Raw genomic sequence first — 110,858 nt, 5'->3', positions numbered from 1 at the left:
AAACCACCGGAACTCATTCCCTTAATTCGGGGCGACAAAGGTAAATAACTTTTTATTCCTACCAAAAATTTAATCGGTTTTTTCAAAGTTTTTTCACCTTGCTTTCTTTCAGAAAACGACACTCAAAAGCGTCTTTTTTCATCCGGAAATTCCCTTCATTAATTAATTAGAACTCTGCCTTTCTTCAAAAGCGGCTGCAAAGGTAAACATCATTTTCTATATTCCAAATATAAATCGAAATATTTTTTTATTTTTTTTGTTTGATGAAATTTCATCGCATAATCAAATGCTTTTAAAAACGACGTGAACTTTGCCAAGTCCTGTATTCAATCTTTCTATGAACTCTTGCTGTTAAAGCGGCTGCAAAAGTAAACAAGGATTAGATATCTCCAAACAATTTCACTAAAAAAATCGCAGTGTATTTTCAAGGAAAGAAATAACAAACTGAACGACAACTACATTGACATATAAAAATTATTCGAACATTTTTAGTGTCGCTGATTTAAAGAGACAAAACACAGTCGTCCCGATCTTCAGTCTCATGTTCTTTTTAGAAGCCTCAGTGATTTCGACAAGCACCTTCTCGCCGGCATCGACCAGGCAAAATGAAAGACCGTTCCTTGAGAATATCTTTATAATACGTCCTTCAATCTGGTTGCGAAGCGAGATTTGATCAACTGGTTTTAATGCAATGGATATATCTTCAGGGCGAATCAATACTTTTATCTTCTTTTCTACTTCCACATCCGGATCCGAAAACGACTGCAACAACACCTGCACCTGGAAATCGCTGGTTTGGCTACGGAGCAAAACCATATTTTTTTGAGGCAAGGTAGCAAATACACACAGGTCGAATACATTATAAAGACCAGCTTCGCGCATAACTTCGATGTTGACTTCATCGAGAATTAAATCCTGAAATTTTCCAAGCGCCCTGATCGATCCGTTTTTTAACAGCAGCAGGCAATCGGTTAAGCTAAGCAAATCCGGCAAATCGTGGCTTACTATTAATATAGGTATATTAAAACGTTTGTTTAGTGCAGTTAAAAATGGAATGATCATACTGCGCAACTGAACATCAACCGCTGAGAAAGGTTCGTCCATCATAAGTACCTGAGCTCCTCTTAATAAAGCGCGCCCAATCGAAATGCGTTGTTTCTCTCCACCCGAACATTCATCCGGTTTCTTGTCGAGCAGATGATGGATGTTTAATATATTGACAACTTCATCAAAACTGATCTCTCCCAATGTATCTCGTTTCACTCCGTATTTCAGATTTTGAAGAATGCTGAGGTGAGGGAACAACCTGATATCCTGAAAAACGTAACCAATCTTTCGTTTCCGAACCGGCAGATCGATCTTATCATCCGAGTTAAAAACAATTGTGTCGTTTAATATTATATAACCTGAATCGGGTTTGACGAGCCCGGCTATGGCATTGAGCATACTACTTTTACCATGCCCCGACGGCCCGTAAATACCTGTTATACCTTCTGAAATTTCAGCATTTACATTCAACAGAAACTCTTTCCTTTTTATTTGTATATCGAATTTTACTACCGTACTCATACTTTTCGTTTTAAAATCCGACGATTTAGATACTCGGCACCGATCATGGCAGCAAGCGAAAGAATTACCGAAACAATAACAAGCTTTAAGGTTGATGCTTCCTGCCCGGGGACCTGCATTGTTGAGAAGATGGCCAGCGGCAGAGTCTGTGTTTCTCCGGCAATATTTCCTGCAAAAGAAATGGTGGCGCCAAATTCGCCAAGGCTACGGGCAAATGCCAGGATAGCTCCGCTTAAAACTCCGGGCAGAGCCAGTGGAAGCGTTATGGTGAAAAACACTCTTAAATTGGTCGCGCCCAAAGTTCGGGCAGCATCTTCGTAATTCTTATCGACCAGTTCAATCGATAAACGAATGGAGCGTGTAACCAGCGGAAACGAAACGATGATCGCTGCAATAACAGCTGCCGGAAATGAAAATGCGATCTGAACGCCCCAGTGCTCATAAAAAAAGGATCCCAACCAACCGTTTCTTCCGAATACTATTAATAATATATAACCAACAGTAACCGGCGGAAGTACCAGTGGCAGATGAACGATACCTTCAACAATTGATTTTCCCCAGAAATGTTTACGGGCCAAAACCCAACCTACCAAAATTGCCACGGGTAATATAAATACCGTACAAAGTAGTGCTACTTTGAGCGAAAGCTGAATCGCGTCCCATTCAGCAGAAGAATATGTAAACAGGTCAATCAATATGAATTATCGTGTGAAACCGTATTTTTCCCAAACCGGTATCAATTTTTCCGACACAATATAATTATATAGTTGAAGCGAACGATCATTTTTGGCTCCTTTTATAATAGTCATGTAGTATCCGACCGGTTGATGAAGCGAATCGGGAAATTCGGTCAGGATTTTTACTTTGTCCGATTTCAATGCATCGGTTTTATAAACGATTCCGGCTTCTACTTCACCCAGTTCGACCACCATTAATGCTGACCGGACATCTTTTGCCGGCAAAAATCGTGGTTCCAGTTCTTTGGCACAACCAAGATTTTGAAGCACCTGCAGCGCATAAGCTCCGGCAGGCACATGCTGCGGATCGCCAATCGACAGGCGACCTTTAAATAAATCAGGAAGATTGATTTCTGCTGAGAACTGAAAAGATAACAATGTGGAATTTGAAGGAGCTACCAAAACCATTTCATTTCCGGCAATCCTTTTAGTCAATTCCGAATCGGCACTTTCTTTTTCAACTAAATAATCGAGCCACTTTTTATTGGCCGAAATAAAAATATCGGGGTGGCCACCGTTTTCAATCTGCCGCGCCAAAGTTCCCGAGGAAGCCAGGTTCAGTTTGACCTTCACATTTGATTCTTCTTCATACGACGATGTAATATCTGTAATCACATCGGTTAAACTGGCGGCACAAAAAACCAACACGTCTTCGTCCTGACTGGCTTTCTTCTGACCACATCCGGCAAACAAAAACGATATGAATACAATTAAAAGAAGTGCTCTCATTCGAGCCTGAAAGTTAAGACATTTCTACTTGTTCGACCGGAACTTCTAAAATTTCGGCAGAAAAATTTTTAATGTCCTCTGTAAATCCAAGCATCCGGGTCAAGTCGGAACAGGTAGGTTTTGGAATTTCCATCACCTCAAGCGAACAGAAGTAGTCCATAAACCGGTTCATAAACCTCGATTCAGCTGTGAACGACTCGGGAATTTCAACATGCTTTTTCAATAAGCGCAACATCGATCCCACCGTTGAATGTTCGGGCAAGGTGTTGAATTTCATACAAACCGCTGTGAGGTAGTTCTCGATGGCAAGGCCAATTAAATTAAACACAACCTCGTTACCCAGCCGTTTTTTCCTGAAGGCGCCAAATGCAGCTTTGCCATAACCACCTGCTTCATCGTAATACTTTTTCCAATCTTCCATAGTATCCATTTTTAAGTTTATATCGAAAGTCGAACCTGATGTTCAGGTATTAATGTTCGTATTTCGCTAAAGTTGAGATCTCGTTTAAGCCGGGCCGATGTAGCCTTAATTCTTGATATCAGGTCACTGATCTCGGTTTTGCTCAGAAAAATGTTTCGTTTCTCCAGCAATTCGGAGAGTGCCCCGGTTCCCGAATGTTTACCGATAACAAAAACCATATCGCGGCCAATTTCTTCGGGATTGAATGGCTGGTAACTCAATGGATTTTCTTTCAGACTGCGGCAATGAATGCCCGACTCGTGCGAGAACGCCATTTGCCCGGTTACCGGTTTCGATAACGGCAACTGACGTTTCGAGAAGTTTTCAACCAAATCAGAAAGTCTGTTCAGCAAATTTCCATCGTACCCAAGATCAATCCCAAAAGAATATTTCAGTGCGTAAATTACCTCTTCGAGTGCCCCGTTACCGGCCCGCTCGCCCAATCCGTTAATGGTTAAACTTGCGGATGAAGCACCCGAAGTTAAAGCTACAGCATGGTTAGCGGTGGCCATTCCAAAATCGTTATGCCCGTGAAACTCAAAATCAATTTGCGGAAAGGCAAAACTCAGGTCTTCGAAAAGTTCCTTTGTACTTTGAGGATTTAGAATTCCTACCGTGTCTGCTATTCTGATTCGGCGGGCGCCATAAAATTCAGCAGCAGCAATGTATTCTTTCAGCAGGTTTCTGTCGGCGCGTGAAGCGTCCTGCGCACCAACGGCTACAAACGAAAAATTTTCGTTGGCCATTTTCATGATCTCCGGAAGTTCTTTGAATATCCAGGCCGTAGTTTTCCCCAGTGCTTTTAACTGAAGTTCGGAAACCGGGAAACTCAGGTTCACCCGGTCGGCACCTGTATTTAAGGCAGCATTCAAGTCGTGACGTGTGGCGCGTGCCCAGCAAGTTGACTTAAACGAAAATCCCTGGTTGATCAAACAGCGGATATCATTCTGCTCGGAACGACTAATCGCCGGCGTTCCGATTTCCAGCTCAGGTATTCCCAGCTGATCCAGCCATTCGGCAATTTCAATCTTTTCTTTGAGCGAAAAAACCACACCGGGCGCCTGTTCGCCGTCACGGAGCGTAGTGTCAATTATATACGGAATCCTCTTGTTCTTCATAACTACCAATTTTATGGGCACAAAGCCGAACTAAAAATTAAATGATCCCCGGCCAAATGCCGGGGATAGTTTAAGTTTGTTTAGTTTTATTGGGAAAAGAGGAGGCAAACCGTTGGATAAAACAGTTTAACTTATTCACTAATGAGATACTCCTCAACAGCCTCCCCCTCTTCAAGTGCATCTAAAATATCGTCAATCTTTTCTTCAGTAAGTCCGCCATACCAAAGATTATTCGGGTGAATCACCATTACCGGTCCCTGCGAGCACACATTCAAACAGGCAGTTGATGAAACAGCAACATCCAGTCCGCGGTCGTTACATTCTTCCATAATGTATTGAAGGAAGTCGGATGCTCCGTTTTTGTTGCAATAACCTTTGGCATCGCCGGCAACCCGGTACGAGTTGCAAACTAAAATGTGATAATCTGGTTTTTTCATTTTTAAAATATTTTTAGGTTGTTACTATTTACAGTTTCCGCTGCATCCGGGAATTTTGTCGACCGAGCACGTGCAGGTTTGCACTGCAATTCCTACAATGTCGAATTGCGATTTGGGTTTTTCTCCTATTTGAACGGTATACAGCTTGTCGCAATCCTTTATTTTTTCTTTTACTACCGAAAACCGGTCGGGCGAAAATTTATGGGCCGGATCAACAGGTACATCATTTTCACAGTCGCAATAAGATGTTACATCGCGCGATTCAACAAGTTTCATTTCATCGCCTTCTACGTCGTACACATCAAAACGAGTGGCTTTCCCAAAGTGCTGATCCACTTTCTTTCCGTCGGATGTTGTTACTGCTATTCTCATAATATTATTGTTATTGGTTTTTTAATTTTTGCATTAACCGCAGCCGGTTCCTTTTCCCGAACACTCTGCGCCGCATTTGAATACATCGGCTTTTTTCAGTGTTTTCAATTCTTTGCCTTTGTAAACGGCGTCCAGTCCCTCATCAATCAAACCGGTCATTTCCACTATTTTTATTCCCGAGCGACCGATGATAGAAGATGGTGATGGCCCAACTCCTCCAACCAGCAAAGCACGGCAGTCGCTGATAACATTTCCGAGTTCTTCCCAGCGCGAGTTACCTGCCCCCGGTTTTGGTGTCGGTCGTTGTTCAACCAACTTATACCCGTTTGGAGTTTCGCGGAAAATAAACAGTTGCTTCGCCTCACCAAGATGCTGATTCACCAGTAATCCTTCGTAACTGGCCACGGCAACATTCGGCCGTTTTTCATCCAGGTCTACCGAAAGACAGGACACTTCTGAAAGAATTCGTTTCGCTTCCGAATCATCTTTACCAAGTAATCCAACTGCATCGGCCCGACAGCGCGCACAGTGAGTCATTGGCGGCAGGTATTCTTTAATTTCTCTGCGCAGTTCCTTCATCATTTTTGGCGACGGCTCTTCGAAATCTTCAAAAGGAGTTCCTTCAACCGGGTAAAGCGGGATGGTATTCATCAGGTCAACACCAAGTTCCTTCATCTTTTTAGCCACTTCAATCACTTTCCCGTCATTAATTCCCGGAACGACAATCGTATTCGCTTTCACAGTAATTCCTGCGCGTTTCAATGCTCTTATCGCCTCCAACTGGTTCTTTAGCAAAATCTCGGCTGCCTGTTTCCCGAAATATCCACGTTTCTCGAAACGCACCCACTTATACAGTTTTGATAAAGTGTCGGCTTCAGCGGCATTTATGGTAATTGTAACGTGACTTACTTTCAGTTCTGCCAGCTCTTCGACATAGGGCAACACATTCAGCCCGTTGGAAGAGAGACAAAGTATCATCTCCGGAAATTCTTTCCTGATCAAACGCAACGTAGTCATGGTTTGGATAGGATTAGCGAACGGATCGCCGGGACCAGCAATTCCCACGACCGACAAATGCGGCATTTTTTCCTTTAACCTGATGGTGTAAGCCAAAGCCTGCTCGGGCGAAAGTACTTCGCTGGTAACACCGGGACGACTTTCGTTAACGCAGTCGAAATCGCGTTTACAATAATTACAGTGAATATTACATTGTGGTGCCACCGGAAGGTGAACCCTGGAATATTTTCCTTTTGCCTCTTTATTGAAACATGGATGTGTTTTAATGTCGATCATAACTTTACTATTTAGATTTTAGCTACGAGCTGCGAGCTGCGAGCTGCGAGCTTCCAGCCTTCTATTACATGTATTTATATCCTACCGGCGACGAGTCTTGTTTGTACTCAATCAGTGTATTCACAATTTTATCGAACAATTCCTGCGTTCCGGCATAACCCAGGTGTTTGATGCGCTGTCCGCCAATCCGGTCGTGGATCGGGAATCCTACACGAACGATCGGGATCTCCAGTTCGCGGGCGATGTAATAGCCTTTGCTGTGCCCGATCAGAATATCCGGTTTGTTGCTCTGACACCATTCTTTTATCGATTCAAAATCGTAACCTTCGCGAACGGTTATTTTAGTTCCGTTTTCGGGACAGTACTTCAAAATTTCCTGTTCCAGCAATCCGCTTTCGCCGCCTGATGCAGCTAGTGCAATTTCAATCCCGATTTCATCGAGAAAAGCGCACATGCCTACCACAAAATCTTCTTCGCCGTAAACCACGGCCTTTTTGCCAAATACATATTTGTGTGCGTCAACATAAGCATCCACCAGCCGACCGCGTTGTTTCGCATATTTTTCAGGAGTTTTATTCCCCGAAAGTTTTTCCAGTTCTTCAAAAAAGCGGTCGGTTTGAGTAATCCCGATGGGCATGGGCAAACGCACCAACGGAACATCCATTTCTTTTTCCAGATACTGGGCTGCTGTTTTAGTAACCTTCAGGTTTTTTACCCGTCCACTCAGTTTTCCGAGATTCAGCACGGTACCAAATTCGATGGATGCTTTGGCCGAACCACTCTTTTCCACTTCTTCCATAGTTGTTCCTCCTTCAGGAATACGTTTGTAGGTATGCCAAACAGGATTGTCGAGGCTTTCGGAATAATCGGGAAGAATGGCAGTTTCAATGCCAAAATCGGCAGTAATTTCTTTTAGCAGGCGAATATCTTCTGTTGAAATAAATCCGGGAAACAGGTTGATGTGTTCGCCAGTACTTTCTTTTTTAGCGAACTTGCGAACCACTGCTGCAACGGCTTCATGAAAACCGTCGATGTGCGTTCCCTGGTAACTGGGTGTTGAAGCCACAACAAATTCGGTTGAGCCATCAAAATCTTCGCTTTTCAATTCGTGAAGGAAAAGCGTTACATCATCACCGATGGTTTCACTCAGACACGTGGTAGAAATTCCAATTATTTTCGGCTTGTACTGATTGATAATATTCTGAGCCGCAATCTTAAAATTTCTGTCACCGCCAAAAATGGTTGAATCCTCAGTGAAGTTGGACGAAGCAATATCGATAGGTTCTTTATAATGGCTGATCAGGTAACGACGAATATAAGTGGCACAGCCCTGCGAACCATGAATGAGTGGCACACATCCTTCGAATCCTTTGTACGCCACACTTGCTCCGAGCGGCGAACACAGTTTACATGCGTTTTGTGTGGCTTTATAATCTGTCCCTTTATGTAATACGGTATTTGTTTCGAACATGGCTTTCTATTTTATAAATTTCCAAACCGGGCTTGTCACCGATGCATACACTTCTTTGGCAAAATTCATCATGCCCACATAACCGGCGAGTGCTTCTTTTCGCTCGTGGTTGTGGTCGCAGAAGCCAAGACCAAGTTTATGTGCAATCGGACGTTCTTTAACCCCCCCGATAAACAGGTGAGCTCCGGTGAGTTTTACAAATTCCGAGAGTTCGTTCGGATTCGAGTCATCAACGATGATAGTACCATCGTCGCAAAGTTCTTTTAGCAGTTTGTAATCATCGGCATTTCCGGTTTGCGAGCCAACTACAACTGTCTTCATACCTAGTAAGCGAAGCGCTTTTACCAGCGAAATGGCTTTAAAAGCTCCTCCCACATAAATGGCTGCTTTCTTTCCTTCCAGTTTCTGGCGGTAAGGTTGCAGCGCAGGAAGTAGTTTTGAAATCTCATCGCGAACCAGCTCCCGGGCTTTTTCCATCATTTCATCGTCTTTGAAATAACGGGCTACTTCATACAAAGCATCCGACATGTCTTCTATTCCGAAATAGGAAACCTTCATAAACGGAATCCCGTATTTTTCTTTCATTTCTTTGGCCAGATGCACCATCGATCCGGAACACTGAACCACATTCAGCGTGGCTTTATGTGCACGTCGGATTTCGGCAACCCGGCCATCACCGGTCATGCATGAAACCAACTCCACTCCGAGTTTCCGGTAATATTCTGCAAGGATCCAGAGTTCGCCGGCAAGGTTAAAATCGCCCAGAATGTTTATTGAATATTTTGAAGGTTTGTAAGCGTCGTCGGTACCCACCAGTTTTGAAAGGGCACCACAGGCAATTTTATAACCGTCTTTTTTTGATCCGTTAAAACCTTCCGACATGACCGGAATAACATCGATTCCTTTTTCGCGGGTCACCTGACGACAAACCGCTTCCACATCATCGCCGATTACTCCGATAATACAGGTTGAAAAAACAAAAGCTGCCTTGGGTTGATGTTTGTCGATTAACTCGCAAAGGGCATGATACAATTTCTTCTCTCCACCAAACACCACGTCTTTTTCTTTCAAGTCGGTGGTAAAACTCAGGCGGTGAAGTTGCGGTCCAGAAGAAAGGGCACCGCGGATGTCCCAGGTATAGGACGCACAGCCAACCGGGCCGTGAATTACATGAAGCGCATCAGCGATCGGGTAAAGAACTACCCTGGAACCGCAAAACACACATGCACGCTGGCTTACCGAACCGGCCAGACTATTCTTTTCACAGGCAATTTCTGCACTGTTTTTCCCCTTGGTTACAATTTGAGTTTCGCGGTCTTTTAAAAAACTGTTCATGATGCACTTGATTTTAAGTACCTCCCGGGAAAGAAGCAGGCTCCCGGGAGGTTGGTAGTTATTGTTGTATAGTTACGGTTACATAACCAACTCAAATGATTCTTCCGGAGCAGTAGCATCCTGACGGTCCATTATTACTCCTAGCATTTTCTCGAGAATACGAATAGCGCCCTGGTAGCCAACTGTCGGGAAGTAGCTGTGTCCAATACGGTCGAGGATCGGGAATCCCATGCGAACGAAAGGAATATTTTCGTCGCGCGAAATGTATTTACCGTAGGTGTTACCGATCAACAGATCCACAGGCTCTTCTTTGATCCACTGGTGCATCAGGAACATATCGGCCTGTGCACCGTTTTTGAATTTGGCTTCAGGTACTTTTTCGCTGAGAATCCCGGACATGATCTTTTCGAAACGTTTACCCGGAGTTCCTGAAACAATGTAAACCGGTTTCATATCCAGATCAACCAGAAATTCTACCAATGGGATCAATGAATCCGGATCGCCCCAAAGTGCAACGCGTTTACCATATAAATACTGGTGCATATCGGTGATCACGTCAACCAACCTTCCGCGTTCTTCTGAAATGGATTCAGGAATAGAAATGCGACCGGCCAGGGACAATTCCTGTACAAAGCGGTCCGTTGCTTTTAGTCCAATCGGTACTTCAGTAAGACTGAACGGAACTTTACATTTGTTGTCGAGCATAACAGCAGCTTTTTTGGCTCCCCACTCGCCCATGGCAACGGTTTTCATACTGTTCCCCATGCTTACGATCTCGTCCACGGTAGTTCCACCTTTCGGATACATTTTATATTCGCCGGTCATTGGCGTATCGAGTACGTCGGAAGTATCGGGTAAAAGCACGGTTTTTATGTCCATTAAACCGGCTAACCTTTTTATTTCGCGCATATCGGATGGTTCAACCCAACCCGAAAGCAAGTTCACCTGGCGGATCTTTTCTTCGGTATTGTATGAAAAATACTTCACAAAAGCTTCGAGCATGTTGGCGTAACCGGTTACATGAGATCCCACATAACTTGGTGTTGAAGCCTGAACCACATGTTTTCCTTCAGGTATCTTACCATCATCGAGTGCTTTTTTTACAATCTGTCCCAGGTCGTCACCAATGGTTTCTGACAAACAGGTTGAATGCACTGCAATAATATCAGGTTCATAAATGGTAAAGATATTATCGACAGCCTGCAGCAGATTGGCCTGTCCGCCGAATACCGAAGAACCTTCGGTAAACGAACTGGTTGAAGCCATCACGGGCTCTTTGTAATGCCGGGTCAGTGCGCTTCGGTGGTACGAACAGCAGCCCTGCGAACCATGACTGTGTGGTAAACATCCGTGTACACCAAGTGCGGCATACATAGCACCAACCGGTTGGCAGGTTTTGGCCGGGTTAACCGTTAGTGCCTTTCTTTCTTTTACTTTGCTTGTTGTATGTCGTAATAACATGATTATTCCTCCTATTTTAATTCGTCACAGGTTACACATCCTACAATCTCCGGCTCATGTTTCCATGGTGTATCAACCAGTTTCCAGATATCGGTAGCCAGCATACGTTCCATTTCTTTGTAGAAATTGATGGCGCCACCAAAAGCAGCATAAGGACCGCCGTAGTCGTACGAGTGCAACTGTTTTAATGGCACACCGTATTTCTGAACTACGTATTTCTCTTTGATTCCCGCACAGAAAATATCAGGTTTGTAGAATTCAATGAGCTTTTCAGTTTCCCAGTGATTCACGTCGTCGATGACCAGCGAATTCTTTTTCATATCCGGCATCATGCCTTTGTAGTCTTTAAACTCGTAACCACTTTTTTCGAGCTTTTCCTTCTTCGTTACAAGATCTTCACGGAAGTGTTCCTCGTCTTTCTTAACTACCAGGTCTTCAATGTTACGGGTATCGGCATCGATTTTAATGTTAGGAATAACTTCGCGGCCTTCGTAATCATCGCGGTGAGCAAACTCGTAACCAGCAGAAACCACACGAACACCAAGTTCGGTAAACAGTTCCTGGTAATGGTGCGCACGCGATCCGCCTACGAACATCATGGCCAGTTTTCCTTCAACTTTTGGCTTCACCACTTCGGCAACGGCTTTTACTTTAGCTGCTTCGCGTGCAATAACCTCTTCAACTTTCGCCGACAATTCTTTGTCGCCAAAATAATCGGCCATTTTGCGGAGTGTCTTAGCCGTAGCATCGGCACCAATGAAGTTGACTTTGATCCAAGGAATACCGTATTTTTCCTCCATCATTTCAGCTATGTAGTTGATGGAACGGTGGCACATTACCATGTTCAAATCGGCAGTATGCGAGTACGCAAAACTTTCAACGGTTGAGTTACCACTGTAGGTTGAAAGCAAGGTAATTCCGCATTCTTCAAAAATCCGTTCAATTTCGAAAGCGTCACCACCAATGTTGTACTCACCGAGTAAGTTCACTTGGAATTTTCCGGTACGTTCACGATCGTCGTTACCAACAACATGCTTAAAGATTCCGTTATTAGCAATGTGGTGACCGGCTGACTGCGAAACACCACGATAACCTTCGCAGCTAAAACCGAAGATGTTAATTCCGAATTCGGCTTTCATTTCGCGGGCTACCGAATGCACATCGTCTCCGATCAATCCTACCGGACAAGTTGAAAAGATACCAATGGAACTGGGATTGAAAATTTCAACTGCTTCGCGTATGGCATTCTTCAGTTTCTCTTCTCCACCAAATACAATATTTTCATCCTGCATATCGGTTGAAAAAGCATAGGTCATGAAGTTGGGATCGCTTTCGGCCGGTTTGGTTTGGTTTCGGCGTGTTAACCAGGCGTAAAAACTACAGCCAATCGGGCCATGAACCAGGTTAATAATATCGCGCGTTGGCCCCAGAACCACACCTTTACAACCTGCGTAGGTACATCCTCTCTGGGTAATGATTCCGGGGATGGTACGAACATTCGCCAGGATCTCTTTTCCTTCCGACGGTTCGTTGATTACCATCGATTTATCCCGCTTTTTTGCCACTTTGCGAGGATATTTTTTAAGCATCTCCGCTTTAAACTCGGCGGGATCCGGTAATCCGTTTGTATAATCTTTTTTGTTTGGCATAATTTTGTCTTTTTAATTAAAGGATTGTCGTTCCTGTTTCACCCGTGCGAACCCTGAACGTATCTTCCAATGGAAGGACAAAGATTTTTCCGTCGCCGGGAGCAGGTGTCTGATTAACTTCGATAATCGTATCAACTGTTAACTGAACATTGTGGTCGGAAACCGCAATATTTAGTACACGCTGTGGTCTCAGTCTTGGCTCTTTTCCAAGATGGGTAAGTGCTTCAGGCATATCTTTTTTTGCCCCTTCCATTACTTGTGCATCCCAGGCTCCTTTTCCGCGTCCGAAAACTTTACCGGTTGCAGTCATCGATGTGATGCCGGCTGCGGTAAGAGCCCGTTTTGTTGCATTCATTTTATCGATCCTGATGATCGCCAATACCATCTTCATAGTCGTCTGATTTTAGGATTATAATTCTTTTGATCCACGGCTGATGGTGTACGCCTCATCCACTGAAGTCACAAATATTTTTCCATCGCCAAATGCACCTTTAGGCTCGGTGCGGGCAGCTTCCATAATGGTATTAATTGCGAAGTCTTTGTCTTCGTCTTTTATTACCATGATTAGCATCTCCTTTGGAAGTTCGTCGTAGGTTATATCTCCGATTTTAATACCGCGCTGTTTTCCGCGACCAACAACCGGGATTTTTGTTACTGCAATGTAGCCTGCTTCAAACAGGGCTTTTAATACTTTACTCGATTTTTCAGGGCGAATGATGGCTCTTATCATTAACATGGTTAGTCCTCCTTAATTTAAGTTGATTTGTAATTAGCTGGCGATACCGAATTCGATCAATAATTTTTCCAACTCTTCAATTTCGAGTGGTTCAGGCACAACGAACAATTCATTTTCGTCGATGGCTTTTGCCAGGGCACGGTATTCGTCGGCTTGCGGATGTTCAGGTTCGTAATCGATAACGGTTTTACGGTTGATTTCGGCGCGCTGAACCATGTTATCGCGAGGAACAAAGTGAATCATTTGTGTACCCAGACGCTTGGCCAACTCCTCAATCATTTGAGATTCGTTGTCAACTTTACGCGAGTTACAGATCAATCCACCTAAGCGAACACCACCTGCCTGAGCGTATTTTTTAATACCCTTGCAAATGTTGTTAGCTGCATACATCGCCATCATCTCACCAGAAACTACAATGTAAATTTCCTGGGCTTTACCTTCGCGGATTGGCATGGCAAAACCACCACAAACCACGTCACCTAATACATCGTAAAAAGTGTAATCGATTTTGAAACTTTCGTCCCATGCACCGAGTTGTTCCAACAGGTTAATAGAGGTAATGATACCGCGACCGGCACATCCAACTCCCGGTTCCGGACCACCTGATTCAACACAGCGTACACCGCCGTAACCCACTTTTACAATGTCTTCGAGATCTACATCTTCGCCTTCTTCACGAAGCGTATCCAGTACTGTTTTTTGCGCCAAACCTCCGAGCAACAATCGGGTTGAGTCAGCTTTTGGATCACATCCAACTACTTTTACATTTTTCCCGGCTTCAACAAGTCCTGCAACTGTGTTTTGTGTGGTGGTTGATTTCCCAATACCACCTTTTCCATAAATAGCAATCTTTCTCATCGTATTCAGTTTTAAAAATTAATTTGCATTTGCCAGGCCTTTAACGAGAGTTGTGCCAAAAAACATGCTAAACAACATACGCCACAAATCCAAACTTCATAATAGACTGAATATCTACAACTTGAAAATATTTTATGATTTCTATCCCGATAAATTCCTTATTGTATATCCTACAATTATGTAGGATCTTAGGGTTGTACATACTTTTAGGTAGAAAGACACATTAAAATCTGTATATCAAACATTTAAGAACACTTAACATAGGCTTAACCTACAATTTGGTAGGAATTGCCCGGATCATATCTAATACAAAAACTCGGGCAGAAGACCGATTTATTGAAGACCTGAAGCTGAAGCCGGGTTAACATTCAGACAACATCACAAACCACTATCTGTCAGCACTATATAAAACTATTTAGAATCTGTTAAAATAAATCTCATAATTAGTTGACTTTTGCAACTAATTCGCTTTAATTTTGCAGCGTAGAAACATGAACGGATTATGCATTCAAATAAGCCATTGACATACCTGCTTGGACAAACCATGAAACTGGTTAAGTTTAAGCTGGAGTCGAAGTTTAAGGAAAACAAACTGGACCTGAGTTTTGAGCACTTCGTAATGATGCATTTCATCAACGAAAAAGGAACCGGTACACAACAAGATCTGGCCAATCATTTTCTGCGCGACAAGTCGATCATACTTCGACAGGTAAATACACTGATTGAATTACAATATGTGGTTCGGATGATCGATAAGGATGACAAAAGAAAAAAGAATTTAATGCTCACTGGGAAAGGCCAGAAGTTATTGGAACGCTCAAAAAAGCTGTCACGCGAAGTTTCATCCGAACTTTTAATGAATGTAACGGAGGAGGAACTATCACATTTTGAGCATGTTATTTCGAAGATCCAGATGAACACAGGCTTTAAGCAATGTGTTTCATAATCATATTACCACCGGAAAATTTAAAATTACAATAGAAACAACACATGAAAATTTTTAAACAAATTGCAAACCTGGCGATTATTGCCATTCTATTTATCTTTTCTTCCTGCTCGAACAAGCAGCAAGGAAATGCTCAAATGGCCAGCCAGATCAGTGAGTACAATGTACTTGAAGTTACTCCGCAGAACATTACTCTTTACCAGGATTTTCCGGCCACACTTGAAGGCGAACAAACCGTTGAAATCAGACCAAGAGTGGCCGGCTATATCGAAAGGATTTTAGTTGACGAAGGCGACTATGTAAAAAAAGGACAGGTTCTGTTTCAGCTAAATGCCAACGATATCCGTGCTCAGGTACGATCGGCTGAAGCCCAGGTGAAAGTTGCCGAGTCGCAGGTATCCACGGCTAAAATCAATCTCGAAAAAACACAGCCGCTGGTGGAGAAAAGCATCGTCAGTGAGTTCCAGCTCGAATCGGTTAAAACCGAATTGCAAAGTGCCGAAGCATTACTGGCACAAGCCAATGCAAATCTTGCGAATGCAAAAGCCAACCTCGATTATACAATGATTACCAGCCCCACCGATGGAATAATCGGCACTTTCCCATACCGGGTTGGAAGTTTGGTGAGCAGTTCAATTGCAACGCCGCTGACCACCGTTTCGAACACTTCGACTATGCGGGCTTATTTCTCCATCAACGAAAAAGTGTTTTTGCAGATGACAAAAAGTTTGAAAGGAAACACTACACGCGAAAAACTCACTAAATTACCTGAAGTTGAGCTGGTTTTACCCGATCAGTCCATTTATAATCATAAAGGAAAAATTGAAATTGCCAGCGGAATCGTCGATCCTCAAACAGGCGCTATTAATGTTCGCGCCGCTTTCCCTAATCCGGAAGGAGATTTGCGCTCGGGCGGAAGCGGGAATATCCGTTTGCCGGAATACCATAATAATGTATTGCTGGTTCCACAAAATGCCAGTTACGAAATTCAGGGAAAACATTTTGTGTATGTTGCCAACAGCGACAACAAGATTGTAAATACCCCGATTGAAGTTATTGTCGGTAATTTGAAGGACGTTTATGTGGTGTCTTCAGGATTAAAAAAAGGCGATAAAATTGTGGTTGAAGGTATTGCCGGACTTCGTGATGGAATGGAGATAAAACCTAAAGTAACCGTACAAGAGGCGGTTGCCGATAACATTCAGCCTTCAAACGAATAATCATCCAATAGCAAACAACTATGTTTAAAATATTTATAGAAAGACCCGTTCTTTCAACGGTCGTTTCCATTATTCTGGTCATCCTCGGAGGACTTGGGATAGCTACTTTGCCTATTGAACAGTACCCCGATATTGCACCGCCAACCATTCGGGTTTCGGCCAACTACACAGGAGCCGATGCACAAACCGTACTGAATAGCGTGGTTATTCCGCTTGAAGAACAAATTAACGGAGTTGAGGACATGATTTATATGAACTCGACAGCAAACAACAATGGTTCAGCAAGTATCGAAGTTTATTTTAAACAGGGAACCGATCCTGATATGGCGGCGGTTAACGTACAAAACAGGGTGGCCCGGGCCACTTCGCTGCTGCCTGCGGAGGTTACTCGTGCCGGGGTAATTACGGCCAAACGACAGAACAACATGTTAATGGTGTTTTCGCTGTTCAGCAAGAATGGAAGGTACGATGAAACCTTCCTGCAGAACTATGCAAAAATTAATTTGCTTCCACAGGTACAACGTATTAATGGTGTTGGAGAAGCACTGGTTTTTGGCGCCAAAGACTACTCTATGCGAATCTGGCTGAAACCGGATATCATGTCGAGCTACAATTTGATACCTGCCGATGTTGTTTCGGCCCTGAATGCCCAGAACCTTGAAGCGGCTCCCGGACGTTTTGGAAGTGAGAACGATCAAAGTTATGAATATGTAATCCGGTATCGGGGTAAATTAACACAACCTGAAGAGTTTGGCGATATTGTCATTAAATCGGATGCCAACGGGAATATTCTCCGGCTGCGCGATATCGCCCGTGTTGAAATGGGATCGCTCAGTTATAACCGCATCACGCAAACGCAGGGTCAGCCCGGTATTGCCATGGCAATTTTCCAGTCAGCCGGATCGAACGCTCGGAATGTAATTATCGAAGCAGAGGAAGTTATCGAAAATGCTTCACAGTCGTTCCCGCCGGGAGTGGAATATGTTGTGCTGATGAACACCAACGAATTTCTGGATGCCTCTATCGAAAAGGTATTACACACTTTACTCGAAGCTTTTATCCTGGTATTTATCGTAGTGTTTGTATTCCTGCAAAATTTCAGGGCAACTTTAATTCCGGCAATTGCCGTTCCCGTATCTATTATCGGGACCTTCTTTTTCCTCAACCTGTTTGGTTTTACCATCAACCTGCTTACCTTATTCGCATTGGTGCTGGCCATTGGTATTGTGGTCGACGATGCCATCGTAGTGGTTGAAGCAGTGCACGCCAAACTCGACTCCGGGGCAAAGAATGCCAAAACGGCTGCAATTTCAGCAATGAGCGAAATTTCAACAGCCATTATATCGATTACTTTAGTAATGGCCGCTGTGTTTATACCTGTAACTTTTATTACCGGAACCACCGGCGTTTTCTATCGACAGTTTGGAATAACACTTACAGTTGCCATTATTCTTTCGGCGGTAAACGCGCTTACCTTAAGCCCGGCACTTTGTGCTTTATTCCTGAAGCCACACAGCGAAGAAGTGAAAGGACGAAAAGGCGTGATGAAGCGGTTTTATTCTGCCTTCAACACCGCTTTTACAACCATGACCGGTAAATACAAACGTATAACACATTTCTTTATCGACCGTAGATGGCTGGCCGGAGCTTTGATCCTGATTTTCGTTGGTCTGCTTGGCTACCTGATGAAAACAACTTCAACAGGTTTTGTCCCCGAAGAGGACACTGGCCGTATGTTTGTTGATATTGCCATGCCTCCGGCTACTTCAGCAGAAAAAACAATTGAGGTTGCACAACAAATTGACGAAATTATTAAAACCGTACCAGAGATCCGGTCTCGGACTATTATTTCCGGCTTTTCCTTCATGGGTGGTTCGGGAAGTCCTTACGCCATGGTCATTGCCAACCTCGATCCGTTTGACGAAAGGAAAGAAGACGGGCAGGACCTGAACAGCATTGTACAAAAACTATACATGCTGACTGCACAAATTAAAGATGCACGCATCATTATTTTTTCACCGCCAATGGTTCCCGGATTTAGTATCACCGGAGGTTTCGAACTGAAACTTGAGGATAAAACCGGTGGCGACATTCATGATTTTGAAAATATTTCCAATAATTTTCTGGGAGCATTAAATCAACGGCCGGAAATTCAGTACGCACGGACCGCTTTCAATACAGGCTTTCCGCAGTACCGGATTGATGTGGATGCTGCAAGATGTATGCGTTCGGGGCTGCAGGTCAGTTCTGTTCTGGCTGCCATGCAAGGTTATATCGGTGGATTCTATGCGTCCGATTTTAACCGTTTTGGGAAACAGTACCGGGTTATGGTACAATCCGAAGCCCAATACCGGGGAAATCCGGAAGATCTGAATAATATCAAAGTTAGAACAGCAAGCGGAGAAATGGCGCCGATATCGGAATTCATCACCTTAACAAAGGTTTATGGCCCCGAATCGATTAACCGTTTTAATATGTACACTGCAATTTCGGTGAACGGTTCGCCAAATCCCGGATATAGTTCGGGAGACGCCATTGATGCCGTGCGCGAAGTGGCAGCCGAGCATTTGCCAACCGGCTACGATTACGAATTTTCGGGGATCACCCGCGAAGAGATCAGTGCAGGTAATCAAACTATCGTGATCTTTGTATTGAGCCTCATCTTTGTATTCTTCTTTCTGGCGGCCCAGTACGAAAGCTACATTCTACCCTTATCCATTATTGTTTCGCTTCCGATTGGTATTGCCGGTTCCTTTATTTTTGCGCGAATAATGGGAGTTGATAACAACATCTACCTGCAAATATCACTGGTTATGCTTATCGGGTTGCTGGCAAAAAATGCCATTCTTATTGTGGAGTTTGCCCGACAGCGGCGGGAATCAGGAATGTCGATTATCCAGGCAGCAGTTGATGGTGCCACAGCCCGACTCCGCCCCATTTTGATGACTTCATTTGCATTTATTGTTGGTTTGATTCCCTTGGTTGTCAGTGGTGGTGTTGGTGCTAACGGTAACCATTCGATCGGAACAGGTGCTGTTGGCGGAATGCTCATCGGAACGATGATTGGAATCCTGGTGATACCTGCCATGTTTGTGGTGTTCCAAACACTTGATGAGAAAGTAAAGAAACCAAAAATAGAAGAGGAAATCTCGGAAATGAACAGTTTGGGATAACCCCTCTAAAAGTTGAAGAAATGAAAACAAATTCAATAATTTATAAAGTAATCGTTTTAGGAATCGCGGCGTTACTGTGGTCATGCAACACTACAAACCAGTACCAGCGAAGCCAGGATCTTACCGATGGATTATATGGAGATTCCGTCACCGACACAATCAATCTATCAAACGAAAACTGGCAAAACCTATTTAACGATCCTGTTTTAGACAGTTTGATTGCCGAAGGATTGAGCAACAATCTCGACCTACAAGCCGCTGTTCAACGTGTTATTGCAGCCGAATCAAATTTCTATCAGAGTAAAGCGGCCCTGGCACCTTCGTTGTCGGCACAGGCGGGGCATACCTATGTTCGCAACTCGGAATCGACCAATCCAAACGGGCCTAAAGAATACAATGGCTCGCAAGCCATTTTGCAGAGTAGCTGGGAAATCGATTTCTGGGGAAAGTTGAGTAATTCGAAACGAGCTGCATATTCCAACTACCTGGCTACCGATGCCGCGCACAAAGCCATTCAAACCCGCTTAATCGCAAATATCTCAGCTGTTTATTACAACCTGCTGGCACTCGATGCCAAATTGGAAATAACAAAGGAGACTGTGCAGAACAGCGCACAGTTGGTTGAAACCTTGAAAGCATTAAAAGAAAGTGGTAGTGTAACTGGAGCTGCCGTTGTTCAGAGTGAAGCTTCGCGTTATGCAGCAGAAGTTACAATCCCCGACATTGAGCAACAAATTAAAGAAACTGAAAACACACTCTGCCTCTTGCTCGGAAGAACTCCCGGCCCCATCGAACGAGGTAAACTGGAAGAACAAAAAGCACACGAAATGCTTTCGATCGGTGTACCATCGGAACTCCTGGATAACCGGCCCGATGTTATGCAAGCCGAATACAATGTGATGAGCGCCTACCAGATGACTAACAGCGCCAGAGCTTACTTTTATCCTTCGGTTACACTTACTGCCAGCGCCGGATTGGAAGCACTGGACCTGGGAGATTTACTCGATCCAACGTCATTTGCGGCAAACGTGGTAGGTGGCTTGGTTCAGCCTATATTTAATAAAAGGGTCAATAAAACGCGTTTGGAAGTGGCCAAAGCTCATCAGGAAGAGTCGCTCCTGAATTTCAGGTACACTTTGTTAAATGCAGGTGCTGAAGTAAGCGATGCACTCAATATATACGACGCCTCTCTTAGAAAAATTGAACTCCGCAGCAAACAACTCGCAGCACTGGAGAAATCGGTGGAATATACCGAGGAACTTCTAACCTACGGTTCGGCCACTTATACCGAAGTTTTAAATGCACAACAAAGTTTGCTCAATGCACAGTTAAACGATGTTAATGACCATATTCAGAAACTGAATGCTGTTGTTTTGCTTTACCGGGCTTTGGGAGGAGGCTGGAAATAAACGGTTCAGTATTTATTCAATTCGATTTTCCCAAAAATAATTGTTGGGATCGCACTCTTTAAACCCTGCTTTTTTGTAGAGATTCTGGGCCTTGTAATTGTCGTGCCGAACTTCGAGATTGATGCGGCAATATCCATTTTCGATGGCATAATTCTCTATTGCCTTTAGCAGAAAAAGACCAACACCTCGATTGCGGGAATCGGGCGATACAACAAAATCGTGAATATTGATAAGTGGTTTGGCTTTCCAGGTAGAAAAGTTGAGGTTGCAATTGGCCAGTGCTGCAAAGCTGCCATCCAATTCAACCAAAAAGCCAACATATGCTTTGTGCCGTACCAGTCCTTTTATAATTTTTTCGCCCAGCCCGTGCGGCATTTCCTCGCCAATGCCCATATCATCGAGCATGTAGTCGTTTAATAAACTTACCACAGCCCGGCAGTGCTTTTCATTTGTTAAGTCGACTTTTACGAGTTGCATATCCGTTTTACATTTTCGGGCATAAAATTAATGAGAATTTACAAAAACGTGCTATCGCTTATTTTACACCTTGTATCTCCACGCTTCTATTTTGTATTTTTTTAGACGGGTCCCCAGCATTCTTTCGGTAATTTTCAGATCTTCGGCTGCTTTTACGATGTTTCCTTTGGTTGATGTCAGCGCCTCGCGAATCAACTGTTTCTCTACCTGTTCAACGGTGTACATCATTCCACCTTTTGCCGAAGTACCGGTTGAATCGGCCGTCTGCAACGAAGGCGGAAGATTGTAACTATGAATAACATTATCGGTACTCAGAATACAGGATCGCTCGATGCAGTTTTCCAGTTCGCGAATATTGCCCGGCCACGAATAAACCATCAGCATGTTCAATGCCGAAGTGGTAATGCGTTTTATTTTTGAATTGTTCTCTTTGTTGAATTTCTCAATAAAATGATCCACCAAAAGCGGAATATCATTCCGGCGTTCGCGCAAGGACGGAATAAAAATGGGGAACACGTTGATGCGGTAATAAAGATCCTCACGAAATAGGCCATCCTTGATCATTTCTTCAAGATTTCGGTTGGTGGCTGCAATAATTCGCACGTCAGTACTAATGGTTTCGGTGCCTCCGAGCCGTTCGAATTGACGTTGCTGAATAATGCGCAATATTTTAACCTGAGCTGACAGCGGAATATCACCGATTTCATCCAAAAAAATGGTTCCTTTATCAGCCAGTTCGAAACGGCCTTTGCGCTTTGAGTCGGCACCGGTGAAGGCCCCCTTTTCATGCCCGAACAACTCACTTTCTATCAGCGATTCGGGCAAAGCCGAGCAGTTTACCTTAACAAAAGGCTTTCCGGCGCGGGTGCTGGCCATGTGAATCGCATCGGCAACCAGTTCTTTTCCAACCCCGCTTTCACCACGAATAAGTACGGTTGAATTGGTTTTGCCCACCATTTGCACCAGCGAAAACACATCGCGCATTTTTGAAGAATTACCGATCATATTCAGGTTCTTCATGCCTGACAACTTACTTTCCAGTTCCAGATTTTTCTGCTTCAGCAATTCCAATTCTTCCATCCGTTCCTGACGCGAACGAACTACCTGCCCAATCAGCGAACCAATAATAGTTAGCATTCTTATGTCTTCATCGAAACTAATGCGCGGATTAAAAATACGAACGACACTCAAGGTTCCTACAACTTTGGCATCGTCAACAATGGGCACGCAAATTATCGATAGTTCCTTGCCCTCCTTGTGGGTTTCCTGCCTGGTTTTATTCAGGAATAAACTTGATTTCGAGATTTTCTCGATAACCACCGGACGAGCCATTTCCACAACTTTCCCGGTAATTCCTTCGCCCAGATCGTACTTCCCTTTTGCCTGCTGTGCCGAACTCAGACCATATGCCGCTTCGATGTAAATTTTGGAATTTTCGCGATTAAAAATGCTCAAGAAACTTCGTTCCGCGTCAAGATACTCCACAATCATCCGCAGAACGGTTGGCAGATCGTTTTTTAATTGGCGGGTTTGGATCAGGCGCTGGCTAATGTCGAAAAGCAATGTCATTTCGCGCAAACCGTAACACTCATTCCCTACTTTTTTGCATTTAATCTCCATTCACAGTTTCCTTAATCGTCCAAATGTCATAAAAATGAACATTTTCAAATTAATTTGTAAAACATATCACAAAATAAAAATCAATTACACACATTTTTAACCTGAATTTTAAAAACAAGATTATTCACCCGATGATTGATCAGCAAAAATAGTGAGTGATAAATTAGGGATCAGAAACAAAAATTCACAAAAATGTTAAGTCCTACTATGGGATTGTTTTAGAATTTGTAGTTGTAAGCAAGCCCTAAGATTTTTATACTCTCATCATCTTCAACAAGGTAGTCGTTAAGTCTGAAATAGGCACCTACGCGGTGGTGTTTGTTTATTTTGTATTTCAAACCTCCTTCCCAACGCGCCTTGGAATATTCGCCTAAACGGAGATTTCTGTATAACTCGCACAAGGCATAAGGTTTCAAGTCAGTTTTTCCAATTTCGTATTCCAGTTGAAATTTCATTCGCAAATAATTGGAACGATCATTATCGTCGCCTCCAAAATCATCGGAATTGGTATAACGCAGGCGAAACTGTGCTTCCAGATCTTTCCATTCATAGCCTGCTTTCCCTTCTACAGCATATCTACCAAACCACTGGGCATTGCCATCTTTATCCGGATTATTGCCAAATCGGTAATTGGCTCCAAGCGAAAAATACTTGTTTAAATCGTATTCAATTTTTGGCTCGAAAAAATATTCGTGCAGTTCAAAGTTTTCCTTGAAACGGATCTCCGGTGCGAGACTGATCTCCAGCTTTTTGCTTAACTCTTTCGAAATTTCAAACTCAAACCAGGTGCGTTGTGCCTGTGCCGAAATAAAACCAATTGCAATCAATACCAGTGTATAAATCCATTTAATCATAATTACCTTCTGCTTTTCTTGTCGATCTAAAACTGCCAAATATTCGCTTCTCCATTTAACAGTACACCGGGAATAATTTATGCTGTATTTCTATCATTGATAGAAGCCGGTGTTGCGAAACGGAGCGTAAATATAGCAACAGAAATGGCAAAAACATCGAAATCAAAAACCTTTCGGAAATACTCCCAAAATATTGTACATTCGCTGTATTAACTTTAAAGTAGAAACCGTGTCGAAAAATCTGGTTATAATTCCTACATACAACGAAAAAGAGAATGTTGAAAAAATGATCCGCAAGGTTTTTTCGTTGGAAAGGCCTCTCGATTTATTGATAGTTGAAGACAATTCGCCCGATGGCACAGCAGCTATTGTAAAAAAGCTGATGAAGGAATTTCCCGACAAGCTTCATATTCTTGAACGAAAAGGGAAACTGGGTTTAGGCACCGCCTACATCGCCGGTTTTAAATGGGCACTTGAGAGGGACTATGCAGCCGTTTGTGAAATGGACTGCGATTTTTCGCACAATCCCGATGATCTGCTCCGGCTTTTCGATGCGATTGAAAATGGTGCCGACGTGGCTATCGGTTCGCGCTACATTAGCGGAATAAACGTAGTAAACTGGCCCTTGGGAAGGGTTCTGATGTCGTATTTTGCATCGATGTATGTACGCATTGTTACAGGTATGAATGTACACGATACCACTGCAGGTTTTGTATGCTGGAAACGTGAGGTACTGGAAACCATCGACCTCGACGAGATCAAACTGATTGGCTACGGCTTCCAGATCGAGATGAAATTTACGGCCAGCAAATTCGGATTTAATATCCAGGAAGTTTCCATCGTATTCACCGACCGACAGGAAGGAACATCGAAAATGAGCGGCGGTATTTTTAACGAAGCTCTTTGGGGCGTTCTGAAAATGAAAATGCGAAGCTTTACTAAAAAATACGAAAGAACGGACAAGTGAATTTCGAATGATGATTAGCGATTTTAGATTTATTTCTTCAGTTCTTAAATCGATATTCTCAAATCAAAATATTATGAAGGCTGCCAAGTGCAGCCTTTTTTTATTTTTAACTTGTAACAAAACAAAGATTGTTTGTCTATGAAAGTAGAAAAACAAATCATGAGCGAACAGGATAATAGATTTAACCATTTATTTGAAGAGAACAAGGACCGCATTTATCGTATATGTTGTTCCTATGTTCGTGGAGAGCAAAACCGGCAGGATCTTTTTCAGGAAATTTTCATAAATGTTTGGAAGAACCTCGATTCATTCAGAAATGAAAGCCATATCAATACGTGGATATACAGGATTTCCATAAATACTTCAATCAATTTTTGCCGGTTACAAAGCAAAAACGACAAGCGTTGTCAGGAAATTAAAAAAGATATTCTTTCGGATGGAGAGCATGAACTGTCCATGAAATTCAGACAGGACAAGGAACTCGAAAAAATGTTTGATGCCATTAACCGGCTTCCACTTCTGGAAAAAACAATTGTGAGTTTGCAGCTTGAAGGAATCGATCATGCAGGTATTGCTGATGTTTGCGGATTAAGCGAAGGAAATGTGAGGGTTCGCTTTCACCGCATAAAAAAGAAACTTAAACAAATGATGGAGGAAAAAGAAAATGGATTTTGATCAACTGTCTAAAAAATACAGAAATATAAAATCGCCTGCTGAGCAATTATCAGATGCGACCAAAGATGCGGGAAAGGCAAATAATATTTTTGAAAAAATAAAAAAACACGATACTTATTCAAAAAAACAATCAAAACAGTTTTATATTATCACTTCTATTGCGGCTGTTGTTTATGTTTTAATATTCATTGTCAATCCCGACCCCGATCTGACATTAAAGAACCGATTAGCAGGTAGTGCATTTATTCTCGCTTCGGTCATTCTCGCCTTTTTATTCAAGATAAAACACAAGCGAATTTCAAATACCATGTATTTATCTTCTACCAAAAAATTTCTTGAGGAAGCACAAAAAAGGTTCCGGTTTTGGAATCGCAATCAATTATGGCTCATCCCGGTTGTGCTGTTGGTTGATGTTGCCAGTTTAGGATCGATTTCTAAATATTTCGATTTCTTAAGCCAAACGTCTTCCGTCATTCTTTCTCAGTTTCTATATTTTGGCTTACTCGCTTTTGGTTTTTTTATGGGCAAAAAATCGTGGACAAAAAAGAAAAAACCAATCTTACTGAAAATCGAGAAAATGTTGGCAGCGTTTGATGAGCAATGATTAACTTTGCTTAAAAGACAGGGAAGATGAAGACATTAATCAAGGATGCAACGATAGTTAACGAGGGTTTAAAATTTAAGGGAAGTGTTTTAATCGATGGTGAAACCATTGAAAAAATATTCCCCCATGTTGTTCCGGTCAATTTGGATTTATCGGATACGGAGACTATCGACGCCACTGGATTGCTACTTGTTCCAGGAGTAATTGACGACCAGGTACATTTTCGCGAACCCGGGCTCACCCATAAAGGAGAAATTATTACCGAAAGCCGGGCAGCCGCTGCAGGTGGTGTTACTACTTACATGGAAATGCCAAACACGAATCCGCAAGCAGTTACCCAGGACGAACTGCAAAAAAAATACGACCGTGCTGCTGAAGTTTCGGCAGTGAATTATTCGTTCTACATGGGGGCAACCAACACCAACCTGGATGAAGTGCTGAAAACTGATCCTAAACAGGTTTGCGGCATTAAAGTTTTTATGGGATCGTCCACAGGTAACATGCTGGTCGACGATGATCAAACACTGTCGGAGATCTTTAAACATGCGCCAACACTGGTGGCCACGCACTGCGAAGATGAAGCTACCATCAAAAAAAATACTGAAATTGCCCGGCAGCGTTATGGTGAAAATGTTCCGATTTCACGCCACTGTCACATCCGAAGCGACGAGGCTTGTTACATCTCCTCATCAAAAGCGGTAAACCTGGCATCGAAGTTCGATACCCGTTTACACATTCTTCATCTTTCTACAGCAAAAGAAATGAGCCTGTTTGCTCCCGGAAAAGTGAGCGATAAAAAAATTACTGCTGAAGCCTGCGTACATCACCTTTGGTTCGACGAACGCGATTACATTGAAAAAGGCACCCACATAAAATGGAATCCTTCAATAAAATGTACTTCGGATAAAGAAGCACTTTGGGAAGCTCTTTTGTCAGACAAAATTGATGTAATTGCCACCGATCATGCTCCACATACATTGGAAGAGAAGAACAACAGTTACTTCAAGGCGCCGTCGGGTGGCCCGCTGGTTCAACACTCGCTGATAGCCATGCTCGAAATGAGCAAAAAAGGATTTATCACTATCGAAAGAGTGATAGATAAAATGTGCCATGCACCTGCCGATTTGTTCAGGGTAAACAAACGCGGCTATATTCGCGAAGGCTACTTTGCCGACCTGGTGTTGATCGATCCAAACGACAGCTGGATGGTTAGCCCGGCAAATATCCTATACAAATGTGGCTGGTCGCCATTCGAAGGCACAAAATTTTCCTATAAAGTAGCTTCAACATTCGTTAACGGGCAACTGGTATACAACGGTGAAAGTATTCTACCCGAAATCAGGGGAAAAAGAGTAAGCTTTCAGTAAACGAACACATCCCTCCGGGGACTCGGAAGGATGTGCCAATATTGCTTGTTGAGGGAAATCTAAGAGGGATTGTACCCTAGTACCAATTGGCATTTCGAAATTTTTTGGTACGAAATCTAATGATGTACAAAGTTTATTGTCCCTTAGATCAAAGCCTAAAAATATCAAAGGCCGCTGCATCCTACAACAATCGAATGACTTATTGTATAAAGGTTTGATTTGACGGTACGAACAACCGATCAGTACGTATAAATTCAGTCGAAGAAAATTTTGGGAGAGTAAGTGAGCGCAATTCTTTGGTTCCCGTTTTTGAGCAAACACCGTCGTTTCCCCTTATCCACTTCCGATAAAAACTTCTCGTTGATCACATGAAAACGACTGATGCGCCTGAATGTATTTTCGGGTAACAATGAAATTAGGTTTCTTAAATTATAGGTTACCAGCTTTTTACTTTCATCCTGCATGTTAATTTCGGTGTAATTACCATCGGCCTGACAATAAACAATTTCACCCGGATTTACCAAAATGTAACCGGTCCGGGTATTAAAACGAATCTTTGAGACTTCCTTTCCCACCAATTTCTGAATGTACTGAAGGTCGAATTCTTTTCCGGCAAGTTCGGCATATTTATTTACGGCTCTGACCAGCTCGTTTTTATCCACCGGTTTGAGTAAATAATCGGTGGCATTTGCCTTAAAAGCTTCAATTGCATAACGATTGTATGCTGTTACAAAAATTACATGTGGTACATGGTTCTGCTTCTTCATCTCTTCCACAACATCGAATCCACTTTTTTTATCGATCCGTATGTCCATAAAAACCAGTCCGGGATGATACTGGTAAATTTTCCGCAAGGCATCATCCGAACTTGTTGCTGTTGCCAAGAGGTCAACCTGGGGGCAGGTTTCCGCCAATAGAATCGACAAGTAATCGATGGCTTCCTGCTCGTCGTCAACAATAATTGCATTGATCTTATCCAACATAGTGCTAGGTTTTATTAGTTAATTCAACTGGTATGAATAGTTCAATTCTTGTTCCCTTAGCATTTCCTGAACTGTCTTTCAAATCGTGGATTTCCTGTACAATATGCTGTTTTCTTCCGGCATTTATTTCATCAATTACACTTTGTATGGTTTTCAAACCCAAACCAATCGACTCTTTTTTCAGCTTAGCCGATTTCTCACGCCCGATCCCGTTGTCCTCAATCGTGATTCTCAGTGTTGTATTTTCTAATCGGACATCAACTTTTAAGAAACCGCCCCTACCTTTCGGAACAATACCGTGGCGAATCGCATTTTCAACATGTACCTGGATGATCATCCGCGGAACCATGATGTCATTTAATTGCCTGTCTGTAATATTCAACTCATAGTCAAAAAGTTCCTTAAACCTGAATTTTTGCAATTCAATAAAGTTTTGAACCATCTCCATTTCCTGTCCCAAGGCAATCAGTGTATCATCGAAGTTATCAAGCAAAGTTCTGGTCATCCTCGAAAAGCGCATAAAAACCTCGTACGCCTGATTGGTATCGCCTTTTTTGATCACCGAAGCCACTCCGTTGAAAGTGTTAAAAATAAAGTGTGGATTTAACTGGTTTCGAAACGACTTTAATCGTAAATCGCGCACCTGATTCTGTAATTCGTATTTTTCTTTTAGCTGGCGGGTTGATGCCTTTTGCCACAGCCAAATAATACTCGCAATAACCAGGTAAATAAGTAAATACAAAGGATACTTCAACCAGTAAAAAGAATTATAATTGAGTGAATAATACATTACACTGTTGTAATTGATCACCATAAACTGATCCTTTACAGGGCTCTGCACAATGACCGAACTGTTATCGACAGGGAGTTCAGGTTTTAATATGAGTTCATCATTGAAGTGATCCTGGAAAATATGAAATTGATTTTTAAGATCATGTGTAAAAAATACCAGATTATCCTTTCCCGATAAATCAAAAGCTGTGCGAATAAGGTTCTGCGATTTAAAATTTAAATCAAGCGAACTCCTGAGTTTTAAATCACGATCGAAATAAAATACTTTTCCTGTACCCGACAGTACTGCATAACAGCTATCATTCAGCGGCTGAAATCCAACATTGTTTCCTAAATCGCCTTCCAGGAAAAGGGTGTCGCTAGCTTGTTGCTCTTCTCCCAGCTTAACTTTGGTAACAAAACTTAAAGGATTCTCGCTCGAATAGTTGTGGTAAAGCACCAGCAGTTCGCCTTTGCTTTTATCAAGAAAATCATAATAAATGCGGGATGCAATACCGGATGGGAACTCAACAGGTGGAAACTCGGTTTTTAAATCGGAATTAAAAACAAAGAGGCGGGGGCGGTCGTCGAGGTACTTTACTTTGGTATCGGCCGTAATGTTTTCGGCCGATGATCCAACGCACAGCAATTCGGCAGTCCCGTCAGCATTTAAATCGAAAGGAGCTAAAGCCGAAAAATGCACCCCAAATTCTTCTGATAATTCCAAGATTTCAGTGTCGGGATGAAAAACAAACAGCTTTCGCGGAAACCAGTTGTAGCCAACAATAAGACCAAATACCAGTTCCTCATTTCCGTCGCCATCGAAGTCGAAGTATTCCATTTGATGCACCGAAACATCAAGATCGGTTCGCCGTCGTGTATCTACGGTGGCAACAAAGTAAGTATGAAAGGGATGAAGCGTATCGTAAGGTTCTACCCAACTCATAAAAACCGAATCTTGTTTAGCAGTAAAGCCATAAACTTCTTGTAGCCCATCATTATCAACATCGAAAAAAAACAAGTTTGTTAGCCTTTCTACAAACTTGAACGGAAAGTTGAATTGATTGAATAACTTTCCATCCGGGGTAAAACACTGAAAAGCAAGGAGATCTTGTTCTGCCTTAAATGATTCCACCCTATCGGGCTGTCCATCGTTCTGCAGATCACTGAATAATATTTTTCCTTTAATCCCTGCTCTACGTTCAATCGAATCGAGTGAAATTTTGTACTTACTGAATACCGGCGGCAACATCGCAACAATCGGAATTGTAATGATCAGAGCAAGAAACCATATGGATGTCAATATGCGTTTCATGAAATGTTATTCGTCCAACATATTACGGGGCATTTCTTTGGTAGCTTTGGCCCCCAGTTTTTTAATATTCTCGGCCCGGCGAACCAGATTTCCAGTCCCGGTATGTAACTTGTTCAGTGCCGAATCATAGGTTTTACGGGTAGTATCGAGGTTCTTGCCCAGGTTCTCCATATCGGCTATAAAATTTACAAATTTATCGTAAAGCGCCCCGCCTTGTTTGGCAATTTCCAATGCATTTCGGGTTTGATTCTCCTGCTGCCAAATGGAGGAAATAGTGCGCAGTGTAGCCAGTAAAGTCGACGGACTCACCAATACCACTTTCTGATCCCAGGCAAACGAGAACAGTTCCTGGTCTTCCTGAATAGCCACACTGAATGAAGCTTCTATCGGAATGAACAGCAACACAAAATCGGGAGAATTCAGTTTGCTGGCCGACTGGTAATGTTTTTCGCTCAAACCCTTTATGTGCGTTTTCAAACTCAGCAAATGTTCTTTCAGGTATTTCTGACGCTCTTCCTCTGTTTCAGCATTAACCGCTCGTTCGTAGGCAATCAGCGAAACTTTCGAGTCGACAATGATGTGTTTGTTATCCGGAAGATTGATAACAATATCGGGTTGAACACGTTTGCCGTCTTCGGTGGTATCGCTGAATTGTTTCTGATACCCCTGCTCTCCTTCATTCAATCCCGACCGTTCAAGAATACGTTCCAGAACTACTTCGCCCCAGTTGCCCTGCTTTTTAACGTCGCCTTTTAAAGCCTTGGTCAGGTTGCTCGCTTCCTCGCTGATTTTATTATTCAGATCGTACAACTTCAGAAGTTCGGCCCGTAGTTGCGTTTGATCTTTTAAGCCTTTTTGGTAGGTGTCTTCCACTTTCTTCTCAAATAGCAGAATCTTTTCTTTTAACGGATTCAACACCTCGCCAATATTTTTTTGATTGACTTCCGTAAATTTCTTACTGTTGGTTTCCAGAATTTTATTGGCCACATTTTCAAACTCGATGGTAAATTTCTTTTGCAGCTCTTCCATTTCCTGCTTTTGTGTGGCCAGCTTTTCACGCAGGTTGGCAAATTCCACCTCGGCTTTTGCCAGTCGTTGCAGGTTGCCTTCATTCTGGCTTTCCACCGTTTTCAGCTCTTCTTTCAGAGATTCGTTGTCGGTATTTAATATGCTAAGCCTTTCGGTGAGTTGAGCCTGTTTAATTTCAAGTTCGCTTTTCTGTTCAAGCCATCCCGAATTCTTCGTTTTTGATTTTATCTGGCTCCATAAAAAAGCAATTATCGCCCCCAACAACAGTCCAACAACAAGGTAGATGATTTGCATAATGTGTTTATTTTAATCTTAAAAATACAAAATTGAACACAAGCTCTGTTGATTCGGGCAAAAAACTATTGAGCGAATTTTCAGCCGCCTGATATTTTGCTAATTTAGTTCGCCTAAATTACCCTTCCATGGATGTAAAAATCGAAGCCGGTTGGAAACAGCATCTGGCTACTGATTTTGAGAAAGAATACTTTACACAACTCTCCGAATTTGTTCGAGAGGAGTACAAAACCAAACGGATTTTTCCTCCGGGAAAACTGATTTTTAATGCTTTCGATCAGTGTCCTTTCGAACAGCTTAAAGTAGTGATAATCGGACAAGATCCGTATCATGGGCCGGGGCAGGCACACGGACTTTGTTTCTCGGTAAACGACGGAATCCCGTTTCCGCCAAGCCTGCGCAATATTTTTAAGGAATTAAAAGATGATGTAGGCAAAGAAATACCAAAAAGCGGTGACCTTACCGACTGGGCCAAACAGGGTGTGTTGCTGCTAAATGCTACATTAACAGTTCGAGCTCACCAGGCCGGTTCTCACCAGAAAAAAGGCTGGGAAGAGTTTACCGATGCAGTCATCCAAACGGCCAGCGAACAAAAAGAACACCTGGTATTTTTACTTTGGGGAAATTATGCCATCAGCAAACGAAGACTGATCGACGAAAGCAAACATTTGGTGCTAACTTCAGTACATCCGTCGCCATTGTCGGCCAGTCGCGGTTTTTTTGGCAATAAACATTTTAGCCGGGCAAACGCGTTTTTAAAAGAAAAAGGATTGGCACCGATCAATTGGTAACAAAAAAACCGATACAAATTGTATCGGTTTCTAATATCATTAAAGCTAGTAGATTACCATTTATAAACAATGGAGTTGATGTTCATTCCGGCACCTACCGAACAGAGTATCGTATAATCGCCCTCATTTACTTCCTGACCTTCCATTTTTCCTTTCATCACCAGATCGAGCAGCGTCGGAACAGTTGCCGTTGAGGAGTTTCCAAGTTTACGAATGCTCATTGGCATAATTCCTTCCGGGATTTCCTTTTCACCATAGGCTTTAAAAACACCAGCAAGAATAGCCTCGTCCATTTTTTCGTTGGCCTGATGAATAAAGATCTTTTTCACATCGCTCAATTCAATGCCGGCTTTTTCGATGCTGTCTTTCACTACTCCCGGTACGGTAGTTATCGCGTAGATATATAACTTGTGACCTGTCATTTTTATGAACAACTCATCGCCTTCAAAATCAGGATTGCTCGATTCTCCCAAAGTCAGCAAACTGGCATACTGAACAGAATCGGAACGACTTGAATGAGCAATGATACCAATGGGCTCTTCGCTTTCAACTGCCTCAACAACAGTAGCTCCTGCACCATCGGCGTAGATCATCGAATCGCGGTCGTGTGGATCGGAAATTCGTGACAGTACATCAGCACCAACCACAACTCCCCGTTTCCAGAATCCACTCTTTATATAAGCATCGGCAACAATCATGGCCTGTGTCCATCCCGGACAGCCAGATACTACATCGTGACAAATGCAAGCCGGATTCTTCAGCTTCAGCTTCATTTTTACTTTATTGGCCAAACCTGGAAGAATATCGGTACGCACATTACCTTCGTAGATGTCGCCAAAATTATGGCCCAAAATGATAAAATCGAGGCTGTCTTTTGAAATGCCGGCATCTTTACAGGCTTCTTCAATAGCCAAAGCCGCAATGTCAGAAGTCACCTGGTCTTCCGCAACATACCTTCTTTCCTCAATATTAGTGATCTCTTTAAACTTTTGGATGATCTCCTCGTTGGTTTTATCCTCAATTTTTTGTTTTGAAGGCGTATAAAACTCGTGGTTTAAAAAATAACTGTTTTTAATTATCTGAGGAGGAAGATAACTTCCTGTTCCTATAATCCTTGTATAAGTTTGCTTTGTCATAATCCTGCTACTCAGTCTATACTTCCGTTGTATTTTTTCAATTCAAAGTTCTTGCCATCGAATACTCCATATGAGAAACTGCTGATCCAGTCGCCCAACAAAATAAAAGTTGCCTTTCCATCCATCTGTTGTTTTGTCATGCGGTGACGATGTCCCATAACAAAGTAATCAATCGGCATGGTTTTCAAAAAATCAGCGGCAAATTTATACATTCCATCCTTAACTACCATAAAATCATCATCAATATCAGATTTTGATAACCTACTGGATGCCGACCATTTATGTGCCAGCCAGAATGCAAAATTGGGATGCAAGCGCGAAAAAAGCCACTGCATTGTTTTATTGGTAAATACCTTTTTTAAAAACAAGTAGCCTTTGTCGGATGCATCGAGGCCATCGCCATGTGCTAAAAAGAATTTTTTGCCTTGTATTTCAGTGATAAATTCCTCATGATGAACAGTAACACCGGTTTCTTCGGCCAGGTAATCAAAAACCCACACATCGTGGTTTCCGGTGAAGAAATGAACAGGGATTCCACGATCCGTAAGATCGGCGATCCGCCCCAGAACACGGGTAAAGCCGCGTGGTGCTACTTTTTTATATTCATACCAAAAATCGAAAATGTCACCCAGCAGGTAAAGTTCGGCCACATCGTTTTTAATCTCGTCGAGCCATTGAGTAAAACGCAGTTCGCGCTCCCGGTTATTTTTAAGCGCCGGTGCTCCAAGATGAACATCGGAAACAAAATATATTAAACCTTTTTCTGACAAGATGAAGTTGTTTTGATTTATTTCAGCAAGTTGGCCACTGCCTTTTCCAAACCCGGTCCCTTGAGATTCTTTGCCACAATCTCACCCTCTTTATCGAGCAGGTAATTCGACGGTACCGACTGGATATTGTACACACGGGTAGCCAATGCACTGCCTTCCATATCGCCCACATTTATCCAGGTAAGTTTATCCTGATCGATAGCATCTACCCACTCTGCACGGTTTTGGTCGATGCTGACCTGGTAGATCTCGAAACCTTTGTTTTTATACTTTTTGTAAAGTTCAACCAATACCGGATTCTGGATTCTGGAACCACGATCGACGGCCGACCAGAATTGCAGCAACACCACTTTCCCCCTTAAAGATGCCAGGGAAATTTCGTTTCCTTCCGGATCGGGCAAAACAATATCGGGGCTGTTCTGACCTTGTTCCTGAATAAATTTTTTCATTTTAGCCGACTGTTCCTGACGAACAAACTGCAGCGCATCGTTGTATAAAGCCTGCACCTGCTCCGATTGCGGGTAAATGGAATAAAGCGCCGAAGCTGCTGTTTTCATCACCTGCAAATCGCTAACAATATATCCCTGATCCTGCGGTCTGAATTTCTGATACAGCGCCAGCACACTGGCCATCGAAAATGGATTCTCGCGAACAAAGTTGGTCGAGAACTCGATTTGTTCTTCCACAATCCGGTCGTACTCAGCACTCCATTTCGGGCGTACCGCATCGTAATCGGGATTTCCTTTGTAAAGATCGTTTAACGAACGTAAAGAGTCGAGCTTATTTTGTGTTTCCTTTAGCTTCGCATCGAGCGTCCGAACCTGTTCTGAACCCATAGAACCTGTAACACTGTATTCTCTGTGAAAATTAGCAGCGTCGGCACTAATTACCACATTTTCGGCCGAATCGACCAGCAAAGTAATAAAGTTGCGATCGTCCAGTTTCAGTAAATAATAGGTCGGAATACTGGCCTGCCCTTCAAATTTGAATTCGCCTTTTTTGTTGATTTTATCTTTGCCCGCCGGCTTTAGTGAACTGGTGTGCAGTTCCTCCAAATAAATGGTATCGCCTTCGGCATGTGTTATCACACCACTAATTGTAAACTGATTTTCCTGTTTCGAGCAGCTAACAAAAATAACTGCAATAACGATCAATAAATATGAAATTTTCTTTATCATTCCTCTGAATTAAAGGGCGTAAAATTAATAAAATTGAATAGAGGAAAAACAGCAAAACATCATTTATAACATATTTTAAATCCTGAATGCCCGGAGTGAAGTAAATATTTCACCTTGCAGAGAATAAATTGTCAAAAACAGATGGTATATTGGGGCAATTATCCTGAATAAATCAGCATTAAAAGACGAAAACCTAAAAAGGGATTTTCTGTGGCTAGAAAATTTTCGATACGTTTGTAGCAAATTTATTTAAGCAGACCGCTTTTAAAACATGAAGATTCATCATTCGCTGGATAATTTCGATGCCCGTTCGACGGTAGTTACTATCGGTACTTTCGACGGCTTGCACAAAGGTCATCAGCTGATATTAAAAAAGCTGAAGAACCTGGCTGCCGAAATAGGCGGTGAAACCGTGGTTTTCACGTTTTATCCGCACCCACGAATTGTGACAGCTTCCGATGCCAGCAGCCTTCGATTGCTCACTACGAAGAATGAAAAAACAGAACTTTTCAGAAAAGCGGGGATTGATCATCTTGTTATTTATCCTTTTGATAAAGCGTTTGCTTCACTGAGTTACGCCGAGTTTGTTAAAGAGATTCTGGTGGATAAAATACGCACCAAATGCCTTGTTGTGGGTTACGACCATAAATTCGGGAAAAACCGCGAAGGTGGATTTGAGTACCTGAAAACATGTGCCGACAAGTACAATTTCAGAATCGAAAAACTGGATGCACTGAGCGTTGAAGGTGAAAATATCAGTTCTACACTCATTCGGGCTGCCCTTCAAAGCGGCGATATTTTAAAGGCTAATCATTATTTCGGACACCAGTTTACCTTGCACGGCACCGTAGTTGAAGGCAAACAGCTGGGCAGAAAAATGGGATTCCCGACAGCCAACATCGAAGCATCGGACAAATACAAAATTATTCCGGGATATGGCGTTTATGCCGTGACCGTTGAATTCGACGGCAGAAAGTTAAAGGGAATGCTCAACATCGGAACACGCCCAACCTTCAATAAAAATGCTGATAACAGAAGTATCGAAGTCAATATTTTTGATTTTTCGGAAGACATTTACCGGAAAAAAATCACCATCAATTTTGTGGCTAAAATCAGAGACGAGAAAAAATTTCCGGGAATAGAAGCACTGGTAGAACAGTTGAAGAAGGACCGGAAAAATGCACTGGAAATTCTGGATACTAATGATTAATTGTTCATCGCCAAATCGCACACAATGGGTAAATGATCGGAATACCTGAAATTGAGTGTTTCAAAATTATATGCTTTCAAGTTCTTGCTATGTAAAATGAAGTCGATGCGGAACGAAGGCAGTTCACCCACGTAAGTTCGCCCGAATCCTTTTCCTGAATCCACAAAAGCATCAGCCAGATTTTCACCAATCACATGGTACGAATAGGAAGTTGGCGTATCGTTAAAATCGCCACAAACAATTACCTTGTAAGGGCATTCATCAATGTGTTTCCGAATTTCATTTGCCTGAAAAGCACGTCGCTCAAAAGCATCTTTCATTTTCACACCCAATTTCCGATACACCTCGCGACTTTTCTCTTCCTGGATATCAATACTCTCCAGGGCCTCGTAATCTTTGGGCTCGATGTGGTACGATTGCAAATGCAGGTTATACACACGAACCGTATCATTTTCAATAAGCATATCGGTGAAAATGGTAATGTTTCGCGATTCTTCAAAACGAATTTCACCCATGTTAATAATCGGAAAGCGAGTCATAGTTACCGAACCAAAAGTATTACTCGACCGTGCAAACTGGTAGTGTTTTATGTTTTCAAGGTCGCTGACTGTTTTGGCCAGATTAAAAATATTGTTTTTCCGCAGGCGGCTTTCCTGCAGGCAAATAATATCAGCATTTTGTTCGGAAAGCATCGAAATAATCTGAGCTGCATTTTCCTTTTTATCGCGTTTATCACGATCGCCGCTAAACGAACGAACATTGTACGACAGAACTTTTACATCGGTATCATCGGAGTTTTCGCCTCCCCACTGAAAGAACCGGGTAAAATTACCAAAGCCGACAAGAATGGCGATAAGCGAGATAAATGCAAAACGCATTCGAAAGATCAACCAAAGAATGATAAACAAAACATTAATGCCCAGTAGAATGGGATAAGCCAAACCTATAAATGCCGGTATCCACACCTTGTCGGGAGGGATGAATACCGAAATATAAGCAGCCAGCAAACCCAGCACTGCCACTACATTCAGGATAATCAATATGCTTTGAAGGGCTTTCTTCACCTTTTTATCTTTTCCTTAAGCAAGATATAAAATTCCACGTAGGCAAAAACGTAAAATATCTGAAATCCGTATTCGAAAGTGCTAAATTAGTCCTCATTTCAGTTCGATATTTTCGTACAGGCCATCATCCGGTCGCGCCCCGAAAGATCCTTTCTACACTCAACTGATTTAAAACCAAAATGTTTTAACATGTCTCCCATTTCAAGCGCCAGGTATTCGTTGATCTCGAAAAACATGCGACCATTCTCCTTCAGCTTTTCCTTTGCAAATTCGGCAATTGTTCGGTAAAAAATCAGCGGATCGTTATCGCTAACATAAAGTGCGTCTTTAGGTTCATATTTCAGCACATTATCATCCATCAATTTTTTCTCGCTCTCGCGCACATAAGGTGGATTGCTCACAATCACATCAAACTCCTCCCACTCAACTGACCTCCAATCCAAAATATCCTGTTGAAAGAATTTCACGTCCAGCTTATTACGCTGTGCATTTTCGCGTGCGGTTTGAAGTGCACGTGCTGAAATATCAATGCCTGCTACTTCGGCTTGGGGAAGTCCTTTTTGCAAAGCCAATGCTATACAGCCGCTTCCTGTTCCCACATCCAAAATCCTTGCGTGGCTTGTTGTATTTTCCTCCAGGATCCAGGCAACCAATTCTTCCGTTTCGGGCCGCGGGATCAATACTGATGGAGTGACTTTAAGTTTTAGATCGTAAAAACCGGTTTCGCCTAAAATGTATTGAACGGGTTCGAATGCTTTTAAACGGTTCACTATTTCTCTGACCTCGGGAAACTTTATACCGTCCAGCTCTTCATGCTTTCGAAGCATCTGTTCGGTATAGCTCAATCCGTAAACCGATTCAATAATTAAACGACAAAAACTGTTAATCTCTCTGGCAGGATAAAGTTCCTTCAATTCGTTTTCGATGTATTGAATAGTTGTTTGCATTGCTTATTTTTGCAAGTACAAAGTTAATTTTTCCGGTAATATGAACACCCACGAAAAATACATGAGCCGCTGCATTGAGCTGGCAAAAAAAGGAGCAATGGAGGTTTCTCCAAATCCGATGGTGGGCTGTGTGCTGGTGTACGGCAACAAAATTATCGGGGAAGGATACCACGAAAAATATGGCGAGACACATGCTGAAGTGAACGCCATTCGCTCGGTGAAAGACAAAAAGCTACTCAGGAAATGTACCTTGTACGTTTCGCTTGAGCCCTGCGCCCATCATGGGAAAACACCTCCCTGTTCCGACCTGATCGTTGAAAAACAGATCCCAAAAGTGGTCATCGGCACCGTCGATCCATTTGCGGAAGTGGCCGGGAAAGGAATTGAGAAACTTGAAAACAATGGCATCGATGTTAAGCTGAATGTATTAAAAGATGAATGCCTGGAACTAAACAAACGGTTTTTTACTTTTCACGAAAAGAAGCGCCCTTTTATTCTGCTTAAATGGGCGCAAACGAGTGATGGTTATATCGATATTGACCGGAAAGCACAACACTATGGCGAACCGACATGGATCACCGGAACAGACGCATTGATAAAGGTACACCAAATGCGGGCTCTCGAAGATGCCATTTTGGTGGGCACCGGAACAGCTGAAAAAGACAATCCGTCGTTAACCGTTCGTTTGGTTGAAGGGAAAAATCCATTACGAATTATCCTGGACAGAAACCTGAAACTTTCTCCGCGACTGAACCTCTTCGATAATTCCACTGAAACACTGGTGATCAACTCTATAAAAAATGAGAAAAAAGGGAACACCGAGCTCGCTAAAGTAGATTATTCTCTAGAAATTCTGCCACAGATTCTGGAGTTACTTTACAAAAAAGAAAAATTGTCGTTGATTGTTGAAGGCGGTCGGAAACTGCTCCAAAGCTTTATCGACCGCGGCTTATGGGATGAAGCACACGTTTATAACGGCGATCTTGATTTTAAGGCCGGCGTGAAGGCACCAAAATTAAAAGGTGAGATTGTATCGACCGAAATAATTGGCAAAGATTTCTTACAGATTTTCCGAAACTCCGATCAGGGATCGTAAATGGAAGGGCCGTGTGGAATAATCTTGATTTTCAGCACATTTTCAACATACATAAAATAATAAAACAGCTTGTGGTTCATGTCGAAACCATAATCTTCGTTTGGATCGTAACCAACAACCGGCTCGAAATGCCAGTCTTGCCCGGCCCGTGCACATTTTGCATTCCACGCGGTAACATACTGGTGGTTCCAGCTTTCGTAATACTGTTGCGAGCGGTACTTCGATGGCTTATTATTCAAATCGTACCAATTCTCGAATTTTAGGTCGAAGGTCTCAACATCGTACTCTGTCGAATCCTCCAACCCTTCCGAACTGTCATTTTTTGTAACATTCACCGCCGACTTCTGAGTGGAGCAGGCAGCTACAAAAACGATCAGTGCCAATATCAGTAGAAACTGTTTCACTTTTTTACCTGTTTTGCTTTTAAACCTATACGAATTAACGACAAATATTGTTTTTATTGTTCAAAATTATGACATTTATTCTCTGTCAAATTTCGAAACATGTTCGATTGGAATCAATTTTCGGTCTGGTTTTATCTGCTGTTTCTACTCACCGCCATCCCCGTGGGTTTTATGATCGTTCTCGAGAAGCGTTCGCCATACAAAACAGCAGCCTGGATAATGTTGCTTATTCTTATTCCAATTCTTGGCGTACTTTTCTACCTCATCTTTGGCCAGGAATACCGAAAACGAAAGATGTTTTCGATTCGCGGACTTAAAACACTAAAATCGTTACGGATAAACAGCTCGAAGCAACTACGCGATTTTGAGAATTCGCCATACAATCAAGAAACAAAAGCGCACGAAAATATAATCCGCTTGCTTCTCAGTAATTCGAATGCCCTGCTCACATCGGGTAACCAACTCGAAATTTTAAAAGACGGAAAAGCCACCTTCGAAGCCATTTTTGAGGCCATTGAAAAGGCCAAACATCACGTTCACCTCGAGTATTACATTTTTGCCGAAGACAACATCGGAAACCAACTTACAGATCTGCTGATAAAAAAACGCAAGCAGGGAGTTGAAGTGCGTATTATTGTGGACGATGTGGGAAGCTGGAGCCTCAAAAAAAGTTTTTTCAGAAGGCTACGGGCAAATAACATCGAAATTTATCCTTTTATGGAAGTGCGGTTTCCGCGCCTGACTTCGCGAGTAAATTACCGCAACCACCGAAAGATTATTGTCATCGACGGAAAAACCGGTTTTATTGGCGGGATCAACATAGCCGATCGCTACATCCGCGGGCTCAAAAAACTGGGTCCCTGGCGCGATACGCATTTAAAAATTGTTGGCGATGCCGCTACCAGCCTGCAAATTATTTTTACTGCCGACTGGTATTTTGTATCGGGCAAAAAGCTGGAAGACAAAAGCTATTTACCCGTTTTTTCTGAGGCTCCCGGAACGCCGGTTCAAATTTGTGCCGGTGGCCCCGATTACGATTGGGAAGGCATTGCGCAGGCTTTTTTTGCTTCCATTGTAAACGCCCGTAAAAAGGTTTTTTTGGTCACTCCGTATTTAATGCCGCCACCTGCCCTGTTACTGGCTTTAAAAACGGCAGCATTGAGCAATGTAGATGTACGGATCATTATCCCCGAGAAATCGGATGCCCGGGTGTCGCAATGGGGATCGTATTCTTACGTAGAAGAATTACTTGAAGCAGGTGTGAAATTTTACTTTTATAAAAAAGGCTTTATTCACAGCAAATACATGGTTGTTGACGATTGTCTGGCAACCATCGGAACCAGTAATTTCGATTTCAGAAGCTTTGAAACCAATTTCGAAACGAATGCATTTGTTTACAGTCGTGATTTTTCATCGCAGCTCGAAAAGCATTTCCTGGAAGACCAAAGCAACAGCCAGAACATCATTCTCAGCCAATGGCGAAAACGTGGTTGGTTTTTTAAACTGCGCGAATCGCTGGCACACATTATCAGCCCGATGTATTGATACTGGATGTTGGATTCTGGATACTGGATACTGGATACTGGATGTTGGATATTGATTCTTCGAAATTGATTATTGGATCTTCGATTCTGGATATCGGTCACTGAACGTCATCCCCTCTACTTTTACCTTTTCACTTTAGCTTTCTAATTATTTTCCCACATTTTAACGAAACGTGCCCCGTGGGGCGAAGTTTGTGCCCCTACTTTTTTGCTTTGTGCCCCTTGGGGATCGTCTTGCGCCCCTTGGGGATGGCCATATGAAAACGGGGGCGCATTGTGTACCCCTTGGGGATGAATCCTTGCCCCCTGGGGATTGCTTTGCGAAATCGGGGGCATGCTTCGTGCCCCTTGGGGATCGTCCTTCGCCCCTTGGGGAGGGCTTTCTGAGAACAGGGGCGCATTGTTTGCCCCCCGGGGAAGACTCTGTGCCCCTTGGGGACTGACCTTTTCTAAAATCTATCTTATATGCTTTAGTCGGGGGAATAAATTAATTACCCCCTAGTAACAACATAATGATTATGATTTTTTCATGATTGGGTTATTTAATTTCGAAGTTGATTTGAAATTGCTTATTCTTTATTACAAATTCTTTCTTTCCAGTTGTATAGTGAAAATCTAAATTTAATTTTGTGTAATATCTCCCAATATCTAATGGTTCTCTACTTTCGCTAATACACAAAGGATATGTTTTTACACTTTGAATCTTTTCCCAAGGACAAATGATAGATATCTCCTGATCTGGTTTAGATGTGAAGTTTGTTGTTTCAACTCTATAATAACACCAAGTACCAGTATATGGCTTTCCTTTATCTGTGTGATTTAAGTCATTTATTTGGATCACACGAAAAAATTCATCATTTATAAACTCAGACGTAACAGTAATGGTGTCTGTCGTATGATTTGTAAAAGAAAACTGAAAAGTAAAATTCTCTCCTTCGTTAAAAACGGTAGCGAATTCGCCGGCCTCGTTTAAGAGGCAAAATTTAAATTCAATGCCATTTACTTCTTTTTGTATTATGGCATTTTCATCGCCTATTTGTAGTTCAAACAGGTCTTCGTCGTCCTGGCAGCTTGCCCCGATTAAGGCAAATATCATAAAAATAAAACTGATTCTTAAAGTTGTTGATTTCATTTAATAAGTATTTTTTTGTTCGTAAAAAGCACAGAGTACTTTAAAAAATATTCTTAAGAATTAAGGACTGAAAAAGAGCGCATTTAAAAGGTCGGATTTCTGTTGCCCTGTCAACGTGTTTTTTTTCGGGAGACACAGCCTGGCTACCACCCAAATGTGTTGTTTTGTTTTCTGTGTATTACGAGGTATTCATGATTGGTTTTAATTTTATGTTTATGGAATTAAGATGTTAAAAGGGTAAAAAGGGTTGCGTTAAAACAATTTTTAGGCTTATGATTATTAACAGGGTAATAGGAAACTTGCCATTTGTTTCTTATCAGATGCTGGTTATTCGATTCCGATACTATTTCCCCAGTGCGGAGAATGAAAACTGATACTGAAAACCTGGAACTAGTATAGTAAGGCCATCAACAGCTAAAACGGCAACTTCCCCAAATCAAGATTACCTCCTGACAGAATAATTCCCACTTTTTTATTCTGAATATCCACTTTCTTTTCGAGAATGGCGGCCAGCGGCACTGCTGATGATGGTTCGATGATGATCTTCATCCGTTCCCAGATCATGCGCATAGCTTCAACAATCGCTTCCTCCGAAACCGTAACAATAGCATCCACTTTATCGAGAATGATCGCAAAATTGCGTTCTCCCAGTGAAGTCAATAAACCATCGGCGATAGTTTTAGGCTGGACCGAAGGTACAAGTGTTTTGGAATAAAACGAACGGTATGCATCATCGGCTCCTGCAGGTTCGGCAGCAATCACTTTGCATGTTGGCAACAAATGTTTTGTTGAAATGGCAGTCCCGCTCAGCAAACCTCCGCCGCCAACCGGTGCCATAATCAAATCAAATTCACCTTTATCTTCTATTAATTCTTTGGCGGCTGTTCCCTGCCCGGCAATCACATAAAAATTATTGTACGGATGTACTTCCGTTGCACCGGTTTCTTTAATAACCTCTGCCAGCGTGCTTTCGCGTGCCTGTAATGTAGGTTCGCAAAACGTGATGTTAGCACCGTAACCAGCCACTGCTTTTCTCTTGATCTCGGGCGAGTTCGATGGCATTACAATATGTGCGGCAATTCCCCGCATTCGTGCAGCCAGTGCCAGCGCAGCTGCATGGTTCCCCGACGAGTGTGTGGCAACACCTTTTTTTGCTTCTTCTTCCGATAGCGAAAAAACTGCATTGCATGCTCCCCTGAATTTAAATGCCCCTACTTTCTGCAAATTTTCGCACTTGAAATATAACTCGGCCCCTACAATGGAATTGATGCCCGAAGACTTCAGAACAGGAGTTCGGTGAGCGTATTTTTTTAACAGTTCGTGGGCTTTTTCAACATCGGAATACGCAGGCAAATCAATCATAATTTTAGCTTAATCTGGTCAAAACTTCTTTTTCCAGTTTTGGAATGTGGTTTTTGATAATCGCCCATATAATTGAACAGTTAATATTGTCGTAAGCATAAATAATGCGATTTCGAAGGCCTATTATTTGATGCGTATTTTGTAGCGCATTTCCTAATTGAAGTTTATTGTATTTATTTGCGGCTTCTCCAATAATCCCTAGCTGTCGCTCGACTGCACTTTGAGTTTTCAAATCACCGACATAATCTTCAAATGTCGTTATGTCTTCCATAAAACTTTCTATCAGCTTAATAGAATACAGAATATCATCGAGGTATTTCTTACCTTGAAGCGTCATAAATTAACACTTTTGATTCTTCAATACTTTGTCTTAAATATGGATTACGAATAACCGGGTTAGCAAGTAAATCTACTTTCCGTTTAAAAAAGGCTTCCAGTTTATCCCACAACGACAGTAATTGTTCCCCTTTTATCAGCGGATCTGCTTCATCGATATCGACCAGTAAATCGATGTCGCTGTTTTTCGTATCAAAGTTATTAGATACGGCCGATCCAAAAGCAAAAAGATTTTTCACCCCATGCTCGTTGCACAACTGATAAAATGTTTGTTTATCCCTATTTATGAGTTCTTCAATTACCATAATCCAAAGATAAACTAAAATACTGATTTTTTATTTCTCCTGATCGCGACTGAACTTTTCGTTTAGCAGATTATAATCGGTATTGTATATGGAAACACTTGAAAGCTCTTTGATACGCTTTAATCCTGAGATGTACAGATAAACAACAAAAGCTACAAAAACCACGGTCAGCCAGGCAATGCCTGTAAAAAGGATGAAGTCGTAAATGCCATGCAGTAACAAAGGATATAATAAGGCTTTGCGTTTTAATGCTGCGCGCTCTACTTCATAAAATCGGGCAAGCCCAAAATAAAATCCCATGGTCACTCCGAAAATAGCATGCGCCGGAACAGCTGTAATGGCTCTTGTAATTCCAGTTGACATGCCCCCGTTCATCACATAAAGGACATTCTCAACGGCAGCAAATCCGAGCGAAACATAAACGGCATATACAATACCATCGAACTTTTCGTTAAACTCCGAACTTTTCCAGATGAGCAGATAAAGTGCAATGTATTTGAACAATTCCTCGGAAAAGGCAGCCACTACAAATGCCTGATAAGCGGCTGAAATGTAATGCGGGAAAGCGTTGGCATAGCGCGCTAAAAAGAATTCGAGCAACATAATAGGAACAACAGCTAGTGCTCCGGCCAATAAGGCAAAGATCAACAAACGTATGGGTTCTTTTTCGTATTTATCGCGGAAATAAATGTAAGCAGCGATAACGAAAACAGGCGCCAACGAAAGGATCAGTAGATTCATGTCGGGTCTTAATTAAGGTCTTTAAAAAAGAATGCTTCAACACCTACTACGCCGGGTCGGATTTTAAATACTCCTCCGGCATGTGGAAACATCTCCAGTTCTTCTTTGCTGGTTGATTCACGCGCTGTTGTAATGTATAAAGTCCCCAGATCTTCGTCGCCAAAAGAACAGGATGTTACATTTTTTGCCGGCACTTCAATTTTTCGGATCAGCTCGCCGGTTTCAGGATTAAAACACCCCACGGCAGAACCACCCCAAAGTGCTACCCACAGGTTATCGTCGGCGTCGATGGTCATCCCGTCGGGCGCACCAATTCCGGCCGGAATCTCAACCGCTACCTTTGGATTGGAAATTTCACCGCTGGCATCATCGTAGTCGTACGCCATCACTTTCATGGTTGGAGTGTCGATGTAGTACATTTTTGTTTTATCTGCCGACCATACAATCCCATTGGAAATGCTAACCTGGTCAACCATAAGATGAATGCTACTGTCGGGATCGAGCCGGTAAAGTGCTCCCACTTTTCCTCCGCCAACGGTGCTCATGGTACCTGCCCAAAATCTTCCTGACGGATCGCATTTACCATCGTTAAAGCGGTTGTCGGGCTTGTCTGCTTCCGGATCAACAATCAGCTGCTTTGAACCCGTTTCCGTATCAAAAGTATAGATGCCATTTTGTAGTGCCACCAATACTTTTCCCGACTCGGTCGGCACAACCGTTCCCACCATTTGCCCAGTAAACATTTCTTTATTATTCCCGGTACGCGGATTGTAAATATTCAGAATCTCGCCCTTAATATTTACCCACATCAGTTCACCAGTTTTATAATTCCAAAGTGCGCCCTCTCCCAGTGTTGACTGAGTATCGAGCACCAGTTGTACCTCGTCCGATTCCTGTGTTGAACAACTCATTAAAGCGATCAAAAGCGAAAGGGTAAAAAATATTCTTTTTGTCATAATTAAAATTGACTTGTAAATTACCAGATTTTCTGTTTATTCAACGTGTCAACACTCAAATGCTTCGGATCAGCTCTTTCATGATCAGCGTCATTTTGGGCTCAGCCTTCATGGCCACTTCCTGCACTTCTTCGTGCGAGATCTCAACAATTTCGCCCGGTACGCCGCTATCGGTTACAATCGAAATTCCAAATACTTTCATGTCCATATGCACGGCCACAATCACTTCCGGAACAGTTGACATTCCAACTACGTCGCCACCCAGAATACGGAACATTTTGTACTCGGCCGGAGTTTCAAAAGTCGGTCCCGAAACACCCACATAAATCCCTTCCTTCACATCTATATTATGCTCGAGTGCTATAAGCTTGGCTTTATTTCGCAGCCGTTTATCGTAGCACTTGCTCATGTCGGGGAAACGTGGTCCCAGCTCGTTGTTGTTATTACCACGCAAGGGATGTTCGGGGAAAAAATTGATGTGGTCGTTGATCACCACAATCTCACCCACTTTCCAGTCGGGATTAAGTCCGCCACTGGCATTGGAAACAAACAAATGCGAAACACCCACATATTTCATTACCCGAACCGGGAACGTTACTTCTTTCATGTTGTAGCCTTCGTAATAATGAAAGCGGCCCTGCATGGCCAGCACCTCGCGTTCGCCCAGTTTACCGTAGATCAGGCGTCCGGCATGGCCATCTACCGTGGACACCGGGAAGTCGGGAATTTCGGTGTATGGAATTGAATCGATGATCTCGATCTCTTTGACGAGTCCACCAAGTCCGGTTCCCAGTACTATTCCTACTTCAGGACTTGCCTGAATTCTTTCTTTTATGTAGTTCGCGGTTGCTTTTATTTTCTCCAACATAATTCAATATTTTCTTGTTAAACGACTTCTTTTCTTCCTCCAGGAATTGCACCTTAACCGGCAGGTAATAGAGCTGTGTCTTCAGATTTTCACTCAATTCCATGTTCTTTAAACGCATCACATCCTTTTCGGTTGTAACGATGATCTTTTTTCCAGCCGGAATCGCTTCAAAACGATTTTCGATTGTCTGAAGATCGACGGCTGAATAATCGTGATGATCGGGAAATGTAATTGTTTCGATCTGGTCGGAAAACTGTTTCAGGTAGTTGCTCATCAACTTTGGCGATGCAATTCCTGTAAGCAGCAAAATGCTGTATTTTTTATCCTCGTAAAATGGTTTCCCCAAACGTTTTCCACCAAATACCGGCACCAGTTTTGCATATTCAAGCTTGGTAAAATATAGCTTTTGGTAGGGCAGCAAATTAATATCGTTTTGTAAAATGCGACGCATGATGGGTGTAACCTCATCGGGGCATTTGGTAAAAATAATAATGTTGGCCCGACGCGCCTGGTATCTTCCTTCGCGCAGCCGGCCGTATGGTAAAAGGTGATCGTTTTTGATCTGACGGTTGTAATCGATCAGCAGAATATTAATCCCCGGTGAAATGCGACGGTGCTGGAAGGCATCGTCGAGAAGTATGACATCGGGCAAAGATGTATCGTTGGAAATCAATTGTTCAACACCCTTCACCCGGTTTTCGCAAACCGACACGGTAACCTCCGGAAATTTGGTCTTGATCTGTAAAGGTTCGTCCCCGGTTTCTATGGCTGTTGATGTCGTTTCTACCAAACGAAAACCTTTTGTTTTACGCTTGTATCCGCGGCTCAAGGTCGCCACGTTGTATTTATCTTTCAGCAGGCTGACCAGGTACTCGACATGTGGCGTTTTACCTGTACCACCGACTGTAATATTCCCGATAGAAATAACCGGAACATCGAATTCGTGCGATTTTAAAATGTTAAGATCATAGGCACGGTTCCGGAGCAATACACCGATACCGTACAACCAGGAAAGAGGATAAAGTAAGATCTTGAGCATGAAACGGATTTCTATAAAAAGCTAAATTAATAAAAAAGGATGCAACAATTGCTGTTACATCCTTCTTCTTATGGTGAGAACAAATTAGTTCACATAAATATCGTAAGGCAGGCGGGCATAAATTCCGTTCATGCTGCTTATCTTTTTAAAATACTCGTAATAACGGTACTTCTCGCCGAGTTCGTTTATCAGAATACGTGCACGTACATTGTCACCTCCCATTTTAAAAATCTCTTCGAATGGATTGGGTAGAGTTGGTAAGGATACTGTGCGGTAATTTTCCAGTCCTTCCATTTCGGCAGCCAAAGCAATGGCATCTTGCAATCCGCCAAATTCGTCAACCAAACCAATTTCTTTGGCCTGCTCAGCGGTCCAAACACGACCCTGCCCGATCTCGTCAACAGCTTCTTTTGTCATTCCGCGACCTTCGGCAACATGCGAGATAAAGGTATCGTAAGCATTTTCGACACTCTTTTGCCTCATTTCCTTTTCAAAACTGTTCATTGGACGTGTTAATGTTGGAATAACCGTATTTTTATTCGTTTTTACTTCATCGGTAGAAATGCCGAGTTTATCATGAATCAATTCTCCGGCATTTGGAACCAACCCAAAAACACCAATCGAACCGGTGATGGTATTCGGACTGGCTACAATTTTATCAGCCGGACAGGAAAGATAATATCCTCCGGAAGCAGCATAATCGCCAAACGACACCACCAAAGTTTTAGTTTGGGCAGCCAATTTTACTTCGCGCCAAATGGTTTCAGAATCGAAAGCCAGCCCGCCAGGCGAATTTACCCGAAGGACAATAGCCTTGTATGAACTATCCTGACGCACTTTACGAATTTCTCGTCCCAGTTTATCACCTTCAATTACCTCATCTCCTGTTATTGAGAATCCGATCTCTCCGGTGGCATAGATCACTGCAATTTTATTACGACTGTATTTTTTAGTCTTGCCTTTTACAGGAGCGTTGGCATAATCTTTCACCCCGATCATTGGAATTCCTTCGGTTCCTTCTATTCCTGTAATCTCACGCAGGTCGTCAAGAACCTGATCTTTGTATTCTATCGCATCAATCAAGCCGTTTTCAACAGCAGTCTCTGCCATTTTAAAAGTTTGAACTTCATCAGCAATTTGGTTTAGTTCTTCTACTGAAAGTCCCCGCTCTTCAGAAATTCCTTTTAACATTTGGTTCCATAAGTTATTCAGGTAACTCATGGTTTGCTCTCGGTTTTCCTCACTCATTTTATCCAACAGAAACGGTTCAACAGCAGCTTTGAATTTACCATGCCGCACAACCTCCACTTCAACACCAATTTTCTTCAGTGCATTTTTGTAGAACATCATTTCGCCACCCAATCCACGAAAATCGATCGCAACCTCTGGATGGACCACAATTTTGTCGGCAACTGTAGCCAGATAATAGGCTTTTTGCCCCAGCATCATTTTATCGGCACAGGCATAAACCGGTTTGTCGCAACTGTCTTTAAAAGCTATCAGTGCATTTCTGATCTCTTCTACCGAAGCCATTCCACCACTGATGCTTGAAAGATCGAGATAAACACCTTTAATGCGGTCGTCGTAAACGGCTTTTTCAAGAGAAGTTAAAATATTATCGAGACCAATTGTTTTCACGCTCGCAAACATGGAAGGTAATTCCAGATCTTCAAAAGGATCGCTCTTCGACCGGTCGACCAGTGATCGATTGAGGTCAATGAGCAACATGGAGTTATTCTCAACCACTACTTCCTTTTCGGTAGAAGCCACAATGGCTCCAATTACCATAAACATGATTAAAGTTCCAACGATAGACACCGCAATGATCCCCACAACGGTAGCCAGTACGTACTTAAAAAATTCCTTCATTTTGTATTGTTGTTTTTATTTTATCTCTTCAATTAATTTGTTCTTGTTCACTCAAGCCATGCAAAAATCAGAACATTTGCCGTTTAAGTTTTCTATTTTTGCTAAAACGATTTCTTTAGATGAATTCGTAGGGCTTTTAAACAGTTTATTACAAATATAAAATTATGCACAAGGTTTTTCTTGGAATTGGCGGAAATATTGGTGACAAACACCATAATTTCATGCTGGCAGATCAACTGATTGAAAAGAAGTTGGGAAAGATCTCCAAAAAATCTTCAATTTACGAGACGCCGCCCTGGGGTTTTCATTCCGAAAATTTATTCTGGAACCGTGTAATTTGCATTGATACGCAGTTGGAAGCTGAGGAATTATTGTGGCGCATTAAAGAAATTGAAGATTCGTTTACCCGAAAATCAAGTATAGAACGCTATACCGATCGCGAAATGGATGTGGACATTTTATATTTCGACGAGGATTTTTATGAAAGTAAGAATCTGATCATTCCGCATCCGCGCATTCATGAACGTAAATTTGTGCTGGTGCCACTGGCCGAAATTGCCCCCGTCTTTAAACATCCGCTTCTACGCATGACCAGTCTGACACTTCTGGAAAACTGTAAAGACAAATCGATTATACGTAAAGTTGATGTTCCGGAGGAATCCTGAGGCAAAAAAGGCAGATAATAGAAAAGACTGCCTGCAAAACCTAAGCTTATGAAAAACTATGTTTCTTTCCTGCTTTTGTTCTTCCTCGTTCAAACGGGGTGTAAAAAAAATGATGAGCTTGTACTCACCCGCAATGGCAGCAGCGATTATGAAATAACAACAACTACAAATACCGATGGCAAGATATTAAAAGCTGCCAACGAACTTCAGTATTATCTTCAGGAAATTAGTGGAGCAGCGTTTCCCATTGTAAATAATGTGAATCCTGACAAGCCGGCTATTATTGTCCGGATAGATTCCACGCTACTCTCAGAACATACTGTTTCTTATGCGGCGGATGGCAAGGACATTATTATTTCAGGTGGAAATGCGGAAAGTACTTTGTACGCCGTGTACGAATTCCTGGAAAAAGAACTCGGCTGCCGGTGGTTTTCACCCGAAGTTGAGAAAATACCTTTAGTGAATAAACTGTCGGTCAACCTGCCACTAAACTACCGGTATACACCCGACATAACTACACGCACGGTTCACTCACGCCTGTTTTACGAAAACCCGGATTTTGCAGATCAACTAAAAGTCAGCCATGAAGCATTTCCCGATTATGTGCCCATCGCACGAGTTCACACGTTTCACCGGCTGGTTCCGCAGGAAAAATTTTTTGACAGTCATCCTGAATATTATGCATTAAGAGACCAGGAACGCCGACACACTCAACTTTGCCTGAGTAATGAAGAGGTGCTTCATATTGTGATTGATTCGGTACGAACCTGGTTTGAAAGATATCCCGACCAGAAGGTTATTTCGGTGAGCCAGGACGATAACACCCAGTATTGCCAATGTGAAAGCTGCAGTAAAATTGATGAAGAGGAAGGTTCGCCCAGCGGCTCGATGATACGTTTTGTGAATGCAGTTGCCAAAGAATTCCCCGGTAAAACCATTTCTACGCTGGCCTACCAGCACACTCGAAAGCCCTGTAAAACCAAACCTTTGGAGAATGTAATGATAACTTTATGCTCGATTGAGTGCGACCGCAGTGCACCGATCGAAGAAAAATGCAGCGATTTTGCCGAAGACCTGATGGGCTGGAAAAAACTTACCGAAAATATACGCATCTGGGATTACACCACACAGTTCACCAACTTTCTGGCACCGTTTCCAAACCTTGAAACGCTGGGACCAAATATCCGTTTTTTCAGAGCCAACAATGCCCGATGGATTTTCGAGCAACACAGTCATAATCCCAGCGAATTATTTGAACTGCGCTCGTGGCTAACCGCAAAATTGCTGTGGGATCCCGACCTGAATACCGACGACCTGATCACCGAATTTGTAGATGCATATTACGAGGAAGCCGGAGTTTATGTGAAACAATACATCGACAAAATTCACGATGAACTGAAAAACGACCCTGATTATTTTCTGTATTTGTATGGCGATCCGTCGCAGGCGTTTCATTCGTTTTTGAGTCCGGAACTGCTAAAAACCTACATGGACTTTTTTAATCAGGCGGAGAATGCGGTGGCCGCTAAACCGGTGGTGTTAAAGCGTGTTCGTGCATCAAGAATAAGTACTGATTACGCGATGCTTGAAATGGCCAGAAATGGAATGTCGCCCGAATTTCAGTTACTGGAGGGAGACAGTATATCTAACAAGGTGCAGAACACTTTGAATCGCTTCAGAAACACATGCAATTCTTCCGGCATCAGCCTGATGAATGAAATGGGTTATACTGTGGATGAATACCTGGCCGCTTACGAAAATGTGCTGGCACGGGCATCGCAACCGAACCTGGCACGTGGAAGTAAAGTAAGGTTGCTAACCGCTCCCAAAAAATATGCGAATGAAGACCCGCAGGTACTTACCGACGGTGCATTTGGCGGCAGTAGCTTTTTTGCCAACTGGTTGGGTTTCGAAGGGCACGACATGGAAGCAATTATCGACCTGGATGAACAAAAGGAGTTCAGTCGTATTTCCATCGCGTTTTTGCAGGTTACCAATCACATTGTTTTCTTTCCGGAAGAAGTCACATTTCTGTGTTCGGCGGATGGCAAGTCTTTCAAAAAACTGGGGACAGTTGCCACACAATATCCGATCAGCCCCGAAAGTAAAAAGAATGACATTGAATTGTTTGAAGTAAAACACCAAGCTGTTGAAGCCAGGTTTATAAAAATTATGGCAAAAAATGTATCGAAAGCACCCGAATGGCACAATGCCTCGGGACTGCCGGTTTGGATTTTTGCCGATGAAGTGATCGTGAATTAACAGGTTTGGTTACACATCCTCCAGGGACTTTAAAAATGCATTATTCCCGGGGCGAAAGAAATCTGTAAGGCTTTGGTTTAACAGTTCGAGGTTGGATCGCTGATAACGCTGAATGGTTGCGTCGAGTAATTGCCGATACGACTCAGAAACGCTGTACTTGTCCTCGTCAATTTCCTTTAGAAAAATGTACCAATCGTGGTCGTCACCCAACTGATCGGTAATGCCATGCAGATTTTCAAGAAGCGTTCCCGGAACCGCCACCTGCCCGGGATGCAGAAATTCGAACTGATAATAAAGGACCTTCATCTTTTTGCGCAGTTCGTGGTACTCTTCCGGGTGATATTCCTCCAATGAATCTGTAAACAGCTCTCGCGCCTTTTCAAACGAAAGCCTGAGTTCAGCAGCAATATCAATACTAAAATCCGAGTCGGGCAATTTGTCAAGAAATTCGTGCTGCCCGCTTTGCATCTGTTTTCTGATGGCCTCAAATACCGACTCGCCTTTCGTGATTTCAAGCAAACTACGCTGGTTTTCGTCAAGCAGTTGCTGTTTTAGCTCCTCTGCTTCGGGCAAAGCAAGGTCGACATTTTCGGCACAAAGTGTTTCAAAAAACTGCAAATTAACAGTGGTTTCACGGGCCATTGTAAGCAGTCTGGCAAGGTCCTTCATCGGATGACGAAAAGCCTGAACTTCTTCCTTCAATATATCGGGGAAATACCGCAACAAGGCATTTATTCGTTTAAATGATTTACGGATTTCATGCACTTTGATTTCCGGCGATACATCTTCCGAACGGCAAAGATCTTCCACCCGGAACATGTGTCCTTCCAAAACCGAAATCAGGCGATGTTTTTGTTCTTTATCCATACTTACTTTTTGCTACGATAACCAGAATTTATAGATACAAAAAAAGCTGTCATGATCTGACAGCTTTCTGAAAATATCTTTTTAAATCCAATTAGTTGATGATGTCGAATCCGGTAAATGGAACCAACACCTCAGGAATTTTTATTCCCGCCGGCGTCTGGTTGTTCTCGAGCAAGGCAGCAACAATTCGCGGTAAAGCCAGCGCGCTTCCGTTAAGCGTGTGTGCTATTTGTGGTTTTTTCACTCCTTCTTCCCGGAAACGAAGTTTCAAACGGTTAGCCTGGAACGCTTCGAAATTCGAAACCGAACTTACTTCGAGCCACTTTTCCTGTGCAGCTGAATACACTTCAAAATCGTAAGTCAGTGCCGAAGTAAAACTAATGTCGCCACCACACAAACGCAAAATGCGATAAGGTAATCCGAGTTTTTGAACCAGTCCTTCCACATGAGCTACCATCTCGTCAAGCACTTCGTATGATTTATCCGGATGTGCGATCTGTACAACTTCTACTTTATCAAACTGGTGCAGACGGTTCAATCCACGTACATCTTTGCCATACGAGCCGGCCTCGCGACGGAAACAGGCACTGTAGGCTGTATTTTTATAAGGCAGATCTTTGGCATCCAGAATCACATCGCGGTAAATGTTGGTTACCGGTACTTCTGCTGTTGGGATCAGGTACAGATTTTCAGCTGTAATGTGGTACATCATGCCTTCTTTGTCGGGCAATTGTCCGGTGCCAAAACCCGATGCTTCGTTAACCGCCAAAGGAGGTTGAATTTCTTCGTAACCTGCCTTCGATGCTTCGGCCAAAAAGAAGTTGATCAGTGCACGTTGAAGCTGTGCTCCTTTCCCACGATAAACGGGAAATCCTGCACCGGTAAGTTTCACCCCCAATTCAAAATCGATCAGTTTGTATTTTTCGGCCAGTTCCCAATGCGGCAAGGCTTTTTCGTTCATAAGCGGCATCTCGCCTGCCGATTTTATGACTTCGTTATCTTCCTCTCCTTTCCCCGGGGGAACAGACTCGTGTGGTAAATTGGGAAGTTGTACCTGCAAATCGTAAACCTTTTCTTCGATTGCCGCAAAATCAGCATCAAATTGTTTGATGTTCTCCTTTAGTTCAGATGTGCGTGCTTTGGCAAGATCGGCCTCCTCTTTTCTTCCTTCACGAAAAAGCTGTCCAATTTCTTTCGAAATCTGGTTCATTTCAGCCTTTGCTTTATCAGCCTTCCCCTGCAGGATATTTTTTTGTTGGTATAATTCGATTATTTCGGAAACAATGGCTGATGCATCGAAATTCTTACGTTTTAGCTTTTCGATCACCAACTCCGGATTGTCCTGAATAAACTTTAAGTTGAGCATGTCTAATCCTTTTTTTCTTGATGCGCAAATGTACAAGTAAAAGTTTAAAGTTCAGAGTTCACTCTGTGAAATAAGTCCAAGACTTAATGCGATGCATTATTTCACAGGGTTAAGAGATTACAACACGATATAAAAGTTTAAAGAATAGGTTGAAAATAATTCCTCCCGACAACATAAATCGTTCACCGAATGTATCATTTGTGGCATTCAAAGATTTATTTGGGGTCGCCTGATATTCACCTTCCAAGCTAACTTTGTAATCATCGTAACGACCTGAATTCATGTCTCTTATTATTAATCTAAAATGTTTTCATCATGAAAAAGAAATTTACAGGTATTTTAAGCATCGCAGCAATTCTGGTGCTGACCGGACTTTTATTTATCAATGCAAACAATAAAGATGAGCGTAAAGCAATCATCCGTCTTCTTGAAAATGAACGTCAAACATTTAACGACAACGATTTTAAAGCCTATTCCGACAACTGGGTAAAAGATGAAGAATCCAAATTTATGGTTTCAGGCATGGAATATTATTATGTTTTCGAAGGTTGGAACGAAATAGGAAAAGGATTCCAAGACCACATGGCCTGGAAAAAGGAACACAATGTGAAAACCTATGAAGATCCAAAAGATTTCGAGTACAACCACATTGTTGTAGATGATAATATGGCCTGGGTAGATCTGACTCAGTACGATAAAAATCGCGAAGTCAAGGATCAACGAACCTATATTTTGCAGCGCGTAAACAATGAGTGGAAAATTAAGAATATCAATATGATTGGGGTAGATTCGTATGCCGAAGGCAAATTCGTGGTGAATGCCAACAATGCACCTGAAGTTACGCATGTTAATCTGAATGATTTTCCCAAAGACAAAGTATTCCCAATGATAGAAGGCTGGGGCGGAATGTGTGTTGATATCAATAATGCACCTGCAGGAACCGAATTTACGCCGCTCCTTGAAGGATTGAAAAATGATCACTGCCAGGTTCCTCACTGGGGTTATGTGGTAAAAGGAGCTATTCGGATGGATTACGAAGATGGAACTTCGGAAGTTTTTCGCGAAGGTGAAGCTTTCTATATGAAACCCGGCCACACCGGCGGTGTTGAAGAAGACCTTTTACTGGTTAGTTTCGGGCCGGAAGAAGGGATACGACATTTGGTTGAACATTTTGAAAATAAAGTGGCAGAAATGCAGAAACAATAAAGTGCCTCGAAGTAACAAACAGGAAAAATTCATAACTGCCTGATGAACAAATAATTCAACGGGCTGTTATGAATTTATCCCCTTCAGGTTTAACCTTAAAATGAATGCTATGCCACTCTTCATGGATTACCACATTGCCCCCGGTGTCACTATCGAAGAAGCCAAACAATCGCACATGCGTGACCTTGCTGTTCAGTCGAAATACAATGTCAAGTATCATCAATATTGGGTGAATGAAGAAGCCGGTATGGTATTTTGCCTGATGGAAGGACCGGATAAAGAATCGATTATGGCCACCCACCGCGAAGCAAATGACCTGCACACCTGCAACATTATCGAAGTGACCGGCGGCATGTACTCTGCTTTTATGGCTTATGGTCAGGAACTTGATGACGATATCGTAATGAAGAATCCTGAGCAGCCCGATACCGGTTATCGCTTTATTTTAACGCTCGATATTATATCGCTCACCTCACTAAAAGAGAGCATTAATTTTGACAAACTAAAGTTTCCTGAAAAGCCCAGGCAGAAAGCCAGTGATATACTGCGGCGATACCAAGGGCGCATCCTGCAACAATTGCAGAACGATTGCCTCATCGCTACTTTTTACACGCCCGAAAGCGCGGTGCAATGTGCCGTTGCCATAAAAAATGAGTTCAACAAAAAAATTGAGGAAGATGAGGAGAGTGGCTGGAACATCAAATTCAAAATGGGAATAAGCGTTGGTCAGCCGGTTACTGAAAAAGAGAACACCATTTTTGAGAAAGCACTTGAACAAAGTTACCGACTGTGCAAAATTGCCGACGACGGAGAAATTATGTCATCAATACTGGTAGGAAAGTTGAGTGTTTTTTGTGACCAGGAAATAGAGAACAAGACACTTAAGGTGATCAACGAAGCTGAACAAAATTTCCTCGACAGGCTGTTTAACATTGTAGACACCAATTATCCGGATGAAGCTTTTAATGTGGAGATCCTGAGTAAAGAAATCGGCGTCAGCAGGCCTCATTTGTATCGGAAAATAAGGCATCTGACCGGCACATCGCCCATTGCATTTATACGCGACCTGAGAATGAGTAAAGCACTTAGCCTCATCAAACAAAGAAAGAAAAACATTACTGAAATAGCACTCGATGTTGGTATGAACAATCCTTCGTATTTCGCGAAGTGTTTTCACGATAAATACGGTATTCTACCCTCGCAGGTGGCCGTTTAGTGCTATGCCTTCCTTTTTTAAATACAATTCCAAACGGAAACTTATTGAAACAAAAAAGCCCTTGCCAAACGACAAGAGCTTTTAATATCTTCTTCAGGATTTAATCCTGTAACTGTCTGAATTAAGCCAAACCTTTGGCTTCTTCGATCCATGGTTGAGGATCTTTAGAAGCATAACGGCTTCCTGCAGCTTCCAGTACTTTCTGAATAGCTTCAACCGAAGCAGCAGCAACTTCAGCATAAGTGGTAAATCCACCTTCAGCTAAAATTTCAGCCAATTTTGGTCCAACACCTGTCAGTTTTGTCAGGTCGTCGGCTTTAGCTTCAGCTTTTGGAGCTTCTTCTTTTACTTCCGGTTTTGCTTCAACTTTTGGAACCTCGGCTTTTGGAGCAGCTTTTTTTGCAGGAGCTTCAGCAACTGCAGTTGCTACTTCAACAATCGGGTCAACTGAAACATATGACCGGTTTTTTCTTTTCTTTCTGAATACAACAGTTCCGTCGGTCAATGCAAAAAGAGTATGATCTTTTCCCATTCCTACATTTTCGCCCGGATAGTGTTGTGTACCACGCTGGCGAACTAATATATTACCAGCTTTTGCAAACTGACCGCCGTAGATTTTTACACCCAGTCGTTTACTTTCCGATTCGCGTCCGTTCTTCGAACTACCTACACCTTTCTTATGAGCCATGGTAAATTTTCTTTATTAATTATCCAACAATGGTTTCAACCTGAATTTGAGTGAACTGCTGACGGTGGCCGTTCATTTTCTGATAACCTTTACGGCGTTTCTTTTTGAAAACCAAAACTTTGTCACCTTTTACATGTTCCAGCACTTTGGCTGTTACTTTCGCACCTTTAACGGTGGGGGTCCCAACGGCTACTTTACCGTCGTTGTCTACCAACAATACTTTATCGAAATCAACCGAGTCGCCTGCTTCGGCTTTCAGTTGGTGAACGTAAAGCTTCTTGTCTTTTTCAACTTTGAATTGCTGTCCAGCAATTTCAACAATCGCGTACATAATTTCACTTTTAATGTTTACACCGTCAGGCGGATTTCCCGTTGGAATTCACTTATTTGAGCCTGATCGATTCAAAATTCGGACTGCAAAAGTAGTTAATTTTAGATAATTGGCAAATTAATACTGTTTTATTTCCAATTGTTAATCAGCGATTTTTTCGACCACGATCAGAAAATCGATTTTCCGTGAACCTCCGTAGATTTGCACCAGGGTAGTTCGGGCTATATTTGGGATTATTGATACCACTTCGCCTTTCAGTTTGTTCAGAAATGATTCCAGTATAAAGGGATCTTTTTCCAGATCTATTTCCAAACGGTGCACTTTGTATTTCATAACATTTTTATTTAAAGTTCAACTTGCTTCTTTAAATACACATTACTGTAAATCAGCATCCTTACTACTTCACCTTTTTCATTTCTCAAAAATTCAATTTCGTTCTTACCAAATTCATCCATCCACAAACCGGCAGCATTTTTTTCGGGGAGACTGATTACCTTTTGTGCAAGTGGATCCTTAATTTTCAGAAGCCCATTCTCGTAAAACACTTTAAAATCGGCCTGCGCCTGGGCAAACCAGTAATTTCCTACGAGCGGTCTAATCTCTTCGGGCACTTCAGAACTTATGCTGTCCTGTTCAAATTTTTTACCAAGTGTACTTACTTGTTGCAATTTCATTTTTGCAATATTCCCGTACAGATCATTTTCGAATGAGAAATTTAGCTGCCTGGTCATTTTCGGGTAAAATACACCATTTTCGTCAGGTAGATCCAAAGCCAGCATAGGGCCATCGGGAATATTTACAGTCAGGCTTCCATCCTGGTAGAGGATCTCGAAGGTGGCGTTTCTTTCCTCAAAGATATATTTTCCAATGTACTTTTGTAATTCCTCCGGAACTTCCAAAGTAACATCTCCACTTCCCAATTTATATTCCAGAATCTTCATCTCTTTTGGATTAAAGGATGTACTTTCCCCAAGCCTGATATGTCCCGCATCTACAAAATTGAATTCCTGCGCAGTTGCATCAACGGCCACCCAGCCGTCATCGCCCATATAAACTTCTGTCCAGGCATGCTGACCAAAACTACCGCCCAAATAGGGTGTGTACATGCAACCAATTGAAAGACGTGCGGGAATTCCAACCGCCCTGCAAAAAGCTGCCAGTAAGCGCGAATGGGAACCGCATTCTCCTTCGCGGGTGTTATAGGTATTGATGGCAGAAGTCCCTCCCGGTACTGCTCCGTGAATGTTTTCGCCAACCCAGGTACTCAATTTCACAACTGCATCCCATGTATTTTCTGATCCTTCAGTAATTTGCTTTGCTTTAACAACCAAAACCGGGTGGTCAGATTCGATCAGGCTTTCAGGATCCAGATATTTTTTTAGTTCTTCTTCATTAAATTCAGAAGGAAAATCAGATGCATTTTTTCCATAATAATGCTGCTTTTCAATTTCGAAAATCCCTTCGATTAAATTGTTCGTGACAGTTCCCACAAATTTTTGTCCAGTGAAATTGAGGCTTTCAGCAGTGATCCACTCTCCTCCAGAAACTATTTTGGCTTCTACTTTCATGTAAGAAATATCGGGGACATTCGAAATCATTTTATCGACTTTAGCGAACAGCATGGATTCCATATCAACCGTCTGAATTTTCTTTTTCACCGACTCATCCGCCAGATAAATATTTCTGCCTGCCACCTCTAATTTTACCAGAAAACTGTGCTCGTTTTCCAACCATAGTTTTGTAACTGTTCCTAGCTCGTGGTTTACTTCCTCCAACACGGTAGTATTAAACTCTTTACCAATCAGTTCAAGTGTTTCCGTCCCAATACGTTTGTATGTTTTGGAAGCTACGACTCCTTTTATATCGTCAAAAACCCAATAAGTCTTTTCATTTTCTGCTCCTTCGATAAAATCTCTCATTAGATGCGGATAGCTGATTGAATTCTCAACGACTACCTCATCTTCTAATTCTATCTTTCGCAGTTCTCCATTTCTTGAATTGGTAAAATAGGCTTTTCCGCTTTCGAACTTTGTAAAGGCATACACTTCAGCAGAGGTGGCTACCACGTGTTCAGTAGAAACCGGTTCATCCGTTTCAGGATCGATCAGAAATTCATTTTGAACTTTCATATCTACTCCACCTCCGAGCACAGAGAGTTTAGCCAGTATATTTCTTTTCAATACCAATAATTCCCGACCATCCTTTTGAATAGTTGCAATTTCCGATTCAGCGTAACCGCAAAGCACACCGTTGATTTCGACAGCAAAAATCTCATATTCAGGCAAGTCTTTTACCGACTGCCCTGCTGCGGATGCTACAAATATTGTGAACACCGCCAGCACAATTAAAAATTTGTCAATTGTTCTCATGGTTCAAAGTATTAGTTGAAATTCTAATGTTATTGTTCAGGTTCGGATTTAAGCTTCGAAACCTGCTTCTTTTCATTTATTAATTTAATAGCCTGTTTGGCATAAAATCGTACATCCCAGTCTTCATCATCAGTAACTTTTCCCAGGTAAGGAACTGCATCATCAGGCAGGGAATCAAGCAGCATATACACCACTTCGCGACGAACATTAGGATCTTCATCTTCCAAATATTGATACAGGTACGGCTTCGCTTTTTCAAGATCAATTCTCATCATTGACTTTAATGCTGATATTCGATAGTACCAAAAGTCATCGTTAAGATTCTCTTCCAGGTAAGGCATGATCTCAGCGCAACCAATATTCGAGAGCGCTTCAAGTAAAACATTAGCTTTAACCACTTTACTCCCATTGTTAAACATGCTAAATAATTTGTCCTCTGCCTGCTTTGCTTTTAAACTTCCTAAACTTCTGACCGCCGCTTCTACTATTCCCGGGAGTGTATCATTCAGCGCATTTAATAAATCAGGAATTGCTTCCGGAACGTGGTATGCACCGGCTGCCTGAATCGCATATCCTCTGACATCAGGATCTGGATGCTCCAGCAGTTCATGAAATGCCGGATAGGTTTCGGGCCCCATTGACAAAAGCTCAGCAAATGGCTGCAATGATCGGTATCGGCGCGGCTGCTCCCTGGTTATTTCTTCAATCAGCAAATCCTCCTTTTCCTTTTGATAGGGTTGTACTGACAAAGTATTATGGTTTTCAGCCGGCTGCAAATCAACCCAGAAAAGCGAAAGAGCCATTAAAAGAACTGCGTAAACAGTAAGCGTCAACCCGATTTCTTTTCGGTTCTCCGGACGTCTTTTACGTATCAGTAAAAGCATTGGGAACTGAACAATTTTTCTCAAGATGCCCGGAACGGGAAATAAAAATGGCGTTCGTTTTCTGTACTCGTCATAATCCTCACCGGATTCTTCACTCATCTTTAATTCTTCGAGGAAACAAATACCGACAATTACCACTGTTGACAGAAGCCAGGGAAGCGTTCCGTACCAGCCCCAGCTTTTTTTCATTTGGTTGATAGAGGGGCCAAAAAGCATTAAGCCGTAGCTCCAGATTATCCATCCTAAATACTGAGGGTGCCTCGAATATTTGTAAATCCAGTGTTTCGCTACTTTATTGTCGGTAAAACGTACTTTGATCCAGGCAAATACTCCCAATACAAAAATCAGGGTGCCGGAAATCATAAACATGTAGACGATGAACTGATGAGCGTGCCAATTAAAAAGATTAAAAAACCACATCAATATCCAATACGGAATCAACACCACTTTTCCCAAATCGATCGTCGAAAGAGAAATCTCCTGCAGCGGGAAAAAAATTACGTTGAGTAAGCCGAGCCCGGCCAGGTAGAACATGCTGTAAGCAAAAGTGGCAAAAACCGGAAGGAACAGTGCAATTCCTCCCACCCAAATAAAGCTGTTCTTTTTGGTTGCGAATCCAACAATGATCATCAAGAATATCAATCCCAGACAGATGTACCCAATCCATCGAATGGCAAACACATCAAAAAACAAATCAATTTTGTCTGAATTGTAAGCAGGATCAGATTGTGGTGTCCCGATATGCGTTTGAAGAAATTTGTCAAGCAATTGCGGAATTTCGATAAAGGCAAACATCAAACCAAGAGAGAACACCACTGCAAGCAAAAATAATCCGGTGTTTTGAAATAGTTTTTTGGGTTGAATGCGTTTCATGGCTCACTTTTTTATGAAACTAAAAATAGCGCCGGTCAACCTGAAATATTAAGGTTTGACTTAACCGGCAGCACCAATATTCATAAATACAGCGATAAGCAATACAAAACCGATTATGACTGCCAGTGCAAGCAATATTTTGTTGCTTCGGTCCTGTTTTCGCTGCAATTCTATGTTTTCTGAAACCAACGCCAGGTTGTTTTCATTAAGGTCGGACAAACACACTTCGAGGTGTTTGATGTGGTACCTGACTTGTGCCCGGTTCACAACGAAATTGAATACTATTCCGATTAGAATAAAAGTCAGAAAAACCATCACATCAATCCCGTCGAGTGGTCTTACGTAGCCGTAAGCCGCATAAAAATAGGCCAGTGAACCACCTATAAATCCAAACAGGTAGGTAATGGAAACCGATAATAAAGTCGTAAAAAACCGGGTTTTCAGGTAGGTTAGCATCGAAGCCAGTTTATCGCGCGTGCTTTGCCCATAATCGGCTGCTTCGGTAAAACGATGAAGCAGACCGCGTTGATAAATTATGAGCGGCACAAGCAAAACGGCTCCGGCAAGCGTTACAACCATCACATTGTAGGTTCCCCAAAAAAGCACAAAATCGATGATCAGTAATGCCAGTACAAATGCTTTCAGTGCAATATCAAAAATGATAATGTTCCTTATTTTCTGGGCAGTATCGCTTGACCGCCCCGAAATGAATTGTTCAATGGAAGGCCCGTTATAATCGGAAGTCCCCATCATTTTTTCTGCTTTGTTCCACATGGCTTTTAATTTTTCGTCGTTTTTCATGACTCCTGTTTTTCTATTTCCAACACCAGTTCCTCGAGCTTTCGTTTGATGCGCACCAGCTTTACGCTTACATTGCTTTTAGAAGTTCCCACGATTGAAGCGATCTCATCGTAACTTTTTTCATCGAGCCACAAAAGAATGATAGCTTTATCGATCCGATTGAGTTTCGAAATGGCTTTGTAAAGCTGTTTAACCTGTTCAGCTTCTAAAGGATTTTCATCCAAGGCACCGTCGTAATCGGTAAGTTTTTCGAAGCCGGGAGCGTTTCTGCTTTTCCGAACATTGCTTATTGCCGTATTCAATGCCACCCGGTACATCCAGGTTGTGAATTTTGCTTCAGCCCTGAAATTCGGGTAAGCTTTCCACAGCTGGAGACAGATCTCCTGAAACAGGTCTTCACGGTCGGCCGGCCCGTTGGTATAAACCAAAGTCACTTTATGAATGATCGCTTGATGTTTCCCGATCAGTTGACTGAATTCCTTTTTCGTTGATCTTTGCACGGTACTTTTTTTGTTTTACTTTGTTGGTCGCAAGAGCAAGAAAAAAACTACATTTCCTTCAGAAAAAATTTAAAACCTCGAAATAGGATTATGCGGAATTTACATCAGAATACGCTTACCCGATCACCTCAATAACTTTATATTGAATCAGTTCTTCAACCAGATCTTTGATCTCAGGCATCTGTGCATTTTCAACACCCGCTTTTACCCTGATCTCTTCCAGTGTCATGTGCCCGCCATCGGGAAATGGCAGGTTATAGAGGAACTTCCCCTGTGCGATGGTCAAATTGATCTTTTTTTCGGTGCGTTCGCGGCCCTTCCCCACCCAGATGGCGACATTGCTGAAATACTGTCCGTTACGGGCAAGAGAAAAACGAACTCCGGCATTTTTCTTTTCCCTGATCTTTACTTCTCCAAGATGATCCGCATTGGAACGCTGCAATTCGGCATTCAGGTCAATTTCAAAACTGATCTTTTGTGTTTTCAGGGTGTATCTGAAGTAGGGTCGCTTGCGTTCGATGGCTTCTTTTTTTGAAAGGATACCCAGGTCGGCCATGGCTTCAAGAAAATCCTGCACCGTTTGAATATGCATACCCAGGCGCGAAGCTGCTTCCGAAGCCGAAATGTCGCGGTAATTTTTCAAAAGCCTGAATATGTCTTTCGAATAACTTTTTGATATGTAGGTGCCAAATCTGGCTGCGTCTTCAAAATTCATCTTATGAAAATAATCCAAGTTTAACCGAATTCAAGCGGTCTAAAATTCTCACTTTATCGCCCCGCATGTAAAAATCCGCAAAGGTGATAAACAACTTCCCCATCGATTCGCAAAGGTGATCGAAAGCCAGATCTTCTTTGTAATCGAGGTAATCTTTTCGGGATATATGCACCGAAACCTGCCCGTCGAAATCAAAAGCAATCCAGGTTCTTTCCAGGTAATTAAAATTCGGATTGTACAAAGCTCCCCACTCATGGCCATATTTGATCGGGACAATCAGTACCCGGTTTTCTTCCTGGTAGGTCATTCCAATCATTATGCGTTTCAGGTAGTTCGTAAAATCAATAATGTCGTATTTCGAATAATCGACCACTCCTGCCGGTCTCGGACGTTCGGTGTACGATTCAGGGCCTTCTTCCACATCCCACGCTGCCAGTTCCAGCACTTCACGCCCCCGGTAATTAAACTTTTTGGTAATAAAACCATAAATCAGCCAAAACAGCATCAGGTAAAAGAAAACAAGAATAACCTTAAACTCTTCCGGAAACTCCGGCGCAGGACTATTTAATGTCTCAGGGACTTTAATAAATAGCATCACTCCGCCAAGCGATAAAAGATAAAAAGCACTCACCAGCATGTAGTAATTGCCTGTTTTATAAAACGACCAAAATCCAAAGGCCAGCGAGTAAAATAAAATGAGTATGCCAAGGGCCGTAAAAGCTACGCGAAGATCGAAAAAAATAAAGATCAGGAAAAAGAAGACGATTGAAACAATGGCCGGAATCAATCCCTGTATACCTCTGTCGGATTTTAACTTTCTCATGGCTTCAAGACTTTAATATTTATATACTTCATTTTATTTGTACTATACAAAGTTAATACCATTTGCACCAAAAAGTCAATAGTAAGTACGATGTTCTTCAGCATAAGCGCGCTTTGCCAATAATTCGCTTTATTAAGTACGCCATAAACCGAAATGATTGTTATATTTGTTTTCACTGAAAATCAGGCCAGGCTGAATATGCAGAAAATTCGACTTAACATTTTGGGATTATCCGTAAGCCAAACTCAATCAGGAGCTTACGCGTTGGTATTGGCAGAAGAGGAAGGAGATCGCAGAATTCCCATTATTATCGGGCCGGTGGAAGCACAGGCCATTGCCATTCAACTCGAAGGACTGAAACCACCACGACCACTCACGCACGATCTCATTAAAAACATGGCCCTGGCCTTTGAGATCGCCTTGCTGGAAGTAACCATTTACAAACTCGAAGAAGGAATTTTTTATTCGGAACTGCTGTGCGAGATGGGCGGAAAAGAGATTAAAATTGATTCGCGCACATCGGATGCTGTGGCACTGGCACTTCGTTTTCGCTGTCCGATCTATACCTCGGAGGAAATCCTTAAAAAAGCAGGAATCGTGTTAGAGCAGGAAGATGAAAATTCTCCGGTAAGAAGCATGGCAGATGAAGAAACCGAGGCACCTTCAGGTTCATCGTATTCTCAATATTCTACCGACGAACTAAATGAACTACTCAACGATGCCGTACAGAACGAAGATTACGAAAAAGCATCGATTATTCGCGACGAACTAAACAAAAGAGAGAAGAAATAAACCCCCGAGAAGGGTAAGCAGACAATCTTTACGTTGAAATAAAATGAAACAGATTTTAGTTTTGCTGGTATTCTTTACCGGCTTTTTATTTGTTCAAACGGTTCAGGCACAAGATAACGACACAACAGCACAACAGGAACAGGTTCAGGTGCAGCAAAATTCAACCGACACTTCGGTGTTGCTTTTATCAAAAAAACGCGAAAAACCCTTTTCCATAACTACAATTCTCAGGGGATTGATGGGCATGGTGGCACTTATTTTTATCGGCTGGCTCTTTAGTTCGAACAGAAGAAACATTCCCTGGCGAACTGTGTTCATGGGCTTATTGATACAGATTGTACTGGCCATTAGTGTTTTGTATGTTCCATTTATAAGGATCGGATTCGAGTTTTTTGGGAAGATATTTGTAAAGATCCTCGATTTCACCAAAGAAGGAAGTACCTTCCTGTTGGGCGATTTAATGGATGCCAATACTTACGGATATATCTTCCTTTTCCAGGTGTTGCCAACGATTATATTTTTCTCTGCGCTAACCAGCTTGCTGTTCTACTGGGGAATCATTCAGAAAGTGGTGTATGGACTCGCCTGGGTATTTACCAAAGCATTGAAGATATCGGGTGCCGAGGCCTTGTCGGTCGCCGGTAATATTTTCCTCGGACAAACCGAATCGCCACTGATGATTAAAGCTTACCTCGATAAAATGAGCAAATCGGAGATTTTACTGGTAATGACCGGAGGAATGGCAACACTTGCAGGAGGAGTCCTGGCGGCATACATTGCCTTGCTGGGTGGTAACGATCCGATTATGCGTCTCGAATTTGCCCGGCACCTGTTAACAGCCTCGGTGATGGCGGCGCCGGCTGCTATTATCTTTTCAAAAATGCTCGTTCCCCCTTCCGACGAGATCAGTCAGCAAATCGAGATCAGTCGCGACAAAATCGGAAGCAATGTGCTCGATGCCATTACCAACGGTACCAGCGAAGGTGTAAAACTGGCGGTTAACGTAGCTGCCATGCTCCTGGCTTTTATCGCTTTTATTGCCATGTTCAATTTTATTGTGGGTAAAATAGGACAGTGGACGACACTCAACGAAATTATTGCTGAAGGCACCCATGGAAGATATGACGGACTGTCGTTGCAATTTATCCTGGGTTATACTTTTGCACCATTAATGTGGTTGATTGGTGTGAGTCCCGACGACATTATTACTGTTGGAAGATTACTGGGCGAAAAACTCATTCTTACCGAATTTATTGGTTACATCAGCCTTGCCGACCTGAAAGCCGCCGGTGTTTTCTCCGATACCAAGTCGATCATCATGGCGACTTATATCCTGTGTGGATTTGCCAATTTCTCCTCCATCGGAATACAGATTGGCGGAATAGGTGCACTGGCACCCAAACGCCGGGTACTGCTCTCGCAATACGGTATGCGCGCATTGCTGGCGGGAACACTTGCTTCACTGATGAGTGCAACGATTATTGGGATGATTTTGGGGTAAGCTCTCTTTCATTAATGATGCTGTGGATATAGTCCGCGATTTTTATACTCCCAAAATAAATCCAAGTTGAATGTTTGCATTATACTGTTTTCATCAATCATTATGTGTTGATGCTTACTAAAAGTTTGCCCACTATGTTCGAAATTTTTTGAAAGATGGCAACTATATAATTTTCCACCAGGATAGAGCCAAATATCGCTTTGCCCTTTACAAGGTACCCCTTCAATAATCAAATCATTTTGAGGAACAAAAAATATTAAGTTCCCATGTTCATCTAGTGTACAATGGTCATTAGTATGTTTACGTTTACGCACCAGATATCCTTTTATTTCTGTTGGTTCTGACAAATAAATCAAAAGCTCTTGACCTTGATGTTCAAGTCTGCTCTTCTTTGGAATCTTAACACCACGAACTTCCATATATTCTATGGCCTTGTTTTGCTGTTTATTCGAATCGTTATAATTGCATCCAAACTCAATTATGCTCAAAATTCCAATTAAAATGAGTGCTAATAGTTTTTGAAACTTCATCCAATTGATTTTTAGTTCTGTTTATACAAGTTACAAAAAATATTACCTATGATTATTTAGTGTAAAATGTAACTCTGTGCGGGGATAGTTTCGTCAGGGTACGCATTCATCCGCGTATGAAAATAATGCCACCATTTTTTTGGGAGGTATTCGAGGTTTCGGTTGATATCAGGTTGATTTATTTTATTACTTTTTTTGAAAGCTACTTCCGATATCTAACATAGGTTCATAATTATCTGATACCCTTTTATTTATGGGTATTTTATGAAACTTTCAATATTCATAAAACGTAAGTTTATTTGATCAAAACCTCATTAATCCCAATTACAGCTTCCTGTAAAATCTTTGAGTGGTAGTTTTTCATTTTAGAACAGATTAACAAGAAACCAAAAATCTTTAACCGTTAAATTAAATCGCCATGAAAAGAATCTACCTGACAATTTTAATAGTACTGCTTACATTATGCAGTTTTGGCCAGACGAAATGGATCAAATATGAAGAAAATCCTGTGCTCTCCGGTGATGCAGGACAGTGGGACGAATCCCTTAATTACATCGGTTCTGTTGTGTTCTACAACAACCAATACCATATGTGGTATAACGGGTTCTCCGAATCAAGCATTCATAATGTTGGACATGTCATTTCACCTGACGGAATACACTGGACAAAAGGTCGGATAAATCCGGTTTTTGGACAAGGATCTCCGGGAAGTTGGGACCAGGACTATGCAACATGTGGAGCAGTATGCCTGATAAATGATACTCTGCATATGTGGTATACCGGATATAAAGATGGTTGGGGTAATTCAGCTATCGGACATGCCGTTTCAACCGATGGGGGTACTGGACGAGAGATCCTTTAAAATCCTGTTCTTGAATCCGGAATTTCAGCAGCTTAAAACAACTGGTAAACTATTATTTTTCGGTAAATGATATTGATTTCACAGATTCAAACACCATCCAGGCTTTAAGTAAACTTACATAGTTTCAAAGCAACATATTATTTATCGAATCGGAACTTATCAGCATGAATTGTCTGGAAGAAATTAAAGGATAGGATACAATAATATGATGAAATATATACTACAATCATAGTATTAAACAAATATTTGTAGTATATTTATATAAAAATTTAATTCATGAAAGAGATTACAAAAGCTCAGGAGGAAATATTAAAAGCACTTTGGAAAATCAACGAAGGTGCAGTGAGTGATATCCTTGATGCTTTAAATGACCCGAAACCTGCATATAATACTGTAGCGACGGTGATTAAAGTTCTTGAAAAAAAGGAATATGTGACGCATAAAACATTTGGGAAAACTAATGTGTATTATCCTTTGGTAAAAGAGGTTGAATATGCAAAATATTTACTTAAAGATACAGCCAAAGGATTTTTCAATGGTTCACTAAATCAAATGGTATCCTTTTTTATGAAAAATAAGGATTTATCATTAAACGAATTAGAAGAACTAAAAAACATGATTGAACAAGAAATCAGTAAAACTAAATAAGATGGAGGCATATACCCGATATATTCTAATCTCTACAATTTGTTTGAGTGTTCTATACATGTCCTATTTAGTATTTCAAAAAAGAGAAACCAGATTACATCAGCTGAGATATTTTTTAATATTTTCCATCACACTATCGCTTTTACTACCATTATCAACCTTTCAGATTGATATAAAATTTCCTGAAAACAAATACAAAATTGAACATGCACATGACAACCTTACAACAAAAACATCCTTAAATGATGAGATTGCAGTAAATACTTCAAATATCTCTCCCCAAAAAAATAATAATTGGAGCATAGTAAATCTTTTGTTTGCAGTCTATTTTTTAGGTTTATCGTTTTTTAGTTTACGGTTATTAATTCATCTTATAAAGATTTTTTATCTGTTTTGGACTTCAAAAAGAATAAAGCAAGACAATATAGTTTTATTAAACGGCGGAACAGGAAGTCCGTTTACTTTCTGTAACTGGATTTTTGTTCCGAGCGACCTTGAAAAGGATGAAAACAAGGATATTCTAACACATGAAAGAATTCACGCATCACAATATCATTCTATTGATTTAATCCTGATTGAACTATTATCAGCCATTATGTGGTTCAATCCTTTGGTATGGATGATGAAAAAATCCGTACAGTTAGTTCATGAATACCTTGCCGATGAAGGTGTTCTCAACACCGGTACTGACAAGCTCAGGTACCAGACTCTTCTGCTTAATCAGGTAGCAGAAGAAAGACTCATCTGTCTTTCTTCTGGTTTTAAACATTCGCTAGTAAAAAAGAGAATGATCATGATGGCTAACGGTAAATTTAATCAAGGTTCAAAATTAAGAATCCTGGTTTTGATACCATTGGCGATTACTCTTTTTCTTGGAATTGCTTGTATAAATGGACAAAATGAATCCAGTACAGTTATTGCTGTTGAGCCTGTTCGAATGAATGTTTTATATGTCGGTGTTGACAATCCAATTAAAATTGCTGCATCGGGATATGATGCGTCTGATTTAACAGCGTCAATAGACAATGGTAAAATTTCGGGGAAAAATGGAGAATATGAAGTAAGGCCAAAAGAACCCGGTTCTGCAATTGTTTCTGTGATGAGCAAAGGAAAAGAAATTCAAAAAACTACGTTTAGAGTAAAAGCTTTACCTGATCCGGTAGCAAAAGTATCAGGAAAGAAAGGGGGAGATATTAAAAAGCAGGAACTGATGATGGCTAATGAAGTAGTTGCTGAAATGGAAGACTTCATCTTTGATTCAAGTTTTGATATTGTAGAGTTTAAGATAAGCGCTGCGATTAATGGATATTTACAAGAATCAAAATCAAACTCCAATTTATTTACTAAAGAACAAAAGGAAATTATTGCCAGAACTGGTGATGGTTTCAAAGTATATATTGAAGGTATAAAATGTACTGGCCCTGATGGTATATTGAGAGATGTACCGACAATTGTATTTAAAATAATTGAATGATTGTCAGCGGATAAACGTTGATTAAAATTTAATGATATTGAATGATGACATATCAAAGCAAATTGAGGCCGGCACTTTAAAAATAAAACAACTGGGGAAAAACTATTTTCGGTAAATGATATTGATTTCACAGATGCAAACACCATCAGGGCTTTAAGTAATCTTACACAGTTTCAACGCAACATATTATTTATCGAATCGGAGCTGATCAACCTGCTTTATTTGGCAGGAGCTAATATTTAGATCCATATACTTTCTAGTAAAAGGATAATATGACTGATCAATGGGATGTATTCCCCTCTGTTATTACCCAATAACAGGGTAGTACGTACTGTCAAGATCTAAAACTGCACTTTCAACTACTTAAAACCATACCATCATGAAAAAATTCTACTTTAAAATCGCATGTATTCCGGCGATCTTTTTGCTCATCGTTGGAAGTAATATGAACACTCATGCTCAAAATGGCTGGGAACAGATGACATCGATGGATGCAGCAAATGGAGGTTCACAGTCATGTATTATCGACAGTTTAATTTATCTGTTTGGTGGGAGCAATAAAGCAGGTATAATATTAAACTCAACGGAAGTTTATAATACGCAGACCAATAAATGGTCAACTCTTTCAACCGCACCTAAAGATTTTGTAGAAGCTGGTGGTGGTTTTATCAAAGGTAAAATGTATATATCCGGAGGATATTACAATTCAGCAAATCCTCTGTATTCCAGTTCAACATATGTTTATGATCCAGTGCAGGATATTTGGGAGACAAAACAAGATTGCCCGAGAAAAAATGCCGGGGCAGCATCCTGTGTACTGGAGGATAAATTATATGTGTTTGGAGGATTAAAGAACTGGCCTGATTATGACATTTCCGGGCAAAAGGATGCTTTTGTTTATAATCCTGAAACCGATACCTGGAATACTTTACCGGATATGTTATTTAAAAGAGGTTCTGGAGCTAAAGCTTGTGCCTACAACGGTAGAATATATGTTTTTGGCGGCTTCAGTTTCGATTGCCTTTATGACGGCACTTTAAAATGCGCAAGACTGGTTGAAAAGGCAGAGCAATATGATCCAATAGAGAATAAATGGACAGAATTAGCAGATTTGCCCGTTCCGGTAGTTTTTCACATCACTAATGTTTATAATGATAAAATCTATTTATTCGGCGGTAATAGTTATCAATCAAGATCACATAGTGTTTGCACAAATGCCATCCAGGAATATGATCCGGCTACAGATATGTGGAAGTTAATGGAACCGATGCCTTTTAACCGTAGCGATATGGCCGCTGAGAGAATAGGAGATTTTTTGTATCTGATCGGTGGTTATCCTTTTAATTCGCAGATCTTTTCAACTGTTTTAGCCGATGTATGGCGCTTTGATTTAAACATGCTCAGTGAAGGTTGTGAGGAGATTAAAATTGTTGAACCAACAGATACAATCTTTGAAGGTGATGAAATCGAATTGCATGCCGATGTTCAACCACCCAATTTTGCCAATAAAACCATCATCTGGTCTTCAGATAATGACTCGCTTGTTACAGTTCTGGATTCAACAAAAGGTATTATCAAATGCCAAAAGCCGGGTACGGTTGTTATAACAGCAAAACTGAAATACGGGGATTGTTCTGATTCTTACAGCCTGCGGATTTTAGAAAATCCAACCGGAATCAGTGAGTATATCGCCGAAAATATAAGAATCTATCCAAATCCATTAAATAAAGTATTAACAATCGAAACAGCCAGTTTAGACCTTTATCATATTGATATTGCAACAGTAAATGGACAACTTTTGCTCAGTAAAGAAATGAAAGGAAACATGTATCAAATAGATATGTCTGCTTTTCGAAGTGGAGTCTACTTTATCACTATCTGTTCAAAGGATTTTAACACAACAAGGAAGATTTTGAAATATTAAATTTGAATCGCCATGAAAAAGCTGGTCTTACTTTTATGTTGTTTTACAACGGTCGTTCTCGTACATGCACAGGATGATCTTTACGAAGGTACAGTTCTTTATCCCACAGTACACAGTAGTGCCCTTGAGGGGAATTTTTTAGGTGATTCACCTGATAGAGCTGTCTCGGTCTATCTTCCTCCGGGATATTACAGTTCTCCGGAGAGACGTTATCCGGTTATCTATTTTTTACATAGCTATGCCTGCGATAATACATCTTTTTTTGGTGGGCTGTATAATTCGGCAAACTTTAAAGAATCATGTGACAAGTTGATAAATTCCGGTGCTATAAAACCAATGATAGTGGTAACACCTAATGCACAAAACAAATACATTGGCAGCTGGTATACAAATTCATATATTACAGGCAATTGGGAAGACTTTATCATCGGGGAATTAATAAATTATATCGATCACAATTTTCGTACACTTCCCCAAACTGAAAGCCGTGGTTTGGCGGGACATTCCATGGGAGGATTTGGTACAATCTCGTTAGCATTGAATTATCCGGATAAATATAACGCAGCATATATGCTTAGTGGAGTCATGGATTTAGAAGATCTTAATTTAATTACATATAAAGATAATGTGATTAATGCGAATTCTGCAGAAAGTTTTGGAGCGGTTGGAGTAGTAACAAAAATGATAATTGCAGAGGCTGCGGCCTTTTCTCCTGATTCTTTTGCGCTGCCATTCTACGCTCAGTTTCCTCTTAATACTTCCGGAGAAATGGTTGATAGCATTTGGCAAAAGTGGTTGCTTCATGATCCAATAACTGTTGTTGCAGGATTTAAAAATAACTTAGAGAAGATAAAGGCCATTCAATTTGATTGTGGAACGAATGATGAACTTTTTAATCAAAATAAAGATTTTTCAGAAGTTTTAAGTGATCTCGGAATAGAACATACATTTGAGCAATACCTTGGCGATCATTGGAACAAACTCACGGAAAGAATTGAGAATAAACTGTTGCCTTTTTTCTCCGCTAATTTGTCAGATGCAATACCACCCTATTTTTACCAGGATGAAAACGGGGTAACCATCAAATGCGCATATTGCCAACCTGGAGATACGGGAACAGTAAATGGTATTCTCTATGAAGCTACTGACAGAGAATTACTGGATCAAAGAATAAAAGACAGTGCCGATTTAAAAACACTTTGCACATCCCTGGTTACTGAGATGGATAGTCTGTTTTTTGGCATGGAAGATTTTAACCAGGATATTGGATCTTGGGATGTAAGTAATGTAACAGATATGGGCTACATGTTTTGGTATAATACTGACTTCAATCAGGATATAAGTTCATGGGATGTAAGTAATGTGAAGAATATGAAACACATGTTTTGGGGAGCAACTGAGTTTGACCAGAATATAGGTTCGTGGAATGTTAGCGATGTTAGAAATATGAGTGGAATGTTTGGTGGTGATTTTCATCCTATGCCATTATCATCACGGATTTCATTATTTAATCAGGATATTGGATCCTGGAATGTTAGTAATGTTACAGATATGAGTGCGATGTTTGAGTGGAACAGAAATTTCAACCAGGAATTAAGTTCCTGGGATGTGAGTAATGTAACGAATATGAGATCTATGTTTTATGAGGCAACTGCTTTTAATCAGGATATCAGTTCCTGGCATGTGAGCAACGTAACGGATATGCGTATGATGTTTTGTGGAGCATCGGATTTTAACCAGGACATTGGTTCCTGGGATGTAAGCAATGTTACTGATATGGGTTCAATGTTTGTTCGAGATTCTTTATTTAACCAAAATATTGATTTTTGGGATGTTAGTAACGTAATTAATATGGGGCATATGTTTGAGGAAGCAAAATCATTTAACCGGGATATTTCTCGCTGGTGTGTTGAACAAATAAAAATTGAGCCTCCTGGTTTTGCATCTGACTGTCCTCTAAATCATGAATATTATCCAGTCTGGGGAACCTGTCTTCCATACTTCTACTTGGACGATAACGGAATAACAATAAAATGTTTTAACTGCCAGCCCGGCGATACCGGAACAGTGAATGGAATTTCTTACGAAGCGGTAGATCGAGTATTGTTAGATCAAAGATTAGATGAAGGAGCAGATTTGTCTAAACTCTGCACTTCATTGGTAAATGACATGTCAGAACTTTTTTACAGGAAACAGGAATTTAACGACGATATAAGTTCCTGGGATGTCAGCAATGTGACAGATATGGGAGCCATGTTTTCTATGGCTTCTGGCTTTAATCAGAATATCAGTTTCTGGGATGTCAGCAATGTGACAAACATGACTGCCATGTTTTACAGAGCCACTATTTTTAACCAGGATTTAAGTTCGTGGTGTGTAAGGAATGTTAATTCAGAACCTACAAACTTTGCCCGAAACAGTACCCTGGTTTCTGAATTCTATCCCAGATGGGGAAGCTGTTCCAATCCTTATTTCTATTTGGATGAAAATGGAGTAACCATTAAATGTGAAAACTGCTGGCCGGGAGATACCGGAACAGTAAACGGAATTACCTTCGAAGCAGTTGACAGGGCATTACTGGATCAAAGGATTAAAGATAGTACTGATTTAACCATTCTTTGCACATCGCTGGTTACTGAAATGGATAGCATGTTTTTTGGCATGTATGACTTTAACCAGGATATTAGTAGTTGGGATGTAAGTAATGTTACGGATTTGGGAGCGATGTTTTGTCAGGCATATCATTTTAACCAAAACATAAGTTCCTGGGATGTAAATAGAGTGGCAAATATGTCAGATATGTTCCTCGGAGCATGGTTGTTTAATCAGGATATCGGTGAATGGAATGTGAGTAATGTTACAAATATGAGTAGGATGTTTGCGGATGCGAATTCCTTTAACCATGATTTGGGTTCATGGGATGTAAGTAGCGTGATTGATATGAGTGGAATGTTTGCGGGTATTTTAAATCCAACAATTTTTAATCAAAATATTGGTTCCTGGGATGTTAGTAGTGTTTCCAATATGAGTGGAATGTTTGGAGGAATGACCGGATCATATTTTAACAAAGATATTGGTTCCTGGAATGTTAGCAATGTTATTGATATGGGGGGAATGTTTTGTTTTGCATGGTCTTTCAACCAGGACATTGGTTCCTGGGATGTTAGTCATGTAAGGGATATGGGTGCAATGTTCTCCTGGGCTGTATCTTTTAACCAGGATATCAGTTCATGGGATGTAGGCAATGTGAATGACCTGAGTGCTGCATTCTATCACGCGACATCATTTAACCAGGACCTTGGTGAATGGGATGTGAGCAATGTGAAAGGCATGGGTAGTACCTTTTCCGACGCTATTTCCTTTAACCAAGATATCGGATCATGGGATGTGAGTACAGTGACAAGCATGAATGCTATGTTTTCAGGCGCTGCTTCGTTTGATCAGGATATCAGTGCTTGGGATGTGAGTCATGTGACGAATATGAGTTTTATGTTCGAAGGAGCTTTATTATTCAATGCGAATATTGGCTTATGGGATGTGAGCAATGTAACGGAAATGTGTGGGATGTTTGATGGAGATTCTTTATTTAATGGTAATATAGGCTCTTGGGACGTGAGTAATGTGACGAACATGACTTACATGTTTAGGGAAGCCGAAAGTTTTAATCAGGATATCGGCGCCTGGAATGTAAGTAATGTTAGTCCAAGTGGATACCCTAATTTTGAATATTCAGGGATGTTTGGGATGTTTGAAAATGCTACCTCTTTTAATCAGGATCTTTCTGACTGGTGCGTAGAGAAGATAACCAGTGAGCCAGAATATTTTGCATACAACTGTCCATTGCTAGAAGAATATTACCCTATATGGGGTACATGCCCGGACACTGCCACTCAAGTAAGATTTTCTGATTATTACAATGAACTATTAGTGATTTATCCAAATCCAACCAACGGTTCTATAACCATTGAAACAGGCACTTTAGGGCATTGCCAAATTGATATTACAACGGTGAATGGTCAGCTTGTTCTCAGTAAAGAAACTGAAGGAGTTCGAGAAGAAATAGACCTCTCCCACTTACAAAGCGGAATGTATTTTATTACCATCAGATCGGAGGACTTTTTGACGACAAGGAAGATTGTAAAATATTCGCATTAAATTTTCTGGAAAATCGTCCATGAAAACAATTTCTCGATTAAGTTGTAATAGTTGGGAGGATACTAGGCTGAAATAATAACTTAAGTTCAACAAAGACAAATCCTGACCCTTTTGTCATAATGCCTTTTGATAATTATTTTCTCAATTTTTAAAATGTTTAATGAGAGGGAAAAATCATTATGCACAAAAACAGAGCGTAAATCTTTACATGATCAACAACTTAATAAAACATCATCCTCTGCTTGTTTGTTAGTTTTTATAGTGATACAAAAATTTAAAAACTGGACCGGGATTTACAACCAACTTTTACAGGCAGATAAAAATCAGTCGCTGGAACCAAAAGATTTGGAGAAACTTGCTCTGGCTGCTTATCTGACAGGAAAGGATAAGGCAAGCTTTCAGATTCTGGAACGGGCGCACCAAGGATATTCAGATAAAGGAAATAAAGTAAATGCGGTACGCTGTGCCTTTTGGCTGGGATTAATGAATGTAAACACCGGTCAACATGCAAGGGGCAGCGGATGGTTTGCTCGCGGGGAAAGGCTTCTCAGCGATATCCCCAATCCTAATTGTCCGGAGAAAAGATTGCTTTTCATTCCTCAGGCGTTGGGAGAACTTGGCGCAGGACATGGCGCAAAAGCACAGCAAATCTTTGAGGCGGTAGCATCGGCAGGTGAACAGTTTCAAGATGCGGATTTGATGGCACTTGGACGGTTGGGGCTTGGACAGTCGTTGATTCAGCAGGGTGAAATAGCAAAAGGAATAAAGCTGCTGGATGAAACAATGATTACCATCGAAACAGAAGACGTTTTTCCGATTGTAAATGGAATTGTCTATTGTGCCGTCATCGAATCCTGCCGCAAAATCTGGGACCTGGAAAGAGCACAGGAATGGACGGCAGCCCTGTCACGTTGGTGCGATGCCCAACCCGATCTTGTGCCATTCAGAGGAGAATGCCTGGTGCAAAGGGCTGAGATATTTCAGTTTCATGGTGAATGGCATAAAGCGCTCGAAGAAACCATCGATGCATGCAGTTTGCTTACACAAAGTCAAGGTAGACCGGCAGCAGGAGAAGCCTACTATCGCCAGGCCGATCTTCACCGCCTGGTGGGGAATTTTACAAAGGCAGAAGAATGTTATCATGAAGCGGTAAAAAGGGGTAGAAATCCACAGCCAGGTCTTGCATTGCTACGCCTCGCACAAGAACGGACTAATGTAGCTGAAACTGCTATCCGTAATACCTTACAAGAAACCATAGATCCAAAAAGACGTGCAGAACTTCTTCCTGCTGTGGTTCACATCATGTTGGCAGCCAAAAAAACGGAAAACGCTCATAAAGCGGAAAAGGAGCTGTGCATTATTGCCAGGGATTTTAATGTGCCCTATCTTCTGGCCATGTGCTCGTATTGCCAGGGTAAAGTTTCTTTTGCAGAAGGCAATAAACGCGCAGCCCTGGAACACTTGCAAAAGGCGTTGAAGTTCTGGAATTCGCTAAACCTACCTTATGAATCTGCATTTACCAGAGAAATAAAAGGAATTGTTTACCGGGAAATGAACGACAGGGATAGTTCAGAAACCGAGCTGATAGCAGCCGGTTGGATCTATGAACAACTCGGCGCCATTCCTGATTTGGAACGGATCAATCGATTACTGAACAGGAAACGCCAACCTGAAACCTTTGGCCTCTCTCTTCGCGAATTGCAGGTATTGAATCTGGTGGCGTCAGGAAAAACAAACAAGCTAATTGCCAATGAATTGTTTATCAGTAGGCGAACCGTTGACCGACATGTAAGTAATATTCTCACTAAGCTCGATGTTTCGTCGCGGGTAGAAGCGACCGCTTTTGCACTCAAAAATCAAATGCTGGACACTAAGTTTTAAAGAAAACACTTTAGTTTTTTCACAACTATCATACTTTCTCCCAAATCTAATCCAATGGGTAATTTCACCCATTTTCCATCTTCCCTGAAATTGGGCAATAACACCGATGCATCAGGCAATACTTGGCTGTAACTTTGCATTATATACTTTTTAATCAGTCAATTGACAAAAGCTAAGTAGATAACCAAAAATAAAAGTTATGAGTAAAAGGCAATATGAAACAGTAATTATTGGCGGTGGTCAGGCAGGACTCGCAACGGCCTGGCACCTCACCCACAAGAATATGCCATGTGTAATTTTGGATGAAAACGAAAGAGTCGGAGCTTCCTGGAGAAAAAGATGGGATTCCCTGCGCTTGTTTACTCCCGGTCGCCATGATAATTTACCCGGAATGCCCTACCCTGGCCCTCCCGGCTCGCACCCCGGAAAAGACGATATCGCCGATTATCTTGAGGCTTATGCCTCGCGTTTTGGATTTCCGATTCGTAATGGTGTGAAAGTTGACAACTTATATCCTGAAGGAGATCAATTCACGATAGAAACACAAAATGAAATAATCACTGCAGAAAACGTAGTTGTAGCCACCGGGCCATTTCATCATCCGCGGATACCGGATTATGCCGATGAGCTGAATCGTCAGATTATTCAGTTCCATTCGTCGGAATACCGAAGTCCGTCACAGATTCAGGACGGCTCTGTACTTGTGGTTGGGGCCGGCCAGTCAGGAGCAGAAATTGCACTGGATCTGGCCCGGGATCATGAAGTCTGGCTTTCCGGAAGGGATGTTGGGGAAGAACCTGCTTTTCAGGAAAATTTATCCAGCCGGATTATTAATTCGATCATGGTTTTTGCGGCTACAAAAGTTTTAAATGTCGCCAACCCACTTGGGCGAAAGTTGCGTAAACACTTCTTTTACCCTTCACGTGGAATACCTCGCGCCGGAGGTTCAAAAAAACGTTTATTAAAAGCTGGTGTTAAATGGGTAGGTCGTACAAACGGAACAAGCAACGGCTATCCTCGTCTCGAAGACGGAAAGGTGCTAAAAATAAACAACGTCATCTGGTGTACCGGGTTTGTTACGGATTACAGCTGGATTAAAATCCCGGTTTTTAACGAGTATGGCTACCCACGACACAATCGTGGAGTGGTTCATGAACAACCAGGTTTGTATTTCATCGGAATGCCATTTCAGCGAACGCTAAGTTCCTCTCTTCTTTTAGGTGTGGGTAAAGATGCGGGATTTATTGCCAAACACATCGCTTCAAGGCAAAATGAACAGGAAGTAAGGTTTAGCACCAAAATAGCTGGCGAAATTGTACGATAGATAAAATAATATTAAAAATAGTAGGGATGATTATTGGTTAAGCACGAGAATATCGTCCGAAGTAGGTGGAAGCATAGTAGTCAATTCTTCCCTTAATTCCAGAAACTCCTGCAATGCACAATCCGGAACCGACGGAACGGGATCGACCCAAACATCGTTCCAGTTCCCCGCCCAGTAGCCTTCTTTCCCCTTAATGCACTCATCAACGGTAGCCAGTAAGCTTTGAAGATTCTCCTGCACCTTTCGCTGGTTTTTTGTCTTCTTCACATTCTCGGCATATTTCCTTGCCAGATTAAGATAACCATAAAGTTCTACTGGGAAACGCCAGGTGGAATGCATCTGGCAGGTAGCAGTCTGCATTTCAGTTTCTGCAATTAGAACTTCAATTTCATCCAGTTTGTTGTTTAGTTCATCGCCCCCGGAGTCGTTAACAGCAACGATAGAAAGAGGTGTTAACAGCAGGCCAAGAATCATACTTTTTGTAATCATAACCATAGACTTAGAGTGGATTCCGTGCCTATCAGAACCAATTTAAGTCGGTTTAATCAACCGTATGTATGATGTTTTTTAAGCGTCCTTCTACAATAATATTCTGAAAATAGCGAAAAGGTAATCCTTTTACTTCGTTTCTGAATTACTAAAGCAGACGCATAATGAGCAATTACAACAAAAAAAGATGGCCGCACATTAATGCACGGCCATCCCATCTATTTACGAAAGGTATTCTGTTACTTCTTCAACAGAATCAGTTTTTTAGTTTCAACAAAGTCGTTTGTTTTTAGCGTACAATAATAAATTCCGTCAGCCATGTCGTCCGCCTTAAATACATAACGGTAATGACCAGCCGTTTGCTCCACATCGACAATACGCTGAATTTCTTTTCCAACAGCATTGGTTACGGTTACCAACACATGCATGTCCTCAGGAATTGAATACTGAATGGCCGTTTCATTTCTGAACGGATTCGGATAATTGTTAAAATGGTACTTTCCGTCATCCTCAGGCGAAAGTTTATTGTCGGCCACTGCCAACACGATCGGATTATCAACCGTACCATTTATTTTATCGATCGTAAAATTCAGTTCGGGCGAAACCAATTCAATTTGTCGCTGATTGTAATCGTCCCACAACACGGCTTTTACGCTTTCGCCAATGTCTGAACGGTCGCCGTAAATCATGGCAAATGCCATGTACTCGTCGAGCTTACTCAGGTACGACAGGGGCACTTCACCACGCAGTTGATCATTGATATAGGTTTGAATCCTGTAATTATCAGATGAAGGAAGATCTCCAAAATCAACGGTGGCTGTCAGTGTCATGTTGTACTCGTGTTTCAGGAAGAGTTCATCCGGATCTCCTGATTTCAGGATATCAATATTACTGCTGTTTCCAACAAACAATTTATATCCAAGCCCCGGGTGGAAGAACTTCAGATCACCGATCCACGAATCGGTACTTTGGTTGTATTCTCCATATTCATACTGGCTTTTTATCACATCGCCGGGACCGGCTGACAACTGTCCCAGAACATCATCAATCGGTAAAATCTCTGATTTTGGATATCCTATCCAATTCCATTTGGGATTTAAAGGAATACTTACATCTGTTTCAGGTGCATTTCCTATTAAACTCAAAGTATCGCCATGCGCGCTCAGAAAGATCATGTATCCCGCTCTGATATCAACATCGCTGAGTGTTCCCTGCCAGCCTGTAAGCTGACTGAACTGCGAGTAACCTGTCTGCGATTTCAGTGTAATATCGTTCAGTGAAGTTGGCGGCGTCAGGCTTTCAAACACTTTGCCTACACTCATGTCTGTGCTTTCTTTATTCACCGAAATCCAGTTCCAGCCTTTTGCCAGCAGCATTTCCTGAATACCACCTGCAGGGTGCAAAATGAAAGGTTCTTCAGCATTTCCAACCACACCGTCGTTAAAGAATGTCAGTTCCTCAATGGCACCGTATTCAATACCATTTAAACCATCCCACATTCTGAATTTGATGACTTCAGTAGTAAATTGATTCCGAACATGATATTCGGGGAAATTGATCCAGTCGAGATCGAATTCAGCACTGTTCGACTGAATGCGCAGCGTGTGCTGACCCGCCGGAACCTGGAATTGAGTAGTATATATGCCATAAGAACTTCCCGTAGCGGGGACCGTGAAGGTCGCGACTAAGCTACCGTCGATATACACGTCAACATCGCCGGCTTTGTTTCCGGCAGCCTTGAACTCGGCAATGAAATTACCCGGTTTCGTTGCGTAAATATCAAAATCGATCCAGTTGTTTTTCTTAAAACGCGTGGCTTCATAGGTCTTACTGTCTTCAGTAAATGTTATGTCCTGCACACTCAGATCATCCACGTAATCTTCGGCTTCGAGCAAACTTCCGTTTTCGCCCGCCAGGTTACCCGACACATTAATAAATGCAGCGTATTTATCCAGTTCGGGCACATACATAATGCTTCCCACACCACGCAATTCGCCGTCGACATAGGCTGCAATTTTATCGCGTAATCCGGTCGAAAGGTTCTCATCGCCATCGTCGGTGCTAAACTGAGCAACGATATTCATGTTGTATTGGAAATCGGGGTGGTTCACACTCCAATCGATCTCTTCGGCATACAATTCAAGTGAAACTTGAAGCACTTCCGGCGAATCGTCGATAATGGCCACCACTTCGCCATCATAAAATCCGGGTTCCAGATCTTCAACCACCTGAAGCTGAACGGTAAAACTATTTCCGCCCAGAACAGAGGCAGAAGTTACCGAAGGCACTAACCAGTCGGGCCATTCATCGATGGTAAACGATTTACTTATGTTGGCACTGTTATCGAGATTTGCACTCAGCACTACCAACTCGGTTTCTTCCGCCGTCATATGAACTTCCTCGGGATTCCACGAAACCGGGCTAACATTCACAAGAAACGACCACTCGGTTTTGTATTTCTGAACATTCCCGTAAATATCCTGAATTCCTTCCACTACGGCATAAACGCGTTTTCCTTCGAGCGAAGGCTGTGCGAAAAGATCGTCATCGGGAACCAGAATAATCCCATCCTCATTCTGGGAACACTGAACTGTTATCGGAATTTCAGTGGAATCTTCAAGGAGCAAATGAATGTTTGGTACTGCGCCTGAATAACTTTCAAAATTGCAGTTGATGTCCTTATCGAAAACAACACTGATCTCCTGCCCAAAACGCAGATAGCCATCGGCCGGTGAAGGAGTTCCGTAAGGCGCAATCGATGAACGGTCGATAATTCCGGACTGTTCAGAAGAATATGAAATTCCTCCTTCGATTCCGCAATTTGCTTTAGCACGCAAGCTGTATTTACCATCGGTAAGACCGGAAACATTAAATTCGTAGTCGTAAAAATTTTGTACCAGCAATTCGCGATCAATCGTCACATCGTCAATCCATCCTTCACCCTGACGTTTATATTGAAGGGTTATGCTTTGAAGGTTTTCGTTATTCCGGTCGTACCCCGTAAAGGCCACATCCAGTTTATCGCCGTTATTGCTATTAACCAGCCAGTTATCGCCGGGTAAATGCAACGCAACATTTGAACATTCGCTCTGGAAATCAACAAATATCCAGGCCGTATCTCCGCTCGTTATGTTCCCGTTGTCCTCCCAAAGTGCATATTCGCAAGGTGGGTACATCATAATACCGATCGAATCGTAAGTGGCCGCCATGGGTCCTCGTTCAACAGTGAGGGCAATGTTTGCCGTTTGGTTGTATTGCAGAAAATAAGATGCTCCGCCATTGGTGATTAACGTACCTCCCAATTTTACAATCGCACCGTCGGGATTGGTAGTAGAAACTACTTTAACGTGATATTCGCGGGTTTCCCGACTCTGACTTTCATTTAACAAATTAGCCGTAAATACTGCTTGCCCTCCAATCGGTACATTGTTGATCTGTGGCGGATAAACTGTTATCCGTGCATCGTCGCGTGGTTGTGTCCCGGGCTCGTGCGGACAACTTGTTGTACCCAGTTTTAAGTTGAATGCAGGAACTCCGTATGCCTGATCTTCTTTAATATCAACGCTAAAAAAATCGCCAATATCATTATCCGAAAGAATATATCCAACGGTTCGGGTGTACGAAGTATCATTCCCCTGGTTAAAAGTATTTGCCCACCTGAACTTAGCCATAACTCCTAGTTCACTGTCAAACCAAGCTCCGGTTTCATTGTCAATTTTTATCCCTACAGCCAATTCAGTATTAATAAATGCCGTGTACTCATACGATGCTGAATTTGTTGTATCAGTAGTGTATTCATTGGTATATGGAGCACCTGCACTAAACGAAATGTTCTCTTTAAACACCGCATCTTCGCCTCTGTTTTTTGCATTTTGTGCCAACACATCTTCCCAATGGAGGCTATCAGCCAGTAACTGGTTGGCCTGCATTTTTTCTTCAGGCGAAAGCAGACTGGTATCACGGCCGGCTATCAAAGCACTTCGAAGTGTTCCGAGTGTAGGCAGCAACGTACTTTTAATGTGCTTTTCTGTATAAACAAAAGTAGTCGCAAAACCGGTTACATCGATGGTAGGAACAGTTTTTATCTCGGCCTGACAGGTAGACGTATTAAAGGTCAGCTCATCCCCCAGTGCATATTCCTGGTTAAACGATGCGCCAATGTACACGTCTCCATCATTTCCGGTAAGGTTCTCCAAATCGGAAGTTGAAAACGTTTCATTGAAGGTGATTGTTGTTTCTACACCACTGCGGTTAAAATTATCTCTTCCGGCTACTGCACTGAATTTGATCTGTGTTCCAAATCCATTGCTTGAAAAGGGAGTAAGTACTTTGGCTCCAATCAACAGATTGGCATAAACTCCTGCTTCTCCCCCCACCAGCATTTCGAAAGTATTAAAACTTTTATACGATTTGCCTTCCTGAACGTATGAATAACTGTTATCACCAGGCGGATCGTGTAATACCAGCATTGGCATTTCGGGCGATTTTGTAATAAATGAAGGCGCCTGAGTTTTAACACCTTCAACCATGATCCAGTATTCCTGCGGATCGGCTTCCAAAAATCCGACTTCAGGAACCACATAAAGCAGTTTCTCATGATTGTGCTCAGCACTCTCAGCAATTTCGGGTAATCCGGCTTGTGTAGTATAAACTGCAAAACCGTTTACAATGGGGATCTCAATTGGCTCATCTCCCCGATCGGCAACAAAATCGAAAATACGTAAATGCCCTTCATTTACCGGGCAATCTCCCATCGATTCGTTGACCTCGAAGACGAGTGTATATAATTCATTCTGCTGCATAAGTGTCACGTTACCGCTACTGCAACTGTATTCTTGTGCACCTGCATCGGCAAAATCGACCTGAATATCGAGGGGCGAATGGTAGGTAAAATCAGCCTCTGGAACTACCTCACCACGCATTGTATCTGTAACTGTTACAATGGTGGTATCGGCAGGAGTAATACTCATGGTATTGTTCGGTAAGAATATAGTATCGGCAGGTGTTATATCCAGACTGTCGCGCTCGACAACCATATCTGCCGTATCCCGCACGGTTAGATCGATACGAATTGGTTTGTTACCTATCTGATCAAAAATATTCGAATTAACAGGATCGAGTTCAACCACCTGCACATTGTATTCGCGTGCCGGGAGATCAGGAATGGTCAGCAAACCATTTTCATCGGTGTAATAACTGGTATTAAAACAATTGCCCGGCGATGTAAGCTGTACTTTAACGCTATCAGCCACCGGTGTTTCGCACCCCGTTTGTACTTTCACAAAAATGGTGTCGGTTTGGGTATCGGTAAAATTAATGTTTATTGAATCTCCGTCAACAAAGAATGAAGTAGACGGCTGTCCCGAAGGATTTTCAAAAGTATGATGCAAAAACTCAGGAGTAAATGAATAGTTCCCTTCTTCCTGGATGGCATAACTCCATTCGCCATTACCATCGGTAAATATTCCCCGACTCTCGCCGTTGATCAAAATTTCTACATCGGGGACACCACATTCGGCCGCGGTTGATTTTGGAAAGAGGACTTTACCAGCCATGGAGAAAACGCTCTCGTCGGTAAAATTGGCCCCGGAACTTAATTTTGAATTCAGATCCAGCACGCGGGTCAGTGTGTCCGGTGTAAAAATATGCGGACCATTGGGTCCTTGTTTAAACGGTACAACAATGAATTCAGCCTCATCGTAGTAGTAAATGTTTCGTATTTCGTAATAACCGTCAACATCGGTGGTGGTGCAATAACCTTCGGAAGGAATGGAAAGCGCACCGGCCGGTAAATTCGGTGTAACGGGAATCGCACACACCTGCACCCCTTCTACTCCAACACTCAAAAGAGACTTAACGGTACCCTTAATGGTTCCGTTTGGCTTCGAATAACCGTCATCGCTCAGGGTTGGGAAGGTGCGAGTTTCGTGAATTGGCGTAACATAATAGGTATGTTTATAACCGGGGATGGCACCATCATCGCTAAATGCCTGTGCATTTTTACTTAAGATATCGAGCTCTTCTTTCTGATTGCTTTCAGGCACACTGCGTTCAATACGCAATTCTTCTGCAAAATCAGACAGATCATCCCACTCTACTTTCACACGATTGGTATATGCTCCGTCGGATGCATTCACAGCAAAAGTTTTTGCTTTTCCCAGAACCGCATTTGAACTATTTCTTGGTGATTCATGATTACCCCAATCGTCGGTAAAAGTGGTTACCCAGTAATAATATTCGTCGTTTGGAACTATGGTGTTATCAGTCCATGTACGTGCATCTCCTGCCACTTGTGCCACCAAAGTTCCGTTATAAAGCGTCGTTCCTCTGTAGATATTATAACCGGTATTAGCATCTGGAATATTAGTCCCTTTCGACCAATTCAAAATAATCTTTTCAAAATATTCCTGGTCAGAGGCAGTTATTCCGGTAGGAGATTTTATTGCAGCGGTAGCTGCATAGGTTAAAACACTATATCCGCTACCTCTGTCACCTGAACTGCTTGCTCTTGGATATCCACTCCAGGCCCATTCCACACAGTTACACCAGGCCCAACTACAATCTTCTGATTCCTGATAACGTAATCCCCAGTATCCTGAGTTACTTGGACCTGTAATATGAGTAACGGTTCCACTCGATAAACTGCCACTACCTGTCTGGTGTTGAACACTGTTGTTATCCGAATTTTTATAAACATCAATTCTGTGAACAACAGCGTCACTACATCCAACTACTCCGGCACCACTGTAAGAAAAAGTTATCGTATAATCCGATCCTCCTGATGACACTGTAACTGCCATATCTGGATATACTCGCTCGCCATTTGCTATCACTGGCATAATGAACGCAAACAATAACAGCCATAGAAATTTATGGCATTTTATTGTGATTAATTGCATGGTTGAAATTAATTCCGAATAAGTAAATTTTTTCATTTTGGTATGTATTAAGTGATAAGTTTCATGTTTGGTACATAACACAGTCATACCTCACAGCAAGGCAATCAACAAAATCCAATGATGACTTCTGAGAGTTCCGGGTTCATGATATTAAAGTTTACACTTAAAGGGTAAGAATTGCGTACAGTTTGATTTAATGGTAATCCTTTCCTTCAAATTGTGTTTATTGTTAAACAATTTAGGGAATAAATTATTAAGATAAAAATGTATTTTTATTTTCTATTGATATTTTTTATGCTTTTCCGAACAACAAAAAATGTCTGATTGCAGAATATAAAGGGTTTAAGAAGAGAATTTAGCAAATTGAAAAATAAATAAATGTTTTTCTGATGAATAGAATCCCGCCCAGGCGAAGAACCGTTTTCAGGTTAATTCTAATTATTTTTTCGCTGACTGATAATTCCTTTAATAATAAAGTACACTAATAGCAGAATTACTGCGATGATCATTACCCGAAGAAATAAATACATGTCCGATCTTTTTGAATTCGCCATCAAAAATAACCTTTTTTAGCTGATGCTATTGATTTAAAAACTTTGAATCACAGATATTCTCATCTGCAGCTTTATCATACATTAAACTCTGAGTGCTAAACATTGAACTCTGAACATTTAATATTACTTTTGCACCTCAAATTTTTAGGTACATATTTCAAGATGAGTCAGATGGAAATTCCGAGCAAGTACAACCCGGCCGAGGTTGAAGATAAATGGTACAAATACTGGATGGACAATAAATACTTCCATTCCACTCCCGACAAGCGCGAGCCTTATACGATTGTAATTCCGCCGCCAAATGTTACCGGCGTTTTGCACATGGGGCACATGCTCAACAATACCATCCAGGATATTCTGGTACGCCGTGCGCGCATGACCGGGAAAAATGCCTGCTGGGTTCCGGGAACCGACCATGCTTCAATTGCCACTGAAGCTAAAGTAGTGAACAAGCTCAACGCCGAAGGAATTGACAAGTACGACCTTTCACGCGACGAATTTTTGAAACATGCCTGGGAATGGACCGATAAACACGGTGGTATCATTCTCGAGCAGTTGAAAAAACTGGGTGCATCCTGCGACTGGGACCGCACAGCTTTTACCATGGACGAAGCCCGTAGCGAGTCGGTGCTCAAAGTTTTTGTCGACCTGTTTAACAAAGGATTGATTTACCGTGGCGTGCGTATGGTAAACTGGGATCCGGCAGCAAAAACTGCACTGTCTGACGAAGAAGTGATCTACAAAGAAATGCAGGGAAAACTGTATTACCTCAACTATAAAATCGAAGGAGAGGATGGTTTTGTAACCATCGCTACGACACGTCCTGAAACCATTCTTGGTGATACTGCAGTATGTGTGAATCCCGCTGATTCACGCTTTAAGCACCTTGTTGGAAAACACGTGCTTGTTCCATTAATTAACCGCTCCATCCCGATCATCGAAGATGAATATGTGGATATGGAATTTGGTACCGGCTGTCTGAAAATTACTCCGGCTCACGATATCAATGACTACGAAATCGGTCTGAAGCACAATCTGCCATCGATTGATATTTTTAACGATAACGGAACCTTAAGCGAAAAAGCTGAAATGTTTATCGGTGAGGACCGTTTCGAAGTAAGAAAGAAAATCGTTCCTGAGTTGGAAAAAGCAGGCAACCTTGCCAAACTGGAAGACTACACGAATAAAGTTGGATTTTCGGAGCGAACCGATGTGATCATCGAGCCCAAACTGTCGGCACAGTGGTTCCTGAAAATGGAAGAGCTGGTTAAACCGGCACTGGAGAATGTAATGAACGACACCATCCAGTTCCACCCGCCGAAATTTAAAAATACTTACAAACACTGGATGGGCAATATTAAAGACTGGTGCATTAGCCGCCAGTTGTGGTGGGGACACCAAATTCCGGTGTACTACCTGCCCGACGGAACTTATGTTTGTGCTGAAACAGCTGAAGAAGCGCTTGATTTAGCAAAAGAAAAATCGGGTAATGCAGAATTGACTGCTGCCGACCTGAAACAGGATGAAGATGCATTGGATACCTGGTTCTCGAGCTGGTTGTGGCCAATCTCTGTTTTTGACGGAATCCGCAAACCTGAGAATGAAGAAGTAAATTATTACTATCCAAGTTCCGACCTGGTTACTGCGCCCGATATTATTTTCTTTTGGGTAGCGCGAATGATCATTGCAGGCTACGAATACCGCGATGATTTCCCGTTCAAGAATGTGTATTTTACCGGAATGGTGCGCGATGCACAGCGTCGAAAAATGTCGAAATCGCTGGGGAACTCACCCGATCCGCTGGATTTGATTGCTAAATACGGTGCTGATGGTGTTCGTGTGGGAATGCTGCTTTGTTCTCCGGCCGGTGGCGATTTGCTTTTCGATGAAAGCCTTCCACAACAGGGAGCAGGTTTCTCCACCAAAATATGGAATGCTTTTCGACTGGTTAAAAACTGGGAGGTTTCTGCAGAAATTGAACAACCGGAACATTCGAAACTGGCCATCGAATGGTTCAGAAATAAACTAAGCGAGGTTGTAGAAACGCTCAACAAACAGTTCGACAGTTTCCGTATTTCTGAGGCATTGATGACGGTTTATACTTCGGTTCGCGATGAGTTTTCGGGCTGGTTGCTCGAGATGGTAAAACCTCCCTATCAGCAACCGATTGACGCTAAAACTTATGCCGAAGTGGTTGAACTGTTCGATCAGATGCTTCGGTTGATGCATCCGTTTATGCCGTTTATTACTGAAGAGATCTGGCAGTTGCTGGAAGACCGCAAAGAAGGCGAAAGCATCATGATCAGCCAGTTGCCGGCCGATACTAAGTATGATGATGCTTTGTTGGCAGCATTCGAAGATGTGAAAGAAGCTCTATCGGGAATCCGGAAGATCAGAAAAGAAAAAAACATTGCGTTTAAAGATGCTATCGATTTTTCAGTGCAAAAAGGCGATAAAGGTTTCGATGCCGGTTTCAACAGTATTCTTATAAAACTGGGGAATCTAAACGCATTAAACACAGTAGAAGAAGAAGTGAAAGGAGCGGCTTCTTTCCGTGTAAAATCAACCACTTTTTACATTCCGCTCGAAGGTTTTATCGACGAAGAAGAGGAGTTGCAAAAACTGGAAGAAGAATTAAAATACGCCAAAGGCTTTCTGAATTCGGTAATGAAAAAACTGGGTGACGAGCGTTTTGTAAACAATGCGCCCGAAGCAGTTGTGGCCAAAGAAAAAGCGAAACAGGTCGACGCGGAAGCCAAAATAAAAGTATTGGAGGAACGCATTGCTGCGATGAAATAGAACTAACAATAGCATCTTCAACCGTCATTCTGAGTTCATCTCAGAATCTGAATCATTTAATTAATAGATCCTGAATCAAGTTCAGGAGGACGTTTGTTCATGCTTAACATCTGTTAAAAGCCGGTTAAATTTTGTTATATCTGCTGCTGAATCATTCTTTTGAATAGTTTTGTAAGCGTTACGAAAAAGCTGACATGCGTAAGATACTGGCCATTTTTTTATTTCTAACGATTATTTACAGTGCCCGCGCACAGGATGATGCTGTCGTGGTCGATCCTATACTGATTGAACTAAAAGCCGAGATACTAAGCGCTGCCGACAGTTCAGCAATTCCGTATGCCAATATTGTTTTACACCGCACTCATAGCGGAACCATTACCAACAACGACGGTTATTTCACCCTCGAAATGTTGAACATTGACAGCCTGGAAGTAACTTCGGTGGGCTATCGAAAAACCATTATGAAAATTCCACCTTATTATACCGGAAACGACGTACTGACTTTTTACATGGAGCCGATAATGTACAACGTGGGCGAAGTAACGGTAGAAGGCGAAGCGCAACAACTCGATTATTTCGAGCACGGTCAACCCACCAATATCGATCCAACATTACGTGGCGATGCTTTTAATGAAAAGCCCCCGGTACTGGCGGCTTTTTTCAATCCGGTTTCGTTTTGGCAATATCACCTTAGCAAACGCGAAAAGCGAAAACGCGAAGTTAGGGAAGATATGGCTCTGATGAAAAACTGGGAAATGCACTCGAAGAACTACAACAAAGAGATGGTGATGAAGCTGACAGGACTGAATGAAGCTTACGCCGATACTTTTATGGTTTGGTTCAATGCACAAAACGTCCTTCCTTATACCGCCAACGAATACCAGGTAAGATCATCGATTGTTGAATACAGTAAAATGTTCAAAATTAATTACGGCTTAAAGTAGTCTTTTTCGAACTTTTATTCCTTTCGGTCGAGAGTCAAGTCTTAAAACTTGCTAAAAAATACAATTTAGTATTTTTTAGTTTTACCCCAGTTGAATTATTTTTTACAGCTCAACTAAGCACATTGTTCCTATTTGCAATATTTTATCACATTTAAATTTCTATTTGTTGTCTATTTTTGTTAATTACTACTAAACTGTAAGCATTATGTACATTTAGACCATCTAAATCATGTTATACAACATATTTACTGAGTGTATGATGCCGTAAATTAACAGAATAGTTAAACAATTTAAACAGAAAAGTCATGAAACATTTAATGTTAGCCTTAGTGGCAGTAATTTGTATTGTTGCGGGCGTAAGTGCTCAAAACAATCAGATTCCTTTAATAGGATCGAAAGCCCCAAGTTTTACAGCAATGTCAACAAACGGTGAAATTACCTTCCCAAACGATTTTGGGAAACACTGGAAAATCTTGTTCAGTCACCCGGCCGATTTTACGCCGGTGTGCACATCTGAACTACTTGAGTTGGCCAATCTGCAACCAGAATTAAAGAAGTTGGGTGTAGAGTTCGCAGTCATATCAAAAGATAATGTGGATATGCACAAAATGTGGAAAGCGCACTTGGAAGAGTTGGATTACAAGAATCACGGGAAAAAGCAAATCGAATTTCCACTGATTGAAGATCCGACATTAGTGGCATCGAAAAGATACGGGATGTTGCACTCGCCAACCAGCACAAACCGCGATATTCGCGGAGTTTTTATTATCGATGGGAATAACATCGTGCGTTCTATCAATTTTTATCCGATTGAAATTGGCCGTAACATGAATGAAATAGTCCGCCTGATCGAAGCGCTTCAGACAACTGATGAAGCAATGGTATGTACACCAGCGAACTGGCAAAAAGGCGACGATCTGATCGTTCCCTATTATCCTTTTGCGGTAGACAAATCGAAGGTTGATCCGCAGGAACTTCAGCATTATTATAATGTGGGTAATCGCCTGTGGTTTAAACGAGTAAACGAAATAGCCAGCCAATAATATTTTTTCATAGAAACAACAGAATAGTTAATCTTCCATTAAACAAAAAAGTCCTGTATATACAGGACTTTTTTTTGACTTATAATACACCGCACCCACAGGGGAAGCATTACCAACAACGACGTTTATTTCACCCTCGAAATGCAGAACATCAACTACCTGGAAGTAACTTCGGTGGGCTACGGAAAAACCATCATGAGCTGGATTACCAGATTGATTAATATTATGTTAAAATTATTCAAATAAGAGATTCGAATAATTATTATTTTTGAAGATAATAATAGCTGTTTGTCTTTTTGTCTGATTTTCAACGAATACCCCTTCTACGGAATCCAACCAATGTTTTCTTACTATTTTGCTCGAATATGTAGTTTTAACTTTCTATTTGATTTTTTTAAACACTTATTGCTAATTATTTATTAGCACAATCATGAAATCGACGAACAAGGATATGTTGTTCAGCATGTTTTGTGGGTTCAGATCACTGTAAATTAATTATGCATTTAAACAATTAAAATTAAAAAGTCATGAAACAATTAATGTTAGCCATTGCGGCTGTTATTTTTATTACAGTGGGCTCAACAGCCCAAAACAACCAAATTCCTTTAATAGGATCTGAAGCTCCAAGTTTCAAAGCGATGTCAACAAATGGAAAGATCAATTTTCCGGATGATTTTGGAAAACAGTGGAAAATTTTATTCAGCCACCCTGCAGATTTTACTCCGGTATGTACTTCTGAACTTCTTGAATTGGCCTATCTGCAGCCAAAATTTAAAGAGTTGGGTGTAGAGTGTGCCGTTATATCAAGAGACGGTGTGGAAACGCACAAACTGTGGGTTAAACAACTGGAAGGATTGGATTATAGAAATCGTGGGCCCCAGGCAATTGAGTTCCCGTTGATTGAAGATACTCAACTTAAAGTATCAGAAAAATACGGTATGCTTCACAAACCAACAAGTACCAATCGTGATATTCGCGGAGTATTTATAATTGACGGTAATAACATTGTCAGGTCGGTAAATTTTTACCCGATGGAAGTTGGTCGAAACATGAACGAAATTGTTCGCCTGATTGAAGCAATACAAACTACCGATGAATCGATGGTTTATACACCTGCCAACTGGGAAAAAGGGGACGATGTAATTCTACCTTATTATCCTTTCTCCAAAGCAGAGTCGGATTTGAGCGCCGAGGAGAAAGAAGGTTACTATCCGATGGGAAATCGTGTGTGGTTTAAAGAAGTCAGTAAAGACAAATAATTTTTTTTCATAGAAACAGCAGAATTGTTAACTGCCCATTAATCAAAAAAAAGTCCTGTATATACAGGACTTTTTTGATTTATAAGGTTGAAAACTCTATCCCCCAATTTCTTTTTTCAGCAGATTTACCTGGTTTTGCAGTTTGGTAATTTGAGCATCCTTATCTTTCATTTCCTCCATCAATTCAGAAGTTTGACCTTTAACCTGTTCCAGCTCACTTTGCTTCTGAGCGAGTGAATTCCGACCTTCTTCAATCTGGCCTTCCAATAATTTTGCCTGATCATTCAGCTTCGAGATCTGAAAATTACGTTCATCGATTTCGTTATCCTTTTCTGCAATCTGCTCCTCAAGACTTTCGTTTTCAGCCTGCAGTTTCATGATGTTCTCGTCTTTGGCCTCCAATGCGTTGGTTAATCGCTGTTTTTCGAAATCGAGTGTAAAACTGGTTTCTTCCAGCGAGCGTTCCTTTTTGCTCAGGTCGGTAAACAAATTACTCAATTCTGTCTTTAATGAATCGATGCGTTGTTCTTTAAAAGCATTGCTTTGCATCAACTCATTTTTCATGGCTTCAAAATCAGCGATAAGCGCTTCAATACGTGCTGCCTTATCGCGATTTTCTGCATCCAGTTTGCGCGACAGTTCTTCGGCTTTTAAACGCCCGGCTTCCATTTCCAGGTATTTCTTTTTCGATACACAGGATGAAAAACCGATAATTAATAAGCTAAAAATGAAAATCAGATATTTTTTATTCATACTACAAAAGTTGTTTGTTTTCTATGGTCCGCCACCTGGCGAATAAAACTCGTCCCGAACACTCGTGTCTCATTTCATAATTGTCTCCTTTGAATTTTAACAAAGATATACAATAATAATGCCCCAATAAAACGTTCATTTAAGCAAGAATGGTATTTATTTGTTATTTTTATTAAAATTGAATGGTTATTTCACCCGGTAGCAAAATGGCCGTTCAGAAAACAACAAAACAGTTTATTAGAGATGAAAACAGTTTCAATATTACTTGCACTTATATTTTCAACATCGATATTAACTTTTGCACAAAACGGCAGCAGAGTAGCACATACCATAAAAGGGAAAGTGGTAAATGCCGAAACCAACGGAGCAATTTCGTACACGAATATTGGACTTGACGGAACTTTTTACGGAACCGCCAGCAACGAAGAAGGAGATTTTGAGTTAAAAATTCCGGAAGAAATGGTAGACAAGAATATTTTCTTTTCGGCCGTTGGATTTAAAGGCCGGCAATTTCCGGTTAAACAATTGTTCGGAAACGATTTTAATACCATAAAACTGCAACCGCAATCCTACGATGTGGGAAATGTAGACATCGAGGCGCAAAACCTTGTTTTGATACGCATATTGCGTATGGCTTCGGAAAACATACGCTACAACAACGGCGCCGGTCCTTTTAACCTGCATTGCAGCTACACCCGCGAAACAACTACCGGCGATACGAGTTTTACCACCAAAGCCGATGTACTCATCTACGACCAAACGGGGTATTCGCAGCCTTCGGTACTCGATGCCTACCAGTCTCGAAAGTACCGCGTTCGCAATTCAGGCGAAAAGTACTCTTTTGCTTCGAACATGCTTAAACTCGACGAATTACTGGCACTCGACTGGCTGCGCTCAGCTTCAGAAATACTAAATCCGGCACTGTTGCGCGACTACCAACTAAGTTTGAAAGACCAACCCAACATTGGCGGGAAAGAATACTGGGTAATCGGCTTTAAACAAGTGCTTCCATCTCTGGAAGGTTCGGGCGATTATTATGCCACTTTTTTCCAGGGAACCATTACGATTTCGAAAGAGAATTATACGGTGAAGAACATTTCCGCCAAAGTAAAATCACCAAAAAATAACCGACAGGACCGTTCACTGGCCGTTGCTTCAGGGAATAGCAATTACCTGAAGGATGTTTCTTATGAATTTTCGGTGGACTACAAGGACCTGCTTCTGAATAAAATTACGCTTTCAAAACAATACACCTCTGAGGCTGAAACGTACAACGAACAAACCGTACTGCAGGTGAATCGTGCTCATGCCAATAACCTTACAGTGCTAAACAGCCGTAATTATTTTCCGGGAGACTAAAGCTACATATCCGACATTAATAGTCAGAAATCAGTGTCAGGAAATGATCCCTGTCTAAAAATAAAAAACGGAAACAACATTCAGCTGCTTCCGTTTTGAAACTATTATAGTTGAATCGTCAGGTTTAATCTTCTTCCGATTTAAACAATTCTTCCTCGCTTACCACATGAACCAGCATACTGTCTTTTAATGTTCGGTTTATGACGTTGTATGGTGCGGTAACCACTTCGTCGCCTTCATTCAAACCTTTCAGAATTTCGATACTGGTGTTGTCCTGAATTCCGGTTTCCACTTCCACTTTTTTCACCCGGTCGCCATTGATAACAAACACCACTTCCTGTTTCTCGTCGCGTTCGATCGCCTCATCAGCATTTGAAGCGTTCTCATTTTCATCCCCGACTTCGACTGTGCCACCGTCTTCTTTTTTAACACGAGTGGTAACCGCGGCAATCGGCACTGAAATAACATTCTCACGTGTTTCAGTAAGAATATCAACTGTTGCCGACATTCCCGGACGAAAAGGATAGAGATTTCCGCTGGCCGGATCGATCAGATCTTCATACGACGATTTCAGCAAAAACACCTTTACATCGAAGTTGGTAACTTGGTCGGCCGTTGTTCCCGTGGTACTGGCCGAGTTCGCGATTTCGGTAACAATGCCTTTAAATTTCCGGCCCAAATAAGCGTCAACTTCCACCAGGGCAGTATCACCTTTCATCACCTTAACAATATCGTTCTCATTCACTTCCACCTGCACTTCCATACGTTCCAGATCGGCTACGGTCATCATTTCGGTTCCCACCATCATGCTGGTTCCCACAACGCGCTCACCTTTTTCCACTTCAAGCGCCGAAATGGTTCCTGAGATCGGGGCATAAATCTTGGTTTTGGTCAGTTGCTCTTCGGCTTCCGATAAAGAAGCTTCAGCACTGCGAACCGAGTATTCAGCCGCCATAACTTCCGATTCAGCCACTTTGTAAGCTGCTTCTGCAGTTTCGAATTCGGCTACCGGAATCGTTCCTTTATCGTAAAGTTCTTTTGAACGTTTGTACGAAAGTTCGCGCTCGATCATTTGTGCTTTTGCCTGTGCCAACCTTGCTTTTGATGAATTCAGTGCAGCTTCAGCACGGTTAACGGCCGATTCGTAAATTTCGGGTTTGATCACACACAGCAATTTCCCTTTAATTACTTCATCGCCTTCCTCGACATACAACTGAACAATCTCACCTGCAACATCGGGACTGATCTTAACTTCAGTTTCGGGTTGAATTTTTCCGTTAGCCGTAATAAATTCGGTAATCGTATTGCTTTCTACTTTTTCAGTAGCCACATCGATGGTAAAATCAGAACCAAACAAGCCTTTCTTTTTACCAACAACTAAAACAATAATGACCACAATAAGGCCGGCGATTACATATGGAAGGATTTTTTTTTGCTTCATAATGCAGTGGTTTTTTAATAGGTCAGATTTTGGTTCATAAAATTACAAGAAAAAACCGTTTTGCATAGACTTCGCTCATTTAAGACAGCCAACTTATTCTTTGATAAGCATTCTCGCGGTCAATCGACTGTGTTGCTCCAGGTAAATATCTTTTTCTTTTACCATCCAATCCAACACCTCTTCGGTATAATGTCGAATGGTAACCAGTGTTAATCCAGTGTTATAACGGATCTCATAATGCTCCGAAAGTTCACCAAAAACTTCGTTGAGGTCTTCACCCGAAGCATCAGCAACAATGTTCAGGTCGATGGCCGACTGTTGCATCAGTGTTACTTTTATCAGTTTACCGATCAGAAAGTTGACAACCCGGTCGATATCGTTGATGGATATAATGGAAAAATCCTTGGCCGAAAGCGTGATCAGCACCTGGTTTTCTTTAAGGATAAAAACAGGAGGTAATTCAATTTTATGATCGATTTTGTGGATAACCGTTCCCGAATCGGCCGGCGAAACAAACGACTTCACCAAAAGCGGGATACCTTTGTTGTGGAGCGGTTGCATGGTTTTTGGATGAATAACTTTTGCACCCGAATTGGTCATCTCCACCGCTTCTTTATAAGACAATTCCCCAATTTTTACGGTATCCTTCATTTTCTTTGGATCAGCACTTAAAATACCCGGCACATCTTTCCAGATGGAAACATTTTCGGTTTCGAGGATACTACCAATAATGGCAGCCGTAAAATCGGAACCTTCCCGACCAAGTGTAGTTGTGAGGTTCGTGGTGGTCGATCCTATAAATCCCTGGGTAATGTATAACTTCGTAACGTTAAAGTTGAATTCCTGTTTTATCAGTTGATCGGTCCACTCCCAATCTACTTTTGCATCGCGAAAAGTATCATCAGTTTTCAAGCTGTTCCGAATATCCACCCACTGATTTTCATGACCGGCAGCATTTAAATAATCACTTACAATTTGGGTAGAAACCAATTCACCAAAACAAATGATCTGGTCGTATTCAAAATTATAGTCGTACGAAGGCCTTGATTTGAGTTTATACTCCATTTGGGTAAACAATTCATACACACCCTGTGACATTCCTTTTTCGCCAAACAAACCGCTTATAATTTCCTGGTGATATCCCCGGAAGGCGTTAAATATCTCCCACTTTTTTTCATTGTTGTCGAAATAAGCTTTAACCAGAAGTTCCAGCAAGTTGGTACTTTCTCCCATCGCAGAAATTACCACGGCCAGATTACCCGGTTCGCTTTTAATGATCTCGAAAACGTTTTTTACCGCCGACGCATCTTTTACCGATGCCCCTCCAAATTTATAGACCTTCATATGTTCAATGATTCTTGTGAATTTCTTAGTTCTGTTCCAAATTTACAAAACTAAATTTTTTGTTCAATCTGAAGCACAATATGCGGCGCATTCAACATCTTTCTAAAAAATGGCTAATTTAGATGTCCTCAAAAGAAAATAATTATGGATATTACATCAACAACAACATTAAATAACGGCGTAAAAATGCCCTGGCTGGGCCTCGGAGTTTTTCAGTCGGAAGATGGAGAAGAAGTAATAACAGCAGTTAAAACAGCGCTTGCCAACGGGTACAAAAGCATCGATACGGCGGCCATTTACCGGAACGAACGCGGCGTTGGAACCGCTATTCTCGAAAGCGATGTACCCCGCGAGGATATTTTCCTGACCTCGAAAGTGTGGAACACCGAACAAGGCTATGACACTACTATGGCTGCTTTTGAAGAAAGCCTTGAAAAGCTGCAGACCGATTACCTTGATCTGTATCTGATTCACTGGCCAAAAGGCGAACGTTCGGTAGAAACGTGGAAAGCACTGGAGGAAATTTACGCCAAAGGACAGGCCAAAGCAATTGGTATCAGTAACTTTCTGGTGCACCACCTCGAAGATTTTCTGCCACACTGCAAAGTAATGCCAACCGTCAACCAGGTAGAATTTCACCCGGAATTGATCCAACCCGATTTGTTGGAATATTGCAAGGGTAAAGGCATTCAACTCGAAGCCTGGTCTCCGATCATGAAAGGGAAAGTGAATGAGATTCCGGAGTTAAAGGAACTGGCTGAGAAATACGGGAAAACACCTGTTCAGATCACCTTGCGCTGGGACATCCAAAAAGGAGTGGTCACCATCCCAAAATCAGTAACACCGGAACGTATTATTGCCAATGCCGATATTTTTGATTTTGAACTCACCCCGGTAGATATCGCTAAAATCGACAGCCTCGACAAAGACGGGCGGATCGGTGCTCATCCGGATCATATTACATTTTAAATAATTTAAAAGATGCTGAAACAAGTTCAGCATGACGTAGCTAATGATTTTTGTTACAGTCCGTCACCCAGAACTTGATTCAGGGTCTTTAGCTCCAACAATAAAACCAGATCAATAAATTTATAAATATGAAAAAACTGCTCACTCTTCTTCTAACCGCCCTTGTTATAACATCTTTTGCCCAAATCGAAAAGAACAACCAAAGTTCGCTTAGCATTGAACAGATCATGCAGGATCCGGCACAATGGATCGGCACATCCCCGTCTGATATTTCGTGGAACGATTCGGGTGATAAAATTTATTTTGAATGGAATCCGGAACGCGATACACTTTCGTCACTTTACGCTTATTCGCTGGCCACTAAAAAAATCGAAAAAGTATCGCTGGAGGAAAAGCATCAGCTTCCTGGGCGTTTTTCTGATGAGAACAGCGACTGCAGCAAAAAAGTGTTTGTCCGCGATGGCAACATTATACTGAAAGACCTGAAGAAAGGCACCGAGAAACAGCTCACCAACTGGCTCGAACGGGCATCCTCACCGGAGTTTGTGATGAACGATTCAAAAATTGCTTTCACTATGAACAACAACCTGTTCACCATCGATCTTGAAAGTGGAGCGATCAGTCAGATCACCAATTTCACTACCGAGAACAAACGTCCTGAGCCACGTAAATCAGAGCAGGACAAGTGGCTTGAGCAGCAACAAAAAGACCTGTTTGTAGTGTTGAACGAACGTGAAGCCAAAAGCAAGGCTCGCGAAAACCGGCGCAAAGCAGAAGAAGCACAAGAGACTGAAAAGCCGCTCGAAATCATCACCGGCAAAAATAGGGTAAGCCGGATATCGATGAGCCCGAGCGGGAATTTTGTGAGTTATATGACCTTTGACCGCGGTAGCTCCAAAAACACTTCGGTCACACATTTTGTCACCGAATCGGGTTACACCGAAGAACAAAACGCACGCGCCAAAGTTGGAGCTGAAGAAGGTAGTGCAGAAATGGGTATTTTCGATGTAAAAAACAACAAAACCATCAGTATCGACAAATCACAAATCCCAGGCTTGAAGGATCTTCCCGATTACCTCAGTGATTACCCAGACCGGATGCCAAAAGACAGCTCCGAAATGAAAGACCGCCCAATAAACATCACCGGAATTTTGTGGAACGACAATGAAGATATGGCTGTTATTACGGTGCTTTCCATCGACAATAAAGACCGCTGGATTATGCTGCTCGATCCTTCTACAGGTGAGCTTGAACTGCTTGACCGCCAGCGCGACGAAGCGTGGATAGGCGGCCCCGGAATAGGTGGCTGGAGTTTTTCACGCGGTACCATGGGCTGGATGCCCGACGGAAAATCGGTGTGGTTCCACTCCGAAGCAACGGGCTACTCACACTTATATGCCGTGGATATTCACAGCAAAAAGAAAACACAGCTCACCAGCGGGAAATTCGAGGTTTCGAATGCATCGATTTCCAAGGATAAAAAATATTTCTATTTCACGGCCAACAAAGTACACCCCGGTGTAAACCATTTTTATCGCATGCCGGTCTGGGGTGGAGAACTCACACAGATCACCTCGATGGAAGGCGGCAACGAAGTTACACTTTCGCCCGACGAGAAGTACCTGGCCATTCGTTATTCAAATGGGAACACACCGTGGGAACTACACCTGCAGGCCAATAAAGCGGGAGCAGATACCGAACAACTTACCCATTCCACAACCGACGAATTTAATGCCTACCCGTGGCGGATGCCTGAGTACATCACCTTTAATGCTACCGACGGAGCCGAAGTGTATGCTCGCTTATACCGCCCCGAATCGCCCGTAAAACAGCGGCCGGCAGTGATCTTTGTGCACGGTGCAGGCTACCTGCAAAATGCCCATAAGTGGTGGAGCGACTATTTCCACGAATACCAGTTCCATAATATTTTAGTTGATAACGGCTACACGGTGCTCGACATCGACTACCGCGGAAGTGCAGGATATGGCCGCGACTGGCGCACCGGAATATACCGCCACATGGGAGGCCTTGATCTTTCGGACCAGGTAGACGGCGCTAAAATGCTGGTCGACAAATACGATGTCTCTCCCAAGCACATCGGACTTTACGGTGGCTCGTATGGCGGATTTATTACGCTGATGGCGATGTTCAATGAGCCAGATGTTTTTACTGCCGGAGCCGGACTGCGCTCGGTAACCGACTGGGCACATTACAACCATGGCTATACTTCCAACATCCTGAATACACCGGTGGAAGACAGCATTGCCTATGCACAGAGTTCGCCCATTAATTTTGCAGAAGGACTGGAAGGTGCGCTTTTGATGTGTCACGGTATGGTGGATGATAATGTACAATTTCAGGATATTGTACGCCTTACGCAACGCCTCATCGAACTGGGGAAGGAAAATTGGGAACTGGCCGTTTATCCGGTCGAACGACACGGTTTTGTTGAGCCCAGCAGCTGGACAGACGAATACAAACGAATTTTTAAACTGTTCGAAGAAAATCTGAAGAAGTAGATGTTAGCCTCGAGCTTCAAGCTACAATCCAGTCCAATATTAAGATCCGTTCTTTTTTGTTTTGCGATAAGAAAGAACGGTTCTCTTTTAAGACAAACCTAATTCTATTCCACTCCTTCTCTTTCCAACACTTCAAGCGGAACAAACTCCAGAAAATCAAACATAAATTCACCACTTTTCACGGCTGTCACACCAAACTCGTGTGTACCTGCTTTGTCAAAAGTGTAAATGCCCAATATTCTCCTGAGGTATCCGTCGTTCATTCGCGCATTACCTGTAAACCACAACTCGGTGGCAGCCTGAAAGCTCGATGGCCCTTTCATATAACCACGGTTACGCATTGCTTTATCATTTTCATATCCATACGGATCACGTGAGTTTGATCCGGGTTGCTCGTATCCAATATTAGGATTCGTGGCAAAAATGGTGAGATCGAGTGGTATACCGGTTGGTACGCCGTCCCAATACAACTGTGCTACTCCCCTCTTGGTTTCGACTTTCCAACCAAAGCGTACTTCGTATGTTCCGGCAGGTATAACTGGAGTAGTAATTTTAAAATCGTACAAACCACTCAGGTAAACTTCATCTCCCTGGTAATCCAGGTATCGCTCATCAAAATCAAAATAGCCAAATTCGGTGGTCTTCGACATGGTTAATCGCTCCAGGTAACCTTGAGGCAATTTCCATAAAATGGAATAATGACCGCCTTTATCCAAATTACTTCTGATATTGTTATTGGTTAGTTCAGGAAAGAAACTGGCTGCATCCATTCGTAATCTGATGGTAGACATGTGCCTTTCCACTTCATTGGTGTATGCCAGAATCCCATCTATTTCGTGATACACCCCATTCAGCGCATCATTATCGAAATTTGTCTCTACAATTCGAACGGCTTCTTCAACAGTTCCTGTCATATTAAAAATATTGTACTCGTTGGTATACCTGTTGGTACGAACTTCCAATAAGGTATTTGGACACATGGGCTCAAGATATTCGAACATGTCGTAAGTTTTAATCGAATGGCCCGTATTATCAAGATCAATAAGAAACTTAGTGTAGCTCAGTTGCTTATTGATCAGGTGGTAGGCAACAAATCGGTTCAGGCTATTTCTCCTGTCCGTAACATCCGAAATCCCGGCATCTTCGGGATAAACCACATCGTAAATATTTTTGGCATATGCCTCCAAATCTGCCAGGTTAAAAATACCATATTCGGCATATGTCGAGTCGCTTTCCACCAATGCAGTGTATCCGTATTTTCTGGTTTTCGGTACCCTTACATTGGAAGTCGGATCGGGTTGCAGAAAATTGCTTGGATCATACGTTTTATCTTCTATCAGCATTAATTCCTTATCGAGTTCTGTTTTTTTCAGGGCACTAAAAAACAGGGTAAACTTTTTATCTGTCGACAGTTCTTCCACTATTGTTCTTTCACTTGGATTCAGCACTTCACCAATTTTATGGATCATCCCGTTATGTACTTCAATATCTTTAAGCAATATGGGGCATGTCTGATTTATTTTAATCGTTTGGTTTTTATCAAAATCCTTAAATGTAATCGATATAAAACGATCGCTCATGGTTTTTTGGCTCAGGCGACCTTCATTAAAATCGCTGGTTCCAAGAGAAAATCCACGGATTAGATGATGATAGGCAATGGTTTTTAAACTATCCTCAGGGAATTCTGCCAGCGACTCTTTTCCTTTTAAAGCGTAAAACTTATACATTGCTTCATTATCCGGTACAAAGCAAGTATATTCGCCATAGGCTTTTAACAGCGCCATTATCCCGGTCCTATTTAGTAATTCTGTGAATTCTGAATACTCATCAGGTCTCGATTCGAGATAACCTCCAACCAGTTCGCCACTAAAAGTATAGTAACTTTCTTCCGGAATATCATCGCTATTGCATGAAATGAGAGATGCAATGCTTACTAAGAACAACAGGATTGATCGACAGATCTTAATCCCAGAAGCACCTTTTATTTTCATAGTGTGTATTTCTTAAAAGAAGTATATAGTCAGTCAAATAGTATCTCAGTCAAATTCAATCTAAATAGACTTTAAAAGTATTTTAAAGTCTACAGAATCACAAGTCCATATTCGTCAGATTATCAGTATATATTAGTCAATATCCTCATTCATTTTGGAAAAGCGAAGAAAGGGGATGCTAAAACATCCCCTTCATCATCTATTTAGAGCTTTTTACCGATATAAAATACGTATCCGTAATAATCTTTATACTTATTGAATAATTGCTCCTCATACCGTTGATTGGCAATAAAATCTGCAGCGGTTTTATTCCCGGCATATTTTTGCAAAAAAGCCTCCTGTGCTTCAACTTGCGGTGCATAAAAATGCTCGGTCCAGCAGATTTCGGGAACTATAAAAGTGGCAACTGGAATATATCCGGCCCTTTGCATTTGCGCTACCTTATTTGGAATCGTATCTATCCCCGGGTAAGCATCCTTCCAAAATGCATCGATTTCTTCCGGTCGCTCGGAAGTAAACCACGATGCTTCCGAAACAGCAATATAAGCTCCCTGCTTCAAAAACTGAAGCCAATAATTTAATCCCCGTTCAAAACCAATATTATAGATTGCACCTTCTGACCAGATTAGATCCAGCTCTTCCTCTTGAAATGGTAAGTAATCCATTGAATCCACCTGCCCTATCACTCTGTCTTCAAGGTGAAGTTGTTTTGCGTACTGGTTAAATTGATCAATAAAAATTGGAAACAGATCGATGCCCGTAATGTGACCGGGCGTGTTTTGCGCCAGTACCATAGTCTGGCCGCCACTTCCGCAACCCAGATCAGCAATACGTGAATATTCACTGAGCCCTTCAATAAAACTCATTGCTTTTAGGGTTATTTCAGGGCTTCCAGGCCCCTGACGTTCCAGGTTCGAAAAATAATCCGCGATTAAACTAAAATCGAATTCATGAATGGATTTACTTTTTTCGTTACTCATGATGTTTAAAATGTAAAATATAATTGACCAAACATATTTCCATACGTTCAGGTGCAATTATTGTTAATGTATAGCTGTAAAAATAACTCTGGCAAGATCCTGCCGGAGTTTCACTAAAGGACAACCATTGAATCAACGTCAAAGATCGTTTACTACACCAAATCCTTCCTGACTTTAGACATCAATTAATTTTAGTGACACAAATATATCATCTTCCGCTGAAAGAATACTAAACTTTGGAAGGAATAACCTTTTTTCGGATTCCTCACTATTGGATCAGATCGTTAAATTTGGTCGGACAACTAGTTAAGATGTGATGTTTACAAAATTATATTTTAAATTTAGAGTTAAAGAAAGCAGAACATTCAGAAAATTGCGGCTTAAGCTTCTAACTTCACCCAAATTTTAAATAGACGTCTTGGTGGATTGGTATTCAAAACAGTATTGATAATTTTATAGGTTGTGATCTACCTGCAGACTGTCTGGATGATATATAATAGTAACCAAAAGCAAAAAAGATGTTTACCATTTTGCAAATACAGCCCGAGATCACTTTACTGATCGGACTGGTTATAGTTAGCTTGCTGATTTGGCTCTTCTGGCCACAAAAAGGAGGACTGGCACTGTTTACAAAGCTGACAAAAAGCAACGAAAGGGTGTTACTGGAAGACGCCCTTAAATTTGTTTTTGATTGTGAATACAACAAAACCGATTGCAACATAACCGGTCTGGCCGGGCATTTGAATATTACCGTGGACAAAGCGGGTAAATTGTTAAATCGCTTATCGGCTCTGGACTTAATCACCCTGAACAATCACCTGGTAACTTTAACCGAGGCCGGGCGTTCATATGCCTTGCGGATTGTACGAATACACCGAATCTGGGAAAGATACCTGGCCGACCAAACAGGAGTGGCGCCAGCAGACTGGCACAGCGAAGCTGACCGAATAGAACACTTGGTTACGGACGAAGAGACCGAGAAACTGGCGGCAACGATCGGTAATCCGGTATTCGATCCGCATGGCGATCCGATTCCAACTGCCGAAGGGGAACTGCCACAAAACCAGGGTATAGGTTTAAATGTTTTAAAGAAAGGCGAAATGGCGCAAATCATTCACCTGGAGGATGAGCCGGTAAGCATTTTTGAGCAACTGGTTGTTCTGGGCTTATATCCGGGAATGCAATTGTACGTAACCGATGTTACTGATAAGAAAATAACCGTTGTTGCCGACGGCGAAGAACGTTTTCTAACGCCGCTGTTTGCCGGTTATGTTACAGTAGTAAGAATTTCACCGGAAGTAGTTCAGACAAAAAAACAGGATTTGTTGTCGGACCTTAATCTTGGAGAAGAAGCTGAAGTGCTGGAGATTTCACCCAATTGCAGGGGACAACAGCGAAGACGTTTAATGGATCTTGGTATTGTACCCGGGAGTCGTATTTCGGCAGTAATGAAAAGTGCTTCAGGAGACCCTGTCGGTTACAGGGTTATGGGCACCACTATTGGGATCAGGAAACAACATGCCGACCAGGTTTTTATTAACCGCAAATTGTAAAAGATGAATACACCAAATAATTGTGCGAACTGTCCTGCGCACAATAAAGCAAATCTTGTTAAACTGGGCGTAAATCTCGATAATGTAGATTATGTGATCACGATGGCCGGTAATCCGAATACCGGTAAAAGCACCGTGTTTAACAACCTTACCGGGCTGCGTCAGCACACCGGAAACTGGCCGGGGAAAACGGTATCGAGAGCCGAAGGAGGTTTTGTGTTTAACGACAAAAGGTACAAAGTGGTGGATCTGCCCGGAACCTATTCCCTTTTATCGACAAGTACGGACGAGGAAGTAGCCCGCGATTTTATTCTATTCGGTCAGCCCGACGTAACGGTTATTGTAGCCGATGCCACCCGGCTGGAGCGCAACCTTAACCTGGTTTTGCAAATACTGGAACTTACCGACCGTGCAGTTCTCTGCCTCAACCTGATGGACGAAGCTAAACGTAACAATCTGGAAATTGATACCCGAGCACTTTCCAGGGAACTGGGAATCCCGGTTATTCCAGCCTCAGCTCGCAGAAAAGAAGGAATGAATGAATTACTTCAGGCCATTGAAGAAGTAGCCACCGGGAAATACGTTTGCAAACCACCCAAAATTAAAAGCAATTCAAAAAAACTGAATCAGGCCATTGAATCCTTGTCTGAGAAACTCCTCGAAACGTATCCCGGATTGCCCAATGTAAACTGGGTAGCCATGCGTTTACTCGAAGGTGATAACAGCATTATTGAGGCTGTGCGTTCAGGTGAACTTGGGAATTTACACGAAGAGGATTTAAGCATTCAGAATTAACCTGTCCAATATGAAGGATACTACACTAAAACAAAAAGGTGAAGAAATAATATCTGCGGCCAACTCAGTAAGGTGGGAGTTGGGGACCGATTTTAACGACTCGATCATTGAAACCATCTATGAAAATGCCACCCGTATCTCCACAAAGACAGTGAAACAGTTGGGCGAGAAAGAAGCCTACAGTTTCGACTTAAAAGTGGACAAAATAGTAACCAGCAAATGGTTGGGCTTCCCGCTGATGTTTATTATGCTGGCTGTAGTTTTTTGGTTAACTGTTGCCGGGGCCAACTATCCATCAAGCCTGCTGGCTTCCTTATTGATTGACACCCTTCACCCCGCAATAAAAAATTTAGCCGAGTCGATAAATATGCCCTGGTGGCTCAGCGGAGTTTTGATCGACGGCGGCTACTTATCGATGGCATGGGTAATTGCAGTAATGTTGCCCCCGATGGCCATCTTTTTCCCCATATTTACTTTGCTCGAAGACCTGGGTTACTTGCCGCGGGTAGCTTTTAACATGGATAACCTTTTTCGTAAAGCAGGTGCTCATGGCAAACAGGCACTAACAATGAGTATGGGTTTTGGGTGCAATGCTGCCGGAGTGGTTGCTGCACGAGTGATCGACAGTCCACGAGAGCGCCTGATCGCTATAATTACCAACAATTTCTCGTTGTGTAACGGCCGGTGGCCAACACAAATTCTTATTGCCACAATTTTTATCGGCGGACTGGTTCCGGCTGGTATTGCCGGAATCGTTTCTGCAGGTGCTGTTGTTGCCGTTGCATTAATAGGAATCGGTTTTAGCCTCATTGTCTCATGGGGCCTTAGCAAATCGGTTTTAAAAGGAGAAGCATCTTCTTTTAGTCTTGAATTACCTCCATATCGCCCTCCGCGTGTTCTGCAAACCTTGTATACCTCGCTGATCGACCGGACTTTAATCGTGCTCTGGCGCGCTGTAGTTTTTGCTGTCCCTGCCGGAATAGTGATCTGGCTGGTTGCAAATATCCATATCGGTGAGCTAAGTATTGCGGAACATTTTATTGAATGGTCGAATCCGTTTGCTTTAGTTTTCGGATTAAACGGTGTCATCCTGCTAGCATATATTATTGCCATACCGGCCAATGAAATTGTGATACCTACTGTTTTAATGCTTACGGTTTTAAATGCAAAAATGAGTGGTATTGGGGCAGGCTCGGGAGTGATGTTCGAACTGGATTCGATGAATGACACAGCCAATATTCTCCATGCCGGAGGCTGGACTTTGCTGACCGGTATAAACCTGATGTTGTTCAGCTTATTACACAATCCCTGTTCAACCACAATTTATACCATTTACAAGGAGACCAAGAGTACCAAATGGACCCTTGTTGCCACTTTTCTGCCAATTGTTTTAGGTTTGATCGTTACCTTTTTTACCACTCAAATATGGTTTTTATTTCAATGATGTTACGAGACCGGCCAATAGAAATCACGGAATATTTTTATTAATGAGTAATGATCCACTAATTATCACACCCGCCAAAGCTATTGATCTGGATGAGATTCTCACCCTTTTTGTCGATACCATAAATAAGGTATGCGCCCGGGATTACTCTCCCAAACAGCGGTCTGCCTGGACCGCCGGTGCTAAAAACACCGAGCGCTGGAAAAAGAAACTCAACCGACAATATTTTGTGGTGGCGCGTTTAGAAGAAACGCTCGTCGGTTTTGCTTCGCTGGAAAACAACTACATCGATTTTCTGTTCGTACACAAGGATTTCCAAGGCCATGGAATTGCCGGAAAGTTGTTAGATGTGCTGGAGCAAAAGGCTTCAGAATCAAATATAGAGAAAC

At 41.9% G+C, this 110,858-nt stretch carries 92 protein-coding genes (1 of these 92 running past the window's edge); 36 read left to right on the top strand and 56 right to left on the bottom strand.

Annotation, left to right across the window (positions count from 1 at the left end; translation table 11 throughout):
* Positions 1 to 474: 474 nt before the first annotated feature.
* From modC to nifH, 15 genes are all read right to left on the bottom strand, one after another.
* Positions 475 to 1,569 (bottom strand): molybdenum ABC transporter ATP-binding protein, encoded by a 1,095-nt coding sequence (gene modC / locus WFY05_RS15380; protein WP_340113785.1) that lies wholly within the window; start codon positions 1,567 to 1,569, stop codon positions 475 to 477.
* Positions 1,566 to 2,264: a molybdate ABC transporter permease subunit gene (modB, locus tag WFY05_RS15375; RefSeq protein ID WP_340113784.1), complete on the bottom strand. Its 699-nt coding sequence runs from the start codon at positions 2,262 to 2,264 to the stop codon at positions 1,566 to 1,568. The genes modC and modB overlap by 4 nt, the downstream gene beginning before the upstream one ends.
* Before the next feature lie 6 nt (positions 2,265 to 2,270).
* Positions 2,271 to 3,035: a molybdate ABC transporter substrate-binding protein gene (gene modA / locus WFY05_RS15370; protein ID WP_340113783.1), complete on the bottom strand. Its 765-nt coding sequence runs from the start codon at positions 3,033 to 3,035 to the stop codon at positions 2,271 to 2,273.
* A gap of 13 nt (positions 3,036 to 3,048) precedes the next feature.
* On the bottom strand, positions 3,049 to 3,456 hold the full coding sequence (locus WFY05_RS15365; RefSeq protein ID WP_340113782.1) for a hypothetical protein: 408 nt from the start codon (positions 3,454 to 3,456) through the stop codon (positions 3,049 to 3,051).
* 17 nt (positions 3,457 to 3,473) lie between these two features.
* Positions 3,474 to 4,613: a hydroxymethylglutaryl-CoA lyase-like TIM-barrel protein gene (locus WFY05_RS15360; RefSeq protein ID WP_340113781.1), complete on the bottom strand. Its 1,140-nt coding sequence runs from the start codon at positions 4,611 to 4,613 to the stop codon at positions 3,474 to 3,476.
* A 131-nt stretch (positions 4,614 to 4,744) separates the two neighbouring features.
* Positions 4,745 to 5,050 (bottom strand): (2Fe-2S) ferredoxin domain-containing protein, encoded by a 306-nt coding sequence (locus WFY05_RS15355; RefSeq protein ID WP_340113780.1) that lies wholly within the window; start codon positions 5,048 to 5,050, stop codon positions 4,745 to 4,747.
* 24 nt (positions 5,051 to 5,074) lie between these two features.
* Positions 5,075 to 5,422, bottom strand: coding sequence for a NifB/NifX family molybdenum-iron cluster-binding protein (locus WFY05_RS15350; protein ID WP_340113779.1), 348 nt, complete (start codon positions 5,420 to 5,422; stop codon positions 5,075 to 5,077).
* A gap of 33 nt (positions 5,423 to 5,455) precedes the next feature.
* On the bottom strand, positions 5,456 to 6,715 hold the full coding sequence (locus WFY05_RS15345; protein ID WP_340113778.1) for a radical SAM protein: 1,260 nt from the start codon (positions 6,713 to 6,715) through the stop codon (positions 5,456 to 5,458).
* Between the two features lie 64 nt (positions 6,716 to 6,779).
* Positions 6,780 to 8,186: a nitrogenase component 1 gene (locus WFY05_RS15340; protein ID WP_340113777.1), complete on the bottom strand. Its 1,407-nt coding sequence runs from the start codon at positions 8,184 to 8,186 to the stop codon at positions 6,780 to 6,782.
* A 6-nt stretch (positions 8,187 to 8,192) separates the two neighbouring features.
* A complete protein-coding gene (nifE, locus tag WFY05_RS15335; RefSeq protein ID WP_340113776.1) occupies positions 8,193 to 9,521 on the bottom strand; it encodes a nitrogenase iron-molybdenum cofactor biosynthesis protein NifE in 1,329 nt (442 codons plus the stop codon).
* 78 nt (positions 9,522 to 9,599) lie between these two features.
* Complete coding sequence (nifK, locus tag WFY05_RS15330; protein WP_340113775.1) at positions 9,600 to 10,982, bottom strand: nitrogenase molybdenum-iron protein subunit beta; 1,383 nt, start codon at positions 10,980 to 10,982, stop codon at positions 9,600 to 9,602.
* Positions 10,983 to 10,993: 11 nt separating this feature from the next.
* The gene (gene nifD / locus WFY05_RS15325) at positions 10,994 to 12,631 is read right to left on the bottom strand and encodes a nitrogenase molybdenum-iron protein alpha chain (RefSeq protein ID WP_340113774.1); all 1,638 of its coding nucleotides are present in this window, start codon (positions 12,629 to 12,631) and stop codon (positions 10,994 to 10,996) included.
* Positions 12,632 to 12,647: 16 nt separating this feature from the next.
* The gene (locus tag WFY05_RS15320; RefSeq protein WP_340113773.1) at positions 12,648 to 13,022 is read right to left on the bottom strand and encodes a P-II family nitrogen regulator; all 375 of its coding nucleotides are present in this window, start codon (positions 13,020 to 13,022) and stop codon (positions 12,648 to 12,650) included.
* A gap of 18 nt (positions 13,023 to 13,040) precedes the next feature.
* The gene (locus tag WFY05_RS15315; RefSeq protein ID WP_340113772.1) at positions 13,041 to 13,367 is read right to left on the bottom strand and encodes a P-II family nitrogen regulator; all 327 of its coding nucleotides are present in this window, start codon (positions 13,365 to 13,367) and stop codon (positions 13,041 to 13,043) included.
* Between the two features lie 33 nt (positions 13,368 to 13,400).
* Positions 13,401 to 14,225, bottom strand: coding sequence for a nitrogenase iron protein (nifH, locus tag WFY05_RS15310; RefSeq protein ID WP_340113771.1), 825 nt, complete (start codon positions 14,223 to 14,225; stop codon positions 13,401 to 13,403).
* A gap of 502 nt (positions 14,226 to 14,727) precedes the next feature.
* On the opposite strand from nifH, the gene WFY05_RS15305 reads away from it, so the two are divergent.
* The 4 genes from WFY05_RS15305 to WFY05_RS15290 are packed head-to-tail and all read left to right on the top strand — an operon-like array spanning position 14,728 to position 20,973.
* Complete coding sequence (locus WFY05_RS15305) at positions 14,728 to 15,171, top strand: MarR family winged helix-turn-helix transcriptional regulator (protein WP_340113770.1); 444 nt, start codon at positions 14,728 to 14,730, stop codon at positions 15,169 to 15,171.
* 44 nt (positions 15,172 to 15,215) lie between these two features.
* Positions 15,216 to 16,391, top strand: coding sequence for an efflux RND transporter periplasmic adaptor subunit (locus WFY05_RS15300; protein WP_340113769.1), 1,176 nt, complete (start codon positions 15,216 to 15,218; stop codon positions 16,389 to 16,391).
* Positions 16,392 to 16,411: 20 nt separating this feature from the next.
* Positions 16,412 to 19,564 carry an efflux RND transporter permease subunit gene (locus WFY05_RS15295; protein WP_340113768.1) on the top strand — a complete coding sequence of 1,051 codons (3,153 nt, stop codon included), beginning with the start codon at positions 16,412 to 16,414 and terminating at the stop codon, positions 19,562 to 19,564.
* Between the two features lie 20 nt (positions 19,565 to 19,584).
* Positions 19,585 to 20,973, top strand: coding sequence for an efflux transporter outer membrane subunit (locus tag WFY05_RS15290; RefSeq protein ID WP_340113767.1), 1,389 nt, complete (start codon positions 19,585 to 19,587; stop codon positions 20,971 to 20,973).
* A 12-nt stretch (positions 20,974 to 20,985) separates the two neighbouring features.
* Here the strand turns inward: WFY05_RS15290 and WFY05_RS15285 are convergent, their stop codons facing one another.
* The 3 genes from WFY05_RS15285 to WFY05_RS15275 form a co-directional block, all read right to left on the bottom strand.
* Positions 20,986 to 21,450 carry a GNAT family N-acetyltransferase gene (locus WFY05_RS15285; protein ID WP_340113766.1) on the bottom strand — a complete coding sequence of 155 codons (465 nt, stop codon included), beginning with the start codon at positions 21,448 to 21,450 and terminating at the stop codon, positions 20,986 to 20,988.
* A gap of 63 nt (positions 21,451 to 21,513) precedes the next feature.
* Positions 21,514 to 23,070: a sigma-54 interaction domain-containing protein gene (locus WFY05_RS15280; protein WP_340113765.1), complete on the bottom strand. Its 1,557-nt coding sequence runs from the start codon at positions 23,068 to 23,070 to the stop codon at positions 21,514 to 21,516.
* Between the two features lie 218 nt (positions 23,071 to 23,288).
* Positions 23,289 to 23,924, bottom strand: coding sequence for a DUF2490 domain-containing protein (locus WFY05_RS15275; protein ID WP_340113764.1), 636 nt, complete (start codon positions 23,922 to 23,924; stop codon positions 23,289 to 23,291).
* Positions 23,925 to 24,153: 229 nt separating this feature from the next.
* Here WFY05_RS15275 and WFY05_RS15270 point away from each other — a divergent pair, with 229 nt between their 5' ends.
* The 4 genes from WFY05_RS15270 to WFY05_RS15255 all read left to right on the top strand — a co-directional run bounded on the left by WFY05_RS15270 (position 24,154) and on the right by WFY05_RS15255 (position 27,537).
* Complete coding sequence (locus WFY05_RS15270; protein ID WP_340113763.1) at positions 24,154 to 24,891, top strand: polyprenol monophosphomannose synthase; 738 nt, start codon at positions 24,154 to 24,156, stop codon at positions 24,889 to 24,891.
* A 138-nt stretch (positions 24,892 to 25,029) separates the two neighbouring features.
* Positions 25,030 to 25,566: an RNA polymerase sigma factor gene (locus WFY05_RS15265; protein WP_340113762.1), complete on the top strand. Its 537-nt coding sequence runs from the start codon at positions 25,030 to 25,032 to the stop codon at positions 25,564 to 25,566.
* Positions 25,556 to 26,170 carry a hypothetical protein gene (locus WFY05_RS15260; RefSeq protein ID WP_340113761.1) on the top strand — a complete coding sequence of 205 codons (615 nt, stop codon included), beginning with the start codon at positions 25,556 to 25,558 and terminating at the stop codon, positions 26,168 to 26,170. Before WFY05_RS15265 ends, WFY05_RS15260 begins: the two co-directional genes overlap by 11 nt.
* A 26-nt stretch (positions 26,171 to 26,196) precedes the next feature.
* The gene (locus WFY05_RS15255; RefSeq protein ID WP_340113760.1) at positions 26,197 to 27,537 is read left to right on the top strand and encodes a dihydroorotase; all 1,341 of its coding nucleotides are present in this window, start codon (positions 26,197 to 26,199) and stop codon (positions 27,535 to 27,537) included.
* A gap of 254 nt (positions 27,538 to 27,791) precedes the next feature.
* On the opposite strand, the gene WFY05_RS15250 is transcribed toward WFY05_RS15255, so the two are convergent.
* Genes WFY05_RS15250 through WFY05_RS15240 form a run of 3 tightly spaced genes read right to left on the bottom strand, consistent with a single transcriptional unit; the run spans position 27,792 to position 31,929 of the window.
* A complete protein-coding gene (locus tag WFY05_RS15250; protein WP_340113759.1) occupies positions 27,792 to 28,520 on the bottom strand; it encodes a LytR/AlgR family response regulator transcription factor in 729 nt (242 codons plus the stop codon).
* A gap of 4 nt (positions 28,521 to 28,524) precedes the next feature.
* A complete protein-coding gene (locus WFY05_RS15245; protein WP_340113758.1) occupies positions 28,525 to 30,606 on the bottom strand; it encodes a sensor histidine kinase in 2,082 nt (693 codons plus the stop codon).
* 6 nt (positions 30,607 to 30,612) lie between these two features.
* The gene (locus WFY05_RS15240; protein WP_340113757.1) at positions 30,613 to 31,929 is read right to left on the bottom strand and encodes a DNA recombination protein RmuC; all 1,317 of its coding nucleotides are present in this window, start codon (positions 31,927 to 31,929) and stop codon (positions 30,613 to 30,615) included.
* Between the two features lie 128 nt (positions 31,930 to 32,057).
* On the opposite strand from WFY05_RS15240, the gene WFY05_RS15235 reads away from it, so the two are divergent.
* On the top strand, positions 32,058 to 32,720 hold the full coding sequence (locus tag WFY05_RS15235; RefSeq protein WP_340113756.1) for a uracil-DNA glycosylase: 663 nt from the start codon (positions 32,058 to 32,060) through the stop codon (positions 32,718 to 32,720).
* Positions 32,721 to 32,773: 53 nt separating this feature from the next.
* Here the strand turns inward: WFY05_RS15235 and WFY05_RS15230 are convergent, their stop codons facing one another.
* From WFY05_RS15230 to WFY05_RS15220, 3 genes are read right to left on the bottom strand one after another with little or no spacing between them, the layout of a single operon-like run.
* Positions 32,774 to 33,856 (bottom strand): 3-oxoacyl-ACP synthase III family protein, encoded by a 1,083-nt coding sequence (locus WFY05_RS15230; protein ID WP_340113755.1) that lies wholly within the window; start codon positions 33,854 to 33,856, stop codon positions 32,774 to 32,776.
* Positions 33,857 to 33,867: 11 nt separating this feature from the next.
* Positions 33,868 to 34,626, bottom strand: coding sequence for a UDP-2,3-diacylglucosamine diphosphatase (locus tag WFY05_RS15225; protein WP_340113754.1), 759 nt, complete (start codon positions 34,624 to 34,626; stop codon positions 33,868 to 33,870).
* Between the two features lie 17 nt (positions 34,627 to 34,643).
* Positions 34,644 to 35,804 (bottom strand): redoxin domain-containing protein, encoded by a 1,161-nt coding sequence (locus tag WFY05_RS15220; protein WP_340113753.1) that lies wholly within the window; start codon positions 35,802 to 35,804, stop codon positions 34,644 to 34,646.
* A gap of 271 nt (positions 35,805 to 36,075) precedes the next feature.
* On the opposite strand from WFY05_RS15220, the gene WFY05_RS15215 reads away from it, so the two are divergent.
* Positions 36,076 to 37,014 (top strand): bifunctional riboflavin kinase/FAD synthetase, encoded by a 939-nt coding sequence (locus tag WFY05_RS15215; RefSeq protein ID WP_340113752.1) that lies wholly within the window; start codon positions 36,076 to 36,078, stop codon positions 37,012 to 37,014.
* Here the strand turns inward: WFY05_RS15215 and WFY05_RS15210 are convergent.
* On the bottom strand, positions 37,011 to 38,078 hold the full coding sequence (locus WFY05_RS15210) for an endonuclease/exonuclease/phosphatase family protein (protein ID WP_340113751.1): 1,068 nt from the start codon (positions 38,076 to 38,078) through the stop codon (positions 37,011 to 37,013). The genes WFY05_RS15215 and WFY05_RS15210 overlap by 4 nt on opposite strands.
* A gap of 98 nt (positions 38,079 to 38,176) precedes the next feature.
* Positions 38,177 to 39,025: a peptide chain release factor N(5)-glutamine methyltransferase gene (gene prmC, locus WFY05_RS15205; RefSeq protein WP_340113750.1), complete on the bottom strand. Its 849-nt coding sequence runs from the start codon at positions 39,023 to 39,025 to the stop codon at positions 38,177 to 38,179.
* A 40-nt stretch (positions 39,026 to 39,065) separates the two neighbouring features.
* Here prmC and ribD point away from each other — a divergent pair, with 40 nt between their 5' ends.
* Complete coding sequence (ribD, locus tag WFY05_RS15200; RefSeq protein ID WP_340113749.1) at positions 39,066 to 40,121, top strand: bifunctional diaminohydroxyphosphoribosylaminopyrimidine deaminase/5-amino-6-(5-phosphoribosylamino)uracil reductase RibD; 1,056 nt, start codon at positions 39,066 to 39,068, stop codon at positions 40,119 to 40,121.
* Here the strand turns inward: ribD and WFY05_RS15195 are convergent.
* A complete protein-coding gene (locus tag WFY05_RS15195) occupies positions 40,109 to 40,525 on the bottom strand; it encodes a DUF6146 family protein (protein ID WP_340113748.1) in 417 nt (138 codons plus the stop codon). The genes ribD and WFY05_RS15195 overlap by 13 nt on opposite strands.
* A gap of 99 nt (positions 40,526 to 40,624) precedes the next feature.
* Between WFY05_RS15195 and cls the strand changes: the two genes are divergently transcribed.
* Positions 40,625 to 42,070 (top strand): cardiolipin synthase, encoded by a 1,446-nt coding sequence (gene cls / locus WFY05_RS15190; protein ID WP_340113747.1) that lies wholly within the window; start codon positions 40,625 to 40,627, stop codon positions 42,068 to 42,070.
* A gap of 537 nt (positions 42,071 to 42,607) precedes the next feature.
* On the opposite strand, the gene WFY05_RS15185 is transcribed toward cls, so the two are convergent.
* The 9 genes from WFY05_RS15185 to sppA form a co-directional block, all read right to left on the bottom strand.
* Positions 42,608 to 43,201: a hypothetical protein gene (locus tag WFY05_RS15185; RefSeq protein ID WP_340113746.1), complete on the bottom strand. Its 594-nt coding sequence runs from the start codon at positions 43,199 to 43,201 to the stop codon at positions 42,608 to 42,610.
* Between the two features lie 414 nt (positions 43,202 to 43,615).
* Entirely contained in the window at positions 43,616 to 44,563 is a 948-nt protein-coding gene (locus WFY05_RS15180; RefSeq protein WP_340113745.1) for a pyridoxal-phosphate dependent enzyme, read from the bottom strand.
* A 4-nt stretch (positions 44,564 to 44,567) separates the two neighbouring features.
* Positions 44,568 to 44,900, bottom strand: a complete 333-nt coding sequence (locus WFY05_RS15175) for a HepT-like ribonuclease domain-containing protein (RefSeq protein WP_340113744.1) — start codon at positions 44,898 to 44,900, stop codon at positions 44,568 to 44,570.
* Entirely contained in the window at positions 44,884 to 45,204 is a 321-nt protein-coding gene (locus WFY05_RS15170) for a nucleotidyltransferase family protein (RefSeq protein ID WP_340113743.1), read from the bottom strand. Before WFY05_RS15170 ends, WFY05_RS15175 begins: the two co-directional genes overlap by 17 nt.
* Positions 45,205 to 45,234: 30 nt before the next feature.
* On the bottom strand, positions 45,235 to 45,945 hold the full coding sequence (locus tag WFY05_RS15165; RefSeq protein WP_340113742.1) for a PrsW family glutamic-type intramembrane protease: 711 nt from the start codon (positions 45,943 to 45,945) through the stop codon (positions 45,235 to 45,237).
* An 8-nt stretch (positions 45,946 to 45,953) separates the two neighbouring features.
* On the bottom strand, positions 45,954 to 46,901 hold the full coding sequence (locus tag WFY05_RS15160; protein ID WP_340113741.1) for an SMP-30/gluconolactonase/LRE family protein: 948 nt from the start codon (positions 46,899 to 46,901) through the stop codon (positions 45,954 to 45,956).
* Between the two features lie 55 nt (positions 46,902 to 46,956).
* Positions 46,957 to 47,769 (bottom strand): purine-nucleoside phosphorylase, encoded by an 813-nt coding sequence (locus WFY05_RS15155; protein ID WP_340113740.1) that lies wholly within the window; start codon positions 47,767 to 47,769, stop codon positions 46,957 to 46,959.
* Positions 47,708 to 48,808, bottom strand: a complete 1,101-nt coding sequence (lpxK, locus tag WFY05_RS15150; protein ID WP_340113739.1) for a tetraacyldisaccharide 4'-kinase — start codon at positions 48,806 to 48,808, stop codon at positions 47,708 to 47,710. The genes WFY05_RS15155 and lpxK overlap by 62 nt, the downstream gene beginning before the upstream one ends.
* Before the next feature lie 84 nt (positions 48,809 to 48,892).
* Entirely contained in the window at positions 48,893 to 50,677 is a 1,785-nt protein-coding gene (gene sppA / locus WFY05_RS15145; RefSeq protein WP_340113738.1) for a signal peptide peptidase SppA, read from the bottom strand.
* A gap of 164 nt (positions 50,678 to 50,841) precedes the next feature.
* On the opposite strand from sppA, the gene folK reads away from it, so the two are divergent.
* Both folK and WFY05_RS15135 read left to right on the top strand, forming a co-directional pair.
* On the top strand, positions 50,842 to 51,342 hold the full coding sequence (gene folK / locus WFY05_RS15140; protein ID WP_340113737.1) for a 2-amino-4-hydroxy-6-hydroxymethyldihydropteridine diphosphokinase: 501 nt from the start codon (positions 50,842 to 50,844) through the stop codon (positions 51,340 to 51,342).
* 48 nt (positions 51,343 to 51,390) lie between these two features.
* Complete coding sequence (locus WFY05_RS15135; RefSeq protein WP_340113736.1) at positions 51,391 to 53,604, top strand: glycoside hydrolase family 20 protein; 2,214 nt, start codon at positions 51,391 to 51,393, stop codon at positions 53,602 to 53,604.
* Between the two features lie 9 nt (positions 53,605 to 53,613).
* On the opposite strand, the gene WFY05_RS15130 is transcribed toward WFY05_RS15135, so the two are convergent.
* Both WFY05_RS15130 and serS read right to left on the bottom strand, forming a co-directional pair.
* The gene (locus WFY05_RS15130; protein WP_340113735.1) at positions 53,614 to 54,471 is read right to left on the bottom strand and encodes a CHAD domain-containing protein; all 858 of its coding nucleotides are present in this window, start codon (positions 54,469 to 54,471) and stop codon (positions 53,614 to 53,616) included.
* Positions 54,472 to 54,562: 91 nt separating this feature from the next.
* The gene (gene serS, locus WFY05_RS15125) at positions 54,563 to 55,837 is read right to left on the bottom strand and encodes a serine--tRNA ligase (protein WP_340113734.1); all 1,275 of its coding nucleotides are present in this window, start codon (positions 55,835 to 55,837) and stop codon (positions 54,563 to 54,565) included.
* Positions 55,838 to 56,152: 315 nt separating this feature from the next.
* Between serS and WFY05_RS15120 the strand changes: the two genes are divergently transcribed.
* Both WFY05_RS15120 and WFY05_RS15115 read left to right on the top strand, forming a co-directional pair.
* Positions 56,153 to 57,043, top strand: coding sequence for a cupin domain-containing protein (locus WFY05_RS15120; RefSeq protein ID WP_340113733.1), 891 nt, complete (start codon positions 56,153 to 56,155; stop codon positions 57,041 to 57,043).
* A 109-nt stretch (positions 57,044 to 57,152) separates the two neighbouring features.
* On the top strand, positions 57,153 to 58,259 hold the full coding sequence (locus WFY05_RS15115; protein WP_340113732.1) for a nickel-binding protein: 1,107 nt from the start codon (positions 57,153 to 57,155) through the stop codon (positions 58,257 to 58,259).
* Between the two features lie 121 nt (positions 58,260 to 58,380).
* On the opposite strand, the gene rpmA is transcribed toward WFY05_RS15115, so the two are convergent.
* From rpmA to WFY05_RS15065, 9 genes are all read right to left on the bottom strand, one after another.
* Positions 58,381 to 58,947: a 50S ribosomal protein L27 gene (gene rpmA, locus WFY05_RS22320; RefSeq protein WP_437127411.1), complete on the bottom strand. Its 567-nt coding sequence runs from the start codon at positions 58,945 to 58,947 to the stop codon at positions 58,381 to 58,383.
* Between the two features lie 19 nt (positions 58,948 to 58,966).
* Positions 58,967 to 59,278 carry a 50S ribosomal protein L21 gene (gene rplU, locus WFY05_RS15100; RefSeq protein WP_340113731.1) on the bottom strand — a complete coding sequence of 104 codons (312 nt, stop codon included), beginning with the start codon at positions 59,276 to 59,278 and terminating at the stop codon, positions 58,967 to 58,969.
* Between the two features lie 141 nt (positions 59,279 to 59,419).
* The gene (locus tag WFY05_RS15095; RefSeq protein WP_340113730.1) at positions 59,420 to 59,611 is read right to left on the bottom strand and encodes a hypothetical protein; all 192 of its coding nucleotides are present in this window, start codon (positions 59,609 to 59,611) and stop codon (positions 59,420 to 59,422) included.
* A gap of 11 nt (positions 59,612 to 59,622) precedes the next feature.
* A complete protein-coding gene (locus WFY05_RS15090; RefSeq protein WP_340113729.1) occupies positions 59,623 to 61,647 on the bottom strand; it encodes a transglutaminase-like domain-containing protein in 2,025 nt (674 codons plus the stop codon).
* A 29-nt stretch (positions 61,648 to 61,676) separates the two neighbouring features.
* Positions 61,677 to 63,404 carry a HEAT repeat domain-containing protein gene (locus WFY05_RS15085; RefSeq protein ID WP_340113728.1) on the bottom strand — a complete coding sequence of 576 codons (1,728 nt, stop codon included), beginning with the start codon at positions 63,402 to 63,404 and terminating at the stop codon, positions 61,677 to 61,679.
* Positions 63,405 to 63,464: 60 nt separating this feature from the next.
* A complete protein-coding gene (locus tag WFY05_RS15080) occupies positions 63,465 to 64,205 on the bottom strand; it encodes a hypothetical protein (protein WP_340113727.1) in 741 nt (246 codons plus the stop codon).
* Positions 64,202 to 64,705, bottom strand: coding sequence for an RNA polymerase sigma factor (locus WFY05_RS15075; protein ID WP_340113726.1), 504 nt, complete (start codon positions 64,703 to 64,705; stop codon positions 64,202 to 64,204). The genes WFY05_RS15080 and WFY05_RS15075 overlap by 4 nt, the downstream gene beginning before the upstream one ends.
* Positions 64,706 to 64,820: 115 nt before the next feature.
* Entirely contained in the window at positions 64,821 to 65,420 is a 600-nt protein-coding gene (locus WFY05_RS15070; protein ID WP_340113725.1) for an HVO_A0114 family putative DNA-binding protein, read from the bottom strand.
* Position 65,421: 1 nt separating this feature from the next.
* Positions 65,422 to 66,243 (bottom strand): hypothetical protein, encoded by an 822-nt coding sequence (locus WFY05_RS15065; RefSeq protein WP_340113724.1) that lies wholly within the window; start codon positions 66,241 to 66,243, stop codon positions 65,422 to 65,424.
* 198 nt (positions 66,244 to 66,441) lie between these two features.
* On the opposite strand from WFY05_RS15065, the gene WFY05_RS15060 reads away from it, so the two are divergent.
* Together WFY05_RS15060 and WFY05_RS15055 are read left to right on the top strand one after the other, a co-directional pair.
* A complete protein-coding gene (locus WFY05_RS15060; protein ID WP_340113723.1) occupies positions 66,442 to 67,035 on the top strand; it encodes a bifunctional nuclease family protein in 594 nt (197 codons plus the stop codon).
* 43 nt (positions 67,036 to 67,078) lie between these two features.
* A complete protein-coding gene (locus tag WFY05_RS15055) occupies positions 67,079 to 68,536 on the top strand; it encodes a NupC/NupG family nucleoside CNT transporter (RefSeq protein ID WP_340113722.1) in 1,458 nt (485 codons plus the stop codon).
* A gap of 11 nt (positions 68,537 to 68,547) precedes the next feature.
* Here the strand turns inward: WFY05_RS15055 and WFY05_RS15050 are convergent, their stop codons facing one another.
* The gene (locus WFY05_RS15050) at positions 68,548 to 69,066 is read right to left on the bottom strand and encodes a hypothetical protein (protein ID WP_340113721.1); all 519 of its coding nucleotides are present in this window, start codon (positions 69,064 to 69,066) and stop codon (positions 68,548 to 68,550) included.
* Positions 69,067 to 69,484: 418 nt separating this feature from the next.
* On the opposite strand from WFY05_RS15050, the gene WFY05_RS15045 reads away from it, so the two are divergent.
* From WFY05_RS15045 to WFY05_RS15020, 6 genes are all read left to right on the top strand, one after another.
* The gene (locus tag WFY05_RS15045; protein ID WP_340113720.1) at positions 69,485 to 69,928 is read left to right on the top strand and encodes a glycoside hydrolase family protein; all 444 of its coding nucleotides are present in this window, start codon (positions 69,485 to 69,487) and stop codon (positions 69,926 to 69,928) included.
* Between the two features lie 276 nt (positions 69,929 to 70,204).
* A complete protein-coding gene (locus WFY05_RS15040; protein WP_340113719.1) occupies positions 70,205 to 70,576 on the top strand; it encodes a BlaI/MecI/CopY family transcriptional regulator in 372 nt (123 codons plus the stop codon).
* Positions 70,577 to 70,634: 58 nt separating this feature from the next.
* The gene (locus WFY05_RS15035; RefSeq protein WP_340113718.1) at positions 70,635 to 72,050 is read left to right on the top strand and encodes a M56 family metallopeptidase; all 1,416 of its coding nucleotides are present in this window, start codon (positions 70,635 to 70,637) and stop codon (positions 72,048 to 72,050) included.
* Between the two features lie 379 nt (positions 72,051 to 72,429).
* Positions 72,430 to 73,974 (top strand): Kelch repeat-containing protein, encoded by a 1,545-nt coding sequence (locus tag WFY05_RS15030; protein ID WP_340113717.1) that lies wholly within the window; start codon positions 72,430 to 72,432, stop codon positions 73,972 to 73,974.
* Between the two features lie 12 nt (positions 73,975 to 73,986).
* The gene (locus WFY05_RS15025) at positions 73,987 to 78,129 is read left to right on the top strand and encodes a BspA family leucine-rich repeat surface protein (RefSeq protein ID WP_340113716.1); all 4,143 of its coding nucleotides are present in this window, start codon (positions 73,987 to 73,989) and stop codon (positions 78,127 to 78,129) included.
* Positions 78,130 to 78,390: 261 nt separating this feature from the next.
* Positions 78,391 to 80,010: a LuxR C-terminal-related transcriptional regulator gene (locus tag WFY05_RS15020; protein ID WP_340113715.1), complete on the top strand. Its 1,620-nt coding sequence runs from the start codon at positions 78,391 to 78,393 to the stop codon at positions 80,008 to 80,010.
* Here WFY05_RS15020 and WFY05_RS15015 read toward each other — a convergent pair.
* Positions 80,007 to 80,150: a hypothetical protein gene (locus WFY05_RS15015; RefSeq protein ID WP_340113714.1), complete on the bottom strand. Its 144-nt coding sequence runs from the start codon at positions 80,148 to 80,150 to the stop codon at positions 80,007 to 80,009. The two genes, WFY05_RS15020 and WFY05_RS15015, sit on opposite strands and share 4 nt — an antisense overlap.
* Before the next feature lie 59 nt (positions 80,151 to 80,209).
* Between WFY05_RS15015 and WFY05_RS15010 the strand changes: the two genes are divergently transcribed.
* Complete coding sequence (locus tag WFY05_RS15010; RefSeq protein WP_340113713.1) at positions 80,210 to 81,334, top strand: flavin-containing monooxygenase; 1,125 nt, start codon at positions 80,210 to 80,212, stop codon at positions 81,332 to 81,334.
* A 30-nt stretch (positions 81,335 to 81,364) separates the two neighbouring features.
* On the opposite strand, the gene WFY05_RS15005 is transcribed toward WFY05_RS15010, so the two are convergent.
* Positions 81,365 to 81,823, bottom strand: coding sequence for a hypothetical protein (locus WFY05_RS15005; RefSeq protein WP_340113712.1), 459 nt, complete (start codon positions 81,821 to 81,823; stop codon positions 81,365 to 81,367).
* Between the two features lie 239 nt (positions 81,824 to 82,062).
* The gene (locus tag WFY05_RS15000) at positions 82,063 to 88,758 is read right to left on the bottom strand and encodes a T9SS type A sorting domain-containing protein (RefSeq protein WP_340113711.1); all 6,696 of its coding nucleotides are present in this window, start codon (positions 88,756 to 88,758) and stop codon (positions 82,063 to 82,065) included.
* 680 nt (positions 88,759 to 89,438) lie between these two features.
* Between WFY05_RS15000 and WFY05_RS14995 the strand changes: the two genes are divergently transcribed.
* The 4 genes from WFY05_RS14995 to WFY05_RS14980 all read left to right on the top strand — a co-directional run bounded on the left by WFY05_RS14995 (position 89,439) and on the right by WFY05_RS14980 (position 95,321).
* On the top strand, positions 89,439 to 92,075 hold the full coding sequence (locus WFY05_RS14995) for a valine--tRNA ligase (protein ID WP_340113710.1): 2,637 nt from the start codon (positions 89,439 to 89,441) through the stop codon (positions 92,073 to 92,075).
* A 194-nt stretch (positions 92,076 to 92,269) separates the two neighbouring features.
* Entirely contained in the window at positions 92,270 to 93,019 is a 750-nt protein-coding gene (locus WFY05_RS14990; protein WP_340113709.1) for a carboxypeptidase-like regulatory domain-containing protein, read from the top strand.
* A gap of 305 nt (positions 93,020 to 93,324) precedes the next feature.
* Positions 93,325 to 94,062 carry a redoxin domain-containing protein gene (locus tag WFY05_RS14985; RefSeq protein WP_340113708.1) on the top strand — a complete coding sequence of 246 codons (738 nt, stop codon included), beginning with the start codon at positions 93,325 to 93,327 and terminating at the stop codon, positions 94,060 to 94,062.
* A gap of 527 nt (positions 94,063 to 94,589) precedes the next feature.
* Positions 94,590 to 95,321 carry a redoxin domain-containing protein gene (locus WFY05_RS14980; RefSeq protein WP_340113707.1) on the top strand — a complete coding sequence of 244 codons (732 nt, stop codon included), beginning with the start codon at positions 94,590 to 94,592 and terminating at the stop codon, positions 95,319 to 95,321.
* Positions 95,322 to 95,417: 96 nt separating this feature from the next.
* Here WFY05_RS14980 and WFY05_RS14975 read toward each other — a convergent pair whose 3' ends face one another.
* Entirely contained in the window at positions 95,418 to 96,074 is a 657-nt protein-coding gene (locus WFY05_RS14975) for a hypothetical protein (protein WP_340113706.1), read from the bottom strand.
* Between the two features lie 243 nt (positions 96,075 to 96,317).
* Between WFY05_RS14975 and WFY05_RS14970 the strand changes: the two genes are divergently transcribed.
* Positions 96,318 to 97,433, top strand: a complete 1,116-nt coding sequence (locus WFY05_RS14970; RefSeq protein ID WP_340113705.1) for a carboxypeptidase-like regulatory domain-containing protein — start codon at positions 96,318 to 96,320, stop codon at positions 97,431 to 97,433.
* Positions 97,434 to 97,557: 124 nt separating this feature from the next.
* Here the strand turns inward: WFY05_RS14970 and WFY05_RS14965 are convergent, their stop codons facing one another.
* A complete protein-coding gene (locus WFY05_RS14965) occupies positions 97,558 to 98,874 on the bottom strand; it encodes an efflux RND transporter periplasmic adaptor subunit (RefSeq protein ID WP_340113704.1) in 1,317 nt (438 codons plus the stop codon).
* Between the two features lie 93 nt (positions 98,875 to 98,967).
* Positions 98,968 to 100,218, bottom strand: coding sequence for an aspartate kinase (locus tag WFY05_RS14960; RefSeq protein WP_340113703.1), 1,251 nt, complete (start codon positions 100,216 to 100,218; stop codon positions 98,968 to 98,970).
* 144 nt (positions 100,219 to 100,362) lie between these two features.
* Between WFY05_RS14960 and WFY05_RS14955 the strand changes: the two genes are divergently transcribed.
* Together WFY05_RS14955 and WFY05_RS14950 are read left to right on the top strand one after the other, a co-directional pair.
* Entirely contained in the window at positions 100,363 to 101,187 is an 825-nt protein-coding gene (locus WFY05_RS14955) for an aldo/keto reductase (protein ID WP_340113702.1), read from the top strand.
* A gap of 128 nt (positions 101,188 to 101,315) precedes the next feature.
* Complete coding sequence (locus WFY05_RS14950) at positions 101,316 to 103,706, top strand: S9 family peptidase (protein ID WP_340113701.1); 2,391 nt, start codon at positions 101,316 to 101,318, stop codon at positions 103,704 to 103,706.
* A gap of 104 nt (positions 103,707 to 103,810) precedes the next feature.
* On the opposite strand, the gene WFY05_RS14945 is transcribed toward WFY05_RS14950, so the two are convergent.
* Both WFY05_RS14945 and WFY05_RS14940 read right to left on the bottom strand, forming a co-directional pair.
* Entirely contained in the window at positions 103,811 to 105,697 is a 1,887-nt protein-coding gene (locus WFY05_RS14945) for a fasciclin domain-containing protein (protein ID WP_340113700.1), read from the bottom strand.
* A 203-nt stretch (positions 105,698 to 105,900) separates the two neighbouring features.
* A complete protein-coding gene (locus tag WFY05_RS14940; RefSeq protein ID WP_340113699.1) occupies positions 105,901 to 106,677 on the bottom strand; it encodes a class I SAM-dependent methyltransferase in 777 nt (258 codons plus the stop codon).
* Between the two features lie 518 nt (positions 106,678 to 107,195).
* Here WFY05_RS14940 and WFY05_RS14935 point away from each other — a divergent pair.
* The 4 genes in view from WFY05_RS14935 to WFY05_RS14920 are tightly spaced (at most 43 nt apart) and all read left to right on the top strand, a layout consistent with a single transcriptional unit that may run on beyond the window.
* On the top strand, positions 107,196 to 108,230 hold the full coding sequence (locus tag WFY05_RS14935) for a metal-dependent transcriptional regulator (RefSeq protein WP_340113698.1): 1,035 nt from the start codon (positions 107,196 to 107,198) through the stop codon (positions 108,228 to 108,230).
* Between the two features lie 3 nt (positions 108,231 to 108,233).
* Entirely contained in the window at positions 108,234 to 109,025 is a 792-nt protein-coding gene (locus WFY05_RS14930) for a FeoB small GTPase domain-containing protein (protein ID WP_340113697.1), read from the top strand.
* Positions 109,026 to 109,035: 10 nt separating this feature from the next.
* Positions 109,036 to 110,469: a nucleoside recognition domain-containing protein gene (locus WFY05_RS14925; protein ID WP_340113696.1), complete on the top strand. Its 1,434-nt coding sequence runs from the start codon at positions 109,036 to 109,038 to the stop codon at positions 110,467 to 110,469.
* A 43-nt stretch (positions 110,470 to 110,512) separates the two neighbouring features.
* Positions 110,513 to 110,858, top strand: partial view of a GNAT family N-acetyltransferase gene (locus WFY05_RS14920; protein WP_340113695.1) — the 5' portion only. 131 nt of this gene lie beyond the right edge of the window; only the first 346 of its 477 coding nucleotides appear in the window; the start codon lies at positions 110,513 to 110,515; the stop codon falls past the right edge of the window.

The organism is Maribellus mangrovi, assembly GCF_037646455.1.
In the GTDB taxonomy this organism is placed as follows: domain Bacteria; phylum Bacteroidota; class Bacteroidia; order Bacteroidales; family Prolixibacteraceae; genus Draconibacterium; species Draconibacterium mangrovi_A.
Note: the sequence above shows the minus strand (reverse complement) of the source record. Positions and strands in the feature narration are given on the sequence as shown.

Bases quoted from the DNA above. Each gene is read 5' to 3' on its own strand.
- WFY05_RS15090 (WP_340113729.1), bottom strand. From the start codon at position 61,647: ATGAGAACAATTGACAAATTTTTAATTGTGCTGGCGGTGTTCACAATA.
- nifE (WP_340113776.1), bottom strand. From the start codon at position 9,521: ATGAACAGTTTTTTAAAAGACCGCGAAACTCAAATTGTAACCAAGGGG.
- WFY05_RS14940 (WP_340113699.1), bottom strand. From the start codon at position 106,677: ATGAGTAACGAAAAAAGTAAATCCATTCATGAATTCGATTTTAGTTTA.
- WFY05_RS15255 (WP_340113760.1), top strand. From the start codon at position 26,197: ATGAAGACATTAATCAAGGATGCAACGATAGTTAACGAGGGTTTAAAA.
- WFY05_RS14975 (WP_340113706.1), bottom strand. From the start codon at position 96,074: ATGAATAAAAAATATCTGATTTTCATTTTTAGCTTATTAATTATCGGT.
- WFY05_RS15365 (WP_340113782.1), bottom strand. From the start codon at position 3,456: ATGGAAGATTGGAAAAAGTATTACGATGAAGCAGGTGGTTATGGCAAA.
- WFY05_RS15215 (WP_340113752.1), top strand. From the start codon at position 36,076: ATGAAGATTCATCATTCGCTGGATAATTTCGATGCCCGTTCGACGGTA.
- WFY05_RS14965 (WP_340113704.1), bottom strand. From the start codon at position 98,874: ATGAAGCAAAAAAAAATCCTTCCATATGTAATCGCCGGCCTTATTGTG.
- modA (WP_340113783.1), bottom strand. From the start codon at position 3,035: ATGAGAGCACTTCTTTTAATTGTATTCATATCGTTTTTGTTTGCCGGA.
- WFY05_RS14950 (WP_340113701.1), top strand. From the start codon at position 101,316: ATGAAAAAACTGCTCACTCTTCTTCTAACCGCCCTTGTTATAACATCT.
- WFY05_RS15230 (WP_340113755.1), bottom strand. From the start codon at position 33,856: ATGACAAAGCAAACTTATACAAGGATTATAGGAACAGGAAGTTATCTT.
- WFY05_RS15040 (WP_340113719.1), top strand. From the start codon at position 70,205: ATGAAAGAGATTACAAAAGCTCAGGAGGAAATATTAAAAGCACTTTGG.
- WFY05_RS15280 (WP_340113765.1), bottom strand. From the start codon at position 23,070: ATGGAGATTAAATGCAAAAAAGTAGGGAATGAGTGTTACGGTTTGCGC.
- WFY05_RS14945 (WP_340113700.1), bottom strand. From the start codon at position 105,697: ATGAAAATAAAAGGTGCTTCTGGGATTAAGATCTGTCGATCAATCCTG.
- WFY05_RS15010 (WP_340113713.1), top strand. From the start codon at position 80,210: ATGAGTAAAAGGCAATATGAAACAGTAATTATTGGCGGTGGTCAGGCA.
- WFY05_RS15260 (WP_340113761.1), top strand. From the start codon at position 25,556: ATGGATTTTGATCAACTGTCTAAAAAATACAGAAATATAAAATCGCCT.
- WFY05_RS14980 (WP_340113707.1), top strand. From the start codon at position 94,590: ATGAAACAATTAATGTTAGCCATTGCGGCTGTTATTTTTATTACAGTG.
- WFY05_RS14985 (WP_340113708.1), top strand. From the start codon at position 93,325: ATGAAACATTTAATGTTAGCCTTAGTGGCAGTAATTTGTATTGTTGCG.
- WFY05_RS15340 (WP_340113777.1), bottom strand. From the start codon at position 8,186: ATGTTCGAAACAAATACCGTATTACATAAAGGGACAGATTATAAAGCC.
- WFY05_RS15055 (WP_340113722.1), top strand. From the start codon at position 67,079: ATGAAACAGATTTTAGTTTTGCTGGTATTCTTTACCGGCTTTTTATTT.
- WFY05_RS15275 (WP_340113764.1), bottom strand. From the start codon at position 23,924: ATGATTAAATGGATTTATACACTGGTATTGATTGCAATTGGTTTTATT.
- sppA (WP_340113738.1), bottom strand. From the start codon at position 50,677: ATGAAGGAATTTTTTAAGTACGTACTGGCTACCGTTGTGGGGATCATT.
- cls (WP_340113747.1), top strand. From the start codon at position 40,625: ATGTTCGATTGGAATCAATTTTCGGTCTGGTTTTATCTGCTGTTTCTA.
- WFY05_RS15220 (WP_340113753.1), bottom strand. From the start codon at position 35,804: ATGATAAAGAAAATTTCATATTTATTGATCGTTATTGCAGTTATTTTT.
- WFY05_RS15115 (WP_340113732.1), top strand. From the start codon at position 57,153: ATGCCACTCTTCATGGATTACCACATTGCCCCCGGTGTCACTATCGAA.
- WFY05_RS15085 (WP_340113728.1), bottom strand. From the start codon at position 63,404: ATGAAACGCATTCAACCCAAAAAACTATTTCAAAACACCGGATTATTT.
- WFY05_RS15015 (WP_340113714.1), bottom strand. From the start codon at position 80,150: ATGCAAAGTTACAGCCAAGTATTGCCTGATGCATCGGTGTTATTGCCC.
- WFY05_RS15000 (WP_340113711.1), bottom strand. From the start codon at position 88,758: ATGAAAAAATTTACTTATTCGGAATTAATTTCAACCATGCAATTAATC.
- WFY05_RS15305 (WP_340113770.1), top strand. From the start codon at position 14,728: ATGCATTCAAATAAGCCATTGACATACCTGCTTGGACAAACCATGAAA.
- WFY05_RS15250 (WP_340113759.1), bottom strand. From the start codon at position 28,520: ATGTTGGATAAGATCAATGCAATTATTGTTGACGACGAGCAGGAAGCC.
- WFY05_RS15235 (WP_340113756.1), top strand. From the start codon at position 32,058: ATGGATGTAAAAATCGAAGCCGGTTGGAAACAGCATCTGGCTACTGAT.
- WFY05_RS15070 (WP_340113725.1), bottom strand. From the start codon at position 65,420: ATGAATTTTGAAGACGCAGCCAGATTTGGCACCTACATATCAAAAAGT.
- WFY05_RS14925 (WP_340113696.1), top strand. From the start codon at position 109,036: ATGAAGGATACTACACTAAAACAAAAAGGTGAAGAAATAATATCTGCG.
- WFY05_RS15185 (WP_340113746.1), bottom strand. From the start codon at position 43,201: ATGAAATCAACAACTTTAAGAATCAGTTTTATTTTTATGATATTTGCC.
- WFY05_RS15065 (WP_340113724.1), bottom strand. From the start codon at position 66,243: ATGAGAAAGTTAAAATCCGACAGAGGTATACAGGGATTGATTCCGGCC.
- WFY05_RS15345 (WP_340113778.1), bottom strand. From the start codon at position 6,715: ATGATCGACATTAAAACACATCCATGTTTCAATAAAGAGGCAAAAGGA.
- WFY05_RS15035 (WP_340113718.1), top strand. From the start codon at position 70,635: ATGTCCTATTTAGTATTTCAAAAAAGAGAAACCAGATTACATCAGCTG.
- WFY05_RS15165 (WP_340113742.1), bottom strand. From the start codon at position 45,945: ATGAATCTACTGATCCTTTCGTTGGCGCCTGTTTTCGTTATCGCTGCT.
- WFY05_RS15050 (WP_340113721.1), bottom strand. From the start codon at position 69,066: ATGAAGTTTCAAAAACTATTAGCACTCATTTTAATTGGAATTTTGAGC.
- WFY05_RS14970 (WP_340113705.1), top strand. From the start codon at position 96,318: ATGAAAACAGTTTCAATATTACTTGCACTTATATTTTCAACATCGATA.
- WFY05_RS15170 (WP_340113743.1), bottom strand. From the start codon at position 45,204: ATGGTAATTGAAGAACTCATAAATAGGGATAAACAAACATTTTATCAG.
- WFY05_RS15155 (WP_340113740.1), bottom strand. From the start codon at position 47,769: ATGTTGGAGAAAATAAAAGCAACCGCGAACTACATAAAAGAAAGAATT.
- folK (WP_340113737.1), top strand. From the start codon at position 50,842: ATGCACAAGGTTTTTCTTGGAATTGGCGGAAATATTGGTGACAAACAC.
- nifD (WP_340113774.1), bottom strand. From the start codon at position 12,631: ATGCCAAACAAAAAAGATTATACAAACGGATTACCGGATCCCGCCGAG.
- WFY05_RS15135 (WP_340113736.1), top strand. From the start codon at position 51,391: ATGAAAAACTATGTTTCTTTCCTGCTTTTGTTCTTCCTCGTTCAAACG.
- WFY05_RS15300 (WP_340113769.1), top strand. From the start codon at position 15,216: ATGAAAATTTTTAAACAAATTGCAAACCTGGCGATTATTGCCATTCTA.
- WFY05_RS15245 (WP_340113758.1), bottom strand. From the start codon at position 30,606: ATGAAACGCATATTGACATCCATATGGTTTCTTGCTCTGATCATTACA.
- nifK (WP_340113775.1), bottom strand. From the start codon at position 10,982: ATGTTATTACGACATACAACAAGCAAAGTAAAAGAAAGAAAGGCACTA.
- modC (WP_340113785.1), bottom strand. From the start codon at position 1,569: ATGAGTACGGTAGTAAAATTCGATATACAAATAAAAAGGAAAGAGTTT.
- WFY05_RS14995 (WP_340113710.1), top strand. From the start codon at position 89,439: ATGAGTCAGATGGAAATTCCGAGCAAGTACAACCCGGCCGAGGTTGAA.
- WFY05_RS15290 (WP_340113767.1), top strand. From the start codon at position 19,585: ATGAAAACAAATTCAATAATTTATAAAGTAATCGTTTTAGGAATCGCG.
- WFY05_RS15005 (WP_340113712.1), bottom strand. From the start codon at position 81,823: ATGATTACAAAAAGTATGATTCTTGGCCTGCTGTTAACACCTCTTTCT.
- WFY05_RS15045 (WP_340113720.1), top strand. From the start codon at position 69,485: ATGAAAAGAATCTACCTGACAATTTTAATAGTACTGCTTACATTATGC.
- WFY05_RS15030 (WP_340113717.1), top strand. From the start codon at position 72,430: ATGAAAAAATTCTACTTTAAAATCGCATGTATTCCGGCGATCTTTTTG.
- WFY05_RS14960 (WP_340113703.1), bottom strand. From the start codon at position 100,218: ATGAAGGTCTATAAATTTGGAGGGGCATCGGTAAAAGATGCGTCGGCG.
- WFY05_RS14990 (WP_340113709.1), top strand. From the start codon at position 92,270: ATGCGTAAGATACTGGCCATTTTTTTATTTCTAACGATTATTTACAGT.
- WFY05_RS15130 (WP_340113735.1), bottom strand. From the start codon at position 54,471: ATGGATAAAGAACAAAAACATCGCCTGATTTCGGTTTTGGAAGGACAC.
- serS (WP_340113734.1), bottom strand. From the start codon at position 55,837: ATGCTCAACTTAAAGTTTATTCAGGACAATCCGGAGTTGGTGATCGAA.
- WFY05_RS15285 (WP_340113766.1), bottom strand. From the start codon at position 21,450: ATGCAACTCGTAAAAGTCGACTTAACAAATGAAAAGCACTGCCGGGCT.
- WFY05_RS15175 (WP_340113744.1), bottom strand. From the start codon at position 44,900: ATGACGCTTCAAGGTAAGAAATACCTCGATGATATTCTGTATTCTATT.
- WFY05_RS15180 (WP_340113745.1), bottom strand. From the start codon at position 44,563: ATGATTGATTTGCCTGCGTATTCCGATGTTGAAAAAGCCCACGAACTG.
- prmC (WP_340113750.1), bottom strand. From the start codon at position 39,025: ATGCAAACAACTATTCAATACATCGAAAACGAATTGAAGGAACTTTAT.
- WFY05_RS15160 (WP_340113741.1), bottom strand. From the start codon at position 46,901: ATGACAAAAAGAATATTTTTTACCCTTTCGCTTTTGATCGCTTTAATG.
- WFY05_RS15080 (WP_340113727.1), bottom strand. From the start codon at position 64,205: ATGAAAAACGACGAAAAATTAAAAGCCATGTGGAACAAAGCAGAAAAA.
- WFY05_RS15120 (WP_340113733.1), top strand. From the start codon at position 56,153: ATGAAAAAGAAATTTACAGGTATTTTAAGCATCGCAGCAATTCTGGTG.
- WFY05_RS15320 (WP_340113773.1), bottom strand. From the start codon at position 13,022: ATGAAGATGGTATTGGCGATCATCAGGATCGATAAAATGAATGCAACA.
- WFY05_RS15360 (WP_340113781.1), bottom strand. From the start codon at position 4,613: ATGAAGAACAAGAGGATTCCGTATATAATTGACACTACGCTCCGTGAC.
- WFY05_RS15025 (WP_340113716.1), top strand. From the start codon at position 73,987: ATGAAAAAGCTGGTCTTACTTTTATGTTGTTTTACAACGGTCGTTCTC.
- lpxK (WP_340113739.1), bottom strand. From the start codon at position 48,808: ATGCTCAAGATCTTACTTTATCCTCTTTCCTGGTTGTACGGTATCGGT.
- WFY05_RS15350 (WP_340113779.1), bottom strand. From the start codon at position 5,422: ATGAGAATAGCAGTAACAACATCCGACGGAAAGAAAGTGGATCAGCAC.
- rpmA (WP_437127411.1), bottom strand. From the start codon at position 58,947: ATGGCTCATAAGAAAGGTGTAGGTAGTTCGAAGAACGGACGCGAATCG.
- WFY05_RS15265 (WP_340113762.1), top strand. From the start codon at position 25,030: ATGAAAGTAGAAAAACAAATCATGAGCGAACAGGATAATAGATTTAAC.
- WFY05_RS15240 (WP_340113757.1), bottom strand. From the start codon at position 31,929: ATGCAAATCATCTACCTTGTTGTTGGACTGTTGTTGGGGGCGATAATT.
- nifH (WP_340113771.1), bottom strand. From the start codon at position 14,225: ATGAGAAAGATTGCTATTTATGGAAAAGGTGGTATTGGGAAATCAACC.
- WFY05_RS14935 (WP_340113698.1), top strand. From the start codon at position 107,196: ATGTTTACCATTTTGCAAATACAGCCCGAGATCACTTTACTGATCGGA.
- WFY05_RS15315 (WP_340113772.1), bottom strand. From the start codon at position 13,367: ATGTTAATGATAAGAGCCATCATTCGCCCTGAAAAATCGAGTAAAGTA.
- WFY05_RS15295 (WP_340113768.1), top strand. From the start codon at position 16,412: ATGTTTAAAATATTTATAGAAAGACCCGTTCTTTCAACGGTCGTTTCC.
- WFY05_RS15095 (WP_340113730.1), bottom strand. From the start codon at position 59,611: ATGAAATACAAAGTGCACCGTTTGGAAATAGATCTGGAAAAAGATCCC.
- WFY05_RS15355 (WP_340113780.1), bottom strand. From the start codon at position 5,050: ATGAAAAAACCAGATTATCACATTTTAGTTTGCAACTCGTACCGGGTT.
- WFY05_RS14930 (WP_340113697.1), top strand. From the start codon at position 108,234: ATGAATACACCAAATAATTGTGCGAACTGTCCTGCGCACAATAAAGCA.
- WFY05_RS14955 (WP_340113702.1), top strand. From the start codon at position 100,363: ATGGATATTACATCAACAACAACATTAAATAACGGCGTAAAAATGCCC.
- rplU (WP_340113731.1), bottom strand. From the start codon at position 59,278: ATGTACGCGATTGTTGAAATTGCTGGACAGCAATTCAAAGTTGAAAAA.
- ribD (WP_340113749.1), top strand. From the start codon at position 39,066: ATGAACACCCACGAAAAATACATGAGCCGCTGCATTGAGCTGGCAAAA.
- WFY05_RS15060 (WP_340113723.1), top strand. From the start codon at position 66,442: ATGCAGAAAATTCGACTTAACATTTTGGGATTATCCGTAAGCCAAACT.